At 62.1% G+C, this 113731-nt stretch carries 106 protein-coding genes, 2 tRNA genes and 1 pseudogene (1 of these 109 only partly in view); 60 read left to right on the forward strand and 49 right to left on the reverse strand.

Annotation, left to right across the window (positions count from 1 at the left end; translation table 11 throughout):
• A protein-coding gene (locus P3T16_RS01305; protein WP_429340889.1) for a DHA2 family efflux MFS transporter permease subunit crosses the window boundary here: on the forward strand, positions 1-1399 show its 3' portion. It extends 173 nt beyond the left edge of the window; 1399 of the gene's 1572 nt are visible here — the last part of the coding sequence; its start codon lies off the left edge, out of view; its stop codon occupies positions 1397-1399.
• Positions 1400-1529: 130 nt separating this feature from the next.
• Here the strand turns inward: P3T16_RS01305 and P3T16_RS01310 are convergent, their stop codons facing one another.
• From P3T16_RS01310 to ada, 4 genes are all read right to left on the reverse strand, one after another.
• The gene (locus P3T16_RS01310; protein ID WP_429259284.1) at positions 1530-2024 is read right to left on the reverse strand and encodes a hypothetical protein; all 495 of its coding nucleotides are present in this window, start codon (positions 2022-2024) and stop codon (positions 1530-1532) included.
• A gap of 292 nt (positions 2025-2316) precedes the next feature.
• Positions 2317-3930, reverse strand: a complete 1614-nt coding sequence (gene gshA / locus P3T16_RS01315) for a glutamate--cysteine ligase (RefSeq protein ID WP_429340890.1) — start codon at positions 3928-3930, stop codon at positions 2317-2319.
• Positions 3931-4145: 215 nt separating this feature from the next.
• Entirely contained in the window at positions 4146-5072 is a 927-nt protein-coding gene (locus P3T16_RS01320; protein ID WP_429340891.1) for a DNA-3-methyladenine glycosylase family protein, read from the reverse strand.
• Positions 5069-6202, reverse strand: coding sequence for a bifunctional DNA-binding transcriptional regulator/O6-methylguanine-DNA methyltransferase Ada (gene ada, locus P3T16_RS01325; RefSeq protein ID WP_429340892.1), 1134 nt, complete (start codon positions 6200-6202; stop codon positions 5069-5071). The genes P3T16_RS01320 and ada overlap by 4 nt, the downstream gene beginning before the upstream one ends.
• Positions 6203-6629: 427 nt before the next feature.
• Here ada and P3T16_RS01330 point away from each other — a divergent pair, with 427 nt between their 5' ends.
• On the forward strand, positions 6630-7055 hold the full coding sequence (locus P3T16_RS01330; protein ID WP_429259288.1) for a VOC family protein: 426 nt from the start codon (positions 6630-6632) through the stop codon (positions 7053-7055).
• 55 nt (positions 7056-7110) lie between these two features.
• Here P3T16_RS01330 and P3T16_RS01335 read toward each other — a convergent pair whose 3' ends face one another.
• Positions 7111-7665: a YaeQ family protein gene (locus P3T16_RS01335; protein WP_429259289.1), complete on the reverse strand. Its 555-nt coding sequence runs from the start codon at positions 7663-7665 to the stop codon at positions 7111-7113.
• 60 nt (positions 7666-7725) lie between these two features.
• Entirely contained in the window at positions 7726-8703 is a 978-nt protein-coding gene (locus tag P3T16_RS01340; RefSeq protein WP_429340893.1) for a LysR family transcriptional regulator, read from the reverse strand.
• Between the two features lie 172 nt (positions 8704-8875).
• Here P3T16_RS01340 and P3T16_RS01345 point away from each other — a divergent pair, with 172 nt between their 5' ends.
• From P3T16_RS01345 to P3T16_RS01370, 6 genes are all read left to right on the forward strand, one after another.
• Positions 8876-10339 (forward strand): aldehyde dehydrogenase family protein, encoded by a 1464-nt coding sequence (locus tag P3T16_RS01345; RefSeq protein ID WP_429340894.1) that lies wholly within the window; start codon positions 8876-8878, stop codon positions 10337-10339.
• 130 nt (positions 10340-10469) lie between these two features.
• Positions 10470-11474, forward strand: coding sequence for an arabinose ABC transporter substrate-binding protein (locus P3T16_RS01350; protein WP_429340895.1), 1005 nt, complete (start codon positions 10470-10472; stop codon positions 11472-11474).
• A gap of 68 nt (positions 11475-11542) precedes the next feature.
• A complete protein-coding gene (araG, locus tag P3T16_RS01355; RefSeq protein ID WP_429340896.1) occupies positions 11543-13075 on the forward strand; it encodes an L-arabinose ABC transporter ATP-binding protein AraG in 1533 nt (510 codons plus the stop codon).
• 36 nt (positions 13076-13111) lie between these two features.
• Positions 13112-14122: an L-arabinose ABC transporter permease AraH gene (gene araH / locus P3T16_RS01360; protein WP_429259294.1), complete on the forward strand. Its 1011-nt coding sequence runs from the start codon at positions 13112-13114 to the stop codon at positions 14120-14122.
• Between the two features lie 48 nt (positions 14123-14170).
• Positions 14171-15904 (forward strand): IlvD/Edd family dehydratase, encoded by a 1734-nt coding sequence (locus P3T16_RS01365; protein ID WP_429340897.1) that lies wholly within the window; start codon positions 14171-14173, stop codon positions 15902-15904.
• A gap of 36 nt (positions 15905-15940) precedes the next feature.
• The gene (locus P3T16_RS01370) at positions 15941-16102 is read left to right on the forward strand and encodes a hypothetical protein (protein ID WP_429340898.1); all 162 of its coding nucleotides are present in this window, start codon (positions 15941-15943) and stop codon (positions 16100-16102) included.
• Positions 16103-16114: 12 nt separating this feature from the next.
• Here P3T16_RS01370 and sap1 read toward each other — a convergent pair whose 3' ends face one another.
• Positions 16115-16456, reverse strand: coding sequence for a surface attachment protein Sap1 (sap1, locus tag P3T16_RS01375; RefSeq protein WP_429259296.1), 342 nt, complete (start codon positions 16454-16456; stop codon positions 16115-16117).
• 613 nt (positions 16457-17069) lie between these two features.
• Between sap1 and P3T16_RS01380 the strand changes: the two genes are divergently transcribed.
• The gene (locus P3T16_RS01380) at positions 17070-17306 is read left to right on the forward strand and encodes a hypothetical protein (protein ID WP_429259308.1); all 237 of its coding nucleotides are present in this window, start codon (positions 17070-17072) and stop codon (positions 17304-17306) included.
• Between the two features lie 33 nt (positions 17307-17339).
• Here P3T16_RS01380 and P3T16_RS01385 read toward each other — a convergent pair whose 3' ends face one another.
• The 3 genes from P3T16_RS01385 to mnmE all read right to left on the reverse strand — a co-directional run bounded on the left by P3T16_RS01385 (position 17340) and on the right by mnmE (position 19875).
• Positions 17340-17987 carry a hypothetical protein gene (locus P3T16_RS01385; protein WP_429340899.1) on the reverse strand — a complete coding sequence of 216 codons (648 nt, stop codon included), beginning with the start codon at positions 17985-17987 and terminating at the stop codon, positions 17340-17342.
• Positions 17984-18208, reverse strand: coding sequence for a hypothetical protein (locus tag P3T16_RS01390; RefSeq protein ID WP_429340900.1), 225 nt, complete (start codon positions 18206-18208; stop codon positions 17984-17986). The genes P3T16_RS01385 and P3T16_RS01390 overlap by 4 nt, the downstream gene beginning before the upstream one ends.
• 266 nt (positions 18209-18474) lie before the next feature.
• On the reverse strand, positions 18475-19875 hold the full coding sequence (gene mnmE, locus P3T16_RS01395) for a tRNA uridine-5-carboxymethylaminomethyl(34) synthesis GTPase MnmE (RefSeq protein ID WP_429340901.1): 1401 nt from the start codon (positions 19873-19875) through the stop codon (positions 18475-18477).
• Positions 19876-20235: 360 nt separating this feature from the next.
• On the opposite strand from mnmE, the gene P3T16_RS01400 reads away from it, so the two are divergent.
• Positions 20236-20658 carry a transcriptional regulator gene (locus P3T16_RS01400; RefSeq protein WP_429340902.1) on the forward strand — a complete coding sequence of 141 codons (423 nt, stop codon included), beginning with the start codon at positions 20236-20238 and terminating at the stop codon, positions 20656-20658.
• Positions 20659-20810: 152 nt separating this feature from the next.
• Here the strand turns inward: P3T16_RS01400 and yidC are convergent, their stop codons facing one another.
• From yidC to rpmH, 4 genes are all read right to left on the reverse strand, one after another.
• Entirely contained in the window at positions 20811-22481 is a 1671-nt protein-coding gene (yidC, locus tag P3T16_RS01405) for a membrane protein insertase YidC (protein WP_429340903.1), read from the reverse strand.
• A gap of 30 nt (positions 22482-22511) precedes the next feature.
• Positions 22512-22742 carry a membrane protein insertion efficiency factor YidD gene (gene yidD, locus P3T16_RS01410; RefSeq protein WP_133661444.1) on the reverse strand — a complete coding sequence of 77 codons (231 nt, stop codon included), beginning with the start codon at positions 22740-22742 and terminating at the stop codon, positions 22512-22514.
• Between the two features lie 73 nt (positions 22743-22815).
• Positions 22816-23322, reverse strand: coding sequence for a ribonuclease P protein component (gene rnpA, locus P3T16_RS01415; RefSeq protein ID WP_429341056.1), 507 nt, complete (start codon positions 23320-23322; stop codon positions 22816-22818).
• Between the two features lie 24 nt (positions 23323-23346).
• Positions 23347-23481 carry a 50S ribosomal protein L34 gene (rpmH, locus tag P3T16_RS01420; protein ID WP_004198824.1) on the reverse strand — a complete coding sequence of 45 codons (135 nt, stop codon included), beginning with the start codon at positions 23479-23481 and terminating at the stop codon, positions 23347-23349.
• Positions 23482-23864: 383 nt separating this feature from the next.
• Here rpmH and dnaA point away from each other — a divergent pair, with 383 nt between their 5' ends.
• From dnaA to gyrB, 3 genes are all read left to right on the forward strand, one after another.
• Positions 23865-25418, forward strand: coding sequence for a chromosomal replication initiator protein DnaA (gene dnaA, locus P3T16_RS01425; protein ID WP_429340904.1), 1554 nt, complete (start codon positions 23865-23867; stop codon positions 25416-25418).
• Positions 25419-25640: 222 nt separating this feature from the next.
• Positions 25641-26744 carry a DNA polymerase III subunit beta gene (dnaN, locus tag P3T16_RS01430; protein ID WP_429259303.1) on the forward strand — a complete coding sequence of 368 codons (1104 nt, stop codon included), beginning with the start codon at positions 25641-25643 and terminating at the stop codon, positions 26742-26744.
• A 124-nt stretch (positions 26745-26868) separates the two neighbouring features.
• Positions 26869-29340, forward strand: a complete 2472-nt coding sequence (gene gyrB / locus P3T16_RS01435) for a DNA topoisomerase (ATP-hydrolyzing) subunit B (RefSeq protein WP_429259304.1) — start codon at positions 26869-26871, stop codon at positions 29338-29340.
• Between the two features lie 524 nt (positions 29341-29864).
• Here the strand turns inward: gyrB and P3T16_RS01440 are convergent.
• From P3T16_RS01440 to P3T16_RS01455, 4 genes and pseudogenes are all read right to left on the reverse strand, one after another.
• Positions 29865-30296, reverse strand: coding sequence for a hypothetical protein (locus tag P3T16_RS01440; protein WP_429340905.1), 432 nt, complete (start codon positions 30294-30296; stop codon positions 29865-29867).
• Positions 30297-30626: 330 nt separating this feature from the next.
• Positions 30627-32399, reverse strand: coding sequence for an SWIM zinc finger family protein (locus P3T16_RS01445; RefSeq protein ID WP_429340906.1), 1773 nt, complete (start codon positions 32397-32399; stop codon positions 30627-30629).
• A gap of 539 nt (positions 32400-32938) precedes the next feature.
• Positions 32939-33370 (reverse strand): annotated as a pseudogene (locus P3T16_RS01450) (plasmid partitioning protein RepB C-terminal domain-containing protein); the annotation flags it as partial.
• 81 nt (positions 33371-33451) lie between these two features.
• Positions 33452-33838: a helix-turn-helix domain-containing protein gene (locus P3T16_RS01455; protein ID WP_429340907.1), complete on the reverse strand. Its 387-nt coding sequence runs from the start codon at positions 33836-33838 to the stop codon at positions 33452-33454.
• Positions 33839-33959: 121 nt separating this feature from the next.
• On the opposite strand from P3T16_RS01455, the gene P3T16_RS01460 reads away from it, so the two are divergent.
• Both P3T16_RS01460 and P3T16_RS01465 read left to right on the forward strand, forming a co-directional pair.
• A complete protein-coding gene (locus P3T16_RS01460; RefSeq protein ID WP_429340908.1) occupies positions 33960-34379 on the forward strand; it encodes a hypothetical protein in 420 nt (139 codons plus the stop codon).
• A 37-nt stretch (positions 34380-34416) separates the two neighbouring features.
• Positions 34417-34863, forward strand: coding sequence for a hypothetical protein (locus P3T16_RS01465; RefSeq protein WP_429340909.1), 447 nt, complete (start codon positions 34417-34419; stop codon positions 34861-34863).
• A gap of 8 nt (positions 34864-34871) precedes the next feature.
• Here the strand turns inward: P3T16_RS01465 and P3T16_RS01470 are convergent, their stop codons facing one another.
• Positions 34872-35498, reverse strand: a complete 627-nt coding sequence (locus tag P3T16_RS01470) for an LPD7 domain-containing protein (protein ID WP_429340910.1) — start codon at positions 35496-35498, stop codon at positions 34872-34874.
• Positions 35499-36158: 660 nt separating this feature from the next.
• Between P3T16_RS01470 and P3T16_RS01475 the strand changes: the two genes are divergently transcribed.
• Positions 36159-37274, forward strand: a complete 1116-nt coding sequence (locus P3T16_RS01475; RefSeq protein WP_429340911.1) for a Fic family protein — start codon at positions 36159-36161, stop codon at positions 37272-37274.
• Between the two features lie 55 nt (positions 37275-37329).
• On the opposite strand, the gene P3T16_RS01480 is transcribed toward P3T16_RS01475, so the two are convergent.
• Together P3T16_RS01480 and P3T16_RS01485 are read right to left on the reverse strand one after the other, a co-directional pair.
• Positions 37330-37572 carry a SymE family type I addiction module toxin gene (locus P3T16_RS01480; RefSeq protein WP_429340912.1) on the reverse strand — a complete coding sequence of 81 codons (243 nt, stop codon included), beginning with the start codon at positions 37570-37572 and terminating at the stop codon, positions 37330-37332.
• A 258-nt stretch (positions 37573-37830) separates the two neighbouring features.
• Entirely contained in the window at positions 37831-39240 is a 1410-nt protein-coding gene (locus P3T16_RS01485; RefSeq protein WP_429340913.1) for a dihydrolipoyl dehydrogenase, read from the reverse strand.
• A 191-nt stretch (positions 39241-39431) separates the two neighbouring features.
• Here P3T16_RS01485 and P3T16_RS01490 point away from each other — a divergent pair, with 191 nt between their 5' ends.
• The 4 genes from P3T16_RS01490 to grxC all read left to right on the forward strand — a co-directional run bounded on the left by P3T16_RS01490 (position 39432) and on the right by grxC (position 41842).
• Positions 39432-40403 (forward strand): AraC family transcriptional regulator, encoded by a 972-nt coding sequence (locus P3T16_RS01490; RefSeq protein WP_429255142.1) that lies wholly within the window; start codon positions 39432-39434, stop codon positions 40401-40403.
• Positions 40404-40642: 239 nt separating this feature from the next.
• A complete protein-coding gene (locus P3T16_RS01495) occupies positions 40643-40954 on the forward strand; it encodes a DUF4148 domain-containing protein (protein ID WP_429340914.1) in 312 nt (103 codons plus the stop codon).
• Between the two features lie 50 nt (positions 40955-41004).
• Positions 41005-41523, forward strand: a complete 519-nt coding sequence (locus P3T16_RS01500; protein WP_429340915.1) for a carboxymuconolactone decarboxylase family protein — start codon at positions 41005-41007, stop codon at positions 41521-41523.
• A gap of 49 nt (positions 41524-41572) precedes the next feature.
• Positions 41573-41842 (forward strand): glutaredoxin 3, encoded by a 270-nt coding sequence (gene grxC / locus P3T16_RS01505; protein WP_429340916.1) that lies wholly within the window; start codon positions 41573-41575, stop codon positions 41840-41842.
• A gap of 83 nt (positions 41843-41925) precedes the next feature.
• On the opposite strand, the gene cynR is transcribed toward grxC, so the two are convergent.
• Positions 41926-42801, reverse strand: coding sequence for a transcriptional regulator CynR (cynR, locus tag P3T16_RS01510; protein WP_429340917.1), 876 nt, complete (start codon positions 42799-42801; stop codon positions 41926-41928).
• 110 nt (positions 42802-42911) lie between these two features.
• Here cynR and P3T16_RS01515 point away from each other — a divergent pair, with 110 nt between their 5' ends.
• Positions 42912-43571, forward strand: a complete 660-nt coding sequence (locus P3T16_RS01515) for a carbonic anhydrase (RefSeq protein WP_429340918.1) — start codon at positions 42912-42914, stop codon at positions 43569-43571.
• 46 nt (positions 43572-43617) lie between these two features.
• On the forward strand, positions 43618-44088 hold the full coding sequence (gene cynS / locus P3T16_RS01520) for a cyanase (protein WP_429340919.1): 471 nt from the start codon (positions 43618-43620) through the stop codon (positions 44086-44088).
• A gap of 56 nt (positions 44089-44144) precedes the next feature.
• Here cynS and P3T16_RS01525 read toward each other — a convergent pair whose 3' ends face one another.
• Positions 44145-45005, reverse strand: coding sequence for an AraC family transcriptional regulator (locus P3T16_RS01525; protein ID WP_429340920.1), 861 nt, complete (start codon positions 45003-45005; stop codon positions 44145-44147).
• A 249-nt stretch (positions 45006-45254) separates the two neighbouring features.
• On the opposite strand from P3T16_RS01525, the gene eat reads away from it, so the two are divergent.
• The 3 genes from eat to eutC are packed head-to-tail and all read left to right on the forward strand — an operon-like array spanning position 45255 to position 48892.
• The gene (gene eat, locus P3T16_RS01530) at positions 45255-46658 is read left to right on the forward strand and encodes an ethanolamine permease (RefSeq protein ID WP_429255138.1); all 1404 of its coding nucleotides are present in this window, start codon (positions 45255-45257) and stop codon (positions 46656-46658) included.
• Positions 46659-46706: 48 nt separating this feature from the next.
• Complete coding sequence (locus P3T16_RS01535) at positions 46707-48107, forward strand: ethanolamine ammonia-lyase subunit EutB (RefSeq protein WP_429340921.1); 1401 nt, start codon at positions 46707-46709, stop codon at positions 48105-48107.
• The gene (gene eutC / locus P3T16_RS01540) at positions 48104-48892 is read left to right on the forward strand and encodes an ethanolamine ammonia-lyase subunit EutC (protein WP_429340922.1); all 789 of its coding nucleotides are present in this window, start codon (positions 48104-48106) and stop codon (positions 48890-48892) included. Before P3T16_RS01535 ends, eutC begins: the two co-directional genes overlap by 4 nt.
• Positions 48893-48903: 11 nt before the next feature.
• Here the strand turns inward: eutC and P3T16_RS01545 are convergent, their stop codons facing one another.
• Entirely contained in the window at positions 48904-49296 is a 393-nt protein-coding gene (locus P3T16_RS01545; protein ID WP_429255135.1) for a DUF779 domain-containing protein, read from the reverse strand.
• Positions 49297-49361: 65 nt separating this feature from the next.
• Entirely contained in the window at positions 49362-50882 is a 1521-nt protein-coding gene (gene adh / locus P3T16_RS01550) for an aldehyde dehydrogenase (protein ID WP_429255134.1), read from the reverse strand.
• Between the two features lie 312 nt (positions 50883-51194).
• Here adh and P3T16_RS01555 point away from each other — a divergent pair, with 312 nt between their 5' ends.
• Positions 51195-52265, forward strand: coding sequence for a helix-turn-helix domain-containing protein (locus P3T16_RS01555; RefSeq protein ID WP_429340923.1), 1071 nt, complete (start codon positions 51195-51197; stop codon positions 52263-52265).
• Between the two features lie 73 nt (positions 52266-52338).
• Here the strand turns inward: P3T16_RS01555 and P3T16_RS01560 are convergent, their stop codons facing one another.
• Positions 52339-53136 (reverse strand): ArsR/SmtB family transcription factor, encoded by a 798-nt coding sequence (locus tag P3T16_RS01560; protein WP_429340924.1) that lies wholly within the window; start codon positions 53134-53136, stop codon positions 52339-52341.
• A gap of 262 nt (positions 53137-53398) precedes the next feature.
• Here P3T16_RS01560 and P3T16_RS01565 point away from each other — a divergent pair, with 262 nt between their 5' ends.
• The 5 genes from P3T16_RS01565 (at position 53399) to P3T16_RS01585 (ending at position 58011) form a co-directional block, all read left to right on the forward strand.
• Positions 53399-53584, forward strand: a complete 186-nt coding sequence (locus tag P3T16_RS01565; protein WP_429255131.1) for a hypothetical protein — start codon at positions 53399-53401, stop codon at positions 53582-53584.
• A 38-nt stretch (positions 53585-53622) separates the two neighbouring features.
• Positions 53623-55020: an ATP-dependent RNA helicase DbpA gene (gene dbpA / locus P3T16_RS01570; protein WP_429340925.1), complete on the forward strand. Its 1398-nt coding sequence runs from the start codon at positions 53623-53625 to the stop codon at positions 55018-55020.
• Positions 55021-55182: 162 nt separating this feature from the next.
• On the forward strand, positions 55183-56337 hold the full coding sequence (locus P3T16_RS01575) for a pyridoxal phosphate-dependent aminotransferase (RefSeq protein WP_429340926.1): 1155 nt from the start codon (positions 55183-55185) through the stop codon (positions 56335-56337).
• A gap of 10 nt (positions 56338-56347) precedes the next feature.
• Positions 56348-57202 carry a carbon-nitrogen hydrolase family protein gene (locus P3T16_RS01580; protein WP_429340927.1) on the forward strand — a complete coding sequence of 285 codons (855 nt, stop codon included), beginning with the start codon at positions 56348-56350 and terminating at the stop codon, positions 57200-57202.
• Positions 57203-57228: 26 nt separating this feature from the next.
• Positions 57229-58011, forward strand: a complete 783-nt coding sequence (locus P3T16_RS01585; protein WP_429255127.1) for an ABC transporter substrate-binding protein — start codon at positions 57229-57231, stop codon at positions 58009-58011.
• A 13-nt stretch (positions 58012-58024) separates the two neighbouring features.
• Here P3T16_RS01585 and P3T16_RS01590 read toward each other — a convergent pair whose 3' ends face one another.
• Together P3T16_RS01590 and serC are read right to left on the reverse strand one after the other, a co-directional pair.
• The gene (locus tag P3T16_RS01590) at positions 58025-59476 is read right to left on the reverse strand and encodes a hypothetical protein (protein ID WP_429340928.1); all 1452 of its coding nucleotides are present in this window, start codon (positions 59474-59476) and stop codon (positions 58025-58027) included.
• A 7-nt stretch (positions 59477-59483) separates the two neighbouring features.
• On the reverse strand, positions 59484-60578 hold the full coding sequence (gene serC / locus P3T16_RS01595) for a 3-phosphoserine/phosphohydroxythreonine transaminase (RefSeq protein WP_429340929.1): 1095 nt from the start codon (positions 60576-60578) through the stop codon (positions 59484-59486).
• Positions 60579-61004: 426 nt separating this feature from the next.
• On the opposite strand from serC, the gene P3T16_RS01600 reads away from it, so the two are divergent.
• A complete protein-coding gene (locus P3T16_RS01600) occupies positions 61005-61223 on the forward strand; it encodes a hypothetical protein (RefSeq protein WP_429340930.1) in 219 nt (72 codons plus the stop codon).
• A gap of 235 nt (positions 61224-61458) precedes the next feature.
• On the opposite strand, the gene P3T16_RS01605 is transcribed toward P3T16_RS01600, so the two are convergent.
• Positions 61459-63549 (reverse strand): Na/Pi cotransporter family protein, encoded by a 2091-nt coding sequence (locus P3T16_RS01605; protein ID WP_429340931.1) that lies wholly within the window; start codon positions 63547-63549, stop codon positions 61459-61461.
• A 328-nt stretch (positions 63550-63877) separates the two neighbouring features.
• Between P3T16_RS01605 and P3T16_RS01610 the strand changes: the two genes are divergently transcribed.
• Both P3T16_RS01610 and P3T16_RS01615 read left to right on the forward strand, forming a co-directional pair.
• A complete protein-coding gene (locus tag P3T16_RS01610) occupies positions 63878-64378 on the forward strand; it encodes an NUDIX domain-containing protein (RefSeq protein WP_429340932.1) in 501 nt (166 codons plus the stop codon).
• Positions 64375-64638, forward strand: coding sequence for a hypothetical protein (locus P3T16_RS01615; RefSeq protein ID WP_429340933.1), 264 nt, complete (start codon positions 64375-64377; stop codon positions 64636-64638). The genes P3T16_RS01610 and P3T16_RS01615 overlap by 4 nt, the downstream gene beginning before the upstream one ends.
• A gap of 273 nt (positions 64639-64911) precedes the next feature.
• On the opposite strand, the gene P3T16_RS01620 is transcribed toward P3T16_RS01615, so the two are convergent.
• Positions 64912-64987 (reverse strand) — tRNA-Lys (locus P3T16_RS01620).
• A gap of 221 nt (positions 64988-65208) precedes the next feature.
• Between P3T16_RS01620 and P3T16_RS01625 the strand changes: the two genes are divergently transcribed.
• Positions 65209-65613, forward strand: a complete 405-nt coding sequence (locus P3T16_RS01625) for a PaaI family thioesterase (protein WP_429340934.1) — start codon at positions 65209-65211, stop codon at positions 65611-65613.
• A 65-nt stretch (positions 65614-65678) separates the two neighbouring features.
• Positions 65679-66545 (forward strand): patatin-like phospholipase family protein, encoded by an 867-nt coding sequence (locus tag P3T16_RS01630; RefSeq protein ID WP_429340935.1) that lies wholly within the window; start codon positions 65679-65681, stop codon positions 66543-66545.
• Positions 66546-66635: 90 nt separating this feature from the next.
• On the opposite strand, the gene P3T16_RS01635 is transcribed toward P3T16_RS01630, so the two are convergent.
• Entirely contained in the window at positions 66636-67649 is a 1014-nt protein-coding gene (locus P3T16_RS01635; RefSeq protein ID WP_429255108.1) for a D-2-hydroxyacid dehydrogenase family protein, read from the reverse strand.
• Between the two features lie 349 nt (positions 67650-67998).
• On the opposite strand from P3T16_RS01635, the gene P3T16_RS01640 reads away from it, so the two are divergent.
• Both P3T16_RS01640 and P3T16_RS01645 read left to right on the forward strand, forming a co-directional pair.
• Positions 67999-69855 (forward strand): phosphoenolpyruvate carboxykinase (GTP), encoded by a 1857-nt coding sequence (locus tag P3T16_RS01640; RefSeq protein WP_429340936.1) that lies wholly within the window; start codon positions 67999-68001, stop codon positions 69853-69855.
• A 343-nt stretch (positions 69856-70198) separates the two neighbouring features.
• Complete coding sequence (locus P3T16_RS01645) at positions 70199-71293, forward strand: LysR family transcriptional regulator (protein WP_429340937.1); 1095 nt, start codon at positions 70199-70201, stop codon at positions 71291-71293.
• A gap of 86 nt (positions 71294-71379) precedes the next feature.
• Here P3T16_RS01645 and P3T16_RS01650 read toward each other — a convergent pair whose 3' ends face one another.
• The 3 genes from P3T16_RS01650 to dprA form a co-directional block, all read right to left on the reverse strand.
• Positions 71380-74043, reverse strand: a complete 2664-nt coding sequence (locus P3T16_RS01650; protein ID WP_429340938.1) for a DNA topoisomerase III — start codon at positions 74041-74043, stop codon at positions 71380-71382.
• A gap of 255 nt (positions 74044-74298) precedes the next feature.
• Positions 74299-74676, reverse strand: a complete 378-nt coding sequence (locus tag P3T16_RS01655) for a thioredoxin family protein (protein WP_429255104.1) — start codon at positions 74674-74676, stop codon at positions 74299-74301.
• Between the two features lie 58 nt (positions 74677-74734).
• Positions 74735-75862, reverse strand: coding sequence for a DNA-processing protein DprA (gene dprA, locus P3T16_RS01660; protein ID WP_429340939.1), 1128 nt, complete (start codon positions 75860-75862; stop codon positions 74735-74737).
• Positions 75863-76123: 261 nt separating this feature from the next.
• Between dprA and def the strand changes: the two genes are divergently transcribed.
• From def to P3T16_RS01730, 14 genes are all read left to right on the forward strand, one after another.
• Complete coding sequence (gene def, locus P3T16_RS01665) at positions 76124-76627, forward strand: peptide deformylase (protein ID WP_429255102.1); 504 nt, start codon at positions 76124-76126, stop codon at positions 76625-76627.
• Between the two features lie 29 nt (positions 76628-76656).
• Positions 76657-77643 (forward strand): methionyl-tRNA formyltransferase, encoded by a 987-nt coding sequence (gene fmt, locus P3T16_RS01670; RefSeq protein ID WP_429255101.1) that lies wholly within the window; start codon positions 76657-76659, stop codon positions 77641-77643.
• Between the two features lie 162 nt (positions 77644-77805).
• A complete protein-coding gene (locus P3T16_RS01675; RefSeq protein WP_429255100.1) occupies positions 77806-78456 on the forward strand; it encodes a LysE family translocator in 651 nt (216 codons plus the stop codon).
• Positions 78457-78559: 103 nt separating this feature from the next.
• Positions 78560-79417 (forward strand): zinc metalloprotease HtpX, encoded by an 858-nt coding sequence (gene htpX, locus P3T16_RS01680; RefSeq protein WP_429255099.1) that lies wholly within the window; start codon positions 78560-78562, stop codon positions 79415-79417.
• A 266-nt stretch (positions 79418-79683) separates the two neighbouring features.
• The gene (gene rsmB / locus P3T16_RS01685; protein ID WP_429340940.1) at positions 79684-81105 is read left to right on the forward strand and encodes a 16S rRNA (cytosine(967)-C(5))-methyltransferase RsmB; all 1422 of its coding nucleotides are present in this window, start codon (positions 79684-79686) and stop codon (positions 81103-81105) included.
• Positions 81102-81692, forward strand: a complete 591-nt coding sequence (locus tag P3T16_RS01690; protein WP_429340941.1) for a DUF4390 domain-containing protein — start codon at positions 81102-81104, stop codon at positions 81690-81692. The genes rsmB and P3T16_RS01690 overlap by 4 nt, the downstream gene beginning before the upstream one ends.
• Positions 81682-84105 (forward strand): ATP-binding protein, encoded by a 2424-nt coding sequence (locus P3T16_RS01695; protein WP_429340942.1) that lies wholly within the window; start codon positions 81682-81684, stop codon positions 84103-84105. Before P3T16_RS01690 ends, P3T16_RS01695 begins: the two co-directional genes overlap by 11 nt.
• Positions 84106-84795: a response regulator transcription factor EsaR gene (gene esaR, locus P3T16_RS01700; protein ID WP_429255095.1), complete on the forward strand. Its 690-nt coding sequence runs from the start codon at positions 84106-84108 to the stop codon at positions 84793-84795.
• An 83-nt stretch (positions 84796-84878) separates the two neighbouring features.
• A tRNA-Phe gene (locus P3T16_RS01705) sits at positions 84879-84954 on the forward strand.
• A 505-nt stretch (positions 84955-85459) separates the two neighbouring features.
• On the forward strand, positions 85460-86191 hold the full coding sequence (gene queC / locus P3T16_RS01710; protein ID WP_429255094.1) for a 7-cyano-7-deazaguanine synthase QueC: 732 nt from the start codon (positions 85460-85462) through the stop codon (positions 86189-86191).
• Between the two features lie 67 nt (positions 86192-86258).
• On the forward strand, positions 86259-86891 hold the full coding sequence (gene queE, locus P3T16_RS01715; RefSeq protein ID WP_429255093.1) for a 7-carboxy-7-deazaguanine synthase: 633 nt from the start codon (positions 86259-86261) through the stop codon (positions 86889-86891).
• A 9-nt stretch (positions 86892-86900) separates the two neighbouring features.
• Positions 86901-87344, forward strand: coding sequence for a 6-carboxytetrahydropterin synthase QueD (queD, locus tag P3T16_RS01720; RefSeq protein ID WP_429255176.1), 444 nt, complete (start codon positions 86901-86903; stop codon positions 87342-87344).
• A gap of 170 nt (positions 87345-87514) precedes the next feature.
• Positions 87515-88297 carry an HpcH/HpaI aldolase family protein gene (locus tag P3T16_RS01725; protein ID WP_429255092.1) on the forward strand — a complete coding sequence of 261 codons (783 nt, stop codon included), beginning with the start codon at positions 87515-87517 and terminating at the stop codon, positions 88295-88297.
• Positions 88294-89022 carry a tetratricopeptide repeat protein gene (locus P3T16_RS01730; protein WP_429340943.1) on the forward strand — a complete coding sequence of 243 codons (729 nt, stop codon included), beginning with the start codon at positions 88294-88296 and terminating at the stop codon, positions 89020-89022. The genes P3T16_RS01725 and P3T16_RS01730 overlap by 4 nt, the downstream gene beginning before the upstream one ends.
• A 72-nt stretch (positions 89023-89094) precedes the next feature.
• Here the strand turns inward: P3T16_RS01730 and rodA are convergent, their stop codons facing one another.
• The 5 genes from rodA to P3T16_RS01755 all read right to left on the reverse strand — a co-directional run bounded on the left by rodA (position 89095) and on the right by P3T16_RS01755 (position 95540).
• Positions 89095-90243, reverse strand: coding sequence for a rod shape-determining protein RodA (rodA, locus tag P3T16_RS01735; protein ID WP_429255090.1), 1149 nt, complete (start codon positions 90241-90243; stop codon positions 89095-89097).
• Positions 90244-90254: 11 nt separating this feature from the next.
• Positions 90255-92639, reverse strand: a complete 2385-nt coding sequence (gene mrdA, locus P3T16_RS01740) for a penicillin-binding protein 2 (RefSeq protein WP_429340944.1) — start codon at positions 92637-92639, stop codon at positions 90255-90257.
• Positions 92640-92777: 138 nt separating this feature from the next.
• On the reverse strand, positions 92778-93290 hold the full coding sequence (gene mreD / locus P3T16_RS01745; RefSeq protein WP_429255088.1) for a rod shape-determining protein MreD: 513 nt from the start codon (positions 93288-93290) through the stop codon (positions 92778-92780).
• On the reverse strand, positions 93287-94369 hold the full coding sequence (gene mreC, locus P3T16_RS01750) for a rod shape-determining protein MreC (protein ID WP_429340945.1): 1083 nt from the start codon (positions 94367-94369) through the stop codon (positions 93287-93289). Before mreC ends, mreD begins: the two co-directional genes overlap by 4 nt.
• Positions 94370-94496: 127 nt before the next feature.
• Positions 94497-95540: a rod shape-determining protein gene (locus tag P3T16_RS01755; RefSeq protein WP_004189550.1), complete on the reverse strand. Its 1044-nt coding sequence runs from the start codon at positions 95538-95540 to the stop codon at positions 94497-94499.
• A gap of 367 nt (positions 95541-95907) precedes the next feature.
• On the opposite strand from P3T16_RS01755, the gene gatC reads away from it, so the two are divergent.
• From gatC to P3T16_RS01780, 5 genes are all read left to right on the forward strand, one after another.
• Complete coding sequence (gatC, locus tag P3T16_RS01760) at positions 95908-96207, forward strand: Asp-tRNA(Asn)/Glu-tRNA(Gln) amidotransferase subunit GatC (RefSeq protein ID WP_429340946.1); 300 nt, start codon at positions 95908-95910, stop codon at positions 96205-96207.
• Between the two features lie 125 nt (positions 96208-96332).
• Positions 96333-97823, forward strand: coding sequence for an Asp-tRNA(Asn)/Glu-tRNA(Gln) amidotransferase subunit GatA (gene gatA / locus P3T16_RS01765; RefSeq protein ID WP_429340947.1), 1491 nt, complete (start codon positions 96333-96335; stop codon positions 97821-97823).
• A 4-nt stretch (positions 97824-97827) separates the two neighbouring features.
• A complete protein-coding gene (gene gatB / locus P3T16_RS01770; RefSeq protein WP_429340948.1) occupies positions 97828-99303 on the forward strand; it encodes an Asp-tRNA(Asn)/Glu-tRNA(Gln) amidotransferase subunit GatB in 1476 nt (491 codons plus the stop codon).
• Positions 99304-99472: 169 nt separating this feature from the next.
• On the forward strand, positions 99473-100312 hold the full coding sequence (locus tag P3T16_RS01775; protein WP_429340949.1) for a PPK2 family polyphosphate kinase: 840 nt from the start codon (positions 99473-99475) through the stop codon (positions 100310-100312).
• Between the two features lie 49 nt (positions 100313-100361).
• Positions 100362-101135 carry an exodeoxyribonuclease III gene (locus P3T16_RS01780; RefSeq protein WP_429340950.1) on the forward strand — a complete coding sequence of 258 codons (774 nt, stop codon included), beginning with the start codon at positions 100362-100364 and terminating at the stop codon, positions 101133-101135.
• Between the two features lie 33 nt (positions 101136-101168).
• Here P3T16_RS01780 and P3T16_RS01785 read toward each other — a convergent pair whose 3' ends face one another.
• The 8 genes from P3T16_RS01785 to argB all read right to left on the reverse strand — a co-directional run bounded on the left by P3T16_RS01785 (position 101169) and on the right by argB (position 108984).
• On the reverse strand, positions 101169-102320 hold the full coding sequence (locus tag P3T16_RS01785; RefSeq protein ID WP_429340951.1) for a M48 family metallopeptidase: 1152 nt from the start codon (positions 102318-102320) through the stop codon (positions 101169-101171).
• Positions 102317-103711 (reverse strand): AmpG family muropeptide MFS transporter, encoded by a 1395-nt coding sequence (locus P3T16_RS01790; RefSeq protein WP_429340952.1) that lies wholly within the window; start codon positions 103709-103711, stop codon positions 102317-102319. Before P3T16_RS01790 ends, P3T16_RS01785 begins: the two co-directional genes overlap by 4 nt.
• 14 nt (positions 103712-103725) lie before the next feature.
• A complete protein-coding gene (gene metW / locus P3T16_RS01795; protein ID WP_429255079.1) occupies positions 103726-104334 on the reverse strand; it encodes a methionine biosynthesis protein MetW in 609 nt (202 codons plus the stop codon).
• Entirely contained in the window at positions 104331-105476 is a 1146-nt protein-coding gene (gene metX / locus P3T16_RS01800; RefSeq protein ID WP_429340953.1) for a homoserine O-succinyltransferase MetX, read from the reverse strand. The genes metW and metX overlap by 4 nt, the downstream gene beginning before the upstream one ends.
• Positions 105477-105791: 315 nt before the next feature.
• Positions 105792-106373 (reverse strand): HdeD family acid-resistance protein, encoded by a 582-nt coding sequence (locus tag P3T16_RS01805; protein ID WP_429340954.1) that lies wholly within the window; start codon positions 106371-106373, stop codon positions 105792-105794.
• Positions 106374-106475: 102 nt separating this feature from the next.
• Positions 106476-107147 carry a nucleoid occlusion factor SlmA gene (slmA, locus tag P3T16_RS01810; protein ID WP_429255076.1) on the reverse strand — a complete coding sequence of 224 codons (672 nt, stop codon included), beginning with the start codon at positions 107145-107147 and terminating at the stop codon, positions 106476-106478.
• A complete protein-coding gene (locus P3T16_RS01815) occupies positions 107114-107905 on the reverse strand; it encodes a pyrimidine 5'-nucleotidase (RefSeq protein ID WP_429341057.1) in 792 nt (263 codons plus the stop codon). Before P3T16_RS01815 ends, slmA begins: the two co-directional genes overlap by 34 nt.
• 179 nt (positions 107906-108084) lie before the next feature.
• On the reverse strand, positions 108085-108984 hold the full coding sequence (gene argB / locus P3T16_RS01820; RefSeq protein ID WP_133661492.1) for an acetylglutamate kinase: 900 nt from the start codon (positions 108982-108984) through the stop codon (positions 108085-108087).
• Positions 108985-109279: 295 nt separating this feature from the next.
• Between argB and P3T16_RS01825 the strand changes: the two genes are divergently transcribed.
• From P3T16_RS01825 to P3T16_RS01835, 3 genes are read left to right on the forward strand one after another with little or no spacing between them, the layout of a single operon-like run.
• Complete coding sequence (locus P3T16_RS01825; protein ID WP_429255075.1) at positions 109280-109525, forward strand: cysteine-rich CWC family protein; 246 nt, start codon at positions 109280-109282, stop codon at positions 109523-109525.
• A gap of 20 nt (positions 109526-109545) precedes the next feature.
• Positions 109546-110889 carry an ATP-binding protein gene (locus tag P3T16_RS01830; RefSeq protein ID WP_429340955.1) on the forward strand — a complete coding sequence of 448 codons (1344 nt, stop codon included), beginning with the start codon at positions 109546-109548 and terminating at the stop codon, positions 110887-110889.
• Complete coding sequence (locus tag P3T16_RS01835) at positions 110886-111428, forward strand: response regulator transcription factor (protein ID WP_429340956.1); 543 nt, start codon at positions 110886-110888, stop codon at positions 111426-111428. The genes P3T16_RS01830 and P3T16_RS01835 overlap by 4 nt, the downstream gene beginning before the upstream one ends.
• Before the next feature lie 116 nt (positions 111429-111544).
• Here P3T16_RS01835 and hslU read toward each other — a convergent pair whose 3' ends face one another.
• Together hslU and hslV are read right to left on the reverse strand one after the other, a co-directional pair.
• Positions 111545-112891: an ATP-dependent protease ATPase subunit HslU gene (hslU, locus tag P3T16_RS01840; protein ID WP_429340957.1), complete on the reverse strand. Its 1347-nt coding sequence runs from the start codon at positions 112889-112891 to the stop codon at positions 111545-111547.
• 9 nt (positions 112892-112900) lie between these two features.
• Positions 112901-113437, reverse strand: coding sequence for an ATP-dependent protease subunit HslV (hslV, locus tag P3T16_RS01845; protein WP_429255071.1), 537 nt, complete (start codon positions 113435-113437; stop codon positions 112901-112903).
• Positions 113438-113731 lie beyond the last annotated feature (294 nt).

The following is a 113731-nucleotide window of genomic DNA, read 5'->3' on the forward strand; positions in this document are numbered from 1 at the left end:
CGGTGTGGCGACCAGCGAGGGCACATGGGTGATCTCGTCGTATTCGGTGGCGTCGGCGATTGCGGTGCCGCTGACAGGCTGGCTCGCGCGGCGGGTTGGCGAGGTGCGTCTCTTCACGCTGTCGGTGTTGCTGTTCACGCTCGCTTCCGCGATGTGCGGCTTTGCACAGAATTTCGAATCGCTGATCGCGTTCCGGTTGATCCAGGGGCTCGTCTCCGGCCCGATGGTGCCGCTTTCGCAGACCATCCTGATGCGTTCCTATCCCGCCGAGAAACGCGGGCTTGCGCTCGGCTTATGGGCGATGACGGTGATCGTCGCGCCGATCTTCGGCCCCGTGATGGGCGGCTGGATCACCGACAACTACACGTGGCCGTGGATCTTCTACATCAACGTGCCGATCGGTCTTTTCTCGGCCGTGTGCGCATTTTTCCTGCTGCGCGGCCGCGAAACGAAGACGACGAAGCAGCGCATCGATGCCGTCGGGCTGACGCTGCTCGTGATCGGTGTGTCGTGTCTGCAGATGGTGCTCGACCTCGGCAAGGATCGCGACTGGTTCAACTCGAACTTCATCGTCGCGCTGGGGATCATCGCGGTGATATCGATCGCGTTCATGCTCGCGTGGGAGACGACGGAGAAGGAGCCGGTCATCGATCTCTCGCTCTTCAAGGACCGCAATTTCGCGCTCGGCGTGCTGATCATCTCGTTCGGCTTCATGGCGTTTTTCGGCTCGGTCGTGATCTTCCCGCTGTGGTTGCAGACCGTAATGGGCTACACCGCGGGCCTTGCCGGCCTCGCGACGGCGCCCGTCGGGCTGCTTGCCCTCGTGCTGTCGCCGCTGATCGGTCGCAACATGCACCGGCTCGATCTGCGGATGGTCGCGAGCTTTGCGTTCTTCGTCTTCGCGTTCGTGTCGTTCTGGAACTCGACCTTCACGCTCGACGTCCCGTTCAATCACGTGATCTGGCCGCGGCTTGTGCAGGGCATCGGCGTCGCGTGCTTCTTCGTGCCGATGACGACAATCACGCTTTCAAGCGTGCCAGACGAGCGTCTGGCGAGCGCGTCCGGGCTATCGAACTTCTTCCGGACGTTGTCGGGCGCGATCGGTACCGCGATCAGCACGACGTACTGGGAAAACGATGCGATCTATCACCACGCGGTGCTGTCGGAATCGGTGAGCGCGTATTCGGCGAACACCACCGCGTACAGCGATGCGCTGTCGAACCTCGGCATCGCCGGCCAGGGCATCACGGCGCAGCTCAATCAGATCGTCACGCAGCAGGGCTACATGATGGCGACCAACGATTTCTTCAGGATCTCGTGCGTGGGCTTTCTGGTGCTTGCGGGGCTGGTGTGGATGACGAAGCCGAGGAAGGGTGCGTCGGCATCAATGGGACATTGATGCCGACGCGGGGCGCGAGTGCCTGCTTTGCGGTTGCGGATTCAAAGCAGGCGTTGTGGAACCCGGTTGATATCGCCGCGCCGCGGGCAATGCAAAACGCGCATTCGGCCGCCTTACTGCGTCATGGGTCTCACTGCGTCACGGGTTCGCCCGTCGGCGTGTGAGTCGATTGTGCGGGCGCCGACTCCAGCTGCATCGTCGTTGCGGGCGCCGAAGCAGGATGTTGCGAAGACACACCCGCGGCGCTGCCTCTCACGAACCGCTTGAAATCGGCGCCTGCTTCCCAGGGGTTCGGCGTACAGCCCAGTGAACTGTCGCAATGCGCGGCGAAGCCAATCGTCGCGGTGCCGTCCTTGTTTTCCGTTTTCGTGATCTGGTAGGCGAGCGCCCGTTTGCCGCCGTCGGGCCCGGCGGTCTGGATCAGCGTGTCGCTCTCCGATTGCAGTCCGTAGGTCGACACCTGTGTGACCCATGCCTGCGCGCGCTTCCACCACAGATCGCATTCGGCCTTGTTCACGCAGGTGAGCGGCGCGGTCGCGATCTGCATCGTGTCGGGATCGACCTGGCCGCTGGTCGCGCAACCTGCGGCGAGCACGCAAAGGAGAGCCAGCAGAGCTTTCTTCATCGCGTTCAATCCTCCATCGGTTGGGTCGCGCGACCTCGCGATCGCGAAGGATCGCGCGTCCCCTCATGAAACTTTGACCCTGCGCGGACGATGTCGTTTCATGCGCGATTCCAAGGTGGCTCGCCAGATCGAGAAATTGTCGGTCGTGGGATCTCGACATGGAGCCAGGCGGGTATTCATTACCTGCGCCGATCGGATTGATTTGCGCTCGCCGAAACGACGAAGGGCAGCATGTCGCTGCCCTTCTCCGGTCGTACATCGACTACGCGCGCCGACTACCTGCGCGCGGGAATCACACGCTAAACCGGTTCAACGTATAGGCGCGATACGCTGCGACAAAGGCATCGAACGAACCCACTTCTTCACGTTCGAGCTTCGCCTGTTCTTCCAGCGACTTTGCGGCGAGCGCAGCAAACGCCTGCGCGTCTGCAACGGGCAATGGACGCGCGCGAAAAGCCGCAGCGTGCGCTTCGCTTTGCGCGAGGCCGAATTGCAGGAAGCTCTGTTTCTGGTCGCGCATCGTCTGCAGGACACGTGCTGACGGCGTGAGCGACACGTCGGTGAGCTTCGCGCGTTGCGTCGCGACGGCGCGCGCGTGGGTATCGTCACCGCGTATCGAATCCAGCGCCGCGGCGGTCGCATCGATTCTCTCGAACAGTTCATGCGCCCAGTCGAGCATCGAAATGGTTTTGCCATCGCGCGTCAGTTCGAGCCCGGGCTTGCGCCCTTCCATCGTCACGCTGCCGAAATTCCGGTTCGCTTCCGCATACGCATCGGGCGGCAGCATGGCGCTGTCGTCGAGCGCGCAGACCAGCAGATAGGCATCGAGAAAACGCGCCGTTTCCAGCGAAATGCCGACCGGCTCGAACGGATCGATATCCATGCAGCGCACTTCGACGTATTGCACGCCGCGTGCGGCCAGCGCATGCAAGGGACGCTCGCCCGGATACGTGACGCGCTTCGGACGGATCGTCGAGTAAAACTCGTTTTCGATCTGCAGCACGTTGGTGTTGATCTGCACCCACTCGCCGTCGCGCTGCGTGCCGATCGCCTCGTACGGCGGATACGGCTGGCTGACCGCCTTCGCGAGCGCGTCGAGATAGCCGGGCAGCGTGTCGTAATCGGCGTGCAGCGCAGCCTGCGCCGTCGTGTTCGAGTAACCGAGATCGCTCATCCGCAGGCTCGTGGCGTATGGGCGATACAGCGTGTCGGCGTCGAACGTGTCGAGGGTGTGCGCGCGGTCGCGCAGGAAGCGCCGATCCAGCGCCGGCGACGCGCCGAACAGATACATCAGCAGCCAGTTCGTACGGCGGAAATTGCGGATCAGCGCGAGATAACGTTCCGACTGGAAATCGACCGCGTTCGCCGTCGACTGCTGGTCGGCATGCAGCAGACGCCACACTTCTTCGTTCAGCGAATAATTGTAGTGAATGCCCGCGATGCACTGCATCGTGCGGCCATACCGCAACGCGAGGCCCACGCGATACACGTACTTCAGCCTGCCGATGTTCGACGTGCCGTACCGCGCGATCGGGATTTCATCGTCGGCGGGCAGGAGGGCCGGCATCGAGTTGTTCCACAGGATCTCGTCGCCAAGTTCGGCATAGACGAAACGATGCAGTTCATCGAGCTTTTCGAGCGTGATCGTGGCGTCTTTCTCGGCGGGCGTAATCAGTTCGATCAGCGCTTCTGAATAATCGGTCGTCAGCGAAGGATGCGTGAGCGCCGAGCCGAGCGCGCGCGGGTGCGGCGTCATCGCGAGATGGTCGTCGTGCGTCACTCGCAGGCTTTCTTTTTCGATGCCGCGCAGACCGGTCGTCAGCGCATCGCGCTGTGGGCCGGAGGTCAGCACGGACAGGCGGTGCGAAAGAGCGTCGGTCGTGCGGATGGGGGTCGTGTTGGGCATTGATGCAGGTCGTGCGCTGTCGGCGCGTTGTGCGGCCGACAACGATCGGCAGAATTTTCAGTAGCGGGCACTTTAACATCTCGCCACGACGCCTGCTTGAGGCCGCTCTGGCGGCCGTCTGAGCCCCCTCTGCGACCCTCCGGGACTCCCCTGGCGACGCGTTTTTCGCCATCCCGCAGTATTACCAGAGCCCTGTCGCCATGCCGCCGCCCTGTTCAACCGCCGCGCGCGCCCTGTGCACGGTCTGCGACTTCGTTCCATAGATGCATCGCCGCGTAAGCCCGCCACGGACGCCACGCGTCGCTGCGGGCGCGCTGCTGCGCCGGGCGCACGAGTGCCGGGTCGCGCGCTGCGATCGACTGCATCAATACGAGGTCGAGCGCCGGCCACGCGTCGGCGTCGCGCCACGCACGCATGGCGACGTATTCCACGGTCCACGGTCCGATGCCCGGCATGGCTAGCAGCGCGGCGCGCAATGCGTTGAGGTCGTCGATCCCGGCGCCATCGACCGGTACGGCCCCGGAGGCCACGGCCTGCGCGAAGCCCTGCAATGCGGCGATACGCTTGCCCGGCATGCCGATCTGCGCGAGATCGACGGCAGCGAGCGCCGCGGGTGTCGGAAAACGCCAGGCGGTGCGCTCATGCGCGTGACCTTCAATGCGCTGGCCGGCGCGCTGCACGAGTCGCCCGATGAGGGTGGTCGCGGCCTTCACGCTGACCTGCTGGCCGACGATCGCGCGCACGACCAGCTCAAAGCCGGACCACGCGCCCGGCACACGCAGGCCGGGGGCGGCGTCGATCAGCGGTGCGAGCCACGGATCGTCGGCGAAATGCGCGCGTATTGCAGCCGGATCGGCGTGCAGGTCGAACATGCGGGCGATGGGGGCGGCAAGCGTGTCCGCGTGCCGGCCGATCTCGCCTTCGAGAGTCGCGACGATGCAGCGTTTCTTCGGATGAAGACGCACGGTGAGCGTGCCGCTGTCGCCCGCCCATTCGATCGCGCGCCGATACGCGCCGTCTTCGACCGCCTCGACGCCTGGCGTCGCGCGTCCCGCGAAAAAGCGCAGGATGCGCGGCCAGTCGAAGGGCGGCTTGAACGGCAGTTCGAGCGTGACAGCGGCAAGCGAGGCAGGTGTGCTCAAGCGACGTGATCCAGATCGTTGGTTTCGAAGGACGCGGGCGCGCCATCCTCCGTATTTCCGCCCGCATGACGCGCTTCGGCGTCGAGGAGCGCGGCCTTGCGCGGCAAGCCCCAGCGATAGCCGGCGAGCGCCCCGCCCTTTTGCACCACCCGATGGCAGGGAATCGCGAGCGCCACCGGATTGGTCGCGCACGCGCTGGCCACGGCGCGCACTGCGCGTGGCGAGCCGACCGCTTCGGCGATGTCCGAATAACTGCGCGTCTCGCCATAGGGGATGCGGCGCAACGCGTCCCAGACACGCAGTTTGAAGGCCGTCGCCGCGATATCGAGCGGCAGATCGACCTGCTGACGCGTGCCACGCAGATACGCGTCGATCTGCGCGACGAACGGACGGAGCGGCTCCGCGTCCTCCTTCACCTCGGCGTTGGCAAATTCGGCGCGCAGTTCGTCGACGAGCGGGCTGACGTCGTCGCCGAACGCGATCTTGCAGATACCTTTTTCGGTGGCGGCCACCAGCACGAAACCGAGCGACGTCGGCGCGCTGGCGTAGCGCACGACCAGCCCTGCTCCCTTGCGACGGTACGCCGACGGCGCCATGCCCAGGTCGGCGGGCGCGTTGTCGTACATGCGCGACGGTGAGCCGAAGCCGGCGTCGACGGTCGCCCGGGTCACGTCCTCGCCCCGCTGCAGCGCGTCGCGCAGCGCGGCGCCGCGTCGTGCAGCCTGATATTCGCGCGGCGACACGCCCACTACGCGCTTGAAAAGCCGCTGCAGATGGAACGGGCTGACATGCACCGCGTCGCTCAGCTGGGCGAGCGTGAGGCGCTGCTGCGGATCGGCGTCGAGTGCGGCGCAGGCTCGATTGACGATCTCGAGGTCGCGCGGCAGCCGGGCAGGCTGGCAGCGCTTGCAATCGCGATAGCCGGCGGCGCGCGCGTCGTCCGGTGTGTTGAAGAATTCGACGTTCTCACGCCGCGGCGGGCGCGACGCGCACGACGGACGGCAGAAGACACCCGTCGTGCGGACGGCGAAGAAGAAGGCGCCATCGGCTTCGGCGTTGCGTTCGGTGACGGCGGCCCAGCGTTGGGCGTCGGTGGACCAGGCGGTGTGGGTGGTGTTCGAGGTGTTCATGACGTTCCCGACAGGACAGTTTCGATGTTCACCAATGTAGTCGGCATCCCCTTACCCTACGCTCCGGTTCTTGCTCTGTCATTTCGCCCGTGCGGCCTGTAGACGGGCGTTTTTTGGGGCGAGACCCAGGTAATATGCGGCAAATTGTCATTTCCTCGGGTTTTCCCTTAAAAAGTTATTGCGTCGCACCAACCCGTTGTGTATAGTTGTCTCTGTCTCCTCCATGTCTCCTCCTGATATGGATTCAGCCCGCTCCCTGTGAGCGGGCTTTTTTTCGCCTGTCGTCTGGCCGGTTTTTGCCCCGCTATTGCCCGCCAGGCGCGTGCAGGCGGCGATCCAGCCATCCTGGCGCTCTTCACTTCCTGCTTCACTCTCCTACACTCGTAGCTTCCAGTGGCATCCGGCACAGTCCGGAGGAGAGATTCCCATGAAGTTTCATATTCGCGAGATCGACCACATCGTCATCCGGGTTCTCGATCCCAAGGCGATGACGCGTTTCTACTGCGATGTGCTCGGCTGCAACGTCGAGAAAGAACAGCCGGATATCGGCCTGACGCAGCTTCGCGCCGGGCGCTCGCTGATTGATCTGCTGAAAGTGGGCGGCCCGATCGACCGTCCGGACAGCGGTGCGCCCGGCGCCGGGCGGAACATGGATCACGTCTGTCTGCGCATCGATCCGTTCGATGCCGACGCGCTCAGGGCGCATCTCGTCACGCATGGTGCGCGGCTCGGCGAGCAGGCGCTGCGATACGGCGCCGACGGGTACGGCCAGTCGCAGTATCTGTTCGATCCAGAGGGCAATATGGTCGAGCTGAAAGGGCCTCCGGAAGCGGCGCGCTCGAACTCGCTATAGGCGCCCGACGCGCCGCCGCAGGCCTTGTGGACAGGCGGTGCGTTGCCAGCCCCCGTCAGGCGCCGGCGGGCGCCTTCAACACTGCCCACTCGACCGGAACCGGATCGGCGGCCGTGCTGCCGAGCCATGCCGCCCCGTCCTGCACCGTGCATTGCAGGCGCATCGTCCGTTCGGCCAGGCTTCCGAGCGACGCCGCCACACCTTCTCCGAGCGACCACACCGTCACGTTCCGCAGCCGGTCCACTTTGTTACGCACACCCTGCCACCAGATGTCAGACGTGCGCCCGCCGTACGCGATCACGATCACGTCATTCGCGCGGCCGCTCGCCTTCGCGATGCGCCGTTCGTCCGGCTGGCCGACGTCGATCCATGTTTCGATGGCGCCGGTCAGGTCTTTTTGCCAGAGATCGGGCTCGTCGATATCCGACAGGCCCTTGCAGAATTCGAGGCGCTCCTGCGCGAACAGCGCAAAAGCGGCGACGCGGACCATCATCCGCTCGTCGGTTTCGGACGGATGGCGTGCGATCGTCAACTGATGGTCGGCGTAATAGTGCCGGTCCATGTTGGCGATCTGGAGTTCTGCCTTGTAAATCGTCGATTTGATAGCCATGCAGCGTTTGTAGCCCGTTTGCACGGACGTTTCAGAATCAGGGTTAAACCGCGGTGTTTTTCAGCGAGCCGCCGCCATATCGAACGGTGTGCCGTAGACCTCGACGGCAGCCGCGCGCAGCGCGTCCAGCACGATCGAAGCCGCCGGCGAAAGCAGATGCGACTGGCGCGTGATGATACCGAAAGCGTCCATCCGGTACGGCAGTTCGATCGGCAGACGCTTCAGCACGCCATACTGCTGATACTGCCGCGTCACCTCGTCGGGCAGCACGGCGAGCATGTCGCTCTGCAAAAGCAGGCTCGAAATCGCCAGAAAATTGTTCGTGTTGACCACGTTCTGCGGCGGATTCAGGCCGATCTGCGAAAACATCATGTCGAAGCGGTGACGCAGCACGCTGCCGGGCGGATGCAGTACCCAACCCGCATTGACGATGCCGCGCAACGTCAGCCCCGTTTCGCCTTCGAGCGGATGGCCGGGCCGCGCGACCACGCACAGCGGCTCGTCGGCGAGCGGCTCATAGTGCACTTCCGTTTTCAGCTGGTCCTGCCGTTCCAGCACGCGGCCGATCATGATATCGAGTTCGCCTTCGGCCACGCGCGGCAGCATCACATCCGAGGTTTCAACCTGCACCCAGATCTGCAGTTGCGGATAGTGGGCCTTCACATTCGCGATCGCGCGGGGCACCATCGTCGCGGCCGCCGCGGCGATCACGCCGATGCGCACCTGACCCGCGAGCCCTTCGCGCAATGCCGATATTTCATCATGCGCGTGACTGAGGTTTGACAGCACCATCCGCGCGTGGCGAATCATCACTTCGCCATAGAGCGTGGCGTGCATGCCGTGCGGCGTCCGGTCGAAGAGGCTCACGCCGAGCATGTCCTCCAGTTCCTTCAACAGACGCGATGCGGCGGGCTGCGTCATGCCGAGCACGTCGGCGGCGCGGCGGACGTTGCCTTCCTCTTCCATCGCGGCGAGCAGCAGCAACTGCCGTGTTTTCAGCCGCGCGCGCACAAACCAGTTCGAATAGCTGCGGGTCATCGCGTGTCTCGCTCCGTTGTCTCGTCTTGCCGGAAAACACCTCGGCATGGCGAGGCGTGTTCGAACGACGTCATACCAGAAACGATATCACGAAGGCCCAAAAAGGGATTGGAAAGTTATTGCGTCGACTCATACCATTCGTGGACTTTCAGCGAACCGGCAACGTGCATCAATGAATCGCGACTTCCTCGTTCCCCTCGTTTCGGGTCCATTCCGGCACTACATCAACGGTGCGTGGGAATCGGGCGCGACGACCGGGCTTTCGCTGAATCCGTCGGACCTCGACGAGCCGGTCGGCGAATACGCCCGGGCCGACGCGCGTCAGACCGACGCGGCGATCGAGGCTGCAAGCGCCGCATTTCGCGAGTGGTCACTCGCTTCGGTGCAGCGCCGCGCGGATGCGCTCGATGCAATCGGCAGCGAAATCCTGGCGCGCAAGGACGAACTCGGCCGGCTGCTGGCGCGCGAAGAAGGCAAGACGCTCCCGGAAGCGATCGCCGAAGCGGCGCGCGCCGGGCAGATCTTCAAGTTCTTCGCCGGCGAAGCGCTGCGCATTCCAGGCGAGCATCTCGCCTCGGTGCGGGCCGGCGTCGATATCGACGTGACGCGCGAACCGGTCGGTGTGATCGGCATCATCGCGCCGTGGAATTTTCCGCTGGCGATTCCGGCGTGGAAGATCGCGCCTGCCCTCGCCTACGGCAACTGCGTCGTCTTCAAGCCGGCCGAAACGGTGCCGGCGTGCGCGGCGGCGCTGGCAGGCATCATCAATCGCGCGGGACTGCCGGCGGGCGTGTTCAACCTCGTAATGGGCAGCGGACGCCAGGTGGGCGAACGGATCGTCTCGCATCCGCTCGTTCACGCGATCAGCTTCACGGGCTCGGTCGGGACGGGCACACGTGTACTGCAGTCGGCTGCGGCGCGCCAGGCGCGCGTGCAGCTGGAGATGGGCGGCAAGAACCCGCTCGTCGTACTGAACGACGCCAGTCTCGACACCGCCGTCGATGCCGCGCTGAACGGCGCGTTCTTCTCGACTGGACAACGCTGCACGGCGTCGTCGCGGCTGATCGTCGAACGCGGCGTGTTCGAGCCGTTCGTCGACGCGCTGAAGGCAAAGCTCGCCGCGCTCACCGTCGATCACGCGCTCAAACGTGGCACCGATATTGGCCCGGTCGCGAACGAACAGCAGCTTGCCGTGACGCTCGACTATCTGCGCGCCGGCCGTGAAGAAGGCGCGGAACTGATCGCCGGCGGCCGCCAGCTGGAACGCGCGACGCGTGGCTACTTTCTGGAACCGGCGCTCTTCACCGGCGAACCGGGACACCGCATCGCGCGTGAAGAGATTTTCGGGCCGGTCGCCGTCGTGCTGCCCGCCGACGATTACGACCACGCACTCTATCTCGCGAACGACACGCCGTTCGGTCTCTGCGCCGGTATCTGCACGCAGTCGCTGAAATATGCGCGGCATTTCAGGCGGCACAGCCAGAGCGGCATGGTGATGGTGAATCTGCCGACAGCCGGCGTCGACTACCACGTGCCGTTCGGCGGACGAAAGGGATCGAGCTACGGACCGCGTGAACAGGGCACGTATGCCGTGGATTTCTACACGACTGTGAAGACCGCTTACGTCGCAGGCTGAAGGCACGCTCGAAGCCGGATGCGACGTAGCACCCCGGCGCACGCGGGCACCCGGATCCGCATGCGTTTGTATTGACCTGCTGCAATCCGCCAGAAAGGCATGCAGCTTTAATAATCGAAGGAGACAACTGATGAATCGCAAGCTTCGCCGTTTGACGCTATCCGCGATGGCCGCCGCCGCCCTCGCCGCTCCGTTTGCCTTCCACATGTCGGCGCAGGCCGACGAACCGCTGAAGGTCGGCTTCCTCGTGAAGATGCCGGAACAGGCCTGGTTCATCAACGAACAGAAAGCCGCGAGCGCGCTCGGTCAGAAGGAAAACTTCTCGGTCGTGAATATCGGCACGCCGGATGGCGAAAAGGTGCTGGCCGCGATCGACAACCTCGGCGCACAGGGCGCGAAAGGCTTCGTGATCTGCGCGCCCGACGTGCGTCTCGGACCGGCCATTCAGGCACGTGCGAAGCGCTACAACATGAAGTTCGTGACCGTCGACGACCAGCTCGTCGACTCGGCGGGCAAGCCGCTGTCGAACGTGCCGCACCTCGGCATGTCGGCGTTCAAGATCGGCAATCAGGTTGGCCAGGCGATTTCGGATGAAATGAAGCGTCGCGGCTGGAAGCCGGAAGAAGTCGGCGCGCTGCGCATCACGAACTACGAACTGCCGACGGCAAAGCTGCGTACCGATGGCGCAACGCAATCGCTGCTCGCAGGCGGCTTCAAGAAGGAAAACATCTTCGATGCGCCGCAAAAGACAACCGATGACGAAGGCGGCTTCAATGCTTCTTCGCCGGTGCTCGCGCAGCATCCGAACATCAAGAAGTGGGTGATCTTCGCGCTCAACGAGGAAAGCGTGCTCGGCGGCGTGCGTGCGACCGAGCAGCTGCATATCCCGTCGGCGGATGTGATCGGTGTCGGCATCAACGGCGCGGGTGAAGCATTCGCCGAGTTCCAGAAGAAGGAACCGACGGGCTTCTACGGCACGATCGCCGTCAGCTCGACGAATCACGGCAAGGAGAGCACGGAGAACCTCGTCGAATGGATCGAGAAGGGCAAGCAGCCGCCGGCTGATACACAGACGACCGGCAAGCTGATGGTGCGCAGCAACTGGCAGCAGGTGCGTCAGGAACTCGGCATCTAAGGATGCTTGTGCGAGGTGAACGTCGCGTGTAGCGCCGTTCGCCTCGCTCCATCAGCAAGAGGCATTCGATGACCGGTTTATCTCAAGACGAAACGACGGCGCTCGATACGCGCGCCGTCGATCGGTATCTGCAGCTCGAAGGCATCACAGTGCGCTTTCCGGGCGTGCTCGCGCTCGATCAGGTGTCGCTCGGCGTGCGTCGTGGCGAAGTGCATGGCCTGATGGGCGAAAACGGCGCCGGCAAATCGACGCTGCTGAAAGTGCTGTCGGGCGTGAATCAGCCTGAGGCGGGCACGTTGTCGCTGAACGGCGTCGCGCAGCAATTCACGACGACGAAGGCCGCGATCGAAGCCGGCATCGCGATCATCTATCAGGAACTACATCTCGTCCCGGAACTGACGGTCGCGGAAAACCTGATGCTCGGCGCGCTGCCAAACCGCTTTGGCGTGCTCGACGAGAAGGCGCTGATCAAACGCGCCATTCACGAACTCGACCGGCTCGGCGAGAAGATCGATCCGTCGATGCAGGTGAAGCATCTGTCGATCGGTCAACGGCAGATGATCGAGATCGGCAAGGCGCTGATGCGCGACGCCCGCGTGATCGCGTTCGATGAACCGACGAGTTCGCTTTCCTCACGCGAAACGGAGCAGCTTTTCCGCATCATCCGTGCGCTAAAGGCCGAGGGGCGCGCGATCATTTACGTCACGCATCGCATGGATGAAGTCTACGAACTGTGCGATCGCGTGACTGTGTTTCGCGACGGCCGCCGCATCGAAACATTCGACGATGTCGACGGCCTTGATCGCGACCGCTTGATCAGCTGCATGGTCGGGCGCTCGATCAGCGACGTCTACGGCTATCGTTCGCGCGACATTGGCGCGGTGCAGCTCGACGTCAAAGGTCTCATGGGACCGGGCCTGTCGGAACCGGCTTCGTTTGCGGCACGCGCGGGTGAAATCGTCGGCTTCTTTGGGCTTGTCGGCGCCGGTCGCTCCGAGTTGATGAAGCTGATTTACGGCGCGGTTAAACCCACGGCGGGCGAAGTCACGCTGAAAGGCAAGCGCGTGCATTTCGCCACGCCGCGCGATGCAGTGCGCGCTGGCGTCGCGCTGTGTCCGGAAGATCGCAAGCAGGAAGGCATCGTCACGATCGCCTCGGTCTCGGACAACCTGAATATCAGTTGCCGCCGTCACTTCAGCCGCTTCAACGTGCTGAACGGACGCAAGGAAGCAGAGACGTCGAAGGCGTTCATCGCGAAGCTCGGGATCAAGACGCGCAGCGGCGATACGCCGATCGGCACGTTGTCGGGCGGCAATCAGCAGAAGGTGATCCTGTCGCGCTGGCTCGCCGAAGAAATCGACGTGTTCCTGATGGACGAGCCGACGCGCGGTATCGACGTCGGCGCACGCAGCGAAATCTACGGCCTGCTGTATGGGCTCGCTGAAGCGGGCCGCACGGTGATCGTCGTGTCGAGCGATCTCGCGGAAGTGATCGGCGTCGCCGATCGCATTCTCGTGATGAAGGAAGGCCGCATCACCGGCTATCTGCCGAAGGTGCAGGCGACGCCCGACGCGCTCATCAAGCTCGCGCTGCCGCGCTGACGCGCGCATCAAGCAACGGAAACGGAAACAGACAACATGCAAACGCAATCGACCAATTCTTCTGTACCGCCACCGCCGCATGCGTCGGCGGGCGTCAGTGCGCGTGCCGCGCGCACGTGGGACCTCATCAACAGGTCCGGCATCGTGATGGTGTTTCTCATCCTGTTCACGGTGCTGTCGTTCACGGTGCCGGGCTTCGTCAGCTCGCGCAATATCCAGGGCCTGCTGTTATCGGTGACGTTGATCGGCTCGATCTCCGTGACGATGATGTTCGTGCTCGCGCTCGGCGAAGTGGATCTTTCCGTCGCGTCGATCGTCGCGTTTTCGGGCGTCGTCGCTTCGACGCTGATTACCGCGACGCATAGCGTCACGCTTGGCATCGCCGCGGGCGTGCTGGCGGGCGGCGCGGTCGGGCTCGTGAATGGCGTGCTGGTCGCGCGCTACAAGATCAACTCGCTGATCGTCACGCTCGCAATGATGGAAGTCGTGCGCGGCCTCGCGTTCATCACGTCGAATGGCGACGCGGTGATGATCTCCGAAGAAAGTTTCTTCGATCTCGGCGGTGGTTCGTTCCTCGGCATTTCGTATCCGATCTGGAGCAACATCGTCGGCTTCGTGCTGTTCGGCTTCCTGCTGAAGAAGACGGTGTTCGGCAAGAACGTGCTGGCCGTCGGCGGCAACAGCGAGGCGGCTTTGCTCGCCGGTCTGCCGGTGACGCGCATCAAGATCACCGTGTTCGTGCTGCAAGGGCTCGTGACCGGCTTCGCAGGCGTGATGCTTGCGTCGCGGATGAGCTTGGGCGATCCGAAGACATCGGTGGGTCTCGAACTCGGCGTGATTTCCGCTTGCGTGCTCGGCGGCGTGTCGCTGACGGGCGGCGTGGCGACGATTTCCGGCGTACTCGTCGGCGTGTTGATCATGGGCTCGGTGCAGGATGCAATGAGCCTGATGAACGTGCCGACTTTCTATCAATACCTGATTCGCGGCGGGATTCTGCTACTCGCGGTGCTGTTCGACCAGTACCGCCGCAGCAAACGCGTGCATTGACGCGCGCCCTTTCACGCCCGTCGCAACGGTATAAATACAGGAGTTTTCATGGCTGATTCTAAAAAGAACGCGAAGCCGCTGCGCAGCCAGGCCTGGTTCGGCCTGAAGGATCGCGACGGCTTTCTGCATCGCTCGTGGATGAAAAACCAGGGCATTCCGCACGACGAGTTCGACGGACGTCCGGTGATCGGCATCTGCAATACGTGGTCGGAACTCACACCGTGTAACGCGCACTTTCGCGAGCTGGCGGAGTACGTGAAAAAAGGCGTGTACGAGGCCGGCGGATTTCCGCTGGAGTTTCCGGTGATGTCGCTCGGCGAGACAAATCTGCGCCCTACCGCGATGCTGTTTCGCAATCTCGCTTCGATGGATGTCGAAGAATCGATTCGCGGCAATCCGATGGATGGCGTGATTCTGCTCGTGGGCTGCGACAAGACCACGCCTGCGTTGCTGATGGGCGCGGCGTCGTGCAATCTGCCGGCGCTGGCGGTTTCCGGCGGCCCGATGCTGAATGGCCGGTTTCGCGGCAAGCATATCGGCTCGGGCACGGGCGTCTGGCAGATGTCCGAGGAAGTGCGCGCCGGCACGATGACGCAGGAAGAATTCACCGAAGCCGAATCGTGCATGAACCGCTCGCGGGGTCACTGCATGACGATGGGCACGGCGTCGACGATGGCCTCGATGGTTGAATCGCTCGGTATGGGCCTGCCGCATAACGCGGCGATTCCTGCTGTGGATGCGCGGCGTCAGGTGCTCGCGCATCTGGCCGGACGCCGCATCGTCGATATGGTCCGCGAAGACCTGACGATGGACAGGATCCTTACGCGTCAGGCGTTTGAGAACGCAATCCGCACGAATGCGGCGATTGGTGGGTCGACCAACGCGGTGGTTCACCTGATCGCGCTCGCGAAGCGGATCGGCGTGGAGCTTTCGCTGGAAGACTGGGAACTGGGTTCGAACGTGCCGTGCCTGGTGAACCTGCAACCGTCGGGCGAATACCTGATGGAGGACTTTTACTACGCGGGTGGGTTGCCCGCCGTGTTGAAGCAACTCGGCGAGCAAGGCCTGCTGCATCGCGACGCGCTGACGGTCAACGGCAAGACGATCTGGGACAACGTGTCCAGCGCGCCCAACTATGACGAGAAGGTCATCACGACATTTGCCGAGCCGTTCAAGCCGAAGGCGGGCATTGCCGTGCTCAAGGGCAATCTCGCGCCGAATGGCGCGGTGATCAAGCCATCGGCCGCGACGGCGAAGCTGCTGAAACATCGCGGCCGCGCCGTCGTGTTCGAGAACATTGAAGAACTGCACGCGAAGGTCGACGACGATTCGCTCGATATCGACGAGCACTGCATCATGGTCCTGAAAGGCGCAGGGCCGAAGGGTTACCCGGGTTTCGCTGAAGTCGGCAACATGCCGCTGCCGAAGAAGGTGCTGGAAAAGGGCATCACCGACATGGTCCGCATTTCGGACGGCCGCATGAGCGGCACCGCGTACGGTGCGGTCGTGCTGCACGTGTCGCCGGAAGCGGCTGCGGGCGGTCCACTCGCACTCGTGAAAACCGGCGACATGATCGAACTCGATGTCGAAGCGCGCCGTCTGCATCTCGAAGTTTCCGACGAAGAACTCGCACGCCGTCGCGCGGAATGGCAGGCGCCGGACCTGCCGAAGCGCGGTTACTACAAGCTCTATGTAGAGCACGTCTTGCAGGCAGACCAGGGCGCGGATCTGGACTTTCTGGTCGGATCTAGCGGTGCGCCGGTGCCGCGCGACTCACACTAAATCAACCGGGTAATCCTGCGCTCGCGAGAAGGCGCCATGCCGATGCGGTTTCACCGCATCGGCTTTTTTATGACGTTGCGCGAAGTCGCCAAAAGCAAAATGGCCGGGCACGAATGCCAGGCCATTTTGCGAATGCGCAGCCGGATCGCCCGATTATCAAAACCGGGCACTTCGGACTACAGTCAGGTTTCTACTTGACGCGGAAACCGGCTATTGCTTGATAAAACGATCGTTGGTCCAGAGTCCCTGCGTGTCGCCGTTGCCGGCGTTCACGAACTCGACGTCATGGCCCACGACGCGTACTACGCGGAAATCGGAGTTTTCCGGCGTCGAAAGACATTGGTATCCGGAGAAGAATTCCTGCATCTTCTGTTGCTCGCCGGCTTGCGCGTGTTGATCGGCGGCGTCGAACTTTTCCTTCGACAGACACCCATATGAATTAGGCCGGAACTGGATCGTCTGCTGCGGCTTGATGACGACGTCCTGCGCCTGCGCGCCAGAAACAGCGGCAAGGCCCGCGATCGCGAAAAGAACGGCAACGTGCTTTTTCATGTTCTGCCTCCGTGCGGGGAATTGCTCAGGTTAGCTATCTATTTAACTTCAGGGGACACCCGCATCTTGCACTCTAGGAGAACTGCAAACGGACACAAGCACATCTTGTGTGCGCTCGCAACAGTGGCGAATTGTCGCAGCTCGCGACAGGTCCGGACGCCGGTGAAAAAGCGCGCGTAAACCCATGGGTGCGGCGCAGATCTTCAAAATAACGATTTCTGGCTGTCTGCTATATCCAGCAAGCGTTTTACGTGAGTTAAACGAATTGAATTCCTGCATTAATTAAACGGGCTACTAAGATTTTTTCAGTTTTTGTGCAATGCACACACACTCATTAAACCGACGAATCAAAACATGCGGAGTATCGGGTTAGTTGCAGAATAAGAAAGATGCCTGACTGCCGGGGGCAGCTTTTGGCGTGGTGGAAACCCGGATCAAAAAAGGAGCCGGCTGGCTTCGTGAAACCGCTGGAGATGCGGTTGGGCACGGGTGATGCTTTGCAAAGCTTATGGAGTGGGTAAGGCGCCGCGCTGTCGAAAGCTAGAAGCAACGCGGGACAAGCCTTTTCCGGACGATTCTGCGATGGATTGACGGCTGGACCACACTGTCGGAAATGCAATCCGGAATGCGACGCCTACAATGGAATGATGGACCGGCCGCTCCGCTGATCCTGGAGGTTATCGTGCTTGAAAATATCATCCTGGGCGCGTTTCTGGTCGTGCCGTTACTGATCGTCGCTTTTCTGTTTTCCGATGAACTCTGGCAGGAGCGGCATTTGCAGACCCGCGTCGCGCGGTCAAAGCGGATGAACTGGCGGCATCCGCTGCGGAGTATGCGGCATCGGCATTGAAGGTCGAAGCAGGCCGTAGCGAGGCGATGCGACCTATCTGCGTCTGCCAACCTGGCGACCCGGGCGCGGTGCGCTGGTGATCGTACGCCGGTCCTCGGCTCCCACCGTCAGTTCAATTGCCTGAATTGTTTTGTCCAGAAGGCGCAGGACGAGCGGCACGCTGTACCCGAGCAGAAAGGGCACCAGCGCGGTCACGCCTGCGGTCTTGTTTGGCGTTCCCGTAGCGGCGTTCAACGACTCCAGAAACTGACCGATATCGGGGAAAAGCGTCAGCGACAGCACCGTGCTGAACAGACAACCCAGCATCGTTCGGCCAACAACTTCGAAAAAATCGGACGTGTTTAGCGTCTGTTGCGGGACCAGTTTCAACAGGTGCAGAAAAGCATTGGCGACCGCGCCGAGCCCACCCAGAGAAAACGCCCAGAGGACAACCAGAAGCACGCCAATCCTGTGCACAGGCACCGTGATAAAGATGGGGATTGCGAGTTCCGCGACCATAAGAATCAGGAACACCACGCTGCCCCAGCATACGAACGCCTTCACGCGCGCGTTGGTGCGTGCAGCTTCAGCGATCGCCTCACGACGAAAATCGTTGATGCTCAACCCGTCTCCCAACCGGGTAAGAATCTTGATGTACTCGTCAAGCTGCGCCCGCGCCTGCGGTGATGGGCGGCCGGTCATGAGTCGCTCTCCGGGGGCATGGGTGGCAGCGGATATGATTCCGGGGGCATCGGCACGTCTTTGACGATTAACTGGTCGGTCAGGCGGGCAAGTCCGTCGAGTACTTCAAAAGGCACTTCGGCACCGCTACCCAGCAGGAAGGTTTTGAATCGATTGGCAGCCTCCAGGTCGTCGAAGTACTGAGTCATCATCTCCTTCTCAGTCTGCTCAGCGATCAACATATCCCGAGAATCCGACGCGGGGTCTAAACGCGCGGGCGCTGCTGCTCGCGCTGGCTCAGCTTCCGCATACTGCCTCGCCCGACTTCCCCGAATGGTGCGCCTGTCGGGATCGCCACTCTGGGCCGGCTGAGGTGAGCGTTCCGGTTCGTCTTCGACATTCATATGCCCACCCTGCGCCGCGGATAATAGGGACACTATAGGCGACGATTTCCTGACTCCAAAGCCAGGCGAGTATGGGGTGAATGAACCGAGACGAAGTGGCCCGGTTACTTTCCGATACAGAACCGGCTGAAAATCACCCCAAGTAGATCATCCGACGTGAACTCGCCGGTAATCGAATTCAGCTGCTCCTGCGCGAGTCGCAATTCCTCGGCGAACAGGTCCAGCGCCTGGGCATTCTGATCCGCGTGCTGCGCCGCCGTGGCGAGATGTTCCTGCGCCGCGCGCAGCGCAATCAGATGCCGCTCGCGCGCCAGGTACACACTCTCCGCGCCGGCCTGCCAGCCGGCGATCCGCAACAGTTCCGTGCGCAGCAGCGCGATCCCGTCGCCCTTCTTCGCCGACAGCCGCACCTCGCGCAGATCAATGCCGCCGGTATCGTCGAGCGTGGTCACGGAAGGCGCGACGTCCGTCAGATCCGACTTGTTCATCACACGCACGACCGGCACGCCCGAAGGAAAACGCGCCGCGATCGGGCCGTCTTCCGGCGTCATGCCTTCGCGCGCGTCGAGCAGATGCAGCACCACGTCCGCGCGTTCAATCTCGCTCCACGTGCGCGCGATGCCGATCTTCTCTACCTCGTCTTCAGTTTCGCGCAGACCCGCGGTGTCGATCATATGCAGCGGGATGCCTTCGATCTGGATCGTCTGCGTGACCTTGTCGCGGGTCGTGCCGGCAATCGGCGTGACGATCGCCAGTTCCGCGCCGGCCAGCGCGTTCAGCAGCGACGACTTGCCGACGTTCGGCTGCCCTGCCAGCACCACCGACAAACCCTCGCGCAGCAGCGCGCCCTGACGCGCTTCGTTCAGCACAAGCGCTAGCCGCTCGCGGATACGTGTGAGCTTGCCGCGGGCGTCTGCGGCTTCGAGAAAGTCGATCTCTTCTTCCGGGAAATCGAGCGTCGCTTCAACCAGCATCCGCAACGTGATGACTTCGTCGACGAGCGCGTGAATGTCGCGCGAAAACGCGCCTTCGAGCGAGCGGCCGGCCGAACGCGCGGCCGCCTCGGTACTCGCTTCGATCAGGTCGGCGACGGCTTCCGCCTGGGCCAGATCGAGCTTGTCGTTGAGAAAGGCGCGCCGCGTGAATTCGCCCGGCTCGGCGAGCCGCAGGCCGAACGCGCGACCCGCATCGATGCAACGTTGCAGCACGAGTTGCAGCACGATCGGGCCGCCGTGACCCTGCAGTTCGAGCACGTGCTCGCCGGTGTAGGAATGCGGCGCCGGAAAATACAGCGCGATGCCGCGATCGAGCGCGTTGCCGCCGCCATCGAGGAACGGCACGTAGCTCGCATGCCGCGGCGTCAGTGCCTGGCCGGTGAGCGCCAGCATCAACGGTTGCGCGGCGGTTTCACCGGCACGGCCGAACGAGATCCGCACGACGCCGATCCCGCCGCGACCGGGCGCGGTAGCGATGGCGACAATCGGATCGGAATCGGTAGAGAGCATGGCGGCGGAAGAAGAGAAAACAGTACAAAACACGTGGCGTGGCGAGGATCGCACGACGCCAGGCATTGTAACGTGGGCATCTCGCGCGCCCTCGCCCGGTGCGCGAAATCGACCCTCGGCCGGAAAGCCTCAGACGATTCGAGATTTATCTTAATCGGGATAGAGCAACGGGCTTAAGCCCGCTATTTCAACGCCGACACAAGGACAGTGAAATCCTACGTGCCACCGGAAACGGGCTGGGAAGAGACACGAGCGCGCCGTGGTCGCACGACCTCACGCAGGTCGCGCTCGATGCCGTCGGGCTAAATTTATCGCGCGAGGTTGTCGGCCGGAAGCGGTCGAAACGGCACAATCTCGCCCATGCCCACGATCGAAGAGAAAACGGCTTTTGCCGAGCGCCTGAAGTTCGCGATGAACCGTGCCCCGGAGAAACTGCGGGGCGGCACCGATCTCGCGCTGCATTTCAACCTGCGCCACCGCGGCGCGCAACCGGTGTCGCCGCAGACGGTCCACAAGTGGCTGAGCGCCCGCACGATCCCGACCAATGACAAGCTGCAGACGCTCGCCGAGTGGTTCAAGGTCGATCTGCACTGGCTGCATTACGGGCCGTCGCCGGAGGACGTGCCGCGCGCGGTGCCGAAGCCATTGCCGCTCGACGAGACCCACGCGCTTTCGGCCGAATCCCTTGAACTGTCCGCGAAAATCGAAGCGCTGAAGCCGCATCACAGGTATCTGATCCACGAACTCGTCGCGCAGTTTTACGGCGACGCGTGTAATCGGTGAGCGACGGCGACGGCCACCACCACCGCGCCGGCGCGGAGCCGCGCCCACGAACCCGCAAGGTACAAAAAAAGCCGCCCGGCGCAAACCGGGCGGCTTTTCAGCATCAACTGCGTCGTGGACGGCCAGCGGGCCAACCGTTCACGCTAAAGGCATCAGGCCGCTTTCTTCGTACCCTGACCCATCATCCGCGTGATGTAGTACTGCTGCGCGATCGACAGCACGTTGTTGACCACGTAGTACAGCACCAGACCGGCCGGGAAGAAGAAGAACATGACCGAGAACGCGATCGGCATGAACATCATCATCTTGGCTTGAACCGGGTCCGGCGGCGTCGGGTTCAGACGCGTTTGCAGGAACATCGAGACGGCCATCAGCACCGGCAGGATGAAGAACGGATCTTGCTGCGACAGATCGTGAATCCAGAGAACCCACGGCGCGCCGCGCATTTCCACCGACGAAAGCAGCACCCAGTACAGCGAGATAAACACCGGAATCTGGATCACGACCGGCAGGCAGCCGCCGAACGGATTCACCTTCTCGGTCTTGTAGAGCTCCATCAGCGCCGAGTTCATCTTCTGCGGATCGCCCTTGAAGCGTTCGCGCAACGCCTGCATACGCGGCGTGATCGCCTTCATGCGCGCCATCGACTTGTAGCTCGCCGCCGACAGCGGGAAGAACACAGCCTTGATCAGCAGCGTCAGAAGAACAATCGACCAGCCCCAGTTGCCGACATAGCTGTGGATCTTTTCGAGCAGCCAGAACAGCGGCTTTGCGATGATCGTGACCCAGCCATAGTCCTTCACCAGTTCCAGACCCGGCGCGATGCCTTCGAGCATGCGCTCTTCTTCCGGACCGGCGAAGAGACGCGACTGCACGTCCACCGACTGTCCCGGCGCGATCGTCGCGACCGGTTGCTTCACGCCGACGCGATACAGCGTCGGATCGACCTTCTCGACGTAGATGTCGCGCTTCGCGCCCTGCGTCGGAATCCACGCGGATGCGAAGTAATGCTGCACCATCGCGATCCAGCCGTTGTCGGCGGAAGGCGCGAAGGTCGCCTTGTTCTTGTCGATGTCGCTGAAGTCGATCTTCTGGAAGTGATGCTGTTCCGTATAGACCGCCGGCCCGATGAACGTGTGCGAGAAGCGCGGCGTTTCGACCGGCTGGCTGTCACGAACGAGTTCCATGTACAGCGTCGGCGAAACCGGCGTCGTGCCGACGTTGACGATCTTCGTGTCGACGTCGATCACATAGCTGCCGCGCGTGAACGTGTACGTCTTCACGACCTTCACGCCACCCTTCACCGGCGATTCGAAGCTGACCTGCAACGATTTCGCGTCGCCCGTCAGTTCATGCGGCTGGCCAGCAACCGGCGTGAACACATCGTTATGGTTCGGGAAATCGCCACCGAGCAGACCCGTGCGCGCCAGATACGTATGCGTCGCGGTGTGGTCGAAGAGCGTGATGTACAGGTCGGGCTGCTTGCCGTCGCCTTCCTTCATCAGCGAAAGCTTCGACAGCGTGCCACCACGCGTATCGATTTCGCCGTCATAGACGTCAGTGCGGAAATGGACCAGCTGGGCGGCTGCCTGCGCAGCGGGCGGCGTCGCGCCGCCAGGTGCTGTGCCGGCTGCGGCTTGCGGCAGCTCGGCGCCTTGAGTACCAGACGTCGTCGTGGCCGGTGCTGCGCCCGGAGCGGTCTTCGTGGCCGACGTGTTCGGGAAGAACATCGACGGACGTCCGTGGTCGCGTTGCCAGTTGTCGAACAGCATGACCGCTGACATGAAGAAGATGACCCATAGGACGGTGCGTTTAATATCCATGCGTTGTCTCAGTGTCGATGGAACGGCGCGTCAGCGCTTTTCAGAAGTGGGAGGCGGGACGAGATCGATGCCGCCCGCAGAAAACGGATGGCAGCGGCACAGGCGCCTTGCGGCGAGGTAAGTACCACGCGCGGCGCCATGATACTGGATTGCTTCGCGCGCGTAATCCGAACAGGAAGGGTAAAAACGGCACCGGCTGCCGAGCAGAGGGCTCACGGCAACCTTGTAGAAACGCAGTAAAGCGAAAAGTACCGTTTGCATGGCAAGTGCGGCCAGATTGCGCCGCGCTGTGGGGTGAAGCAACCGGCGCCAGCGCGGGTGTGCGGCGCTGGCGTCATTCCGTCGCGGGCGCGTCGGGCTTTGCGGGCGCTTCGGCCGGCAGCGCCTGACGGCGGGCGATTTCGCGAGCTGCCTTGTCGAGCAACTCCTCGATTTCGCTGCGGCACAACGTTTTCAACGGCGGCGACGACGCAGCGGGCATCGCCTTCCTGTCGAACTTCGTATGAAGCCGCAGCAGCACATCCCAACCACCGAACTCCGCGCGACGCAGCCGGAAAGCTTCGCGCGCGATGCGGCGCACCAGATTGCGGGTGACCGCGCGCGGCGCGTACTTCTTGCCGATCACGAGACCGAGGCGCGCTTCGTTGCCTGTCGGCCGGCCGTAGACGACGAAATGGGCCGACCGGCGCCACGGGCGCAAACGAAAAACGGATGAAAATTCATCCGTTTTCAGTAGCCTTGCGGCTTTGGGAAAGGCGGCTTGCGCTCGCAACGGAACTGAACCCTGATGCGGCGCCCCTGCCGTTCCCGCAGCGATGCGGGCATCGGACACAGCGCGCAATGATCGCAAACCAGCGCTTCAGCCTTAGATGGCGAGGCGCTTGCGGCCCTTCGCGCGACGTGCGTTGATCACCTTGCGGCCACCGGCGGTCTTCATGCGGACGCGAAAGCCGTGGGTACGCTTGCGACGGGTAACGGAAGGTTGGTAAGTACGTTTCATGTTGCTCTCACTTGACAGAGAAATAACCGCGCGAGCATCGCGGAAAGTGCAATGGCCGGTGGTTCAAAAATTGGTTTTCGCGGAACCCGCTATTTAAACTGGTTTTCTCTTGGTCGTCAATAGTTTAGAGCGGTGATCCACAGGCTGGGAGCGGGCTCACCGCTTGATCGGTCCCTGTGGATAACTCCCTTTTCGGGAGTTTTTGGCGGTAGAATCTCGCCTTACTTCCCAAAAATCATGCACGCCGCTCCGGCCCGCTTGCCCTGCCCAAACCCTTGTGGCACAAGCACCTGGAGCCTGTCCGCTCGGCTGTACCGGGCCTTGTCGCGAAATTCGCGGCGAGGGCAGCCGCGGGCCGCTGTGCTTAAAATTACAGCAACTCGATGAATGATTTCTGGCAACACTGTTCGGCACTGCTAGAGCGTGAACTGACGCCCCAGCAGTACGTGACGTGGATCAAACCGTTGGCCCCGGTCGCCTTCGACGCCGCTGCAAATACCTTGCGCATCGCTGCGCCCAACCGTTTCAAGCTCGACTGGGTGAAGAGCCAGTTCTCGGGCCGGATCTCCGATCTGGCGCGCGATTTCTGGCAGGCACCGGTCGATGTCCAGTTCGTTCTCGATCCGAAGGCCGGCGTCCGCGCGCCCGCGCCGCAGGCGCCCTCGCGCCCGATGTCGCCGCAGATGAATTCCGGCGTCGCCGCCGTCGATGCTGCCGTGAGCGCCGTTCAGGCTGCACACGCCGCGCGTGCCGGCAGCGGCAACACCGCGCAGACGGCGGCCATGCAAATAGCCGACGATCACGCCGATCTCGACCTCCCCAGCCTCGACGCCAACGAAGCCGCCGCTGCGCGCCGCACGTGGCGTCCGGGTTCGGGCGCCGGCAGCGGCAATGGCGAAAACGACTCGATGTACGAGCGCTCGAAGCTGAACCCCGTCCTGACCTTCGACAACTTCGTCACCGGTAAAGCGAACCAGCTGGCGCGCGCCGCGGCGATCCAGGTCGCGGACAACCCCGGCATCTCGTATAACCCGCTGTTCCTGTACGGCGGCGTCGGCCTCGGCAAGACTCACCTGATCCACGCGATCGGCAACCAGTTGCTGATGGACAAGGCCGGTGCGCGCATCCGCTACATCCACGCTGAGCAATATGTGTCCGACGTAGTGAAGGCGTACCAGCGCAAGGCGTTCGACGACTTCAAGCGCTATTACCACTCGCTCGACCTGCTGCTGATCGACGATATTCAATTCTTCTCCGGCAAATCGCGCACGCAGGAAGAGTTCTTCTACGCGTTCGAAGCGCTGGTCGCGAACAAGGCGCAGGTGATCATCACGAGCGATACGTATCCGAAGGAAATTTCGGGTATCGACGATCGTCTGATCTCGCGTTTCGACTCCGGCCTCACCGTCGCGATCGAGCCGCCCGAGCTGGAAATGCGCGTCGCGATCCTGATGCGCAAGGCGCAATCCGAAGGCGTGAGCCTGAATGAAGACGTCGCGTTCTTCGTCGCGAAGCATCTGCGTTCGAACGTGCGTGAACTCGAAGGCGCGCTGCGCAAGATCCTCGCGTATTCGAAGTTCCACGGTCGCGAAATCTCGATCGAAGTCACGAAAGAAGCGCTAAAGGACCTGCTGACGGTGCAGAACCGCCAGATCTCGGTAGAAAACATCCAGAAGACCGCCGCCGACTTTTACAACATCAAGGTCGCGGACATGTATTCGAAGAAGCGTCCGGCGAACATCGCGCGGCCGCGTCAGATTGCGATGTATCTGGCGAAGGAACTGACGCAGAAGAGTCTGCCGGAAATCGGCGAGCTGTTCGGAGGGCGCGATCACACCACCGTGCTGCACGCGGTGCGCAAGATCGCCGATGAGCGGAGCAAGGATGCCCAGCTCAACCACGAATTGCACGTTCTGGAGCAGACACTCAAAGGTTGAGTGTCCGATCGGAGAAATCCGATCTGTTTATTTCTGAACTCGCCCCCATTTTAGTGGAGCGGTTCCGTTTTAAGGCACAATACAGGTTTAACCGCCCGGCGGCCGCGGGCGGATTTCACGCCGTGACTGGCGCAGCGTGGCGCCAGCCAGCGGGGGGCGGGGCCCACGCGCATCAAAGCTGCCGGACGAGGCGCGCAGGCCGTCACATAACGAAGGAACTCTATGCAACTGGTCAAGACCGAACGCGATAACCTCCTCAGGCCGCTGCAAACTGTGAGCGGCATCGTAGAACGCCGCCATACGTTGCCGATCCTCGCCAATTTGCTGATTACCAAGAACGGCCCGGACGTGTCGTTCCTGTCGACGGACCTCGAGCTTCAGATCACCACGCATGCCGATTTCGGCGTCGGCGGCGAATCGGTGGCGACTACCGTCGCCGCGCGCAAGCTGCTCGACATCCTGCGCGCGATGCCCGAAGGTCAGGTCACGCTTACCTTGAACGACAAGCGTCTGACAGTGCAATCCGGCAAGAGCCGCTTCGCGCTGCAAACGCTGGCCGCGGACGAATTCCCGACCGTCGCTCAAGCTAAAGACTTCGGCGCGAACCTGGTGGTTCCGCAAAAGACGTTCCGCCAGCTGCTCGGCATGGTCCATTTCTCGATGGCGCAGCAGGACATCCGTTACTACCTGAACGGCATGCTGCTGGTAGTGGATGGCGACCAGCTGATGGCAGTCGCGACCGACGGTCACCGCCTGGCGTTTTCGTCGATGAAGATTGAAGGGTCGTTTGCGCGTCAGGAAGTGATCATTCCGCGCAAGACGATTCTCGAGCTGCAACGTCTGCTCGAAGACATCGACGACACGCTGAAGATCGACATTGCGCCGACGCAGGTGAAGTTCACGTTCGGCCAGGTCGAACTGGTGTCGAAGCTGGTGGAAGGCAAGTTCCCCGACTTCCAGCGCGTGATTCCGAAGACACACAAGAACAAGTTTGTGATCGGCCGTGAAGAACTGCAGCGCTCGCTCCAGCGCGCGGCGATTCTGACGTCGGACAAATTCAAGGGCGTGCGCTGCATCATCGAGCCGGGCCAGCTGAAGATCATGTCCACCAACGCCGATCAGGAAGAGGCGCAGGAAGAACTGGAAATCGCTTACACCGGCGACAGCGTCGATATCGGGTTCAACGTCACGTATCTGCTCGACGTGCTCGCGAACCTGAAGGTCGACATGCTGGAAGTGAGCCTTGGCGACGCCAGTTCCAGCGCGCTGATCACGATTCCCGAGAACGAGGAATTCAAGTACGTCGTGATGCCGATGCGTATCTAGCGCGTTCGACAACAAGAAGACACCAAGGGGCGCAGTGCCCCTTTGGCGTTTTTATGGTGTTTTGAAAAGTCCCGAGCAGTAACGAAGCAGCAATGCAGCAGTAACGCAGAACCGGAAAAAATCCATGACTGAACTGAACAATTCGCAACCCGATAACAGCTACGGCGCCTCGTCGATTCAGATCCTTGAAGGTCTGGAGGCGGTGCGCAAGCGTCCCGGGATGTACATCGGGGATACATCGGACGGCACCGGTCTGCATCACCTCGTATTCGAAGTGCTGGACAACTCGATCGACGAAGCCCTTGCCGGCCACTGTAACGACATCCAGGTGATCATCCACGCGGATAACTCGATCTCGATCACGGACAACGGCCGCGGCGTGCCGACCGGTCTCAAGATGGACGACAAGCACGATCCGAAGCGCAGCGCCGCTGAAATCGTGATGACCGAGCTGCACGCCGGCGGCAAGTTCGACCAGAACAGCTACAAGGTGTCGGGCGGGCTGCACGGCGTGGGCGTTTCGTGCGTGAACGCGCTCTCGGCGTGGCTGCGCCTTGTGGTGCGTCGTGACGGCAAGAAGCACTTCATGGAGTTCCACCGTGGCGTGCCGCAGAACCGTGTGATCGAAGAGATCGACGGCGTGGCTGTGTCGCCGATCCAGGTGGTGGGCGATACGGAAAACCGTGGCACCGAAGTGCACTTCATGGCCGACGAGACGATCTTCGGCAACGTCGAATATCACTACGACATTCTCGCGAAGCGTATCCGCGAACTGTCGTTCCTGAATAACGGCGTGCGTATCCGTTTGACGGACCAGCGCTCGGGCAAGGAAGAAGATTTCGCGTTTGTGGGCGGCGTGAAGGGTTTCGTCGAGTACATCAACAAGACGAAGGCCGTGCTGCACCCGACGATTTTCCACGTGAGCGGCGAGAAGGACGGCGTGGGCGTCGAAGTGGCGATGCAGTGGAACGACAGCTACAACGAGAACGTGCTGTGCTTCACGAACAACATTCCGCAGCGTGACGGCGGCACTCACCTGACCGGGTTGCGTGCGGCGATGACGCGCGTGTTGAACAAGTACATCAACGATCACGAAGTGGCGAAGAAGGCGAAGGTCGAGACGTCCGGCGATGACATGCGGGAAGGGCTTTCGTGCGTGCTTTCGGTGAAGGTGCCGGAGCCGAAGTTCAGCGCGCAGACGAAGGACAAGCTGGTTTCATCGGAAGTGCGTGCGCCGGTTGAGGATGTGGTGGCGAAGGCGCTCGAAGAATTCCTGCTGGAAACGCCGAACGACGCGAAGATCATTTGCGGGAAGATTGTGGATGCGGCGCGCGCGCGGGATGCCGCGCGTAAGGCGCGTGAGATGACGCGACGCAAGGGCGTGCTGGATGGCGTCGGTCTGCCGGGCAAGCTCGCGGATTGTCAGGAGAAGGATCCGGCGAAGTCGGAGATCTATATCGTCGAGGGTGACTCGGCAGGTGGCTCGGCGAAGCAGGGGCGTGACCGGAAGTTCCAGGCGATTTTGCCGCTGCGCGGCAAGGTGCTGAACGTCGAGAAGGCGCGCTATGACAAGCTGCTTTCTTCAGAGCAGCTCGTGACGCTGATTACCGCTTTGGGATGTGGCATCGGCAAGGAAGACTACAACCTCGACAAGCTGCGCTATCACCGCATCATCATCATGACCGATGCTGACGTGGACGGCGCGCACATCCGGACTCTGCTGCTCACGTTCTTCTATCGTCAGATGCCAGAGATGATCGAGCGCGGGTATATCTATATCGCGCAGCCGCCTTTGTATAAGGTTAAGGCGGGCAAGGATGAGCGGTATTTGAAGGATGCGGCTGATCTGAATGCGCATATGTTGAAGCTTGCGCTGAACGGCTCGGAGCTTTTGCCTGCGGAAGGGGCTACGCCGATTGCTGGGGATGCTTTGGGTGAGCTGGCTCGTTCTTATCTGCTGGCGCAGGCGGTGGTGGATCGGTTGAGCCGGTTGTATGACGCTGGGGCGCTTGAGGCGGTTATGGATGGGGTTTTGATTGACCTCTCTAGTGAGGCTTCTACAGAAGCTTCGGCTAAGGCGCTTGAGGCTAAGTTGCGAGATGATCCTTTGAAGCCTGAAGTGACTGTGTCGGCGATGTATGACCCGGTGCGTGAGTTGCGCTCGCTGAAGGTATCGCGGACGCATCACGGGAATCAGAAGGTTTCAGTTCTGGATGAAGAGTTTCAGCTGACGGCGGATTACCAGCAGCTTGTGAATACCGCTAATACGTTCAAGGGGTTGATCGGTACTGGCGCGGTGATCAAGCGCGGCGAGCGGAGCATGGCTGTTACCGACTTCAAGAGCGCTATGAAGTGGTTGATTGCTGATGCTGAACGCAATGTTTCCAAGCAGCGTTATAAGGGCTTGGGTGAGATGAATCCTGGGCAACTCTGGGAAACGACGATGGATCCCGCTGTGCGTCGTTTGCTTCGTGTGCAGATTGAAGACGCTATCGCCGCCGATGGGATCTTCACCACGCTCATGGGCGATGATGTTGAGCCGCGGAGAGCGTTCATTGAGTCGAATGCGTTGAGGGCGGGGAATATTGACGTTTGAATTTGTTGTCGGATGCCACAGAAAGTGAAAACTTTGCCAAGTAAGTGAAAAACTTCTGACATGGATAGTGAAAAAAATCTGCTGGATTTTCGTGAGCCATGGTACCCGCTGCTCGAGTCTTTGATCGAGCTAAGTGGCCGCACGCGTGGACGTCAGTTATGCGACTGGCTGGGGCGAACGGTCAAGGAAGAGCGACGCTCTCTTACTCCGTAGCGCCAATATCCCAGTCATCCGCACCCCACCAAAAAGTTGAAAAGGTTACAAGCGATTCGCTTGTAACCTTTTTTGTTTCGCGGATTCGTCTTAACCGCATTGCACGCGGAATTGTTGAAGGTTGGGCCAGAGCTGCCTCCTTTAGTAAAACTAAGGACAGCATGCGAAATTTCGGCGCCCTCGGGCTGCACTCGTCCGGCGGGGCAACTGCGATTTTCACGATGGGCAAGAATCTCGCTCCATTTTTCTGCTCGGAGTATTACGCTTCGCGCGCCACCGAGAAGGCCGGAACAATGGCATTGCCCACGCCGTCACTCACCAAATTCGTGGTTCTTGAACTTCAATTGATTACAGTTCTCGCGGACAGACCGCTGCACTCCGTCATCGAAACCGCCGGGTGCTTCAGCCTCGATCTCCAACGACACACGAACTTTCACCCCAAGCCGCTGCGTGAACAACATCAGGACCTCCTCGGCCACGTCAGAGAACTGCAACTTGGCCTTGATCGGGTCGATATCCACGGTGCCGAAGAAAGTCGTCTTCTTGGCAGTCGCAGGGGGCTTGGAGGCGGGGGCAGTGTCACCACCGGAACTAGGCTCCACGCCGGAACCCGTTGAGCTGCTACCGCCGCCTGAATTACCTGATGCGCCAGTGCCCGAGGCCTCTCCCGTGGTCGGACGTTTGACAGCGGCCTCGCGCTCCGCGGCCTCTCGCGCAAGCGTGGCCTTGAACTCGGCGGCCACCTTGGGCTCGATCAGCAGGAGGGAGTCATCCAGGATGACGGTCGTTAGGCCTCAGTGTGAATCGACGGGGCGCATCTACGATGACCGCCAATGGACGGATACCTGGTCAGCACGCCCGCTCCCGCCGAAACTTTGGGAGCCAGCGCCGTGTGTACGATAGCCCGGCTCATCGAGGTGCCGCTCGTCGATGACAGGCACCATCCGTTCTTGCTGTCCAGCGACTCCTTCTCGACGTGCAACAATATGGGCGAATCAGCTCTGGTCGTTCGCCGCCGCGTTACCGCGCACGAATCCGTAGCCGGCAGATGCATCCATTTTCTGCGGGCGACTTCACGACAGTTTGGCGAGCAGCTTGATGAAGTTGCGCTTCGCGCGATACGCAGCCCGAATCTCCTCCAGTTCACTCGCGAACTCTGTACGTTCATCCACCCGCGCCCGCAGCATGCCGATAGCCCGCACGATTTCGAACGCCTCGTCATATCGGGCGTTGCGCGTACCGCCCTCGGCCGCTATTGGCAGCAGCCGGTGATACAGGGCGATGGCCTCGTGCGGATGAGTCTTGCCACGGACAGACGCCATTTCAGGCCATAGCTGCGTAGCGACCGGGCCGCCGGTGAATGTTTCCCATGCGACGTCGTTCTCCTTGCCAGCAAGAAAAATCCTGACCAGCTCGGTTCGCGTGCCGCGTTGCCAGACGCTGCGTTTCGATTTTGCGATTGCTTCCTCTTGGCTGACCAGCGCCCAGAGATGTTTGAGTGCACGCTCCCGGGTTTCTGCATATCTGCCGGTGAAAGTAGCGACCTCCATCAGAGCGGGGAATGCTTCAGCCGTCGGACGCATCTCGAAACGTCGCCACGCGTACGCATCGGCCTTGTCGAATTCGCTGCGCCGTAGATATGCGGCGATGCAGAAGTCGAGCAGGCGCTGGTCAAAGTTTTGACCCGACTCATCTATGCCGCGCTCTGCCCATGCCAGTCCGTCGTCCAGGCGACCGTGCTTCACACAAAGCTCCGCAACCAGCAGGAACCGGTACGGGCCCGACAGGTCCTTCGAGCGGATGCGGATGAGCGCGTCGACATCTCCGTCGAGTTCGGCCAGCGCGCCCATCGCATGTTCGAGCTGCATCCGCGGCGAGTCGTATGAGCGTCGATATTCCTTGCTCGGGACGAGTGTGGGTATCGCTTCCCATGCCTCGCTGACGAGTTCGCGATAGCGGCGCAACCCGCTCTCGCCGAGTGGCTCCGCGTACGCCGGCAGGACGTTGTAGAAGGTGTCCCACCTGCCTTCTGTCTGGAAGCGGAAGAGCCGCTCCGCAAGCTTCACCGGGTCGGGGCCAGTTACCTTGCAGGCATCGAGATGCACAGAGGCCAGTTCGAGAATCGACGGCATCACGTCGCCATTGGAGTCGTCAATCTGTTCAAGGCTCTTTTCCGCACCGGCAATCGCCAGCTCGCATAGCTCGACTACCTGTGCGGCGTGAGGTCCGGAAAGCCTTTGACGCAGCATGTCGGCCAGCGACATGAGCCCGTCGCCGTATGCGCCAGACTCCCGCCAGTCCAGCGGGCGTGAAATGCGCGTCGCCTGTTTGACGGCGGCCTTCATGCCGGACAGGTCGGAGGCCCCTGCCGCACGCGCAGCGAACAGCAGCTTGTCGCGCAGCGCAAGGTCCTGTTCGACGGCGTCCATCAACAACCCCTGAAGCGCGTCCCTACCTAACGTCGCCACATATTCCCGAATGACTTCCTCGTAGGTCTTCCGCTTCTTGCGCGGCTTCCCCGGCGCCAGCTCTTCGGCGTGAAACACCTCCTCACCGGAATTCTCGAGCCAGGAGAGCGCAACGGCAACAGCGTGCTTGCAGAAAACGCCATCGTCGCCTACGGGGCAGTTACAGTCGTATGCGAGTTCGCCATTGTCGAGGGCGAGTTCGACCCGGTAACGGTGTGTGCCGCGTACGGTCGCGCGAACCGCTTCGTCGCGCGCGTCCAGGCGGGAGACGACGCCATCGTGGAAATAAGCCTTGCCGCGCGCAAACGTCTTCGTGTCGGCCAGCGACTGGACTTCGGCAAGCGTGAGAACCTCGGAAAGCTTTGCAGACTTGGGCATCGGATGGCTGGTGAAAGACGGGAATTGCCGCGACGGGCGGCGCATAGGCACGATGATACGGCGATGGGCAAGCGGGCGCCCGATTTGGAACGTGTGCGTAATGGCCTGAACAACAACATCGTGCCCAGTTTGGCGTGGCTTTGCTTCAGCTTCTAGGTGGAACTCTGACGGCCTGACCAGCTAACGATGTGGCATCAAAGTTTCTTATCCAACCATAAATTCTTTTGCCCTGACTTCGGGGCTGGGTGGACCTAACCTATACGCTCATTTGACGGGACCGGACACCCAACGACCATGATTGAACTCACCGAAGAACAAATAGCCGACGGGGAACTCCGCAAGGCTGCTTATCATGAGGCAGCCCACAAAATGGTCTACGAACGATTCGGTGGTGCTGGTGACGCGGTCGTATGGAGAAACGAAAGCGGGAACCCGGAGAAGGAGGCGTGGCGCGGGCAGTTTCGTCCTCGCACCTGTCCCGAGGAGATGCGAGCCATTGCTCTCGCGTCGGGGTTTTCCGTTCCTGACCTACCTGCGAACTGGAAGGCGCTTATCGTCTCCACAATTGCCTCGAACTCGACCATAAGGTCGGGTTGTCGCTGCCGCAAATATTGCTGAGCGGATGCACTTCCAAGCATCTTGGCTAAATAACCCTTTGCGAGAACGAGATTGAGCACGCCTTGCCCGTACGTCTGCTCGACAAGTTTGTACTGCGCCTGCAGGCTGCTCATCTCCCGTTCCATCTTCGCCATCTGTTCCGGACTGACGCCGGTCAGCTTCGGCGGCTTCTTGCCATCGACGAGGCGAGCTGCGGGCGTCGCAACGAGTAGCGCTTCGGCATAGGACACGGTCACGTTGTTGGCCGCGATCATGAGCTCGGCGCATTCGACCTGCCGTGTTGGTTTCATTTTACGAATGGCCCGGACCAGCTCGGGCGAAAACTGCCGATCCTTCAAAAGCTCAGCAGCCTCGATACCCCAAAAATCAAGAGCGTGTTCCAGAAGGACTATCGGCTCTCGTGAGGCATCTGGTACCCCCGGAGCGCATCGCATTTACTCAGATGCCGCAGTATCCTCGACTTCCGCTCCACTCTCGGGCGGCGTACCGATGATTGTGCCCACCAGCGCCAACACCCCCCTCTTTTCCCGGGGCTTCAATTCACGATATCCCGCAAGGAGTCGTTCCTCATCGCTACCAAGAGCAAGGGTAGCAGGATCAGACGTGCGCCCGGTCAACAGATACAGGACATCGACGCCAACCTCTGCAATCCCTGCGAGGTAGCTGGCGTCCGGATACCTCAAGCCCTTCTCGTAAGTGAACTGCGCCTGCTTCTGGACCCCGCCGGCATTGGCAAATTCCGTCTGGTTCATGCGTAGACGCCGCCTCTCCTGCTTCAGGCGAATCGAGAAGTTATCCATTTGCATAATTTTTATTGACATAGACGTTTTCGATTACTAATCTATTGGATATACGCGACTGAGTACCAATGGTATCGCGCCGTGGGCGATACACGTCTGCTCACAACCCTGCTTTCATCGTCCCGCTGAGGAAAGAACATCCATGTCCGCCAACTACGAAATCCGTGGCGCACTGCCTGTCCGGGCCAGTTTCAGACACGCCCACGCACGGCGGCTCGCTGAAAGCCTCGCCAATCTGGCCGACGTCTACTTTGCAACTGACGCAGTTACCCATTCGCTCGTGTTACGCGTGCGCGGTGTCCTCTCGGAAGACGAACAGCAATCGATCGAAGATGCACTAGGACAGTTTTCACGCAAATGGGCCGTTGCCGGCGCAATCTTCAGCCGGCAGCGGTACGGCGAGCCGTCGTTCGTCCCCCTCGGGCTTACATCCCACGTCGAGTTGCTCGACGAACTCGCCGATCTGCACGTGCAACTGGACGCGCTACTAGCACGTCAGTCCTTCATTCTCGCCCGGTTCGGCAGAACGGACCTGCGGGCAGCAACAGAACCTGCTTGCTGATGACGAACATGACTTCAAGCGTACAAGGAGGCCTGCAATGGAGAAAGGGAACTATGTACTGTCAGGCTCGCTGCCCGTGCATGACGACCTGGAAACGGAACAGATCGAGCGGGTAAGGCGACACCTGAACGGCTTCGCCAAGGTGTATCTCGCACACGACGAAATCGCGCATACCGTGTCCCTGCATATCTCAGGCACGATGCTTCGGGACGACGCTCGTCTCATCGAGCAACGGATCGAAAAGTTTGCCGAGGAAAACGGCACCGCCGGCACCATCCTGCTAAGCGAATGGAACGGTCTGACGGGATGGCTTGTGGTGGGGATGAACTGGCACGTGCAGTGCCTTGTCAAGCTCGGCGCTGTGCAGGAACGATTCGCCAGGCTCGTGGAGCGCGATTTCGATTTTCTCGTGCGACTTGAACCCCCGAATGGGAGCGCCGTCAACCAGAGCCAGCCTCTGATGTGCGTTTCTGTCGCGACCTGAGCCGGCCACTACAGCTCCGGCCCGTCAGGCGATGGCATCGGTTTCGGCTCGGGCCTGGACTCTGGTGATCTGCTGGCCGTTCGCTGCGACGGCGTGGCCGAAGGGGTTTTCTGTGCCGTACGCGCCTGCTGTTGCTTTACCTTGACCAACTGCAATCGCCTTGCTTCCAACGTATCGTCATCGAACGTGATGTCCAGGCGCTGCGCAACAACCAGCACGGCGGTGCGCTCCCGGAAATCCTCACTGCCGCTCACGTCGATACACGGCCCGAACTTCTGGCGCGCGAACAGCAGGCCCGCCAGCATGATGTCCCACTGCGCAGCGTCCGAAGCGAACACGATACCCCAGCCCTCGTCGGTAAGCTGCCGCTCGCCCTGGCGCAGATAGTCCACATTGCAGGTCGCCATATTGACGCGCCAGGTCCAGTTCTCCATGACCTGTGCCCGCTTTGGCGGCAGGGGATCCATGTCATCCCCGAACATGCTGGTGATCCGGTTGCGGCGCTCCGGTTCCTGGGGCTGCTTGCGCCTGTGCCGCTCTGCATAGGCCCAGCCCCTAAGCTGCGCAATCGCAGCCTCGTCTCCCTGCCGCGCCATCATCTCGACCCATTCACGGTATGTTTGCGGTCGCGTCACAGCCTCGCGACGACGTCGCCAGAAAGACCGCCGCGTCGACACGTCGAGGCGTTCGTAACGCCGTGTACCTCGCGATGGGAACGATCGTAGCTACGCGACCGCGGTGTTGGATTGATGTTCTACTGGGACATGCACCAAGGCGCAGCCAACACAGATACACCGCAAGCATGCAGCACAACGGCACAACGCAACGATCTATTCATCACTCGCCCTGAGTGCCCGTTTGAAAAATCGGGGATGGGCGATTCTGCGTAACAACCGGCTACCCATTGCGATATGAATCATGGTGCGTAAGCCCGGTCCCGGCGCGTAAGCGTCGGGTGGGATCCTTGATGTAAATTCGAAGACCATAGGACCATCAGCAGCCAACGGCGCGGGCGCACCCGCTGGCGTTGCTGGGCGATCCGATGAAACTGCAAAAGTCGTCGGCCGCCACAGTGTGCGATCACGGCGGCGCGGCCACCGAAGCGCGCGACTCGATCGAGCTCAGATGATGGTTCTAGTGCAGCACGGCGACCGTAGACGGTGACGATCCAAGGCCGGCTAGGGCCAAGCGGCGAAGCATCAATCTAAAAGTCTTACGGGGATAGTCCGCCTATTCACCGCAAAATATGCGGAGAATAACTTGCGGATGCGGAGATTGACCCACATAATCTCCGCATGAAAAGCGGAGATTGGAGCTATATCTGGCAGGACCCTGATTGGCCGGAATGGCGATACGACCTGTCACGTCTCGCCCCTGCGCTGACGGACGCGTCACAGGCGCAGGGCCTGCTGCTAGGCCGTCTGGCCGATGTCGGCGTGGCCCTGCGCGACCAGGCCAGCCTCGCTGCGCTCACGGAAGACGTATTGAAAACGAGCGAGATCGAGGGCGAACGGCTCAATGCGCAATCGGTACGGTCTTCAATCGCGCGTCGCCTAGGCGTGGACATAGGAGCACTTGCTCCTGTCGACCGCCACGTGGAAGGCGTGGTCGAAATGGTGTTGGATGCCACGATCAGCAGCGCCGGTCCGATGACTGCCGACCGACTGTTCGCGTGGCACGCGGCGTTGTTTCCGACCGGTTTCAGCGGCATGTCCCGGATCGAGGTCGGCGCATGGCGCGACGACGCTAATGGCCCCATGCAGGTCGTGTCAGGGCCAATCGGCCGGCAACGCGTCCATTTCGAGGCGCCGCCCGCCGGTTGTCTGAGCGAGGAGATCACCCGCTTCCTCGAGTGGATCAATGACGATCCAGATCAGCCTGCGCTCATCAAGGCAGGACTCGCTCACCTGTGGTTTGTGACATTACATCCCTTCGACGATGGCAATGGCCGTATCGCACGAGCGATCGGAGACTTAATGCTCGCCCGCGCTGACGGCAGCCCGCAACGTTTCTACAGTCTCTCAGCGCAAATCCAGCGAGAGCGCAGCGCCTACTACGATGTTCTCGAACGCACTCAGAAAGGCTCGCTCGATATCACTGAGTGGCTGCTGTGGTTTTTGGAAACCCTGAACCGGGCGGTGGGAAACGCGCAGCAAACTGTCGATGCGGTGCTCGCCAAGACGCGCTTCTGGCAGCGCTGGGCGGGGACGCCATTGAATGAACGACAGGTGAAACTGCTTAATCGACTGTTGGACGGCTTCGAGGGGAAATTGACCAGCAGTAAGTGGGCAGCGATTGCGAAGTGCTCGCCGGACACCGCATTGCGCGATATCGGCGAACTTGTCGCGCTTGGCGCATTGCGTAAATCCGCTGCGAGTGGTCGGAGTACCGCATACGAGCTCATCAATTGATGCCTGCCTCGCGGCGCGAACCCCGGGTCGCCGGGTTCATTGTTCGCACCGATGTTCAGCCCGCAAGCGTGATAACAAGCTTCCCGCGCTGAACTTCGACCCGAATGCGGCTATTGATTTCAAACCCCGCCTTTTCTAGCCATCGCCCGGCGAGACGAATCCATGGCGCCGGCGGTAGATCATTGCGTGGCCGGTAGAAGTCCTGAACACTCCGGATCGGTCTCGGCCGTCTTTGTGACGAAATCGTCACGAAGCGTTCGGAAACAGGTGCAACTGTCTTATGATTGGCTTCAGCCATCGTCAACTCCTCAGATGAGTTGGTTGTGGTCAGCGGGTCGTGTGGGTTGCCGCCCATACGGCCCGCGCTTCTTCCCTTCCGGATGTACTCCGCCGCTGTACATTTCGGCTCGATCGATGACACTTACTAAGTCATCCGATGTATTTTCACGAAGTGAAAATCCGCAAACAATATGCCGAATGGCCATCGGATAGCGAAATCAGCCCAACTTCTTACTCTGGATCAAACGATCCTTAATGGAGAGAGTCGAAGCAGCACTCACTCACCCGCCCGCAATCCCGCCACCGCCCCCCGCAGCGCCGTCCTCAACCCCTCCTCAATCACCGGATGATAAAAAGGCATCTCCAGCATCGCATCGACGGTGAGCCTCATCTGCAGCGCCCACGCCAGCAGATGCGCGATATGTTCAGCATCCGGCCCGATCCACTCCGCGCCGACAAACTGCCTAGTGACCTTATCGACATAGACATGCATCAACCCACGATTGCGCAACATGATCCGGCTACGTCCCTGATCTTCAAAACTAACCTCACCGACCACAAACGAACCTGGCACCAGGTCAACAAACCGAGCACCAACCATCGCCACACCCGGATCCGAAAACACCACCGAAATCGGAGCACGCCGCACCAGCGGCACAACATCCGGAAACTTCGCAGCATTCATCCCAGCAGACCGCCCTTCATCAGCAGCCTCATGCAGCAACGGCAGCACGCCATTCACATCCCCAGCAATAAACACAGGATGCTTCCCGACCTGCAAAGTCAGCGGATCATAAACAGGCACGCCGTCCTTATCGAGAACCAGCGTCGTATTCTCCAGCGCCAACCCAGCAACATTAGCCCGCCGACCAGCCGTAAGCAGCACATAGTCAAACGTATCCTCGACCACCTGCTCAGAACCGGAACCAGCCCCAGTCCGATACCGCATCGTCACGCTGTCACCTTCACGCGAAACAGCCTCAACCTCGGCCCGAGCCTCAAACCGAAACTCACCCGCAAACACCTTCCCGGCATAGTCCTTAACAGCCGGATCACTCAACGGCCCAACCCGCCCACGCGCCCCAACAACCGTCACATCCACCCCCAACCGCGAAAGCGCCTGCCCCAATTCCAGCCCAATCACCCCAGCCCCCACAACAGCCACCTTCCGCGGCAAATCCTCCCACGCAAAAACATCGTCATTCACAATCGCCCGATCACCCAGCGCGCGATACATCTCTGGCACAAACGGCGACGACCCGGTCGCGATCACCACACTGCGCGCACGCACCCGCGTGTGATCGCCGACCTGCAACAACCCGTCATCGATAAATCGCGCATAACCGATAAGCCGATCCGCTTCAGGAATCGCCTCCGTGCTCTCGACCACAAAACCCACGAACCGGTCGCGCTCACCCTTCACACGCGCCATCACCTCGCGACCATCGATACGGATCGTCCCGTCGACATGCACGCCAAACGGCGCCGTCCGCGAAGCCGAATGCGCCGCTTCCGCCGCCGCGATGAGCAGCTTCGACGGCATACATCCCACGCGGGCGCAGGTCGTGCCGTACGGGCCGCCTTCGATGAGAATCGCGGACGCGCCCGCCGCCTTCGCCGCGCGGTACGCCGGCAGGCCGGCACTGCCGGCGCCAATAATCGCAACATCGGTTTGAACTGTTTTCATGACATCCTCAATTGGGTAGCGCATCGGGCCGGAATCCGGCCACAGGTCCGATCCACCTGGCCTCGCCGCCCATCACGACGGCCCACGCTCGCCTCAAGTAGAATCGGTTGGCATTGCATGGGGTCACTGTATGGCGGCGCGCTCCCGGCGCTAATCCTCAAACGACGCATAAACATGCTCAAGCGGCTCATATGGATCTGTTAAGTCGACTCCTTTCCCTGATGCCCGTCACCGGACGCCTCGACGTGCGCTGCCACTTCGGCGCGCCGTGGGCGATCGTCAAGGAGAAGTCGGGCGTCCGCGAGATCCCGTATCACGTGCTGCTGTCGGGCAACGCCATCGTCGAAGACGGCGTCGGTCCGCCCGAGCGGCTCGTGCCCGGCGACATCATCGTGTTTCCGGCCGGCGACGCCCACCGCATCCACGATGGCAGCGGCGAGACGCCGAGCCCCATGGCGCCGCGCCAGGGGCTCTCGTCGATGGTCCTCGAGAACGGCGGCGCCGGTGCCTCCGCCGACGTACTCTGCGGCCGCTTTCTGCTCGGCGCCGTCCCCGACAGACTGCTGCGCGACCATTTGCCCGGACGCCTGATCGTCCGCAGTGCGGGCCCGGGCAACGGTAAGGGCAGCGGCGATAACAGCGAAGGTGGGTCGTCCACGGCGGCCTCGCGTCTCACGCGCCTGATCGAGCTGATGCGAGAAGAAGCCACCGACGACGGGCCCGGCAGCGAGACGCTCGTGAGCCATCTCTCGGCGGCGTTGTTCGCGCTGACCTTGCGTTTCGCGAGCGAGCTTTCCGCACCACCGCACGGTCTGCTCGCGCTCGCTGGCCGGCCGCGTCTGCAGGCGGCGGTCTCGGCGATGTTCGAGACGCCCGGCGAGCCGTGGACGCTCGATCAACTCGCGTCGCTCTGCAACATGTCGCGCGCCACGTTCGTCCGGCAGTTCCAGGAAGCCATCGGCCGCTCCGCCACGGACGTGCTCACCGAAGTGCGCATGACGATCGCCGGCCGCACGCTGCTACAAACCACAACGCCCGTCGCCGAGATCGGCGAGATAGTGGGTTATCAATCGGAAGCCGCTTTCCAGCGCGTTTTCAAACGCCACATCGGCGTGACGCCGGCGCGCTGGCGCGCCTCCGGCGGCAACATCCGCGCGGAATAAACGACGGCCCTATGCGGGCCGTTGTTCTTCATCCCCTTCCTTCACGCAATGCGACGCACGCAATGCGTTAGCACACCTGCCGCATCCCGCTGTGTTGTTCCAACCGCCTGATCGCTCAAAACGGCTTTGAGCCGATTGAGCATTTTGATGAGCCGTCACGCTATTAACGATCGAGAGGCTGACTTCTATAGTTCATTCACGCCGTCACCGACGGAAACTCTTTCAAAGGTAGCCACATCATGAAACGCGTTCATCAAGCTCTTGTTCTCGCTGCTGCGCTTGCATTGCCGCTCGCGAGCCACGCCGAATCGACAATCACCCGCGCACAGGTCCGCGCCGATCTGATCGCAGCCGAACAGGCCGGCACGTATCCGATTAGCGACGCGCACTATCCGGACCCCGCATTGGGCCGCCCGGTCGCACGTCAGTCACAAAACGATGCATACGGTGCCTCGACACACGGCAGCTCTGCCTCAGGATTCAGCGTGGTGCGCACGCATCTCGCAGGCAAGCATGACGCGTCGTTCGATGACGTCTATCGCGGTCAATGAACTCATCAACCCCGAGGCGCAGCGCGCGTCGGGATATCAGGAAAATGAACATGTCACGTATCAAAGCACTGTCGATTGAACATTCGCCCGCCTCGACACAGGCGCCGTTGAAAGGCATCGAGAAAACGATGGGCTTTCTGCCGAACGTCTTCAGGACGCTCGCGAATTCACCGGTTTCGCTAAGCGGCTATTTGCAGCTTTCGCAGAATCTGTCGAAGGGCGAGCTGAGCCCGGTCGAACGCGAAATCATCGCGCTTGCTGTCGGCCAGGTGAACGAGTGTGAGTACTGCGTCTCCGCGCATGTGCTGTATGCGGCACGGCGCGATCTTTCGGACGAAGAGATTCAGGCGGCGCGCCGCGGCGAAGGCACCATCTTCGCTTCACTCGCGCACAAGGTCGCGACGCAACGCGGTCGCATCAGCGACGCCGATCTGGCCGCCGCGCGCGAAGCCGGTCTGTCCGATTCGCAGATCGTCGAGCTCGTGGTGAACGTCGCGCATCTGACCTTCACGAACTACGTCAACAACGTCGCGCAAACGGACGTCGATTTTCCGCTCGTCGAAGTTTGAAACCCGGACATTGCCCGATCATTCCGCTTAAAACCAGGAGGTAACCATCATGTCTTCAGTCACGATCTACTCCACGCCGACCTGCCCGTACTGTCTCGCAGCGAAGGCCCTGCTGCGTAGCAAAGGCGTGGAATATAACGACATCAGCATCGAAGGCGACCGTGACGCGGCCGTCGCGCTGGCAAAGAAAACCGGACGACGCACCGTTCCGCAGATCTACATCGGGGCAACACATGTCGGTGGATTCGATGATTTGTCGGAGCTGAACGAGAACGGCCGTCTGGACGCATTGCTTCGTCGCGAAGCAGCGCTTTCGTGATGTGCGCAAGTGGCGGTCAGGAAATCGAGCCTGACCGTATTTTTTGAAGCCCACGCGAAACGCGACGGACTATTTATCATTTCTCAGGCCGAGTTCACAGCCAGTTCAATAAAAGCTCTGCTCGCCGCCGTCCGGTAAGCGCCCTTGCGTTGTAGCAGCGCCGCTGTGCGTTGTGGCATCGCTGGCCGTAGCGCTATCGGATGCAGCCCTGTCTGCTCGCGTGCAATCGCGTCGGGCAAGAGGGTTGCAAGCTCACTGCGTCGGACGATTTCAATGATCGCGCTAATCGAGTTCGCCTCGATGGCGACCTGCGGCGTGATGTCGTGCTGCTGACAATACGCTTCGATGTGTCGACGCGTCGCGAAGTCGCGGCTCAACAACACCAGCGCTTCTTTCCCCAGATCTTTCACGCTTAACGGCGTATCCGAACCCGCAAGGCGATGCGATTCGCCGACCACCAGCGCCAGCGTTTCCGCAAACAACGCCTGACTCTCCACCTCCACTGAATGCGCGCCCGCAAACGCGATGCCGATATCGAGCGCGTCCTCTCCGAGAAGCGCCTCGATGCGGTCCTGCGTCATTTCTTCTACGCTGAGTGTGATGCCGGGATAGCGCGCGTTGAACTGCTGGATCAGCGGCCCGATGAGGTACGCGGTGAACGTCGGCGTCATCGCGAGGCGTAGCGAGCCGCGGCTGAGTGCCTGCACATCGTGAATCGCGCGTTTGCCTGCGTCCAGATCCTGCAGCGCGCGGCGCGCGTAGCTCACCCAGGCGTCGCCGGCGTCGGTGAGGCGGATGCTCCGGCCGGAGCGGTCCAGCAACTGCACGTTCAGCGTGTCTTCGAGTTGCCGGATCTGCTGCGACAGCGTCGGCTGCGAGACGTGCAACGCCTCGGCGGCGCGCGTGAAATTCTGGTGTTCAGCGACCGCCAGCAGGTAGCGGATGTGTCTCAGCAGCATGACGGCTCCAGCTATTGGTATTGCCTATAGCCAGAATAATAAACCGGTCTTGGACGCTATGGCTGAACGGGATCAAAGTAGCTCCATCGATCCACCAACGGACACTCATCATGCAAGACATCATCGACGGCTTTCTGAAGTTTCAACGCGACGCCTTCCCAATGCGCTCCGATCTTTTCAGGCGGCTCGCGACGGCGCAAAACCCCAAGGCTCTGTTCGTAGCGTGCTCGGACAGCCGTGTTGTTCCGGAACTGCTGACGCAGCGCGAACCGGGCGATCTGTTTGTGATCCGCAACGCCGGCAACATCGTGCCTTCGTATGGACCGGAACCGGGCGGCGTCTCGGCCACCGTCGAATATGCGGTCGCGGCGCTCGGCGTTACCGATATCGTCATCTGCGGCCATTCGGACTGTGGCGCGATGACGGCGATCTCCACCTGCAAGTGCCTCGATCACATGCCGGCCGTTGCTAACTGGCTGCGTCACGCGGATTCGGCCAAGGTCGTCAACGCGGCACGCACGCATGCATCGGATCACGACCGGTTGAACTCAATGGTCCGTGAGAACGTGATTGCCCAACTCGCCAACATCCAGACGCATCCGTCGGTTGCGCTCGCCCTTGAACAGGGACGACTGAATCTGCACGGCTGGGTCTACGACATCGAAAGCGGCTCGATCGACGCACTCGATGGCACCACACGCCGCTTCGTGCCGCTCGCGGCCAACCCGCAGACGCGTGCTACGCCGAACCGGCTCAGCCTCGCTGCCTGACTTCTTTTCGCTGCACCACACTTCAACCTGAACCAAAGGAACCATCATGACGCAATCCCAAACCTCCCAGGCCCGTCGCGAAGCGCTCACCGAAGCCATCATCGATGCCAAGTCGCGCCGCAATCTCACGTTCGCGCAACTGACCGAAGGCACCGGCCTGAGCATTGCCTTCGTCACCGCAGCACTGCTCGGCCAGCATGCACTGCCGGCCGATGCTGCGAAGCTGATCACCGAACGCCTCGATCTGAGCGCCGACGATACGCGTCTGCTGCAAAGCATTCCGTTGCGCGGCAGCATTCCTGGCGGCGTACCGACTGATCCGACGATCTATCGCTTCTATGAAATAGTCCAGATCTACGGTTCGACGTTGAAGGCGCTGGTGCACGAGCAGTTCGGCGACGGCATCATCAGCGCGATCAACTTCAAGCTCGACATCAAGAAGGTGGACGATCCGGAGGGCGGCTCGCGTGCGGTCATCACGCTCGACGGCAAGTATCTGCCGACCAAACCGTTTTGAACGCAATGTGCCTTCGCTAAAGGCGCTTTGACGCCAGAGCGAAGGCACCGCATCAATCAACGCAAGGGCAGACAGATATCCGTGAGCAGTTCAGAAGGCGGCGTGTCCTTCGGATTGTTGAGATACTCCTCGAAGCACGGCGCGTCGGCGGCTTCGCGGCCTGACTGCACGAGCCACACGCCATAAAGCCATTGATAAGCGGCCTGCATGTCACCGTACGGCCCTTTGTGGCGCAGCACCGCGTATTCACCGGCTGGTATCGACGTCATACTCACTGGCGCTGAAATCTCAACCCGACGCGGCAACACCACGCCCGCCCGCGATCGCAATTCCGCTTCTGGCACAACACCGGGATCGTCATAGAAGATGCCGACCATCCGCATCTCCGGCGAGAAAAGCCCGCGCGCAGCGATCCATCCGATCAACGTATCGAACGCCTTGCCGATCTGCATGTACGAGCCGGTATGTTCGACGGAAACCACCTCCATCACCGGCACCTCGCGAATCACTACGTCTCGCATCACCATTTGATCGCCTCCTGATTCAGCCGGCCTGAACCGGCGATGAGTGCCCGCCTTGCGAAACTGCGCGGGCGGCATGCCAAACACCGCGCTGAACGTCCGTGTGAACGACTGCAAGCTGCTATATCCCGACCGCTCCGCGATCTCGGCAATCGGCATCGACCCATTCGCCAGGTAACCAGCGGCACGATGCAGCCGCAGCCGCCGCACGGTCGTCGCTACGGTTTCGCCGTACATCGCCTGATAGATGCGATGCCAGTGATACGGCGACAGACACGCAATCTCCGCCAGCCTGTCGATATCGAGCGGTTCGTCGAGGTGATCGTAAATATGATCGAGCACACGATTAAGCCGTGTTTCGTAGCGCTGGCGGCTGCCGGGATCGTTCAGGGTCATATGAATAGAGACGAAAAGGCCACGCATCGAAAATTAGCACGGACCGGTTTACCAAATCCTGCGGACCTCGCAAACGCACGCGCGCAGTGCAAATCGCTTTATGCGGTAGGCACTTAATGCCAATAAACCTGCCGATCTTTGCCGATTTTCGATAACACCTCGATTATTGGCTTCCTACTATCGGTCGATGCCTGTCTGCTCGTGGTCCGCATGGGCGGTCCACGCGAGCGGTCAAACCAGGAGATCCCGATGAAAACAGAATCGAAGGGCCAGCATGTGGGCAAGGTCACGCATCACGAGTTGAATCAGACGCTCGGTACGTGGCAACTGTGGGGCATTGCGGTCGGCCTCGTGATTTCCGGCGAATATTTCGGCTGGAGCTACGGCTGGGCCAGCGCGGGCACGCTTGGCTTCGTCATCACGGCACTTTTCATCGCTGCGATGTACACGACGTTCATCTTCAGCTTCACTGAACTCACGACGTCGATTCCGCACGCAGGCGGCCCGTTTGCCTACGCGCGCCACGCTTTCGGCCCGACAGGCGGTTATATCGCGGGTGCGGCCACGTTGGTCGAATTCGTGTTTGCACCGCCCGCCATTGCCCTCGCGATCGGCGCGTATCTGCACGTGCAGTTTCCCGGTCTCGAACCGAAACACGCGGCCATGGGTGCGTATCTCGTCTTCATGGCACTGAATATCGTCGGTGTGCAGATCGCAGCGGCGTTCGAACTGTGCGTGACGCTGCTCGCGATTTTCGAGCTGCTGGTGTTCATGGGCGTCGTGTCACCGGGTTTCGAGTGGGCCAACTTCGCGAAGGGCGGCTGGTCCGGCGCGGATCACTTCAGCCTCGGCTCGTTCACCGGCATGTTCGCGGCGATTCCGTTCGCGATCTGGTTCTTCCTCGCGATTGAAGGCGTCGCAATGGCTGCCGAGGAAGCGAAAGACCCGAAGCGCTCGATCCCGATCGCGTACATCGCGGGCATCCTGACGCTCGTTGCGCTCGCAGTCGGCGTGATGGTGTTCGCGGGCGCCGCAGGCGACTGGACCAAACTCGCCAACATCAACGACCCGCTGCCGCAGGCGATGAAATTCATCGTCGGGGCGAACAGCGGCTGGATGCATATGCTCGTGTGGCTCGGCCTGTTTGGGCTTGTCGCGTCGTTCCACGGCATCATTCTTGGCTATTCGCGGCAGATCTTCGCGCTGGCGCGTGCGGGTTATCTGCCTGAGTGGCTTTCGAAGGTGCATCCGCGCTTCAAGACACCGCATCGCGCGATTCTGGCGGGCGGCGTGGTCGGCATCGCAGCGATCTACAGCGACGAGCTGATCCAGTTCGGCGGCCAGACGCTGACGGCGAACATCGTGACGATGTCCGTATTTGGCGCTATTGTGATGTACATCATCAGCATGCTGTCGCTGTTCAAACTGCGACGCACGGCGCCGGACATGGAGCGGCCGTTCCGCGCGCCGATGTTCCCGTTCTTCCCGGCGTTCGCGCTGGTGGCCGCAGTGATTTCGCTGGGGACGATGGTGTATTTCAACTTTCTCGTGGCAGTCGTGTTCGCGATCTTCCTCGTGCTCGGCTACCTGTACTTTCTGTCGACCCGTCGTCAGCGCGAAATCGCACCGGCGGATGTTCTGCTCGAAGACTGACGCGACAGGCAAAGCCGCTGCTTACGCAGCGGCGCAGGAGCAACGCAGATGAGCTATACGGAGACTATCGGCAGCCGCACTTACCGGTTCGCCGATCTGAAAACCCTGATGGCGAAGGCGAGCCCGCTGCGTTCCGGCGACCAGCTCGCCGGCATCGCGGCGGCGAGCGAAGAGGAACGCGTCGCCGCAAAAATCGCGCTCGCCGCGGTGCCGTTGCGCACGTTTCTGAACGAAGCGGTGATTCCGTACGAGAGCGATGAAGTCACGCGTTTAATTATCGACGATCACTCGCCCGAAGCCTTCGCCGAAATCGCGCATCTGACCGTGGGCGATTTCCGCAACTGGTTGCTGTCAAGCACGACGGATACCGCAGCGCTTACACGGATCACTGCGGGACTTACGCCGGAGATGGTTGCGGCGGTTTCGAAGCTGATGCGCAATCAGGACCTGATCGCGGCGGCGCGCAAGCGTCCGGTGATTACGCGCTTTCGCAACACGGTTGGTTTGCCGGGGCACATGTCGGTGCGCCTGCAACCCAATCATGCGACCGACAACGTCAAGGGCATTGCAGCCTCGATGCTCGACGGCCTGATGTATGGCTGCGGCGACGCGATGATTGGCATCAATCCCGCCACCGACAGCCTCGCTGCGATCACGATGCTGCTGCGCATGGTCGACGATTTTCGTCAGCGCTATCAGGTGCCGACGCAGTCATGCGTACTCACACACGTCACCAACACGATTGCCGCGATAGAGAAGGGCGCGCCGGTCGATCTCGTGTTCCAGTCGATTGCGGGTACGGAGAAAGCGAACTCGGGTTTTGGCATTACGCTCGCCTTGCTGCAGGAAGGGTACGAAGCGGGTTTGTCGCTTAAGCGCGGAACCGTTGGCAATAACCTGATGTATTTCGAAACCGGGCAGGGTAGCGCGCTGTCGGCGAATGCAAATCACGACGTCGATCAGCAGACGTGCGAAGTGCGCGCGTATGCGGTGGCGCGCAAGTTCAATCCGTTTCTCGTCAATACCGTGGTTGGGTTTATCGGGCCCGAGTATCTGTACGACGGCAAGCAGATTACGCGCGCGGGTCTCGAAGATCATTTCTGCGGCAAGATGCTGGGTGTGCCGATGGGCTGCGATATCTGTTACACGAACCACGCCGAAGCCGATCAGGACGACATGGATAACCTGCTGACGCTGCTAGGCGTTGCGGGCATCAACTTCATCATGGGCGTGCCGGGCGCGGACGATGTGATGCTCAACTATCAGAGCACGTCGTTCCATGACGCCTTATACGTACGCGATGTCCTGGGCCTGCGACGCGCACCGGAATTCGAAGAATGGCTTGAGTCGATGCAGATCGCCGACACGCGAGGCGCGTTGCTGAGCGCATCCTTACGTCAGCCGCTGCTGCAAGGCGCGAAGGACTGGATGGGAGCCGACATCACATGAGCGACTTCCTCGAAAAAAATCCGTGGAATGCGTTGCGCGAATTCACCAACGCACGCATTGCGCTGGGTCGCGCCGGAAACAGCCTGCCGACGGCGCCGCTGCTTGCATTCAACCTTTCGCACGCACAGGCGCGCGACGCCGTGCATCATCCGCTCGACGTCGACGTGTTGCATGAACAGTTGCGCGCGCATGGCTTTACGTCGCTCGATGTACATAGCGCCGCGCCGGATCGCGAGCATTATCTGCGGCGGCCCGATCTTGGGCGACGTTTGGCCGATGACAGTCGTGAGGCTTTAGCGAAGGTGACGATCGAGCCACCTGAAGTGGTGTTCGTGATTGCAGACGGTCTGTCGGCATTCGCTGCGTCGCGGCAGTCGTTACCTTTGTTGCAGGCGGTATGTTCGCGACTCACGGACTGGAAAATCGGCCCCGTAGTGGTCGCACGACAGGGAAGAGTCGCACTCGGCGACGAAATCGGTGAGCTCTTGAAAGCAAAGCTGGTGGTGATGCTGATCGGCGAGCGACCCGGGCTCAGTTCGCCCGACAGTCTCGGCATCTATCTAACCTACGCGCCGAAAGTGGGTTGCAGCGATGCGCAACGCAACTGCATCTCAAACGTGCGTCCCGAAGGGCTGCCGTACGACGCCGCCGCGCACAAGCTGCACTATCTGCTGACGCATGCGCGTCGCTTGGGTCTAACGGGCGTCGGTCTCAAAGACGACAGCGACGCATTGCTCGAACAAGCCGCGGCGACGGCGGCCGTTCCAGCGCCGCCATCCACCTGAGTTAAACAGAATCAGGCATCCGCGCGATCAACCGGATGCCTTTCGAGCCACGCATTCTCCGCATCTTCAAACAGACGTGACCGCGTCAGAAAACGCATCCCCGTCGGCCGTTCGAGCGAGAACATACCGCCATTTCCCGGCACGACGTCGATGATCAACTGCGTGTGCTGCCAGTACTCGAACTGCGATTCGCTCATATAGAACGGCACGCCGGCAATCAAACCGAGCCGCACATCCGATCCGCCGACCACAAACTCTGAAGCAGGAAAGCACATAGGCGCACTGCCGTCGCAACAACCGCCTGATTGATGAAAGAGGATCGGGCCATGTTCTGCACCGAGCTGTTGAATCAACGCTTCTGCAGCGGGTGTTGCGATCACGCGTGCTACACCATCCTCAACCATGACGTTTCTCCAGTGAAAAAAAGGGCGAACCGCAACCATGCGGCTCGCCCGCAGGAGCGTCGAGCTCAGAAGAAGCCGAGCGGCTTCTCGCTGTAGCTGACGAGGAGATTCTTGGTTTGCTGATAGTGGTCCAGCATCATCTTGTGATTCTCGCGACCGATGCCCGACTGCTTGTAGCCGCCGAATGCTGCGTGCGCCGGATACGCGTGATAGCAGTTAGTCCACACACGTCCGGCCTGAATCTGCCGGCCGAAGCGATACGCGCGCGTGCCATCGCGTGTCCAGACACCTGCGCCGAGCCCGTAAAGCGTGTCGTTGGCGATTTCCAGGGCTTCGTCTTCGTTCTTGAACGTGGTGACTGAAACCACAGGTCCGAAGATTTCTTCCTGGAAGATGCGCATCTTGTTGTGCCCTTTGAACACCGTCGGCTTCACGTAATAGCCTTTGCTCAATTCACCGCTGAGCGAGTTACGTTCGCCACCGATCAAACACTGGGCGCCCTCCTGCTTGCCGAGATCGACATACGACAGGATCTTTTCCAGCTGTTCCTGTGAAGCCTGCGCGCCGATCATCGTCTTGGTATCGAGCGGATGGCCTTGCGTGATCGCAGCGACACGCTTGAGCGCACGTTCCATGAAGCGGTCATAGATCTTTTCATCGACCAGCACGCGCGACGGACACGTACACACTTCGCCCTGATTCAGCGCGAACATCGCGAAGCCTTCGAGCGCCTTGTCGAAATAGCTGTCGTCGTGATCCATCACATCGGCGAAGAAGATGTTCGGGCTCTTGCCACCGAGTTCAAGCGTCACCGGGATGATGTTCTGGCTCGCGTACTGCATGATGAGGCGACCAGTTGTGGTTTCACCCGTGAACGCAATCTTCGCGATGCGCTTGTTCGAAGCCAGCGGCTTGCCTGCTTCGAGACCAAAGCCGTTCACAACATTCAACACGCCGGGCGGCAGCAGATCCTGAATCAGTTCGACCAGTACGAGAATCGAAGCGGGTGTCTGCTCGGCCGGCTTGAGCACCACGCAGTTGCCCGCCGCGAGTGCGGGCGCAAGCTTCCATACCGCCATCAGGATCGGGAAATTCCACGGAATGATCTGACCGACGACGCCTAGCGGCTCATGAAAGTGATACGCAACGGTATCTTCATCGATCTGCGAAATCGAGCCTTCCTGCGCACGCGCGCAGCCCGCGAAATAGCGGAAGTGATCAATGGCGAGCGGAATGTCGGCGGCCATCGTTTCGCGTAGCGGCTTGCCGTTGTCGATCGTCTCGGCGACGGCGATGCGTTGCAGGTTCGCCTCCATGCGATCGGCGATGCGGTTGAGGATGTTCGCGCGTTCGGTCGTCGACGTTTTGCCCCACGCGGTTTTCGCGCGATGCGCGGCGTCGAGCGCGAGTTCGATATCGGCTTCGCGTGAGCGGGGAATCGATGTGAACGGCTCGCCCGTGATCGGCGAGATGTTGTCGAAGTACTCGCCGCCAACGGGCTTCACCCACTCGCCGCCGATGAAGTTTGCATACTGCTTCTTGTACGGGAATTCGGTGGTCAGGAACTGCATCTCTGCATGGTTCATCTGTGTGCTCCTCACATGTGTGTGATGGTTTATCGTCGGTGCGCTGGATTGCTGGCCGCGAGTCGAATACGCCAGAAGCGTGCCAGTGAGACGATCGACGTGATTCATGCGTATGCAAGGGGCACTGCGACGGCGCATGCGACCTGCCACGCACATTGCAAGCAAAATCGCCGCGCCAGTTCTGAACAGACGCCGGGACACCTGTTCAGGACTTGAACAACGCATGTGTTCGTCTCGTGGCACATGTCTGGCAGCACAAACGGCACGGGATTTGCGTTCTAATTGCGATTCCCCATTCGCGGCAGATCCGATATGACGCGTCATCTCTCACCCGCCGGTCTGGAAGACGACTCAGGCGCAGCCCTCACACTCGATGAAACCCTTCGCGTGCATACCTGCATCGCGCACGATGCCGACGAGCAGGCGCGCAATCTCCATGGCTGGACGCAGACCTACGATCAGCTTACAGCGGGTAGCTTCATCGGCACGCTGACGGAGCTGTCGCTCGATCACATGCATGTGTTCTGTGAGACGACGAGTCACACGTTGCGGCAAACGTGCGAAGTGCCGTCGGACGCGTACTGGTTTGGGATTCCCGTGCTGCGCGATGTGACGGGACGCATCGACGCCAACGTTATCGCTGACGATGCAATGGCGTTTCGTCCGGGGGGAATCGAATTCGAGTTGATCACGCCTGCGGGCTATGCGATTTTCGGCGTGGTGGTGAAGCGTGAGGTACTGCGGCGCTATGCGGCCGAAGTCGAGCACCTTGGGCTTATCGATCATCTGCCGGAGACGGAAGTCGTAGCAATCGGCGAGGCGCGTAAAGCGCGGCTGTGCGCGTTACTGCGCCACATTCTCGCGGATGGCGCGAATTGCGCTACGCCGCTCACGGGTTTCGCGCGCAATGCGCTGGAATCGTCGGTGCTGGCTTCGTTGTTCGATCTCTGCGCGCAACCGCATGTCGAACCGGGCGCCATTCCAACGAAGCCGCGCCGGCAGTGGATCGTCTCCGAAGCGCGTGAGTATGTGCTGGCGAATCGCGAACGTCCGGTCGGCGTGCCGGAATTGTGCGACCAGCTGCACGTGAGCCGCAGGACGCTGCAGTACTGCTTTCAGGACGTGCTCGGCATGGCGCCGGCCACGTATCTGCGGACGATCCGCCTCAACGGCGCACGGCGTGAGCTATGCGAAGCGGCCCGTGCATCGCGTTCGGTGCAGGATGTGGCCGCCGCGTGGGGCTTCTGGCATCTGAGCCAGTTCGCGACGGACTACCGGAAGCTCTTCGGCAAGCGTCCGTCGGATACGTTGAAGGAGGCGGCTTTGGGCCGTAGCGAAGCCGATGCGTTGAATGCCAGCCGGGAGGCAACAGCAACGCATTGAACCGAAGCGAACGAACGGAAACGCGCCACAGCGCGCCCGTTCATCACCAGTGAATTGCGGGCGAAGCCCGCCGTCACGCGCCCGAAGCAGGATCCGGCGCGTACTGCAACGACCCAGGCGTCGTCAGCGTCTCGCCCGTCTCAAGCAGCGTCTTGAGCCCGGAGAGAATCATCGGCCATCCGCCGTACAACTCGGGGTTGGCCTCATCACGCAGCTGATCGTGCGTAACCGTCAGCCGGCACGAATCAGCGATCTGCTGGATCTCCCACGTCACACGCGACGTGCCTTCGCTTTTCACGTCGTCGCTCCACAGCGCGCGGAAGCTCTGCACAAGACGCTTGGGCGGATCGACCTCCAGGTTCTCGCCTTCAAGAATTGCACTGTGAGCCGGGAACCCCACTGTCGGCTGGCTGCCGCTCACGCCTTCGTAGCGCGAACCGGGCGTCCAGTCCGAACTGACGAGCAGGCCAAACGTGTACTTCGCCCGCATCTCCTTATTAGTGATCGCTTCCCACAGGCGTTCCGGTGTCGTCTTGATGTAAATCTCGAACACTTTTTCCATCGTCCTGTCCTCCAGTTGGTGTTTCAGCTCGCTCAGGGTCGAGGCCCAAGGCGCGGCGTACTTGCTCACCCAGCGGTCGTAAATGAGCTGGATCGGGACGACGTTCAGAAAGTGCCGCTTCTCGCGCCCCTGACGACGGGCGACGACAAGCCCTGCCTCTTCCAGCAGCTTCAGATGTTTCATGACGCCAAAACGCGTCATCGGCAGCCGCGCTTCGAGTGCGCTCAACGTCTGCCCGTCTTCCTTGAACAGTTCGTCGAGCAGGCTGCGACGCGTCGGGTCGGCCAGTGCTCTAAATACGTCATCCATGTTTTGTACAATAGGTGACCATATGGTCACATGTCAAGGTGTTCTGTATGGGCCGAAACGCGATTCTTCCGGCGAAATGTGGCCTATTTGTGGTCTATTACGGAGAACGCGGCGTCGCGGTGGGCGAAACCGGTCGGACGGAAAGCGTTTCGTGCGACACTGCCGGGCTTTCGATATAACGCACCACGAAATCCGCGCTGCTTCAGGCTTCGCACACGTGGCAAGCCTCAACAGACAGCCGGATCAGGCGGGAGAATCAACGATGTTTACGTGCAGAAACCAGTCATGCGGCGCCCAGTGGGAACTGTCCGATGTTCTGATCAAGAATGAAGGGCAAGGGCTCTTGTTCCGCTGCCCGATGTGCGGCGCGCGCAATTACGTCGAGCGCTTCGACGCGGACGACGGGACGATCGTCTACGAGCAGATCGAAGGCCGTCCGCTCTCGTAAGCCAGCGCACGCTCATCGCCCCCTCACTGACCAGACACATGAACAAGCCCACTCCCGCCCCTTTCAGCCAGCTACCGCTGCCGCCCGCGATGCTGGCCAACCTCACGCAGCTCGGCTATCTGGAGATGACGCCGATCCAGGCCGCCAGCCTGCCGATCGCGCTCGCCGGCCAGGATCTGATCGCGCAGGCGAAGACCGGCAGCGGCAAGACAGCCGCCTTCTCGCTCGCGCTGCTCGCGCGCCTCGACGTGCGCAACTTCGCCGTGCAGTCGATGGTGCTTTGCCCGACGCGCGAACTCGCCGACCAGGTCACGCAGGAAATCCGCCGTCTCGCGCGCGCCGAAGAAAACATCAAGGTGCTGACGCTGTGCGGCGGCACGCCGATGCGTCCTCAAACGGCGAGCCTCGAACACGGCGCGCATATCGTCGTCGGCACGCCGGGACGGATCATGGATCACCTGGAGCGCGGCAGCCTCGATCTGAAGGCGCTGAACACGCTCGTGCTCGATGAAGCGGACCGCATGCTCGACATGGGTTTCTTCGACGACATCGCGACGGTTGCCCGTCAGTGCCCGAAAGAGCGTCAGACGCTGCTGTTTTCCGCGACCTATCCGGAAGGGATCGGCAAGCTGAGCCAGCAATTCCTGCGTAACCCGAAGGACGTGAAGCTCGAAGAGCGTCATGACGACAGCAAGATTCGCCAGCGCTTCTACGAAGTGACCGAGAACGACCGGCTGCATACCGTCGGCCTGCTGCTGAACCACTACCGGCCGGTCAGCACGATCGCGTTCTGCAACACGAAGCAGCAATGCCGCGATCTGCTCGACGTGCTGCGCGCGCAGGGTTTTCACGCGCTCGCGCTGCACGGCGAACTCGACCAGCGCGAACGCGATCAGGTGCTGATCCAGTTCGCGAACCGCAGCTGTTCGGTGCTCGTCGCAACCGATGTGGCGGCGCGCGGCCTCGATATCGCGCAGCTCGAAGCGGTGATCAACGTCGATGTCACGCCGGATCCGGAAGTGCACGTGCACCGCATCGGCCGCACGGGCCGCGTCGATCAGGAAGGCTGGGCGCTCAGTCTCGCGAGCATGAACGAGATGGGACGCGTCGGCAGCATCGAGCAGGCGAAGGGCCGCGAGGTAGAGTGGCATCAGGTGTCGGAACTGAAACCTGCGAGCAACGCGCCGCTTCTGCCGCCGATGGAAACGCTGCAGATTCTGGGCGGCCGCAAGGAAAAGATCCGTCCGGGCGACGTGCTCGGCGCGCTGACCGGCGACGCGGGTTTCGCCGGATCGCAGATCGGCAAGATCAACGTAACGGAATTTTCTACCTATGTGGCGATCGAGCGCGGCGTCGCGAAGGATGCGCTCCGCAAGCTCAACGCCGGCAAGGTGAAGGGCAAGAAGGTCAAAGTGCGGATGATGGACGAAGAGTAAGCCCATCATGGCGCTCGGCCCCGCCATGAGGTAAACGCATGGCGTGCATGACAAACTTTCGATTGTGGCGGTGTATTGGTTGATGCTTAATCGGCAACAACAAGATGGGATCGCCGTGCGAAGCGCGACCCGTCGATATGCTGTCCGATGGAGAAAACCCTCATGCAGAGCGCCTTTCAAGCCCGCTCGAAATTGCCCGACGTGGGCACGACGATCTTTACCGTCATCGGCCAGCTGGCCGCCGAACACAACGCGCTGAACCTGTCGCAGGGCGCACCGAATTTCGCCCCTGACCCGAAGCTCGTCGAAGGCGTCGCAGAAGCCATGCGCGCCGGTCATAACCAGTACGCGCCAATGGCGGGCATCGGCGCGCTGCGCGAAGCGCTGTCGAACAAGGTCGAGCAGCTGTATGGCGTGCACTACGACCCGTCGAGCGAAGTCACCGTCCTTGCAAGTGCCAGCGAAGGCCTCTATTCGGCGATCAGCGCGCTCGTGCATCCCGGCGACGAGGTGATCTACTTCGAGCCGTCGTTCGACAGCTACGCGCCGATCGTGCGCCTGCAAGGCGCAACGCCGGTACCGATCAAGCTGTCGCTCGAACACTTCCGCGTGGACTGGGACGAAGTCGCCGCCGCGATCACGCCGAAGACGCGCATGATCATCACCAACACGCCGCACAATCCGACCGCGACCGTTTTCAGCGCAGCCGACATCGAGCGCCTGCGAGCCGTTACGCGCAACACGGATATCGTGATCCTCTCCGATGAAGTGTACGAACACGTCGTGTTCGATGGCGCGAAGCATCACAGCATGGCGTGCTATCAGGATCTCGCTGAACGTAGCGTGATTGTGTCGTCGTTCGGCAAGTCATATCACGTGACGGGCTGGCGCGTCGGCTACTGCCTCGCGCCCGCTGCGCTGATGGACGAGATCCGCAAGGTGCACCAGTTCATGGTGTTCTCCGCCGATACGCCGATGCAATACGCGTTCGCCGAAGCGCTGGCGCACAAGGAAAGCTATCTTGGGCTGTCGGCGTTCTATCAGCAGAAGCGTGATCTTCTGAAGAAAGCGTTGAGCGAATCGCGCTTCGAATTGCTGCCGAGCGAAGGGAGCTTCTTCATGCTCGCACGCTTCCGCGGTTTCTCTGACGAAAGCGATAACGACTTCGTACTGCGCCTGATTCGCGATGCGCAGGTCGCGACGATTCCGCTGTCCGCGTTCTACACCGACGGCACCGATTCCGGCCTGATCCGCCTGAGCTTCGCGAAGGATGACGGGACGCTGCGCGAAGGCGCACGCCGTCTCTGTTCGATCTGAGGAGCGCGCGATGAGCGAGATGGAAAAGACGTTGACCGCCGCCGTCGTGCAGATGAGCAGCACCGACGATGTCGCGTACAACCTGGAGCAGGCGCATCACTGGGTGACAGAGGCGGCGCGCGCAGGCGCGACGCTCGTGTGTCTACCGGAATACTTCTGCTGGATTGGCAACGACGAAGCGCAACGTGTCGCGCTCGCCGAGCCCTTCGGCGATGGCCCGATCCAGCACGCGCTCGCGCAACTCGCGCGCGAAACGGGTGTGTGGCTGATCGGCGGCACGGTGCCGATCCGTCCTGAGAGCGGTCCGAAGGCGGGTACGCATGCGTACAACACGTCGCTGCTGTTTGATCCGACGGGCGAGTGCCGTTCGCGTTACGACAAGATCCATCTGTTCAGCTTCAGTCAGGGCGCCGAACAGCACGCCGAAGGCGACACGATGGTCGGTGGCGACAGCGTCGGCACGGCGCAAGGGCCATTCGGCAATCTGCGGCTTTCCGTCTGCTACGACCTGCGCTTTCCCGAGTTGTATCGTGCAGGACCCGCTGCGGACGTCATCGCTGTGCCTGCCGCGTTCACGCATACGACGGGACTCGCGCATTGGGAACTGCTGCTGCGCACACGTGCCGTCGAGAATCAGGCCTACGTGCTCGCTTCCGGCCAGTGCGGCACGCATCCGAATGGATGGAGGACTTTTGGTCACAGTATGATCATCGGACCATGGGGCGAGGTGCTCGCAAGACACGATGACGAGCCTGGCTTCGCGATTGCGACGCTTGGATCGTCGGTGCTCGATGCCGTGCGCGAACGTCTGCCGGTTCTTACACACAAGCGCATCGCGACGCCGTCTGACGTCTCACCACATTAACCCAATAAAAGGAAAGGAGATCAACCATGAAGTTGCTCAGGAACCTGCTGGCGATCGCGTGTGCGTTCGCATCGGTGTCGGCTATCGCGGCCGATGCGACGACGTTGCGCTACGGTCTGGAAGCACAATATCCGCCGTTCGAATCGAAGGGTGCGAATGGTGAACTACAGGGCTTCGATATCGACGTCGGCAACGCAGTCTGCGCGACTGCGCATCTGAAGTGCTCGTGGGTCGAGACATCGTTCGATGGTTTGATCCCCGCGCTGCAGGGCCGCAAGTTCGACGCGATCAACTCAGCGATGAACGCGACGGAGAAGCGTCGTCAGGCGATCGATTTCACGAACATCATCTACCGTGTGCCGACGCAACTGATCGCGCACAACGGCAGCGGCCTGCTGCCGACGCCGGAATCGCTGAAGGGCAAACGTGTCGGCGTGTTGCAGGCTTCGATTCAGGAGACGTACGCAAAGGCGCATTGGGAAGCGGCGGGCGTGAACGTCGTGCCGTATCAGGACCAGAATCAGGTCTATGCGGATCTGCAGTCGGGTCGTCTGGATGCGACGCTGGTGCTCGCGCCGGCGGGTCAGACGGGCTTCCTGTCGCGTCCGGATGGCAAGGACTTCTCATTCGTCGGCCAACCCGTGCGCGATGACAAGATTCTTGGCAGCGGGATTGCGTTCGGCATCCGCAAGGGTGACGAGGCGCTGAAGAAGCAGCTCGATGCGGCGATTGCGAAGGTGCAGGCCGATGGTACGGTGAAGACGCTGGCGCAGAAGTATTTCGGCAATATCGACGTATCGCCGAAGTGAGGGCTTGATCGGGTCAGCGGCGGCTGTTGACAGGTGCAACGGTTCGCCGCGCCTGTAACTGTTCAAACGCGTCGACGATGCGCTCGACGAACCTGTTCTTGTGGGCCAGCGGACCGTCGTCTGCCTCACGATGAACCAGCATGGTCGCGTTGGCTTCGAATACGAACACGCGGCCGTCGGGCAGCAGCGTAAAGTCAATGCCGCCGTAGTCGAGGTCGAGACGCCGACCGATTGCGGCAATCGCGTTCATCGCCCGTTCTCCCAGCGCTCTGCCGCTGTCTTCCAGGAAGCGGCGTTCCTCGTCGATCTTCCAGCCCGCCGTGATCATGTCCGCAGAAAAATAATGCACGATCCAGTGCGATGAAATCGCGAGATGGTAGGGGAACGGCGCCCTGTCGACAAACACGGTTCGGTACTTGCGAAAGTGGCCGTCCGCGCTGCGGAAGTCGTGGAACGTCGTCACGTACTGGGGCGCGTCGAGCTCTTCGAGCGCGGACCACAGCGCGTCGATCGACGTATGCAGCGTCAACCCCTCACCGCCATGTTTCGCAAGCGGACGCGTCAGAACGGGAAAGTCGATGCCTTCGCTGACGAGCCGGGTTGCCAGTATGTCGATCGACCCCGGCATCTGATCGAGCAGGATGCATCGCGCGACTACCACGTCGTCCAGGTTCGCGAGAAGTTCGGGCAGGCGGTTCCGCCGTGTGCGTGCTATCGCTTGTGGCGGGTTGAGTAGCGGGCGCCCGCATCGCTGCGCGAAACGTTCGAGACGGGGCGCGAGCGGCTCCGCGATGTCCGGTTCGCCGATTGCGTTGAAGACCAGATCGAACGGCGGCAACTGGTCGTCTTCCGCGTCGGCGGCGTAGTCGATCGCATACTTGATGCGGTAACTCGTGGTGAACGGAAGCAGGGTGTCGAACGGGACATTGCCCGCGGCGTTGCCGGTGCACAGGATCAACACCCTGCGCGGCGCATTGTCGGCGGGCTCGATATAGATCCGCTGCAGCCGATAGGCGATCGCCCGATGCGTCTGCGCTTTCGCGGCTTCGCCCGTCGAGTCATAAACGGCAGCGAGATTTTGATGCGCCATCGCGAGATCCGGATCGACGCGCAATGCGATCTCGTACCACCGCTTTGCAGGACCATGGTCGCCATGCATGTAGTAGACGGTCGCGATGTTAAAAAGCGGTATGGCCGCAGCCTGCGCCCATGTCTTCGTCATCTCGAACGTCTCAACCCCGATGCCGTGCGCGAGAAAGCCAGTTTCGTTGCCGGCGTCGCGCATCGCGTCAGACATCGCACGATGCAGCCCGACGTTTAGCGGGTCGGCATCCAGCAGGCGCGCCAGGTCGTCAACAGTCTGGGAAACAGGCGCAGTGTTGCTGGATACAGCCGGTTGCATGGCGCCGGATGCGTCGTCATGAGGTTCCGTTTTATCGTCACTGGTCTCGGTGGGAGTCGCCATGGCAGGTTCAAATGCAATGGACAGAGAACGCCGTCAATGCGTCGGCAAGCGTCCCGACGGCCTGAGGGGTGACGGCGTTGTACAGCGAGGCCCGCAGGCCGCCAATCGACCGGTGCCCTTCCAGTCCCACCATGCCTTGTTCCCGCGCGGAGACGAGAAACGCATCGTCGAGCCGCGCATCGCCGAATGTGAAGGCGACGTTCATCTGCGAACGCCAGCGACGATCCGCGTGAACGGTGACGCAATCGCCCAGCGCATCGAGCGCGCCATAGAGGCGCCGCGCCTTTCTTTCGTTGATGTCCTGCATGGCGGTCAGACTCCCGATATCGAAGCGCAGCCAGCGGGTAATCAACGTCAGGACATAGATAGCGAATACCGGTGGCGTGTTGTAGTTCGAGCCGTGCGAAATATGGGTGCGAAAGTCGAGGATGGATGGCAGGCCGTTCGGGATCCGCTCGAGAAGGGACCGGTCGATGATCGCGACAGTGACGCCGGCCGGACCGAGGTTTTTCTGCGCATGCGCGTAGATCATCGAAAACACCCCCGGCCGGATGGGCTTCGACAGAAAGTCCGATGACATGTCCGCGACAAGCGGTACGGCGAACGCTTCTTCGCAGGCCGGGAACTGCAGGCCTTCCACTGTTTCATTCGAGACGTAATGCAGGTACGCGGACGGGCGGGCCACGTCCAGCGTGTAGAGGTCCGGCAATTTCCGGTAACCGCCGGGACGACCGTCCCATGCGATCCTTGTTGTGCGCACTCTGGCTGCTTCCGCCGCCGCCCTCGCGCTCCAGTAACCGGAGCTCACGTATTCGGGCGGCGCACCGGCCCCTGCTGCAAAGTTCATCGGAATCATCGCGAACTGCAGACTGCTGCCGCCCTGAAGAAAGGTGATGGCGTAGTCGTCGGAAATGCCGAGCAGATGACGCAGATTCGATTCGGCTTCGTGCAGGATCGAGTAAAACCAGTCGGACCGGTGACTCATTCCAAGCACCGACAGGCCGGTCTCAGGAAGGGCGGCGATCGCCTCGCGAGTCTGCGCGAGGACAGCTTGCGGCAACGCGCCAGGGCCGCCAGAAAAATTCAGTGAGTTCGGTGTCATGTTTCTTTGCAAGACGGTGTTCGGGTCACGCTCCGCATGGCGTTGCGAGCAGGCGTTCGACGTGCTGGCTACGGTGGTGGGACCAAAAGGCGTACTGACGGCAATGCGTCCGTGAACGGGAGATCGCCTTTTTTGGGCCTGCACCTGTCCCCTTAAACGAGCAGCATAATGACCGCTCCTTTCCGGACGTTTACCGGGGCGTTACCGCAAATTACTTGCAGTTGGCAGTGGAGGACTGACGTCGGTCAGTCGGTGCGAGATGACAGGACCCCAGGCCACGGGCGCGCGTGGGTCGCTGTTGTTTCGGCTTACGCGCTGCTGTGGCGGAAGTGCTCGTTCGCGTTGATACAATCCAATGCTGGTTTCCGTCTTCGACAATTTCTTTTCTACGTCGTGATCGCGTAGGGAACCCGGAGGAGGTCAATCATGAAAGACAGCTTGATCGGCGGCCTGATCGTTTTTGGGCTGCTGCCACTTGCGGCGCTCGCCGCCCCGAACTGCGACGATATCAAGAAGGATTGCCTCGAGACCTACAACGCCGGCATGGCGAAGTGCGGAAGCTACGAGGACAGGCGCGGTCAGCTTTGCAGGGCGGATGCGCAGAACCAGTATCTGTCGTGCGTCCAGGCGGGTGGGTGCAAGTGAAGTGACGTTGCGGCAGTCGGCAATGCCCTTCGCTGGTAAATAAACCATGACCCAAGCCACAGCGAACAGGGCAAGCGGCAAACAGATCTCGAGTGTCGAACGCGTTCTCACGCCCGGTTCTCCCAGTCGGAATCGAGCCGACTTTCAGCTTACTCCCGATAGGGACGTTCGCCATATATGCACTACAACGCGGGCAGTTCGGCGCAACCAGACGCAATGGGAGCCACCGGTCCGATCATCGATTTTTGAATGCGAAAACGACAACGAGGACCGCGACAAGCACTGCAAGCCATTTCAAACTGGCAACAAGCTTGCTGAGCTTATCCACCAGCGCGTTAATCGAATTCGCCTCGCTAATGTTTGTTTGCTGTTGTCCCTCGTGTGCACGCTCGCTGTGATCGAGCGGGCGTAAGCTGACTTTCCCGAAATCGAGTGCGAGATGGACAACGTATCCGCTCGCTATTTCCGGCGATTCCGCAGCGCTGTCTTCCTTGCCAGGTCGGAGGAACAGATACGCATCCCCAGGGAGGTCAGCAAACGCCCGCCCCGACGTATAAACGTTCCTCAGACACAGGCCGACCTTGACCGCAGCGAGCCGGCCGGCCTCAACGCCCTCGATGAGCGCCTTCATGCTGCTTTCCGGCACGTGGCAAGACGCCCACCACTGATCGGGTTCCTGCATCTCCGGGTCCGGGCGGTTATAGCCGAGCCTTGCAGTACCCAGTGGGACGTCCGAGAAAGTTGTACCGAGCGCGTCTTGCCATTCGCGAAGGTCATGCCGGTCTGCCGAACGGATTTCCCTGGCCGCAAAGGAGATCTGGACCACGCACGTGCTGTTCCCGGGTTCGCCAATAATTGACAGACGAACGTCATCGAAGGAAGCGCTCCCACGGACACAGGTAGTCAGGGTGGATTGCGTTTCTCCCTCTGCGGGTTCCAGTTGCTGAACGACCTGGAGATCCTGCAAGGTGAGCCAGAGTGAGCTTATAGGGTAATACGTCGTTGCGTTGCCGTCAGGCCCGACGTGTTCGAGCGAGTGGCCACTGCCCTCTCTCACACCAATTCCACAGTTCCCCTCGCGATAGGCCACGCGGACTTTTTCGTCGAGGCGCGGATGAGCACTCGCCGCGAGTTGCTCAGGATCAGGAGGTGTCAGGTAAGTCCTTGCCGCGCTGTTCGGGCTATCCAGAATATCGCCACGCTGGCGGATCTCCACAATGAGCTGCCGCTCGCGATCTGTCGGTGCCGCACGGGTGCCTGACAGCATCTCGCCAAAACGATCTGCGAGTCGAGGTGCGTTGGGTGCCGCGGTTTCGGGCCCCCCTTTCGGAATCTGCCTCGCGGTAGGATCGGCGCCAGGCGGCTGCTGCGGATCAGCGACCGCCACGAGTGAAGGCAGTAACCGGGTTAAGAGGTTCGCACAGAGAGGGAGTATTGGCAGGAATACACCAGCGAGAACCAGATTGAACAGCGTGTGGAAATCCGCAACCACACGTGCGTTGTCCGGTTCCATGGTAACCATGAAACGGCCGATTGGTCCGAGCGCCGCGAGGGCCGCCACAACGCCGATTAATCGCGTGAGCAGGTTTCCGACCGGAAGCCGCTTCGATACGGGATCGTAGGGTCCTGTGCCCGCCAGCACAGGGTTGATGGCGGTGCCGAGGTTCGCACCCATCACCAGTGCAAAGGCCGTATCGGGAGGAACCACGTTCCGCGCGCAAAGCGAGGTGATGAGCAGAACAGCCGCGACGTTCGAATCCGCGGCCCACGTCAAGCCCGCAGCCAGCAGAACATCGACGACCGGTACGGTGGAAGCAGCGCCCAGCAGCATGCGCAGGCTGGGGGCATCCTCGTAATCGGTCATCAGCTCGAGCAGATGGTGCAGCGCGAGCAGCATCAGGCCCAGACCAATGAACATGCGTCCCAGGTCGTGTGCACGTGTGTTCGATACCTTGCGGAACATCAGCGCGCCGACAAGGATCAGGGCTGGAGAGACGGCGGCCGCGAGGTCGAACGACAGTACCTGCACGATCAATGTCACGCCGACGTTTGCGCCAAGCATGACCGCAAGCGCCGGCACAAGCCCAACGCCCCCCTCAGCGGCGAAGCCCTCAATCATGAGTCCGGTCGTCGCGCTGCTTTGCAATACCGCGGTCGCGCCCGTCCCGGCCAGGAAAGCCCGGAAGTTCCCGCGCAGCGACCTGCCGAGGAGTGACCGAAGACCGGCGCCGAATGCCCGGTGCATGCCGGTTTGAACCATCTGGGTGCCCAACAGCAGCAGAGCAACGGAGCCAGCGAGATCGATCAGCGTGAACGTCGTTATCATGATTCGGACTCCTGGCGTCCAACCGTTGCCCATGCGACTTCGCGACTGCCCCGCCCCTTGTGTGGATGGGCGTCGCAGCGAATGGACGCCGGTTGCCTGAACCCCTTAAGCCATGACTGGCACTCCACTACCCCGGCGTGTGGTCAGCACGCCCAGGTTGCATAAGCAAAAAAGTGCCCGATCGCGTAGTGAGCCAGTCTAACGCGATATCTTCCCGACTGTTGGAGGGGAAAACAACAGTTCTTCACGGATTCCCGCATTCGGCATCGGGGGGCTGTCGGTATGGCGCCTGTGAGACTGCTACGCGGTATTTTGGACAGGACTTACAATGCCCGATAAAGGTCTGCCGGCGTTACGTCACCGCCGGTTTCGACTGATTCTCAAGAAATCAAGCACGCAGGGAGAGGATGAAAGACAGCGCGACCGTTCTATGTGTGCGGGAAAACCGGATTCTGCTGGTTGCCAGAGAACGATCAAGATGGGCGCTACCGGCGGGAGAATCCGTCGGGACGAAACGCCCCTGGAAGCTGCGCTACGTGAACTGGTGGAAGAAACAACGCTTGTGGCTGATGAGTTGACATACCTCTTTCAATTTATCGGTTTCAACACCTTGCACCATGTCTTTTTCGCTGACGTCGCGCGCCATGCTAGCGTTCAGCCCAGCAACGAAATCGCGAAGTGCAGGTGGTTCGCCCCGGTCAAGATAGCGACGCTTTCCGCCAGCATCCCTACTCGTGGAATCGTAGCGCTTTTCTTCCGGTATATCCGCGCTCTGGAATCGGACGACGTCCAGCGGATTTCGCAGCAGGCGGAACGGGTGAGCCCATGAACCGCACTTATCACTATCACGGCTTCGATGTTGAGGTGGCCGTCGAGGCTGACTTCAGCTGGCTGGGCGGACGCAGTGCGTTATCCAGCTTGGGATATTTCGCGGTCGTGAGGGTCTGCAAGGAAGGTGCCGCTCTTGCCGTTTTCTCGCCGTTGCGTTTTGGCGATTCGCCAGGCAAGCCATTTTTCAGCGAAGCCGACGCGCTCATGGCCGGCTATAGCGCGGGACGACGTATCGTCGATGATTTGTTCAGTTCATGACACGCGTCCACGTCGTCCTGGAAACATAGCCTCTCATCCCATCGATTCCCCGACGCTAAATGACTGCAGTGGCGCCGTGACCGGCCGTCCGGCAGCGCCGGACAATTGTTTCTTCATGGCCGAACCCGGACTAAGTGTCGCTTCCGTGGCCTGAAAGGCGGCAGTCCAGAGCGGATGGTATTTGCATTAACCAAATTTGCCTACACCGTGCCTACACGGAACCCAGAAAGCAAAAAGCCCGGTCGTGACGACCGGGCTAAGTGCTTGAATTTTTGGTGGGGCGTGAGTGACTCGAACACTCGACCTACGGATTAAGAGTCCGCTGCTCTACCAACTGAGCTAACGCCCCCAACAGACTGCGAATTATGCACGAGTTCGTTATGCTTGCCTAGCCCCTTTCGCAGATTTCCTAAAAAAATCTATCGGATAGATCCTGCAAGCGTTCAGTGATCGGCAACGCGAATCCCACGCAGACCAGACCCGCCGAAAGGCGCTTGAGAGCCGCGCCCGGTATGATGTCGCGACAACACGCCGCACAACCCATCGCGCGGCTCCAACCGGGGACACACGATGGACGACAACGCAATCCGCGAACTGCTAGACCGCGTACTCGCGCCGTGGGTGCGCTCGCTTGCACTCACACCGGTCAAGGTCGACGAAGAAGGCGCCACGCTACGCCTCCCGTTCTCCGGCGAGCTGCGTCATTCGGGCGGCGTGATCTGCGGCCAGGTCTTCATGGCAGCCGCCGATACGGCGATGGTCGTCGCCATCTCGGCCGCGCTCGATGGCTTTAAACCGATGACCACCGTCTCGCTTAACATCAGCTTCATGCGGGCCGTCCGCAAGGGCGACGTGCTGATCACCGCGCGCGTACTGCGCCTCGGCCGCAATCTTGTGTTTGGCGAAGTCGAATTGTTCGACGAAGACGGCCGTATGGCCGTCCACGCCACCACCACCTACGCACTGCTCGACTAAACCCGGGCGCGCAATATCATCATCGCGCCGCACACACCGCGCCGCACTCAAGGAAAGCAGCAACGATGTTCGATCAGGTCGTATTCGCAGGCGGCGGCAATCGCTGCTGGTGGCAGGCGGGGTTCTGGGATGTCGTCCAGCCAGAACTGAATATCAAGCCGCGCGTCATCTGCGGTATTTCGGCGGGCGCGGCGACTGCGTGCATGCTGTACACGAATGAATCCAGCTGGGTGATGCGCTATTACGAGCACGCGCTACGCGAAAACACGAAAAACGCGTACTGGGGCAACCTGCTGCGCGGAGAGTCGGTGTTTCCGCACTACCGGATCTATCGCCAGGCGCTGCTCGACATCTATGGCGAGCGCTTCGCGTCGCTCGCGAAGGCGCCGGAAATCCGCATCGGCGTGTCGCATCTGCCGCGCTGGCTCGGCGCACGCAGTGCCGTCGCGGCTGGGCTGATCGCGTACAACATCGAAAAGTACGTGCGCAAGACGTTGCATCCGACGCTTGGTCAGACGCTCGGTTTTCATCCGGAGTTTGTGCGCGCGCAGGATTGCGCGACGGTTGAAGATCTCGCCGATCTGATCCTGCAATCGTCGAGTACACCGCCGTTTACGCCGGTTCTGCGGCGCAACGGCCGGCCGGTTCTGGATGGCGGGATGGTCGACAACGTGCCGGTCGGCGCGCTCGATGAAACGCCCGGCACGGTCCTCGTGATGGTGACGCGGTTGTATCCGCGTCCGCAGATGTTTGTTGTGCCGCACGGCACGCAGCAGCGTCTGTATGTTCAGCCGTCGCGCAAGGTGCCGATTTCGAGCTGGGATTACACCAGCCCGTCGCAGATGCAACACGCGTACAACCTTGGGCGCGTCGACGGCGAGCAGTTCCTGCGACGCATGCCGGAACTCATGAAAGCGGCTGCGCACGATTGAGCTGAGCGCCTTGCTGTCGCCGGGCAGGCGCGGCGGCGCTTGCGCTCGCCTGCAACGGAACGCTAACGCCGCCAGCCTGCCGGAAGCGAATTACCGCCGCCGTCCGCCCTGCAACGCTTCCGGATTCGCCACGCTCGATGTATCGCCCGCGTCGAACGCGAGGATGTTCCTGAACGCCGCGCTGAAGTAAAGCTCATAGCTATCCCGTTCGACATAGCCGATGTGCGGCGTGCAGATCACGTTTTCCATTCGCAGCAGGCTGTAGCCTTGCAGAATCGGCTCGCTTTCGTACACGTCGATCGCCACCATGCCCGGCCGGTTGTGCGACAGCGCGCCCATCAGCGCGTTTTCTTCCAGCAGTTCGGCACGGCTCGTGTTCACGAAAAGCGCAGTCGGCTTCATGCGCATCAGGTCTTCCTGCCTGACGATGCCGCGCGTGTCGTCATGCAGACGCAGATGTAGCGACAGCACGTCGCTCTGTTCGAACAGCGCCTCACGGCTTTCAGCGACATCGTAGCCATCTCTCTGCGCGGCCTCGCGCGAGTGCTCGCGGCCCCAGATCAGCACCTTCATGCCAAACGCCTTGCCGTACCCGGCGAGCAGCTGGCCGATCTTGCCGTAGCCCCAGATACCGAGCGTCTGACCGCGCAAAACCGTGCCCAGTCCGAAGTTCGGCGGCAGCGCCGACGTCTTCAACCCCGACTGTTGCCAGGCCCCCTGCTTAAGGTTTGCTACGTATTGCGGAATCCGTCGCTGGGCGGCCATGATGAGTGCCCACGTCAGTTCGGCGGGCGCGATCGGTGAGCCAGTGCCTTCCAGCACGGCGATGCCACGCTCGGTACAAGCCGCCATATCGATGTGGACCGAAGCCTTGCCCGTCTGACTGATCATGCGCAAATGCGGCAACTTATCAAGGAGTTGCGAGGAGATGCGGGTGCGTTCGCGAATCAGCACCAGTGCGTCGGTTTCGGCGAGACGGCTTGCGAGCTGGCCCAGTCCGCGGACGGTGTTGTTAAAAACTTTGACTTCATGGTCGGCGAGCAACTGGAAGCAGTTGAGCTTGCGAACGGCGTCCTGGTAATCGTCGAGGATGGCAATCTTCATGGCGTTGTGTTTTGCTGCGCACCGAGAGGGCGCGGAACGGAGTGATAAGCTGAATGTCCCAACATGTGATTCGCGTCACGTTGGTACTGCGGATTAAAGCCCTGTCGAACGGGGGCCGGAACGCGGCGCCGGTTCTGCAGGCAAGGTTTACACCGTTTTTAACAGTTTGTTGCCAATCGATGCAAGCCGCTTTACAGACGGTTTCGAACAACAGGCTGGTTTGGCCCACGACGACATGCGCAATCATGCGCGCCGGAACATGGGCGCAGCAAGGATTGGACGCCTCTCGCAGGCAGCGTCGCTGGGCTGGTTACCGTTTTTCTCTCAATAACAGAACGGAGACAGCTCGATGAATCATCCCGCATTCAATGGTCAGGCCGCCGTCGAGGCGCCGGCCTGGATCAAACACCGAAAGCTGATCGACTGGGTTCAGCGCGTCGCCGCGTTGACGAAGCCGGAACGCGTCGTCTGGTGCGACGGCTCGCAGGAGGAATACGACCGCCTCTGCAAGCAGATGGTCGCAGCCGGCACGCTCAGGCAGTTGAATCCGGCGAAGCGGCCGAATTCGTACCTCGCGTGCTCCGACCCGTCCGATGTGGCGCGCGTCGAAGATCGCACGTTCATCTGCTCCCAACGCGAAGAGGACGCTGGCCCGACCAACAACTGGATCGCGCCGGCCGAGATGCGCTCGACGCTCGATGGTCTCTTCGATGGCGCGATGCGCGGCCGCACGATGTACGTCGTGCCGTTTTCGATGGGGCCGCTAGGTTCGCCGATCGCGCACATCGGCGTGGAGTTGAGCGACAGCCCTTACGTCGTGACGAACATGCGCATCATGACGCGCATGGGACGCAAGGTGTACGACGTGCTCGGTGAGAACGGCGCGTTCGTGCCATGCGTGCATTCGGTCGGCGCGCCGCTGGCTGCGGGTGCGAAAGACGTGCCGTGGCCGTGCAGCGACACCAAATACATCGTCCATTTCCCCGAAACGCGCGAGATCTGGAGCTACGGCTCGGGCTATGGCGGCAACGCGCTGCTCGGCAAGAAGTGCTTCGCGCTGCGGATTGCGTCGACGATGGGCCGCGACGAAGGCTGGCTCGCCGAACACATGCTGATTCTTGGCGTGACTTCGCCGGAAGGGCGCAAGTATCACGTCGCGGCGGCATTTCCGTCGGCGTGCGGCAAGACCAACTTCGCGATGCTGATTCCGCCGGAAGGCATGAACGGCTGGCAGATTTCGACCATCGGCGACGATATCGCGTGGATCAAGCCGGGCAACGACGGGCGTCTCTACGCGATCAATCCGGAAGCGGGCTACTTCGGCGTTGCGCCGGGCACGAGCGAAAAGACCAACTTCAACGCGATGGCGACGCTAAAGGAAAACGTCATCTTCACGAACGTCGCGCTGACGGACGACGGCGACGTCTGGTGGGAAGGCATGACCGTCGAACCGCCCGCGCATCTCATCGACTGGCAGGGCAAGGACTGGACGCCCGCGATCGCGAAGGAAAGCGGCCGCAAGGCGGCGCACCCGAACGCGCGCTTTACGGCGCCGGCGTCGCAATGTCCTTCGATCGACGCCGACTGGGAGAACCCGGCCGGTGTACCGATCGACGCGTTCATCTTCGGCGGTCGCCGTTCGACCACGGTGCCGCTCGTGACCGAAGCCCGCAACTGGGTTGAAGGCGTCTACATGGCCGCGACGATGGGTTCCGAGACGACAGCGGCCGCGGCGGGCCAGCAGGGGGTCGTGCGCCGCGATCCGTTCGCGATGCTGCCGTTCTGCGGCTACAACATGAGCGACTACTTCGGTCACTGGCTGAAAACCGGCGAGCGCCTCGCGCGTCTGAACGTGCAGATGCCGAAAATCTTCTGCGTGAACTGGTTCCGCAAAGGCGCCGACGGCAAGTTCGTGTGGCCAGGTTTCGGCGAAAACATGCGCGTGCTGCGCTGGATGGTGGACCGCGTCGAAGGCAAGGCGCAGGGCGCGGAACACGCGTTCGGCGTCTCGCCGGGATACGACGACATCGACTGGAGCGGTCTGGACTTCACTCGCGCGCAGTACGACGAAGTAATCTCAGTCGACGATGCCGCCTGGCGTGCGGAGCTCGATCTGCACGCGGAACTGTTCAACACGCTCGAACGCGGCCTTCCGCCTGCGCTTCAGGAAACACGAACGGCATTGGAGAATCGCCTCGCTGTGTAGCAATGTGAGTACACGCTTCGATTTGCCAGACCGCCTTCGGGCGGTCTTTTTTCACGGGCTCACAGAGAGAACATTCTTGCCGCTTTCGTGCCACTTTCGACAGTTACGCAATGCCTTTCGACCTGTTGCGAAACGAATAATCCACGCCGACGCTTCGTGCATTGTTTCTAACATAGGAACAATCGACGATCCGACATCGCGTTAAAGGGCACAATCGCACAAATTTTTATGTAATAGCCGAGTTTCCAGGCAACTTCTGCAGGATTTCCAGAGTCGGAGGAGAATTCGCAGTTCGCTTCGCCTTCCTGGGAAGAAAGAAGCTGTAACACGCAGGAGTTGTCTTATGGATCATTTGCAGTCGATGCGGGTTTTCGTCAGGGTGGCGGATCTCGGTAGCTTTGCCCGCGCAGCCAGCGCGATGGATATCTCTAACGCAGTTGTTACCCGACATGTCGCCGACCTCGAAGGGCGGCTTGGCACGCGGCTCCTCAACCGGACAACCCGCAGCCTTTCGCTGACCGAATCAGGTCAGGTTTATCTCGAACGTGCGCGCCAGATTCTCGACGAGCTGGAAGACGTCGAACAGATGGTGGTGGCGCGCAATCATGAGCCCGTCGGCACGCTGCGCATTGTCGCGCCGGTGGTGTTCGGTTTGCATAACCTCGCGCCGGTGCTACAGACCTACGCCGAGCGCTATCCGAAAGTCATTCCCGACGTCACGCTGGTTGACCGGCAGGTCGATCTCGTCGAGGAAGGATTCGATGTGGGCGTGGTGATCGCGCGGCATATGCGCAGCGCCAGCATCGTCACGCGGCGTTTGACCACGGGTTGCATGACGGTGTGCGCGACGCCGGCGTATCTGGAGAAGCACGGTACGCCGACGCGTCCCGAGCAGCTGGCCGAGCATCCGTGTCTGAGCCTGCCGTCCGAATACTGGGGCGACGAGCGTGTCTTTACGGGCCCGGATGGCGAAGTGCGCGTGCGTCCCACGAACGTGATCGTCGCGAACAACACGGAGATGCTGCGTCAGTTCGCGGCGCTCGGGATGGGCATCGCGATCCTGCCAAGCTACCTGATCGGTCGCGATACGACGCGCGGCAAGCTGGTTCGCCTGCTGAGCGACTACCGTCTGCCGCAGGTCGAGATCAATATCGCTTACCCGAGCCGTCGACATCTGCCGGCGAAGGTGCGCACGTTCATCGATCATCTGGTCGAGCATTTCAACCAGACGCCGAACAGTCTGCTCGGTGAGCAATGGATCAAGGACGGCCTTGTACGCCCGTCCACGCCTGCGATGGCGCCCTCGTCGGACCGGATGCCACCGGAGGCGTTCGACGGCGCAGAGCCGCTGTCGAGCCTGCTCGACAGCGAACTGCCGGCGGCCAAACCGATGAAGACCACCACGCGGACACGGCCGACTGCGCTGTCGCCGCTTTAAGTGATTGAAAAGTAAAAAAGCGCAGCCCGCGGGCTGCGCTTTTTTTATCGCTACGGGCCGTGCGAAACCGGCCCTCGCGCAAGAGCTTACGAACCCGTCTTGCGTGCGACGGCCTTCTTCGCCGGCGCCTTCTTGGCGGCCGTGGTTTTAGTTGCAGCCGCTTTGGTCGCAGTCGTTTTCGCCGCGGTTTTCCTCGCCGGCGCGGCCTTTGCGGTTGCGCCAACCGCTTCCGTTTCGGCTTCCGTGTTTGCGGCCTTCTTCGCTGCCGTCTTTGCAGCTGTCTTCGCTGACGGTTCCTTCTTCTCAAACTCGAAGCCGATCTTGCCGTCGCTCTGCTTGACGAGGAATGCCTTGAAGTTGCGCCCGGTACGCGACGACTTGAAGTTAGTCAGCAGATCGGTGCGCCCTTCTTCGAGCAGTTTCGACATCTGCTCCCGACTGATTTCCTGCTGCAGAATCACCTTGCCCGAGCGGAAGTCACAGGTCTTCGGATTCGCGACCGAGTTCTCGCAGACGAAGCTCATGCCGTGCTCGAACACACGTCCCTTGCACTTTGGACACGCGCCGACTGACTGCTGCTCCGAGAAATCCGGCGCTTCGCCATCTTCGCCGCCCGAATCCTGACCGAAGTCGAACTCGAGCTTGTAGTTCTTCGTTTCGTCGTCGAGCGAGAGCTTGAGGATCGCCGAGAACGGACGACCCATCTTGCTGCGGAAACCCGACAGCGGACCGATCGTCTTGTTTTGCAGCAATTCTTCGACTTCCGGGATCTCGAACTGACGACTGCCCGGAATCTTCGAAATCGAGAACTCGCACTTCGTACACGCGAAGCGGCGGTAGTTCTCTTTGACCTGGCCGCCGCAATTCGGGCACGGCGTTTCGAGCGTCGCGTAATCGCCGGGAATCGTGTCGGAGTCGTATTCCTTCGCGCGCTTGACGATGGTCTGCGTCATGCGGGCGATTTCCTGCATGAACTCGTCGCGCTTGAGTTTGCCGCGCTCCATCTGCGCGAGTTTGTGCTCCCACTCGCCGGTGAGTTCCGGCGCGGTCAGTTCCTCGACGCCAAGACCGCGCAACAGGGTGGTCAGCTGGAACGCCTTCGCGGTCGGAATCAGATCGCGGCCTTCGCGGATCAGATACTTCTCGCCGAGCAGACCTTCGATGATGGCAGCGCGCGTCGCCGGCGTGCCGAGACCCTTGGCCGCCATCGCTTCGCGCAGTTCGTCGTCTTCGACGAGCTTGCCCGCGCCTTCCATCGCCGACAGCAGCGTGGCTTCGTTGTAGCGTGCGGGCGGTTTCGTCACGAGCTGGTGGGCCGCGATCCTGTCTGTCTTGACCTTCTCGTCCTTCTGCACCGGCACGAGGTTCGCATCTTCGCCGCCGATTTCGCGACCGTAGATCTGCAGCCAGCCCGGCTCGACCAGCACCTTGCCTTCAGTCTTGAAGTGATGGCCGACGACTTCCGTGATGCGCGTCGTCACCTTGAACTCGGCCGCCGGGAAGAACACCGCGAGGAAGCGCTTCACGACGAGGTCGTACAGCTTCTGCTCCGGCTCGGAGAGTATCTTCGGCGCCTGCAAGGTGGGGATGATTGCGAAGTGGTCGCTGATCTTCGAGTTGTCGAAGATGCGCTTGTTAGGCTTCACCCAGCCCTTGTCGAGCACCTGCTTCGCGAACGGCAGATAGTTGTTGCTCTCCTTCAGCATATCGAGCGTGCTCTTCACCGTCTCGATATAGTCTTCCGGCAGCGCGCGCGCGTCGGTACGCGGATACGTCAGCACCTTGTGCTTTTCGTACAGCGCCTGTGCGAGACCGAGCGTGTTCTTGGCCGAAAAGCCAAAGCGGCCGTTGGCTTCGCGCTGCAGGCTCGTCAGGTCGAAAAGTGCGGGCGAAAGCTGCGTCGACGGCTTTGATTCTTCGGTAACCGTGCCGATCTGGCCGCGACATGCAGCGACGATCGTCTCAGCGGCAGGCAGCGCCCACAAACGCGAATCGCGCTTCTCCGGATCGAACTCGTCGCGCTTGAACTTCGGGTCGTACCATCGGCCTTCGTAGAAGCCTGCCGAACAGACGAACTCCGCTTTCACTTCCCAATAGTCACGCGGCACGAAACGACGAATCTTTTCTTCGCGCTCGACGACGATCGACAGTGTCGGCGTCTGCACGCGCCCGACGGTCGTCAGGAAGAAGCCGCCGCCCTTGCTGTTGAACGCGGTCATCGCCCGCGTACCGTTGATGCCGACCAGCCAGTCTGCTTCCGAGCGGCAACGCGCGGCATCCGCGAGCGGCTGCATTTCCTCGTCGCTACGCAGACGGGCGAAGCCGTCGCGGATCGCGGCCGGCGTCATCGACTGCAGCCACAGACGTTGCACCGGCTGCTTCGCCTTCGCGTGCTGCGCGATCAGACGGAAAATCAGCTCGCCTTCGCGCCCCGCGTCGCATGCGTTCACGAGCCGGTCGATGTCCTTGCGCTTTAGCAGCTTCGTCAGCAGCTTCAGACGCGACTCGCTTTTTGCGATCGGGTTGAGGTCGAAATGCGGCGGGATGACCGGCAGATGGGCGAAACTCCATTTTCCGCGCTTGACTTCATATTCCTCGGGCGCCGCGATCTCGAGCAGATGCCCGACCGCCGACGAAAGGACATAGTCATCGCTCTCGAAGTATTCGTCATGCTTGGTAAAGCCGCCCAGAGCCCGCGCGATGTCGTTCGCGACGGAAGGCTTTTCGGCGATGATCAGTGCTTTGGACATGACTGGGATGTGAGTATGTGGATCGGGTTTTATGGCCCTTTGACGACCGCTTTATAGCACACGCCACTGAAACGGCGATTCCCGTGCCTAAAAAAAGCGGCTCATCATAATTGGGCGCTCGCTTATCCGGCAAGCGTGGTTCCTTCAGCCGTCGAGGCCCATGCAGCCTTGCTGGCAGCGCTCCACGGTGCTTTTTTCGTGCTTCCCGGCGACGCTTGCCGGGGGTTGATCACCCCCCCCCGTTCGACGATGCTTTCAGGCAACAGCCAGCGCCGGTCGCAGTTTCGGCGCACCGGTCACACCCGGCAGCGCGGCGGATTCTGCAAGCATGCGCTCGACGATGCCGGCTTGCGGCAGCACGGTGCCGAAGAATCGCGTGGTGTGAGCGTCTTCGATCAGGATCGTCGGAAAATTTTCCACATCGAGATCGTCGAAGCGGTCCGCGTGGGTCTCGATGTCGATCCAGGCAAAGCAGATGTCGGGATACCGGTCCGCCAGGCGGTCGAAGGCTTCGCGATACTCGCGGCACGTTCCACACCATTCCGCGCACAGACAGGCGACGAACAGCGTGTCACGGTCGTTGATGCGCCCAGCGATCCGGTCCTGATCGGTGTCGAGATTCAGCGCGGGCATGTCGATTCCTTGCGTATTTATGTCAGGTGCTTTGGCGCGAATGTAGCATGGCGCGCCGTCAGCTGTGGCTGGCCCGAACGAAGCGGCCGCCAGGCAATACGCTGAGATGGCCGCCCAGTTCCAGCTGCAGAAGCGTGGCCTGCAGCGTCGCCTCTCCCATTTCGGTGCGCGCAGCGAGGATTTCAAGCGTGGCGGGCGAATGGCCGAGCGCGTCCAGCAACTGCCGGGCCTCCGGGGCGAGGGAATGGCGTGCACTCGCGGTTTCCCGAAGTGCTGGCGCGACGACTGGAATCTCAAACCCGAGCTCTTCAAGCACGTCCTCCGGTGTCTCGACCAGTTTCGCGCCCTGCTTGATCATCCGGTGACAACCTCGCGCGAGCGGCGCGTGGATCGAGCCGGGAATCGCGAACACATCCCGCCCCATTTCATTCGCGAGCCGCGCGGTGATCAGCGATCCGGAACGCATCGCGGCCTCGACGATGAGCACGCCGCTCGATAGCCCTGCGATCAGCCGGTTGCGCTGGGGAAAGTGCGCGGAGCGGGCGGGCGTGCCGAGCGGCCATTCCGACACGATGGCGCCCGCCGCCGCGATCTGATGCGCAAGCTGATGGTTCGCCGACGGATACACGACATCCGCGCCCGTTCCGATGACCGCAATGGTGCTGCCGGGCCCGTGGAGCGCGCTGCGATGCGCGGCCGCGTCAATGCCGAGCGCGAGCCCGGAGACGACGGCGAGGCCGGCATCCGACAACGCCCGCGCAAACCGGCCCGCATCTTCGACGCCTTGCGGCGTCGCGCTGCGACTGCCGACCACCGCCACGCTTCGTGCGTGGAGCAGGTCGAGCCGTCCCTTTACATATAGCAGCGGCGGCGGGTCGGGCATCGTCAGCAGGGATGGCGGGTAGGCCGGATCGCCCAATGTCAGCACCTGGTTGCCCGGCTCGTCGCGCCACGCGAGGACAGCAGCGAGTTGCCCGTCGAAACCCGCGCCGGGCGGCGTGAGAACAGCACGCGCCGTTGCTTCGTCGCTTGCGGCCGCCAGTGTGGCGAAGGGCTCGCCGAGCAGCGCTTCAGGCAGCCCGAATACATCGAGAAGCGTGCGAAGCGCGGCGGGTTTGAGTCCGCGCGCCGTCGCAAGCCGCAGCCACGCGGCGAGTTCGGTATCGGTCATCGGCAGGGTGCGCATTGCGGGTCAGTCCTTTGCAGTCAGCGGCCGGGCGGTCACCATGCTAAAATTTTCATCATCCGAAATAAAAGCAGTGCCGCGCCCGCCCGCGCGTGCTCTTCAGTCGTGCGTCCGGCGATACGTTGAATCGAACCGGTTCGACCGCATATCCTCCGTATAACCCGATGGGCTCACAAGCTGGCCAGATGGCCATGCGGCCCGGACCGGTATCAGACTGGAAGCGGCAGCGACGCGCGGCGCTCACTCATTCACTTCAAAATCATGGCTTTACTGAACATCCTCAACTATCCCGACAAGCGGTTGCACAAGGTCGCGAAACCCGTCGAAGAGGTCAACGATCGCATTCGCCGGCTCGTCGCCGATATGGCCGAAACGATGTACGCGGCGCCGGGCGTCGGCCTCGCGGCAACGCAGGTGGACGTGCACGAACGCGTGGTCGTGATCGACGTGTCGGAAACGCACGATGAACTGCAGGCGTTCATCAATCCGGAAATCATTTGGTCGAGCAACGAGAGGAAGCTTTCCGAGGAAGGCTGCCTGTCCGTGCCGGGCATCTACGACAACGTCGAGCGCGCCGAAAAAGTGCGCGTGCGGGCGCTCAACGAGAAGGGCGAAACCTTCGAGCTGGACTGCGAGGGCCTGCTCGCCGTGTGTGTCCAGCACGAGATGGATCACCTGATGGGCCACGTGTTCGTCGAATACCTGTCACCGCTCAAGCAGACGCGCATCAAGGGCAAGATGAAGAAGCTCGCGCACGCGATGTAACGCGTTTCCATCCTGCACATTCCCCATTCATGAGCCATTCGCTGCGCGTCATTTTTGCTGGTACGCCGGAGTTCGCCGCCGAGGCGCTGGCTGCGATTCACGCAGCCGGATTTCCGGTGCCACTCGTCCTCACACAGCCCGACCGCCCTGCCGGCCGCGGCATGAAACTGCAGGCGAGCCCGGTCAAACGCTTCGCGCAGGAACACGACCTCACTGTCGCGCAACCGCCGTCGCTGCGTAGAAACGGCAAATATCCGGCTGAAGCGATCGCCGCGATCGACCAGTTGCGTGCGACACCACACGACGTCATGGTCGTTGCCGCCTACGGGCTGTTGCTGCCGCAGGAAGTGCTCGATATTCCGCCGCACGGCTGCATCAACATTCACGCATCGCTGCTGCCGCGCTGGCGCGGCGCCGCGCCGATTCATCGCGCGCTCGAGGCCGGTGACGTCGAGACGGGCATCACGCTGATGCAGATGGACGTCGGCCTCGATACCGGCGCGATGATTTCCGAAGCCAGGACGCCGATCTATCCCGACGACACCACCGCCACGCTGCACGACCGTCTGGCGAAAGCTGGCGCCACGCTGATCGTCGACGCACTCGTCGAACTGGAGCGTTCCGGCAAGCTGTCCTCCACACCGCAACCCACCGACGGTGCGACGTATGCCGAAAAGATCGCTAAGCACGAGGCGGCGCTCGACTGGCGGCGGCCCGCCGCCGAGCTGGCCCGTCAGGTTCGCGCGTTCGACCCGTTCCCCGGCGGCGTCGCGACACTTGAAGACGGCACCGCACTGAAAATCTGGGCTGCCGAAGCAGTTGATCCAGCACGTGAAGCCGCGCCTGGTATGATCGTCGAGGTCTCGCCGGAAGGCGTGGTCGTAGCGAGCGGCGGCGGCGCGTTGCGTCTCACGCAACTGCAGAAGCCCGGCGGCAAGCGCCTGCCTGCGCGCGAATTCCTGGCCGGCGCGACACTCGCCGCCGGGCAGCATTTCAAACTGCCTGAATCGCAGTAAACGCTGCGCCATCCGGGCCGCGGCGCCGGCACGTCCTCGTCGCTAAAGCAAAATCGTGGAGCCGCGAGCGCCGCGGCGCCATATGCCGTTCGGTCAGGTCGCGCCGCGTCCTCGCCGCGCGTTAGAATCGTTTTTGCACTGCCCACGCGCCCGAGGCTTCTCATGTTTGGCATCACCCATTTTGCTTTTTTTATCGTCGCGGTTTTCCTTCTGAACGTGACGCCCGGACCCGACACGGCCTACATCGTCGGGCGGAGCGTCGCGCAGGGCCGCGGCGCGGGGTTAGTGTCGGTGCTTGGCATTTCCGCTGGCTGTTGCGTGCATTCACTTGCCTGCGCGTTCGGCCTGACCGCGCTGCTTGCCGCGTCGGCCACGGCGTTTTCCGTCATCAAGTTCGTCGGCGCGATCTATCTGATCTATCTCGGCGCACGCCTGATCTTCGCAAAGCAGTCGGCAGAGACGCCCGCTGCGGCACAAGCCTCGCCGCGCGCGGCCGGCGCGCCGAAATCGCTGCGCCAGCTTTTCCTGCAAGGTTTCTGGACCAATGTGCTGAACCCGAAGGTCGTGCTGTTCTTCGTGTCGTTTTTCCCGCAGTTCGTCACCGCCGATAGCGAGCATAAAACGCTCGCCTTCCTCGCGCTCGGCGTGGTGTTCGTCGTCATGAGCCTGGTGTGGAACAGCTTCGTTGCGTGGATCGCGGGTAGTGTTACCCAGCGCTTCTCTGGCAAGCCGGGCGTGAAGAAATGGCTCGACCGGGGTGTGGGCAGCGCTTTCGTCGGTCTCGGCATCAAACTCGCCACCGCATCACGCTGATTGAATTTTCCTTGCGCGCCCTTATCTAACAAATCGCTTACAATCGGTCGCCGCAAGCAGGCGGCTTCAAAGTGAACCCGCATTCGGGCAAGGAGTACAGGACATGTTTAACTGGGTGAAAACCGCGATGCTGATGGCCGCGATTACGGCCCTTTTCATCGTGATCGGCGGCATGATCGGCGGTTCGCGGGGCATGATGCTCGCGTTTCTGATCGCCGTCGGGATGAATTTCTTTTCGTACTGGTTCTCGGACAAGATGGTCTTGCGCATGTACAACGCGCAGGAAGTCGACGAGACGAGCGCGCCGCAGTTCTACCGGATGGTTCGCGAACTCTCGACGCGGGCGGGCCTGCCTATGCCCAAGGTCTATCTGATCAACGAAGACGCGCCGAACGCCTTCGCCACCGGCCGTAACCCGGAGCACGCGGCTGTCGCGGCTACCACGGGCATCCTCAGGGTGCTGTCCGAGCGGGAAATGCGCGGCGTGATGGCGCACGAACTGGCCCACGTGAAGCACCGTGACATCCTGATTTCGACGGTGTCGGCGACGATGGCCGGCGCAATTTCCGCGCTGGCCAATTTTGCGATGTTCTTCGGTGGCCGCGATGAGAATGGCCGGGCGTCGAATCCGATCGCGAGTATCGCGGTGGCGATTCTGGCGCCGATCGCGGGCGCGCTGATCCAGATGGCGATTTCCCGTGCCCGCGAGTTCGAGGCGGATCGCGGCGGCGCGCAGATTTCGGGCGACCCGCAGGCGCTTGCGTCGGCGCTCGACAAGATTCATCGCTACGCGAGCGGCATTCCGTTCGCGACCGCCGAGGCGCACCCGGCAACGGCTCAGATGATGATCATGAATCCGCTCGCAGGCGGCGGCATCGCGAACCTGTTTTCCACGCACCCGGCCACCGAGGAGCGCATTGCCCGTCTGATGGAGATGGCGCGCACAGGGCGCTTCGAATGAGGTGACGCGAACGGGCCGTTTCGAATGCGGTGAATTCGGCGGCGAGGACGCTCACGGGCGTCCGGGTTCCATAAACCCGAAGGGCGAGCCGGCAGGCCCGCCCTTTTTGTTTCAGCGCGCTCAACCGCTGCAAACGCGGCCAACCGCGGCCAACCGCGGGCTCAGGCCACACCGATGCCGCGCGCCTCAGCCCGGCCCGGCGGCGCGCCAAGCTACAATGTCTCTTTTGCGCCACGCCGCCTGCGTGGCTCGCCTTTGCGTGATCCATGACTTCCAAGCCTTCCGAGCGTCCCGTTTCGAAATCCCCGCGTGCGCGCGAATCGCGTCTGTCGACGCTGCATCTCGCGCCCGAGTCGCTGGGCTTTGCGCTCGATTGCGCGGCGCAGGCCGTCGGCGCCGTGCGCCTCGGTGCGGCGTTGCCTGCCGCGCTGCAGAGCGTGTTCGTCTCCGCACCTGAAGGCGCAGCGGCCGCAGCGCGCGGCGCCGTACAGGACATCGCGTACCGGACGATGCGTCGTCTCGCCACCGCCGAGGCGCTCATCACGCAGCTCGTGCGCAAGGCGCCGCCGCCACACGTCGGCCATGTGCTGGCGTGCGCGCTTGCATTGCTCATCGACCAGGAGGAGTCGGCCGCGTACACGCCGTTCACGGTTGTCGATCAGGCGGTGAATGCGATCGGCGCGCGCCGCGAATTCGCGTTTGCCAAGGGACTGGTCAACGCCGTATTGCGCCGCTTCCTGCGCGAGCGCGAAGGCCTGCTTGCCACCGTGCAGACGGACGACGTTGCGCACTGGAACTACCCGCAGTGGTGGATCGATGCCGTCAGGAACGCATGGCCGGACAACTGGCAGGCCATCCTCGCGTCTGGCAAGGAGCAAGGGCCGCTGACGCTGCGCGTGAACGCACGTCGCTCGACCGTTGCTGATTATCTGAAGGTGCTGGGCGAGCATCACATCGCAGCGAGCCAGGCCGGCGAGCACGCCGTGCGCCTCGACACACCGATGCCGGTCGATCGCATTCCCGGCTTCGACGAAGGCGTCGTCTCGGTGCAGGACGCCGGTGCGCAACTCGCCGCGCAAAACATCGACTTACAACCGGGCCTGCGCGTGCTCGACGCGTGCGCCGCGCCCGGCGGCAAGACGGGCCATCTGCTCGAACTCGCCGACATCGAACTGATCGCGCTTGAAAGCGATGCGTCGCGCGCGCGGCGCATCGGTGAGAACCTGCAGCGCCTCAATCTCGAAGCCGAAGTGCGCATTGGCGATGCGGGTGACCCCACAAAGTGGCATGACGGCCAGCCCTTCGACCGCATCCTCGCTGACGTCCCGTGTTCCGCGTCGGGCATCGTGCGGCGCCATCCGGACATTCGCTGGCTGCGTCGCGCGAGTGATATTCCTGCGCTGGTTGCCGAGCAGCGGCGCATTCTCGAGGCGCTCTGGCCGCTCGTGAAACCGGGCGGCGAACTGCTTTACGTGACGTGCTCGATCTTTCCTGAAGAGGGCGAGTTGCAGGCCCAGTGGTTTGGAGGCATCCATCAAGATGCGGTACGATTGGACGCGCCGGGGCAGCTGTTGCCCAAGGTCGCCCGCGCGCCGGCCGATGGATCGGGCGTGCCGCGTGCCGGGCAGGACACCGACTCGAATTCAGACCACGACGGATTTTTCTACGCGCGCTTTCAGAAACGGTGACCATAAAACGCTTCTTCCCGCTTCGGCTCGCGGCCGTGCTCTGGATTGCGCTGGCCGTTTGGCTGGGTACAGCCGAACCCGCGCGCGCCGATTCGATCGCCGTGCAGCGTGCGTCATTGCAGGCTGACGGCAATGGCTGGAATCTCGACGCGCGTTTCGACTTCGATCTGAACAGCAATCTCGAAGACGCCGTCAACAAGGGCATCCCGCTTTACTTCACGACCGACTTCGAACTTAACCGCCCACGGTGGTACTGGTTCGACGAGCAACCAGTGAGCGTCTCGCAAAGCATCCGTCTTTCATTCCAGCCGCTTACGCGCGAATATCGCGTGTCGAGCGGTGGTCTTCAGCTCGGCTTCAGTACGCTGAAAGATGCGCTCTCGGTGATCAAGCACGTCACGTCGTGGCATGTGATCGAACGCAATCAGGTCCATGTGGGTGAGACGTATAACGCGTCGGTCCGCATGCAGCTCGACGTCGCGCTGATGCCGAAGCCGTTCCAGATCGACGCGGTCAACAACCGCGACTGGAACCTCTCTTCGGACTGGAAGCGCTTTACCTTCACGGTGACCGAACGTGCTAAATAAAGTGCGCCGCGCCACCCCCGCCAGTGTCACGGGCCTCATCGTCCGCGTGATGGTGTCGACGGTCGCCGTCACGGCCGTCCTGCTGCTCGTGCTGCTCGCGGCCGCGAGCGCGAACACCGAGTTCTTCGATCGCTACTATCAGTGGCTCTACGCAGCCAACGTCGCCGTCGCGCTGATCTTCATGCTGATCGTGGCGGTGCTCGTCGTCGTCATCATCTCGCGATTGCGAAAGGGCAAATTCGGCACGCGGCTGCTCGCGAAGCTCGCATTTTTCTTCGCGCTCGTGGGCGTCGTGCCGGGCGGGATCATCTACGTCGTGTCGTATCAGTTCGTGTCGCGCAGCATCGAATCGTGGTTCGACGTCAACGTCGAAACCGCGCTTACGTCCGGACTGAATCTCGGCCGCGGCATGCTCGATGCGTCGCTCTCCGATCTGCAGACGAAGGGCCGTCTGATGTCCGAGCAGCTCGCGAGCGCGGAACCCGGTAGCACGACGCTTTCGCTGTTGCGTCTGCGTGACCAGTTCGGCGTGCAGGAAGCGACCATCGTCGAGCCGGTGCGTAGCATGTCGGGCGCGACGCCGGACATGCATGTCGTCGCGCAGGCATCGGGCAACTACGCGTCGCTTGTGCCGAACGATCTGCCCACGCCGCTCATGATCGACCAGGCGCGCGGCCGTGGCTATGCCGCGATCGAGGGCGAAGTGGACGGCGACCCGCATCTGCGCGGCGCGAAGGGCGCGCTGCGTCTGCGCATCGTGCAGCGCATTCCGGATTCGAACGCCTCGTTGCTGCAGCCCGCCGAACGCTTCCTGCAACTCACGGTTCCAGTTTCGCCGTCGCTCGCGCGTAACGCCGACGCCGTGCAGCGCGCCTACCGCGAGTATCAGGAAAAGGCGCTTGGGCGTACCGGTCTGCGCAAGATGTACATTGGCACGCTGACGCTCGCGCTGTTTCTCGCCACTTTCATCGCGATGATGCTCGCGCTCGCGCTCGGCAACCAGCTCGCGCGGCCGCTGTTCCTGCTCGCACAGGGCACGAAGGAAGTGACCGAGGGCGACTACACGCCGAAGCGCGAAATCAAGTCGCGCGATGAACTCGGCTTCCTGACGCAGTCGTTCAACGCGATGACGCGCCAGCTTTCCGAAGCACGCGCGGCGGTCGAGAACAACCGTATCGCACTCGAGCATTCGAAGGCGTATCTGGAAAGCATTCTTGCGAACCTGACTGCGGGCGTCTTCGTGTTCGACCGGCGCTTCCGGCTGACCACGGCGAATCGCGGCGCGGAACGCATCTTCCGCCAGCCGTTCCAGCAGATGCTCGGCGCGTCGCTCGATCGCATCGGCGTGCTCGACGAATTCGGCGCGATGGTGCGCAAGGCGTTCGCCGATCGCGAAGCGGCGAGCGGCGACGGTCACGACGATCGTGGCCACTGGCAACAGCAGGTTTCGCTGCAGATGCCGGGTGAGGGCGAGCCGTTGACACTGCTCGTGCGCGGCGCGCGACTCGTCGCGGCCACCGAAGGCGATGCGGAAGATGCACAGACATCCGGCTACGTCGTCGTGTTCGACGATATTTCGGACGTGATCTCGGCGCAGCGCTCGATCGCGTGGGGCGAAGTCGCGCGACGGCTTGCGCACGAAATCAAGAATCCGCTGACGCCGATCCAGCTGTCGGCGGAGCGTCTGCAGATGAAGCTCGCCGACAAGCTCACGCCATCCGACGCTGAAGTGCTCAAGCGCGGCGCGACCACGATCGTGAACCAGGTCGCGGCGATGAAGCAGATGGTCGACAGTTTCCGCGACTATGCACGCACGCCGCCGGCGGTGCTCGCGAACCTGCAGCTCAACGAACTGGTGAGCGAAGTGCTCACGCTTTACGGCATCGAAGAAGGCAAGAGTGCGATCGCGGTGGAACTCGCCGCGCACCTGCCGGTGATTCGCGGTGACGCGACGCAGTTGCGCCAGGTGATTCACAACCTGCTGCAGAACGCGCAGGATGCAGTCGCGGACGTCGAACATCCTCGTGTGGTGCTCGAGACGCGGACAGTAGAATATGGCGATCCCGACGCTGAAGGCAAAACGCGCATCGCGGTGCGTCTGACCGTATCGGATAACGGAGCGGGTTTCCCCGCCCGCATCCTGACGCGCGCCTTCGAACCTTACGTGACGACCAAGGCCAAAGGGACAGGTCTTGGTCTTGCTATGGTGAAGAAGATCGTCGACGAACACGGCGCGCGCATCGACATTCGCAACCGTATGAGAGCGGGCGATGTGATCGAAGGCGCGCAGATCTCGATTCTCTTCCTTCAAATGGCAGACGACGCGGCGGCGCCCGGAGCGGGGCCGCAAGGCACGCACGGCGACGCTTTGCAGGGAACGACAAAAGCAACAGTGCAGACAAGGGCAGCGTAAATGGCAACCATCCTGGTGGTAGATGATGAAATGGGCATCCGGGAATTGCTCTCGGAGATCCTGAGCGACGAAGGGCACGTTGTGGAGGCCGCGGAAAACGCGCAGGAAGCGCGCGATTTTCGCTTGCGTCAGGCGCCGGATCTCGTGCTGCTCGACATCTGGATGCCGGATACCGATGGCGTCACGTTGTTGAAAGAGTGGGCCGCGCAAGGGCAACTGACGATGCCGGTGATCATGATGTCCGGTCACGCGACGATCGACACGGCCGTCGAGGCAACGCGGATAGGCGCGCTCAATTTTCTTGAGAAGCCGATCGCATTGCAGAAACTGCTGAAGGCGGTCGAGCAGGGTCTCGCGCGTGGCAACGCGGTACCGCCCGTTGGCGGCGTGGCTGCGAAGCCTGCGTTGCCGGTGGGCGTGTCGGCGGTTGCGTCAGCGGCCGCGCTGCCTATGCTTTCGGCCGACAGCATGATCGGCGGCGCGTTGCCCGCTCAAACAGCGTCGATTTCCTTCGACATTCCGCTGCGCGACGCGCGCGACGCGTTCGAGCGCGCTTACTTCGAGTATCACCTCGCACGTGAGAACGGCAGCATGACGCGGGTCGCGGAGAAGACCGGGCTCGAACGGACCCACCTGTATCGCAAGCTGAAGCAGCTCGGCGTCGACCTCGGCAAGAACAAGAGTGAATAAGGCTGGTTGCGGGCCATCCCGATAAATTTCACCAAGGGGCTTGAGGCAGTCGGCCCACTTTGATATACTCTCGCTTCTTCGTTGGCCCGGTAGCTCAGTTGGTAGAGCAGCGGATTGAAAATCCGCGTGTCGTTGGTTCGATTCCGACCCAGGCCACCAGAATTTAGCCCCAGGAAAATCGCAAGATTCCTGGGGCTTTCTGCTTTTGTGGTGCCTCAATCGGGACACTTGTGCGGCCACTCGTGGAGCAGCTCATGTTGCAGTGCGTGGCGCCGTTCGCTATGCGGATCCGTCGCGAGTGGGGCCGTCAGCGGCATGTTGCGCCGCGTGATAAAATCGCGCCAGTTCAAGGACTTGCCGCGTTCGGCACACGTCCTTTTCGTTTCAGGCTGACGGTGTCCGTGAATGCGCGAGAGTGCATTGTGGCAGTGGGCGAGACAGCGCTTCGGATGTCCGGCTCGCGCGTCACGCAATAGCCACCTGCAAGCGATGAGCGGTATAAGCGCCAGCGACGCTGCGTGCGAAAGGCGCGGCCTATACTGCCTGAGACCGGCCCGACTGCGCCGGTTCAACGTGGGCCGAACATCGGCTCAAGAGGCGCCGCGCTGCTGCAGGACACACCGCGCAACGCGACGCGGGCACTCATCAATCACGGAGTTTCACGGTGACCCGGACAGACGCTAAACGTAGCGCCCTTGTGCTCTTCTCCGGTGGTCAGGACTCGGCCACCTGCCTCGCGTGGGCGCTCGAACGATACGAAACGGTCGAGACACTCGGCTTCGACTACGGTCAACGGCATCGCGTCGAGCTGGAATGCCGCGAGGGCTTTCGCAGCGCGATTGCGCGTGAATTCCCCGCGTGGGGCGAACGCCTCGGCGACGATCACATGATCGACCTCGGTGTGCTCGGCGCGATCAGCGATACCGCGATGACGCGCGAGATCCAGATCGAAGCCGCCGCGAGCGGATTGCCGAACACCTTCGTGCCCGGCCGCAATCTGATGTTCATGACGATCGCCGCGGCGATCGCCTACCGGCGCGGACTGCAGGTGCTGGTCGGCGGAATGTGCGAGACGGATTTCTCCGGCTACCCCGATTGCCGCGACGACACGATGAAAGCGCTGCAAGTCACGCTGAATCTCGGCATGGACAGCCGCTTCCTGCTCGAAACGCCGCTGATGTGGCTCGACAAGGCCGACACGTGGCGACTCGCGCAGGAGCTGGGCGGCGAAGCGCTGGTCGAGCTGATTCGCGTCGAAACGCATACGTGCTATCTCGGCGAACGCGCAGAGCTGCACAAGTGGGGTTTCGGCTGCGGCGAATGTCCGGCATGCAAGCTCCGCAAGCGCGGCTACGAAGCGTATCTCGCCGGCGAGAAAGTGACGGAGCCCGTATAGCGGCAACTCGGCGCGGCAGCACGGCGCCGGTAATCAACACGTTCAGGAAACTCAGGCAGAAGGCAGCATGACGTACGCGGTCAAGGAAATCTTCTACACATTGCAGGGCGAAGGCGCGAATGCCGGGCGCCCGGCCGTGTTTTGCCGCTTCGCCGGCTGCAATCTGTGGTCGGGCCGTGAGGAAGATCGCGCGGACGCTGTGTGCCGCTTCTGCGACACCGATTTTGTCGGCACCGATGGCGAGAACGGCGGCAAATTCCGCACCGCAGAAGAACTCGTCGCGAAGATCGCGTCGCTGTGGCCGGAAGGCGAAGGCGCGCGCTTTGTCGTGTGCACCGGCGGCGAACCGATGTTGCAGATCGACCCGCCGTTCGTCGATGCCCTGCACGCCGCTGGCTTTGAGATCGCGATCGAAACCAACGGCTCGCTGCCGGTGCTGGAAACCATCGACTGGATCTGCGTGAGCCCGAAGGCCGACGCGCCGCTCGTCGTGACGAAAGGCAACGAGCTGAAGGTTGTCGTGCCGCAGGACAACCAGCGCCTCGCCGACTACGCGAAGCTCGACTTTGAATATTTCCTCGTGCAGCCGATGGACGGCCCGTCGCGCGATATCAACACGAAGCTCGCGATCGACTGGTGCAAACGCCATCCGCAATGGCGCCTGTCGATGCAGACCCACAAGTATCTGAACATTCCCTGATCCACCGTGCTGACGATTACCCGAAAACTTGAGTTCGACGCGGGCCACCGCATCCCCGATCACCGCAGCCAGTGCCGTAACCTGCACGGCCATCGCTATGTGCTCGAAATCACGCTGCAAGGCGATCTCGTCGAAACGGAAGGCGCGCCGGATCGCGGCATGGTGATGGATTTCGCCGACGTAAAGTCGCTTGCGAACGAGCATCTCGTGAACCTGTGGGACCATGCGTTTCTCGTCTACGAAGGCGATACGCAGGTGCGCGGTTTCCTCGAAACGATGGCCGGCCACAAGACGGTCGTGCTCGACCGCATTCCGACCGTCGAAAATCTCGCGGCTGTCGCGTTCGATATCCTCGCGAACGTCTACGATGCGCATTACGGCGTGAATCTGCGTTTGCACAAGGTTCGTCTGTACGAAACGCCGAACTGCTGGGCTGACGTCGTTCGCGACTGAACGGGCGCGTTATTGTCACGGTATGATCGCTTCGTAACCCAGCCGGAGCGAGACATGCCGTTCACTACACCGCGAAGCGGGCGCAACGCCCGCCGCGAAGACGTCACCAGCGTCACCAACGTCCTTTCATGTGCTTCAGGCCGCGCGTCGCGCCGCCAGGGAGCACAGCGATGAGCACGTTCACCAATCCCCTCAAGCAACGTCTGAAAGATCCTGATCCGCTGTTCGGATTGTGGCTCTCACTCGGCAGCGACACGGCCGCCGAGGCGCTCGCGCACGCCGGTTTCGACTGGCTGCTGATCGACATGGAGCACTCGCCGAACGACAGCATCGACGTCACCGGCCAGTTGCGCGCGATTGCTGCGGCGCATCTGCCGACCGAGCCGGTCGTGCGGCTGCCGGCGAGCGAGCCGTGGATCGTCAAGCGCGTGCTCGATGCGGGCGCGCGCACGTTGATGTTCCCGAATATCGAATCGGCTGAAGAAGCGGCGCAAGCCGTGCGTCTGACGCAATATCCCGGCATCGGCGGTAACGACGGCCTGCGCGGCGTCGCGGGCGCCGTGCGCGCCGCGGCGTACGGCATGCGGCGTGACTACGTGCAGAACGCGAATGCGCAGATCGCGACGATCGTGCAGATCGAATCGGCGCGCGCCGTCGACAACGTCGAGCAGATCGCCGCGACCCAGGGCATCGACTGCCTGTTCATCGGGCCGGCCGATCTGGCCGCGAGCCTCGGCCATCTCGGCGACTCGAAGCATCCGGAGGTCCTGGCAGCCATTGCGCATGTCGCGGACGTCGCGCGTCGTGCAAAAGTGGCGACCGGCATCTTCGCAATGGACGTCTTGAGCGCGCGGCAATATCGCACCGAAGGCTTCCGCTTTATCGCACTCGCGGCGGACGTCATGTGGATGCTGCGCGCGACGCGTCAGGCGCTGCAGGAGGTGCGCTCATGATTCGTGCCCCATTGTCGTGGTGGCTGGCGCGTGCGGCGGGCTGCGGGGCACTTGTCGCGCTCGTCGCGGGCATTGCGACGCCGATGCAGGCCAGCGCGCAGACGGTCGTGTCGCCCAAGGCGGCGGATGCCGAAACGCAGACGGCCGTCGCGGATTACAACGCGGGCAACTTTGGCCCGGCGCTCGCCGAATTCCGCAAGGCGGCGCAGCACGGCAGCCGGCTCGCCGAGTTCAACTACGCGATGATGCTGCTGAACGGCGAAGGCACCGCGCCCGATGTCGAAGAAGGCAAGAAATGGTTGCGCAAGGCCGCCGACGCAAACATGTCGCACGCGCAGTACGTGTACGGCAAGATGTACGACGACGGCGAGTTCGTCGGCCGTGATCCGGCCGAGGCGCACACGTGGTTTCTGAAAGCGGCGAAGCAGGGCCACGTGCAGGCTGAACTGGCGCTCGCCAACCAGTTTCTGGATGGCCGCGGCACGGCGCGCGACAACCAGCAGGCGTTCTTCTGGTACAAGAAAGCGGCCGAAGGCGGCGACATGACGGCGCAGTATGTGACAGGCTCGTTCTATGAGCGGGGCGGCGATGGCGTCGACCGCAATCTGAACGTCGCGCGGGCCTACTACGCGGCGGCGGCGGCGCAGGGTGATCCGGCGGCGCGCCTGAAGTACCAGCAACTCACTTCGCAGCTTCAGCAGGAACGCGAGACGAAGCCGCAGTAAGCATGATCGCGGCGGCCGACGTTCGCGCGGCCGCCGCGAGTGGGTCATCTGACGGACATCTGAAACAGCAGATCAACTCTGCATCAACCGCTTCTGTCGCGAGACGCTCATGATCAGGCCGGTCGCCACGCCGAGCGTAATCAGCGCAGTCCCGCCGTAGCTCATGAACGGCAACGGCACGCCGACCACCGGCAGAATGCCGCTCACCATCCCGATGTTCACGAACGCGTAGGTGAAAAACGCCATCGTCAGCGAGCCCGCGAGCAGCCGGCCGAACAGCGTCGCGCCGTTCGCCGCGATGTAGAGCCCACGCGCGATCAGCAGCATGTAAAGCGTCAGCAGCACGATACCGCCTGCGAGCCCGAACTCCTCCGAGAACACCGCGAAAATGAAGTCGGTGTGCTTTTCAGGGATGAACTCGAGGTGGGCCTGCGTGCCCTTCATCCAGCCCTTGCCGATCGGCCCGCCTGAGCCGATCGCGATCACGGCCTGGATCGTGTGAAAACCCTTGCCGAGCGGATCGGACGTCGGATCAAGCAGCGTGCAGATACGGTGCTTCTGGTAATCGTGCATCAGCGGCCACGTGACTTCCGGCTGGCAGATCTTGTCCTGGAACGCCGCGATCGAACCCACTGCGATCACGCATGCAATCAATACAGGCACGATCAGCTTGAAACTCAAACCCGCGAAGTAGATGACGAACAGACCCGCCGCGAACACCAGCACGGCAGTGCCAAGGTCAGGCTGTTTCGCGATCAGCCCAACCGGCACCGCGAGAATCAGCAGGCCGACCACGTAGTCGAACCAGCGCATCACGCCTTCGCGCTTCTGGTAGTACCACGCGAGCATCAGCGGCGTCGCGATCTTCATGATCTCGGACGGCTGGATCACCACGCCGACGTTGATCCAGCGCTTCGCGCCCTTGCGCGTCAGCCCGAACATCGCCACAGCGACCAGCAGCGCGACGCCGAATGTATAGAGCGGCAATGCGAAGCGCATCAGTGTGGTCTGCGGGACGGTGGCGAGCGCCCACATCAGCGCGAACGTCAGCATGATGTTGCGCAACTGGTCCTCGACCTTACCGGGCATGTCGAGCGTCGCGCTGTACAGCGTCACGATGCCGACGCACAGCAGCAGAAAGACGATCAGTGCCAGCGGCTTGTCGAAGCCCAGAAACATGCGCTTGATGCGGTCGAGCCAGGCGCGCTTGTCGAATTGCATGCCTTTCTCCTTTATTCGTCCATGCCGCCGGTGGCTGGCTGATTCGGCGACGCCGGCGCCATGCCGGTATCGCGCGAGGGCGCGGCCGCCGTCGTGGGTGTGTCGCTGGCCGGCCGTGATGGGCGCGGGGACTTGCGGGGCGCTTTGACTGCGTCGGAAGCGGATACGGCTTCGGCTGCCGAAGCGCTCTTTGCAGCGGCGCGTGCCGCTTTTGACGTCGATGCGGCTAGCGGTTTCGCTGCGCCAACGCCCGATGCGGGTGAAGTCGCCGACGCGCCCGTTGCTGCCGACGCGCCCAGCGCGCCATCCGCTCCTGACGCCGCCGCGTCAGGCTTCGGCTTCACCGGCGCGCCCGGAGGCGGCGGCAGCGGCGTGTAACCCGCCGCGACCTTCGTCGGCGTCGCCACCTGCGGCTGCGCCGGCGCGTCTCCGATGACCGGCGCCGAGGCATCTTCGGTCGCCGACGCCGCGGCTTCGATCGCCGCCGCTTCCGCGCCCGGCTTCGTCCGGTCGACGAGGTAATAGTCGAGCACGCGACGCGCAATCGGCCCGGCTGCCTGCGCGCCCCAGCCGCCGTTTTCGACGATCAGCGCGACCGCGATTTTCGGATGATCCGCCGGCGCAAATGCGATGAAGAGCGCGTGGTCACGCAGATGCTCGGCGAGCGCGTGGCCATGGTACTTCGCGCCCTGCAGCGAGAAGACCTGCGCCGTCCCGGTCTTGCCCGCCGACGCATACGCCGCATTGCGGAACACCTGGTATGCCGTGCCTGACGGATTCGTCGTCACGTTTTCCATGCCGCGCTTGATGACGTCGATATCCGCCTGCGCCACGTTGATGCGGCCATCGTCCTTCGGCACGGTCAGGTGTGTATCGCGCGTGATCGGGTTTTCGACCTCTTTCACGAGGTGAGGCTTCATCAGCACGCCGTTGTTGGCGAGCGTCGCGGTGGCGTGCGCGAGTTGCAGGATCGTGTACGAGTTGTAGCCCTGGCCGATGCCGAGACTGATCGTTTCGCCCTCGTACCAGCGCTGCTGTTCCGGCTTGCGGTACGCCTTGCGCTTCCATTCCGTCGAAGGCAGGATGCCGCGCGCTTCGCCGGAAATATCGATGCCGGTGATCTGGCCGAAGCCCCACGGCTTCATGAAACCGGCGATCGCGTTGACGCCGAGATCGTGCGCGAGCATGTAGAAATACGTGTCGTTCGACACCATGATCGCGCGGTTCATGTCGATCCAGCCCTGACCCTGCGGCACGTCGTTGCGGAACGTGTGGCCGGCGAACGTGTACGAGCCCGGATCCTGGAAGCCCCAGCTCGGCGTGCGCTTGTGCAGCGTGAGCGCGGCGAGCGCCATGAACGGCTTGTACGTCGAGCCCGGCGGATACGTGCCGTGCAGCGGGCGGTTCAGCAGCGGGTGATCCGGCGAGTTGTTCAGATCGTCCCAGGTCTGCTGGTCGATGCCGTCGACGAACGAATTCGGATCGAAGCTCGGCGCCGACACGAACGCGAGCACGTCGCCCGTTGCCGGTTCGATCGCGACGAGTGCGCCGCGCCGGCCGGCGAATGCCTGCTCCGCGACCTGCTGCAGCCCGATATCCAGCGAAAGCACAAGGTTGTTGCCTGGCGTCGCCTGCGTGCGCGACATCGTGCGCACCGGACGGCCGCCAGCCGTCACTTCGACTTCCTCGAAGCCCGTCAGGCCGTGCAGTTCGGTTTCGTAGCTCTGCTCGACGCCGATCTTGCCGATGTAATCCGTGCCCTTGTAGTTGTTCGCGTCGAGGCGCGGATCGTAGTGATCCGAATCGCTGTCGTTCTGGTCGCTGGCGTCGTCGATGCGTTCCTGGTCGCGCTGCGAAATCCGCCCGATATAGCCGATCACGTGCGCCGCCGTTGGCCCAAGCGGATACTGGCGGAACAGACGCGCGCGCACTTCGACGCCCGGAAAGCGGAAGCGCTGTGCGGTGAAACGCGCGACTTCGTCGTCGGTGAGACGCGTGCGGATCGGCAGGCTCTCGAAGTTCTTCGAGTCTTCCTGCAGCTTCTTGAAACGACGGCGGTCGCGGGCGTCGACATTGACGACAGTCGCGAGACTGTCGATCACGTTTTCCAGCGAGTCGTTCAGCTTCGACGGTGTGATTTCCAGCGTGTAGGCCGAATAATTCTTCGCGAGCACGACGCCGTTGCGGTCGGTGATGATCCCGCGGTTCGGCACGATCGGCGCGACGGAAATGCGGTTTTCGTCGGCCTGCAGCGAGTATTTGCTGTAGTGCCACACCTGCAGGAACAGGAAGCGGAAACCGATCAGCCCGAAGCAGACGAACACGAACAGGCCCGCCGCGGCGACCCGCAGGCGGAACTTCGAAAGCTGCTGTTGTGTGTCCTTGAATTCGGTCATGCGTGTATGCAATGGGCCGGCGGGCGGCCTTCAGGTAAGACGTGCCCGCGTGCGATGGCGGGCGGAAAACCTAAACGTGGCGCGTCGGGCCGGCGGGATAGATACGTGTTCAATCGAGCTCCCGACGCGTGGTGCGGCCTAGATGGGCCGGGTATCGTCGGGATCGGCGGGGCGGCGCTGCGGCATCAACAACAATACGCTTGCGATGGGCCAAAGTGCAGCTTCGACGAAACCGTCGATCAGATAGCCCCAGCCTGGAAACGATGCGCCCGTCAAAAGACGGATCACGAACGGCACGATCTGCGCGCCGACCAGCAGCGGCATGACCGCAAACGTCTGAATGCCGATCGACATCCACAGCACGCGCCTGTGAATCGTGATCGCGCCGTATGACAGCAGCGTATAGGCAAGCGCGTGTTCGCCGAGCAGGCTCGCGTTGTGCACGTCCATCAGCAGGCCGAGGAAAAACGCGATGCCCATGCCGACCTTGCGCGGCTGGTGAACGTTCCAGAACAGCAGCACCAGCGCGACGAAGTCGGGCACGGCGATCAACCGGCCCCACGGCATCAGGTTGAGCAGGAAGGCGGCGGCGAGGCTGAACGCGATGAAGTACGGGTTGACCGGCTGCAGGATGTATTGCGGGCGGTTCATGGCTTCGTCCCCTGCGTGCTCTTCTCGCTTTTCTTTGTACCGGCCGTTGCCGAGGCAGGCTGGGCGGGTTTCGCGTTCTTTTCCGTGGCGTGGGTGGCGGACTTGTCCGCCGGCTTTTCACCAGCCTTGTCCGCGGTTTTTTCCGGTGCTTTCGCGGCGCCCTTGTCGACCGGCCTGGCGTTTCGCTTCGCCTTGGCATCCTTCGCAGCGGCGACGGGATCGGGCTCGGCCGGCCGCGGCGGCACGTCGTTCAGATAGTGCAGCACGAGCAACTGGCGCGCGCCGCGCACCTGCGCGATCGGCACGCAGATCACGCGGGCGAAAGCGGTGTCGGCCTGCTTGTCGACCCGCGCCACCTTCGCGACCGGCAGACCCGGCGGATACACACCGTCGAGACCGCTCGTGACGAGTTCGTCGCCGGCCAGCACATCGGCGCTGATCGGCACGAAGCGCAGATCGAGCGAGTCGCCCTTCGGCGTGCCGTAGATCACGCTGCGCAAACCCGTACGGACGATCTGCACCGGCACGGCCTGATCCTTGTCGGTGAGCAGCGTGACTTCCGACTGCAACGGGAACACACGCGTGACCTGGCCGATCACGCCATCTTCGTTGACGACCGGCGAGCCGTCCTTCACGCCCTGCTGCGAGCCGCGCCCGATCACGACTTTCTGCGTGAACGGATCGCGTGTGTCGTACTGGATCTCGGCGGGCGTGGATTGCGTGGTGCTGCGCTGCGACAGTTCGAGCAACGCGCGCAGATGACCGTTCTCGGCGCCGAGTTCGGCGACCTGATTAGCCTGCTGCGACAACTGGAGGTTTTTCGCGCGCAGCTTGTCGTTCTCGCTACGCAGCGTCGTGCTGCTCACGGCGAGATCGGCCGCGCCCATGAACAGGTCGCGTGGCACGAGCGCCGCGCGTTGCAACGGATAGAGGCCCGCGCCGAGGACGCCGCGAACGATCTCGAGGGTTCGGAACCGTGCGTCGGAGATCAGCAGGGCCAGCGCCAGCACGACGAAGAAGATCAGTCGTGCGAGTGCCGACGGGCCTTGCCTGAACAGGGGCGGCGGACTGTATTCCATGGTCGGCGCCGGGGGCGTGAGCGTGGTGGGTGAGACTGCGGCGCGTCAGATAAGCGCCTGGCGGGCGGCGACGGCGGCTGGCATGGCCAGCCGGTAGGTCCGTGCCGCCTTCATCTATTAGACTCGCTTACTCGTACGAGAAGATGCTGCCGAGCTTGTCCATGCGCTCGAGCGCCATACCCGAGCCGCGCACGACGCACGTCAGCGGGTCTTCGGCGACGAGCACCGGCAGGCCGGTTTCTTCCGCGAGCAGACGGTCGAGGTCGCGCAGCAGCGCGCCGCCACCCGTCAGCATCATGCCGCGTTCGGCGATGTCGGCGCCGAGTTCCGGCGGCGTCTGTTCGAGCGCGATCTTCACCGACGACACGATCTGGTTCAGCGGATCGGTGAGCGCTTCCAGGATCTCGTTGCTGGAAATCGTGAAGCTGCGCGGGATGCCTTCCGACAGGTTGCGGCCCTTCACTTCCATTTCCTTGACTTCGGAACCCGGGAAGGCGGAGCCGATTTCCTTCTTGATGGCTTCGGCGGTTTGCTCGCCGATCAGCATGCCGTAGTTGCGGCGGATGTAGTTGACGATGGCTTCGTCGAACTTGTCACCGCCGACGCGCACCGAACCCTTGTACACGATGCCGCCGAGCGAGATCACGCCGACTTCCGTCGTGCCGCCGCCGATATCGACGACCATCGAGCCCGTGGCTTCCGACACCGGCAGGCCCGCGCCGATTGCAGCGGCCATCGGTTCTTCGATCAGGTAGACCTGCGAGGCGCCCGCGCCGTGCGCGGCTTCCTTGATCGCACGGCGTTCGACCTGGGTCGAACCGCACGGCACGCAGATGATGATGCGCGGCGACGGCGAGAACATGCGCGATTCGTGAGCGGTCTTGATGAACTGCTTGATCATCTGCTCGGTGACGGTGAAGTCGGCGATCACGCCGTCTTTCATCGGGCGGATCGCCTCGATGTTGCCCGGCACCTTGCCGAGCATCTGCTTGGCTTCCTTGCCGACGGCCTGAATTGTCTTCTTGCCGTTGGGACCGCCTTCCTGGCGGATAGACACTACGGAGGGTTCATCGAGAACGATGCCTTTGCCGCGCATGTAGATGAGCGTATTGGCAGTGCCGAGGTCAATGGCCAGATCGTTGGAGAAGTAGCTGCGCAAAAAACCGAACATTCAAAAATCCTGTCTCGCTTGGGGCCGGGCCTCGCATCGTACGCGCAGGACGGCAGCGGAAAAAATAACAGCTTCAGGTCGGGCAGGAACATGCCACAGGAGCCTGAAACTGCGAGGGAATCTACCGGAGACTGGAGCAAGGCCGCTCGGTTCACTCTGGAAAATGTCCAGAAAGGCCTTGGTAAGTCGGACCGGGTTTGGGTCGAACGCGTAATGATACCTTATAATTTTGGATGTTTTGGAGGAAACGGACGGTACTTTTTCCCGTCGCAGGCCCCTTTTGGAGGTCGCGCTCCAATCTCGTAACTCTCTGTCGCAGCACTCTTTTTCCGCGCTGCGCCAGTCCACGTCTTCTTCCGGTGACTGCATGGCTCTGACCCTGACCGATGTGAAACGCATCGCACACCTCGCGCGGCTCGAATTGCCCGACGCCGACGCGGAGCACACGCTTGCCCAGCTCAACGATTTTTTCGGCCTCGTCGAGCAGATGCAGGCAGTCGATACCACCGGGATTGCGCCGCTTGCGCACCCGATCGAGCAGATCGAAGACGTCGCGCTGCGCCTGCGTGACGACGCCGCCACCGAAGTCGTGCGCCGTGAGGAATTCCAGCGCCCGGCGCCGGCGGTGCAGGAAGGCCTGTATCTGGTGCCGAAGGTCATCGAATAGGCGTTTGCCGCGCGCCCGTCGCGCGTCTCCATTCGACGGGCATCCATGGCACGGCACGCCGGCGGGCAGCCGGACGCCTCCACGACAGCGCATCGCGTGCTGTCGCGCTTTCCAGGAAAAACGCAATGCATGAAAAAAGTTTGATCGAACTGCGCGCCGCGCTCGATGCGAAGGAGTGCTCCGCCGTCGAACTCGCAGAGATGTATCTGCAGCGCATCGAAGCGGCGAAAAGCCTGAATGCGTTCATCCAGGTCGATCCCGAACTCACGCTCACGCAGGCGAAAGCCGCCGACGTCCGTCTCGCCGAAGGCAACGCGGGCCCGCTGACGGGCCTGCCGGTCGCGCACAAGGACGTGTTCGTCACGCGCGGCTGGCGCTCGACCGCCGGCTCGAAGATGCTCCAGAACTACGAAAGCCCGTTCGACGCGACCGTCGTCGACCGGCTGGGGCGCGCGGGAATGGTGTGCGTCGGCAAGACGAACATGGACGAATTCGCGATGGGTTCGTCGAACGAGAATTCGTACTTCGGCCCGGTGCAGAACCCGTGGGACCGCAAGGCGGTGCCGGGTGGTTCGTCGGGTGGTTCGGCTGCGGCCGTGGCGGCGCGTCTTGTGCCCGCTGCGACCGGCACGGACACCGGCGGCTCGATCCGTCAGCCGGCGTCGTTCACGGGCATTACCGGCATCAAGCCGACGTACGGCCGCGTGTCGCGTTACGGGATGATTGCGTTTGCTTCGTCGCTCGATCAGGGCGGCCCGTTCGCGAAGACCGCCGCCGATTGCGCGACGCTGCTCAATGCGATGGGCGGTTTCGACGAGCGCGATTCCACCAGCCTCACGCGCGACGACGAAGACTACACGCGCTATCTCGGCAAGACGTGGTCCGCCGACGCAAGCGCAGGCAAGCCGCTCGCCGGTCTGCGCATCGGTTTGCCGAAGGAATACTTCGGCGCCGGTCTCGCCGATGATGTGCGCGCTTCGATCGATGCTGCGCTCAAGCAATACGAAGCGCTCGGCGCGACGCTCGTCGAAGTCTCGCTGCCGAAAACCGAACTGTCGATTCCCGTCTACTACGTGATCGCGCCGGCGGAAGCGTCGTCGAACCTGTCGCGTTTCGATGGCGTGCGTTACGGCCATCGCGCAGCGGAATATCGCGATCTGCTCGACATGTACAAGAAGTCGCGTGCGGAAGGGTTTGGCCCGGAAGTGAAGCGACGCATTCTGGTCGGTACGTACGTGCTGTCGCATGGCTATTACGACGCGTACTACCTGCAGGCGCAGAAGATCCGCCGCATCATCGCGCAGGACTTCCAGGAAGCGTTCAGACAGTGTGACGTCATCATGGGACCGGTGTCGCCGTCGGTCGCGTGGGACCTCGGCGCGAAGGGCGATGATCCTGTGCAGATGTACCTCGCGGACATCTACACGCTGTCGGTGAGCCTCGCTGGTTTGCCGGGCATGAGCGTGCCGTGCGGCTTCGGCGCGGGCGCGAATGCGCAGCGTCCGGTGGGGCTGCAGATCATCGGCAACTATTTCAACGAAGCCCGTATGTTGCAGGTCGCCGACGCGTTCCAGCGCGCGACCGACTGGCATCGCAAATCACCGGCAGGAGTGTGAATCCATGACCACGCAATGGGAAGTCGTTATCGGTCTTGAGACGCACGCGCAGCTGTCGACCGTCTCCAAGATTTTTTCCGCCGCGTCGACGCAGTTCGGCGCCGCGCCCAACACGCAAGCCGCGCCTGTGGATCTCGCGCTGCCGGGCACACTGCCCGTGATGAACCGCGGCGCCGTCGAACGTGCGATCCGCTTCGGTCTCGCGATCGGCGCGACGGTTGCGCCGCGCAGCATCTTCGCGCGCAAGAATTATTTCTATCCGGATCTGCCGAAGGGCTATCAGATCAGCCAGTACGAGATTCCGGTCGTGCAGGGCGGACAGGTCACGATTCAGGTGCCTGCCAACGAGAAAACCGGCAAGGAAGCGTACGAGAAGACCGTCAACCTGACGCGCGCCCACCTCGAAGAAGATGCGGGCAAGTCGCTGCACGAAGACTTCGCGGGCATGACTGGCATCGACCTGAATCGCGCCGGCACGCCGTTGCTCGAAATCGTCACCGAGCCGGAGATGCGCAGCGCCGCCGAAGCCGTCGCGTACGCAAAGACGTTGCATACGCTCGTCGTATGGCTCGGCATCTGCGATGGCAACATGCAGGAAGGCTCGTTCCGTTGCGATGCGAACGTGTCGGTGCGTCCTGTTGGTCAGGAGAAATTCGGCACGCGTGCCGAGATCAAGAACCTGAACTCGTTCCGCTTCCTCGAAGAAGCGATCCAGTACGAAGTGCGCCGTCAGATCGAACTGATCGAAGATGGCGGCACGGTAGTGCAGGAAACACGTCTCTACGATCCGGATAAACGCGAAACGCGTTCGATGCGCAGCAAGGAAGACGCGCACGATTACCGGTATTTCCCCGATCCCGACCTGATGCCGCTGATGATCGATGCAGCGTGGATCGAGCGCGTGAAGGGCGAGATGCCGGAACTGCCGGAAGCGATCCAGACGCGCTTCGTCGAACAGTACGGTCTCACGCCGTACGACGCGGGCGTACTGACGTCGAGCAAGGCGACGGCCGCTTACTACGAAGCGCTGGTCCAGAAACTTGGCGCCGCACAGGCCAAGGTCGCGGCAAACTGGCTGAACGGCGAGGTGTCGTCGCAACTGAATCGCGAAGGCCTCGATATCGCGGAAAGCCCGGTTTCGTCCGCACAGCTTGCGCTGCTGCTGCAACGTATTGTCGACGGCACGATTTCCAACAAGATCGCAAAGGAAATTTTCCTCACAATCTGGGAAGAAAAAGCCACCGATGAAGCCGCTGCCGATCGCATCATCGAAGCGAAGGGCCTGAAGCAGATTTCGGATACCGGCGCGCTCGAAGCGATCATCGACGAAGTGCTCGCCGCGAACGCGAAGTCGGTCGAAGAATTCCGCGCGGGCAAGGAGAAGGCGTTCAACGCGCTGATCGGCCAGGCCATGAAGGCGACGAAGGGCAAGGCGAATCCGCAGCAGGTCAACGAACTGCTGAAGAAGAAGCTTGGCTGACGAGGGCCGGGCAAGCTGGGCTGAGTTGAAGTGAAGGGGTAGCCGGAGCGTTTTGAGCGTGTGTAGCAGCGTCTCCGGTCATGACGGGCTGTTGCCGGACGAAGGTTAAGGCAGCGGCCCGTTTCCTTTTGTCGACCACCGATTGACGTCGTCTACAAAGAGAATCTGCATGGCAAAGAATCCCGAACTCGACGATTTCCGTGTCCCTTATATCGATGAAGGCAAGAAGGCCGCGAAATTCGCACTCAGCGATTTCGACCCCGGCGTGAAGCCTTTTTCAACTGGCTCGAAAGACGGCGACCGCGACCGTCTTGCTGCAATCGGCGCGCAGCTGAACAACCTGCAGGAACGGTTGCACGCGCAACGTGTGCGACGCGTGCTGCTGGTGCTGCAGGGCATGGACACGAGCGGCAAGGACGGCACGATCCGCGCGGTGTTCCGTGACGTCGATCCGCTCGGTTTGCACATCGTGCCGTTCAAGGCGCCTTCGATGATCGAGGCTGCGCACGATTTTCTGTGGCGCGTCCACGCGCAGGCGCCGGCTGCCGGCGAACTGACGATTTTCAACCGCAGCCATTACGAAGACGTGCTCGTGCCGCGCGTGCTCCGCGAAATCGACGCCGACGAATGCGCGCGACGCTATCGTCAGATCCGCGAGTTCGAAGCGCTGCTCGTGGACAGCGGCACGACAATCATCAAATGCATGCTGCACATTTCGAAGGACGAGCAGCGCCGGCGCCTGCAGGCACGCATCGACGATCCAACGAAGCACTGGAAGTTCGACGTCGCCGATCTCGACGCGCGCAAGTTGTGGGATAGATATCAGGGCGCCTATCAGGACGCGCTCGCGGCGACATCGACCGATTACGCGCCGTGGTACGTGATTCCGGCCGATTCGAAGACGCATCGCAACGTGATGGTCGGCGAACTGCTGCTGCGCGCGTTTGAAGGGTTGAAGCTGGAATATCCGCCCGCAAAAGATTCGCTGAAGGGCCTGAAAATCGAATGACGCCGCTTCCGACGGCCTGCTGCAAACCATCAAACAACAAGGAAACGACATGCTGCGTGTGATTACCGCCAACCTCAACGGCATCCGTTCGGCCGCCAAAAAAGGCTTCTTCGACTGGTTCCGCGATCAAAGCGCGGACGTACTGTGCGTGCAGGAAATCAAGTGCTCGCAGGACGACATGACGCCCGAATTCCTCGCACCGCACGGTTACACAGGCTACTTCCAGCACGCCGTGAAGAAGGGCTACAGCGGCGCGGGCGTCTACACGCGCGTCGAACCGGACGAAGTAGTGATCGGCTTCGGTAGCGACGAATTCGATGCTGAAGGGCGTTACGTGGAAGTGCGCTTTGGCAATCTGTCGGTGGTGTCGGTGTATGTGCCGTCGGGGTCGAGCGGCGAGGAGCGGCAGCAGGCGAAATACCGCTTCATGGACGTGTTCATGCCGCACCTCGACGCGCTTCGCAAGGAACGCGAAGTGATCGTGTGTGGCGACGTGAACATCGTCCACAAGGAAATCGACATCAAGAACTGGAAGGGCAACCAGAAGAACTCAGGCTGCCTGCCGGAAGAGCGCGCGTGGCTGACAAAGCTGTTCGATGATGTTGGCTACGTCGACGTGTTCCGCACGCTGGATCAACGTCCCGAGCAGTACACGTGGTGGAGCAACCGCGGTCAGGCGTATGCGAAGAACGTCGGGTGGCGGATCGATTACCAGATCGCGACGCCGGGCATCGCCGGCAAGGCAAAGCGCACTGACGTATTTCGCGAGATCAAGTTCAGCGACCATGCGCCGCTAACGGTCGACTACGATCATCCGGCCTGAAGCCCACGCCGGTTTGCCGCGAAGCGCGGTTTTTCAGTCGGCCGCGAATTTGCGCTTCGGGCGGCCGATGCCAGCGTAGTCCGGCAACGCATCGACGGTTTTGCCGATCGCCTTCGCATAGAGCGGCAGCATGTCGGGCAGGCGTTTCATGATGTCCGCGCGGCGCGCCGGCGTGTACGGGTGCACGTAGATGAAACCCTGCCCACGGTTGGCGCGCGTCGACACCGCCAGCTTGTCCCACAGCGTGATCGCTGCGCGCGGGTCGAAACCCGCGCGTGACGCGATATCGCTGCCGATCACGTCGGCTTCGGTTTCGTCGGTGCTCTCGTATTTCATTTCGAGCAGCTGCGTGCCGATACCAAGTGGCGCCGCGCCGAGATCGGCGAGGCCGAAAAGCTGCGGAATCGGCCCCGAACCGAGTTGCGCGGCCTGCTGTTCGCCGAGGCGCTCGCGCGCATGCTCGCGCAACGCGTGCGCGATTTCATGGCCGAGCAGCATGCCGAGTTCGTTGTCGTTCAGGCGCACGCGGTCGAGCAGGCCCCCATACACGACGACCTTCCCGCCCGGCAGGCAGTACATCCGGATATCCGGCGACTTCACGACGGCAACGTCCCACTTCCAGGTCTTCGCGCGCTCGTTCCACTTCAGCGAGAAGGGAACCAGCTGGTCGATGATTGTCCGGATGCGTTTGGCGTGCGCGTCGGTGGCGGGATAGAGGCGGCCCGCATGACCCGCGCCGCGTGCGATTTCGTCGAATTCGCCAGTCGCCTGCGATTCGAGCATCGGCGACGGAATCAGGTTGCGGAATACAGCCGGATTGCCGTAGCGGATCGACTGGCTCGGGCCGTACGCGGTCTGTGTAGCCGGTGGCGTCGTGGCGCCTGGCGTTGAGGTTGAGGTAGCCGAAGCGCCGGAAGCGCCTGAGGCCGCGGAAACCGGCGGTGCGGCGCTTGCCGTGCGCGCGGCCGGCGCGCTCGCCGTTTCGGGTGCGCTGACGGTGGCATTGGCAGGCGCATCGGCTGCAAACACAGCGTGCGACAGCATCTGCGAACCACCCAGGCACGCGCCGACAAACGCGAACGTGCGCGCCGCGTCAGCAGTGCCTCGAAGCACCGCGTGCAGCAGGGATGGATTCGCGCGCGGTTCGCTCGAACCCACCGCGCGCAGCGGGGCGGACGCGGTCACGACTGCGTTCTCCAGGGTGCGATCCGGAACAAAAGTAACATGCCGGGCACCGCGAGCGCCGTACACACCAGAAAGTACGTGAACCAGCCGATCTCCGCGACGACATAGCCGCTCGCCGCCGAAGCCAGCGTGCGCGGCACCGAAGCGAGGCTCGTGAAGAGCGCGAACTGGGTGGCCGTGTAGCGCGGATCGGTGGTGCTGGCGATATAGGCGGTGAAGGCCGCCATCGTAAGACCGGTCGCAAAAGTCTCGAACCCGTACACGAGCGCCAGCGCGACCGACCGCGGATCGAGCTGCACCGTCCAGTCGATGCCGACCCAGGACAGCAGTTTCGTCGTCCCCTGGCTCGCCACCACGGCGAAATCGTAGATCGCCGCGAGAGCAGGCGAATCCGGCCCGAGATGCGCGAGCCACGCGAAGCCGAGCGTCGACACCATCTGCAGGAGGCCGAAAATCCACAACCCGCGACCGATGCCAATCTTCATCAGCCAGACTCCGCCGATGATCCCACCTGCGAGACTCGCGCCGAACGCGGTGGTCTTCGCGATCACGCCGATCTGCGTGCGCGAGAAGCCGATATCGAGGAAGAACGACGTGGACAGCGTAGTCGCCATCACGTCGCCGAGCTTGTAAAGGAAGATGAAGCCGAGCACGAAGAGCGCGCCCTTCCAGCCGTCGCGCAGGAGGAATTCGCGGAACGGCAGCACGATGGCGTCGCGAAGGTTCTTCGGCGGCGCGCCGTGCACTTCGGGTTCGCTGACCAGCAAGGTCATGATCATCCCCGGCAGCATGAACACGGCCGTGACGACAAAGACGGTGGTCCACGGCAGGTGATCAGACAGGATCAGCGCGAGCGAGCCCGGCACGAGCGCGGCGATCTTGTACGCATTCACGTGCACGGCGTTGCCGAGACCCTGCTGCGTATCGGTGAGCAGTTCGCGCCGGTAAGCGTCGATCACGATGTCCTGACTCGCGCCGAAGAACGCGACTAGCGCCGTCAGCGCGGCGACCGTCCAGATCGCATCACGCGGCGAGACAAAACCGAGCGCCGCGATCGCGCCTGCGACGAGAATCTGCGTGACGAGCATCCAGCCACGTCGCCGCCCCGGACGCCAGGCCGGCAGACGCGGCAGATAGCGGTCCATCAGCGGCGCCCAGATGAATTTCCATGTGTACGGGAACTGGATCAGCGCAAAAAGGCCGATTTCCTTCAGATTGACGCCTTCGGAGCGCAACCAGGCCTGGACCAGATAGACGAGCGTGAAAAGCGGCAACCCCGACGTGAAGCCGAGGAAGACGCAAATCAGCATGTGTTTGTTAAAAAACGCACGCCAGCCAGGGTGATCTTCGTGAGCGGAAAGTGCGGGCGCCTCGTGTGGCGGGTTCGACATGTGGATAGTTTGCGTTAGCTTTTCTTGACCCGATAGACCGCAAGACTACCACGCCAGTTCTCGCCCCAACGGACGGCCTGGCCGCCGTGCAGCACCACGCGATCGAGGATTTCGATGCCGACTTCCGGCGCCAGCGCCTCGAAATCCTTGATCGTCAGCACCCGCACGTTCGGTGTGTTGTGCCACTGGAACGGCAGCGATTTCGATACCGGCATCCGACCCTGCAACACCGAAAGACGGTGCGACCAGTAACCAAAATTCGGAAACGACACGATGCACTCGCGGCCGACGCGCACCGTCTCGCGCAGGATCGCGGCGGTCTGGTGGATCGTCTGCAAGGTCTGCGACAGGATCGCGAAGTCGAAACTGCCGTCTTCGAACAGGCGCAGGCCGTCTTCCAGATTCTGCTGGATCACGTTGACGCCGTTTTTCGTCGACGCCAGCACGCCGGCGTCGTTGATCTCGATGCCGTAACCGGAGACTTCGAGTTCTTCTGTCAGCAGCGACAGCAGCGAGCCGTCGCCGCAGCCGAGATCGAGCACCGTCGAGCGCGGCTCAACCCAGCGGGCGATCGCGCGGAAGTCAGGCCGCGTCGCAAGATAATCGAGAGCGCGCTGGTTCATGCGTTCACCTCGTTGGCAATGCGTTCGTAATAGGCGCGCATCAGGTTGTGATAGCGGGCGTCGTCGAGCAGGAAGGCGTCGTGGCCGTGCGGCGCATCGATTTCGGCGTACGTCACCGTACGTTTGTGGTCGAGCAACGCCTTCACCAGTTCGCGCGATCTCGCGGGCGCGAAACGCCAGTCAGTGGAAAAACTCGCGATCAGGTATTTCGCCGTCGTGTGCGCGAGCGAGGCGGTCAGGTCGCCGTCGAACGCTTTCGCCGGATCGAAGTAGTCGAGCGCGCGGGTGATCAGCAGGTACGTGTTGGCGTCGAAGTAGTCGGCGAACTTGTCGCCCTGATAGCGCAGATACGATTCCACTTCGAATTCGACGTCGAAGTTGAAGTTGTACGCGTCGAGCGCGCCTTCCGCGCGGCGTAACGCGCGGCCGAATTTGGCGGCCATGTCGTCGTCGGACAGATAGGTGATGTGGCCGATCATCCGCGCGACGCGCAAACCGCGTTTCGGCTTCACGCCGTGCGCGTAGTAATTGCCGCCGTGGAAGTCGGGGTCCGACAGGATCGCCGAGCGCGCCACTTCGTTGAAGGCGATGTTCTGCGCGGAGAGCTTCGGCGTCGACGCGACGACGATGCAGTGCGCGACGCGCTCCGGATACATCATGCTCCACGCCAGCGCCTGCATGCCGCCGAGGCTGCCGCCCATCACCGCTGCGAAACGCTCGATGCCGAATTCATCGGCGACACGTGCCTGCGCATTCACCCAATCTTCGACCGTCACGACCGGAAAGCTCGCGCCGTACGGCTGCTGCGTCGACGGATTGATGCTCATCGGGCCCGTCGAGCCGAAGCACGAGCCGAGATTGTTCACGCCGATCACGAAGAAGCGGTTCGTATCGAGCGGCTTGCCGGGGCCGACCATGTTGTCCCACCAGCCGATGTCCTTCGGATCGTCCACATAGACGCCCGCGACGTGATGCGACGCGTTGAGCGCGTGACAGACAAGCACCGCGTTGCTGCGCGCGGCATTGAGCGTGCCGTAGGTTTCGACCATCAGGTCGTAACCGGCGAGCGAGCTGCCGTTCTGCATGAGCAGCGGCTCGGAGAAATGCATTTTTTGGGGAGCGACGATGCCGATCGATTCCATTCATTCCGCCTTTTAACGACTCTGGGCGGCTAGATGGTGTCGGCGATGCGCGAAAAGACGAAGATATGCGCGGCTGACGACCTCTTTAGCCGCATTTGTAGTGAACCGCGGGAACATTCCCGGCAGGTTCGCGCGCCCGCAATCGAGTCAGCAAATCGGCGCGTCATTCATCCAGCGAGTGACTGCGGCTACAACGTCGAATACCGCAATCAGGCACAAATTATAGCGGAAAGTTTTCGGGACAGCGGTGCGCGCTGTCCCGTGGCGTTGCGATCCGGGCGCCCGGATCGCACCTGGTTCGATGAGTTTCGGCGCTCAGGCCGTCAGCCGCCGCTGGAAACGTCGCAACTGGATGGCCGCGAACGCCATCAGGATGCCGTACACGATCGCATAGCTGCCGATCAGCCACACCACCGACAGCACGCCCACCGGATAGACGCACATCACGATGAGCAGGCCGACAACGACCGACAGGCATCCCGACAGGCCGATCAGCCAGGGGTGCGCCTGCGCGCGACGATACTGGATGGCGTAAATGATCTCGAAGGCGCCGACGATAAACGCCCAGTAGCCGATGATCATCACCAGAACGATGACCGCGGCGCCAGGCCAGAAGAGCGCGGCGAGGCCTGCCAGAATGCCAGTCAGTCCGACCAGCACGTACATCCATCGACGGCTACCGGTGCCACCTGCGCCGTACACCAGCGCAAATGCGCCATCGACGACGGCGTAGGCGCCCCACACGATCACGAGCGAAGCTAACGTCAGGTCGGGCCAGAGGAAAGCGAGCACGCCGAAAATGACCGCGACGATGCCACGAAGCAGGAGCCATCCCCAGTGAGCCGAAAGCGCGGAAAGGCCGGGCGGCAACGCAGACAGGACAGGACGATTCATCATTATGTGTTCTCCCAGGTTTTTTGAACGCGGCGCGAGAGGCCGCCACGCATCGTTGCACAGGGCACGAAGCGTCGATCTCAAAAACCGGGAGGGTTTGGCGCGTTACTGAAGGATCAACAGCAGCTGTGCTTCGGCGTGTTCGCCGGGCGCGCGCGAGAAGCCGCTGCGGGCGAAGCGGTGCCAGCGCCCGATGATGTAGCTGACCAGCAGACTGGCGCGAACAGCGGGGTCGTAGTCCGCGGGCAGCGGAACAGAGGCGCTGTCGGCCTGCGTGTTCGCATCCATCAGCCCGAGTCGCAGGCATTGTTTCAGCGAGGCTTCGACGCGCTCCAGCATCTGGCTCACGCGTTCCGCGAGCCGCTCATGTTCGCCGACGAGCGCTTCGCCCGTCAGCACACGTGTCATGCCGGGATTCTTTGCGGCGAAGTTGAGCAGCATGAGCGCGATCGAGCGCGCCTGGAGCACGCCGTTCGGCTCCTTCGACACGATCTGGTTGATGAGCCCGAAGATCGATTGTTCGATGAATTCGATCAGGCCTTCGAACATCTGCGCCTTGCTGGCGAAATGCCGGTAAAGCGCGGCTTCCGACACACCGAGGCGCGCAGCCAGCGCGGCGGTGGTGATCTTTTCGCCCTTGGGCGTCTCCAGCATCGCCGCGAGCGTCTGGAGGATATGGACGCGCCGCTCGCCCGGCTTCAGTCGCGGCGCGCGGGTGCTGCCGGTGCTGTGATGCGCGTCGTCTACTGGCGGGTCATCTCTGTCAGTCGGCTGCATGTCTGTCGCCTTTTCAGTCGCCCCGAGCGGGTGCCCGATCGCAGTGATTTTAACGAACGAATCGACCAGTCGACATAATGCGGTCGGCCCGTGCCCGGCCGGCGCGTCGGGACGCCTTCCGGACGGCTTTGCGTCGGCAGGTGGCCGGTGATCCACACCGTGCGGATGCCGAGTTGCCGGTAATTTTTCAGATGGCTGCGCGTGTCTTCCACGAGTATTGCGTCGGCGAGCTTGACGTGCGCGTCGCGCATGGCCCGGCGCAGCATCGCCGAATCGGGCTTCGCGCGCCAGCCGCGACGGTCGCGCATATGCTCGATCGCGATCACGCGCTCGAACAGCCGCCCGATGCGCAGTTCTTCGAGCACCGCGCGCGCATAGGTTTCCGGCGCGTTGGTCAGCACGATCTTGCGTCCCGGCAGCGCCTTGATGAGACGCGCGAGACCGCGCTCGGCGCGCAGCATCGCCGGCAGATCGGGGAAGGTGTGCACCACCTTGAGGAAATCGTGCGGATCCACCGGATGATGGCGTGTCAGGCCCAGCAGCGCGGCGCCGTAGCGCTGCGTGTAGCCGGTGCGCAGACGGTTTGCTTCGTCACGCTCGACCTGCAGGGCATCGATGATGTACTGCGTCATCGCCAGATTGATCGCCGGGAAGATCGCGTGCGATGCGTGATGCAGCGTGTTGTCGAGGTCGAAGAGCCACACCGGCGTGCCGCCGGCGATAGGCGGCCGACGGCGTTTGGGACGGGAAGGACGCATCATGCTGGCAGATGAAGCCGTGGAGGGCTCGCGGAAGGCCGTGCTTGGGGGGCCGTTTTAAAGGCGGCTGTGAAGACCAGATCGCGGGCCGGTGGATAAGCGCGCCGCCGTCGCCCGCTGGCGACACGCTGCGCGGCACGGTACGCGCACGGCTGCGCGCACCGTGTTTCATGATGCGCTCAATGCGAGCGGATCATCGTGCCGAACGGCTGTTCGGTCAGGATTTCGAGCAGCACCGAGTGCTCGATGCGGCCGTCGATGATATGCACCGAGCGCACGCCGCTCTTCGCCGCGTCGAGCGCCGACGAGATCTTCGGCAGCATGCCGCCCGAGATCGTGCCATCCGCGAACAGCGAATCGATTTCGCGCGCCGACAGATCGGTCAGCAGGTTGCCTGCCTTGTCCATCACACCGGGGATGTTGGTCATCATCACGAGCTTTTCTGCGTTCAGCACGACAGCCAGCTTGCCCGCGACCAGATCCGCGTTGATGTTGTACGAGAGGCCGTCTTCGCCGAAGCCGATCGGCGAGATGACCGGAATGAACGCGTCGTCCTGAAGCGCCTTGACCACCGCCGGATTGATCGCCTCGACTTCGCCGACCTGACCGATGTCGACATACTGGCCGGGATTGTCGCGATCCGGCATCAGCATCTTGCGTGCGTGGATGAGGCCGCCGTCCTTGCCCGTCAGACCGACCGCATGGCCGCCGAAATGATTGATCAGCGTGACTATGTCCTGCTGCACTTCGCCGCCGAGTACCCATTCGACGACTTCCATCGTCTCTTCGTCGGTCACGCGCATGCCCTGGATGAACGTGCCCTGCTTGCCGATCTTCTTGAGCGCCTGGTCGATCTGCGGGCCGCCGCCGTGGACGATCACCGGGTTGATGCCGACCAGCTTCAGCAGAATGACATCGCGCGCGAAGCCCTGCTTCAGGCGCTCTTCGGTCATGGCGTTACCGCCGTATTTGATGACCACGGTCTTGCCGTGATACTGGCGGATGTAAGGGAGCGCCTCGGCCAGAATTTCGGCCTTCAGGGTGGGCGCAATCTGCGAAAGGTCTGGGAGCTCGGACATGGCGGCAGAATCAGGCAGGGCAGTTGAAACAAGGCCGAATTGTACAGGACTGGCGCGCTGCAACAGGGTTTTCGACGAGCGCCGTGGCGGCGCGCCGGACGAGTGTCGTGCAGTGCGCAACGGGCGGTCGGCCCTGCGCACTGGCGTGCCTGCCCGACGCGGCGTGGCATGCATTTTTCCGCGACGTTCCTGGAGGGCCGGCCGATGCCTGGAAACTGGCCGAACGGCCGATCACTGGCCGCCCGCGAGACGTGGCATTATTCCTGTGACTCCCTGACAGCTTCATCCTTTTGCCATGAACCCGTCTGGTTCTGCGTCCGGTACTTCTTCGAAAGACGTGGTCAGCGTCCGCTGTCCACGCTGCGGCGTGTCGTTCGACTGCGGCGCGCAGGCGAAAACCGTCGCGTGCTGGTGCCGTGCGATGCCAGCCTTGCCCAGAGAGCGGCTCGAACCTGGCAGCGGGTGTCTGTGCCCGGAATGTCTCGCCGACGAAATCGCGAGCGTTCAGCGTGGCGGCACGCCAGGTGCCGCCAGCGGCTGACTGACGGGTAAACTGGCGGCATGCACCGCATAACCAACACCGGCCGGGTCAACCTCGGACACCTTTTCTGGCTGCGAAGCTTCGCCATCATCGGCCAGCTTGGCACGATCGCGGTCGTCCAGTTTCTTTTCGGCGTCCATCTGCCGTTACCCGCGATGCTGCTTGTGATCGCGCTCGAAGTGCTGTTCAACGGGCTGACGTGGATCCGCGTGGCGCGCGAGAAGCCTGAATCCAATCTCGAACTCTTCGGCCAGATCTGGGTGGATCTCGGCGCTTTGTCGGCGCTGCTGTTTCTGTCGGGCGGCACGACCAATCCGTTCGTGTCGCTTTATCTGCCTTCGCTCGCGATCGCGGCCGCCGTGCTGCCGTGGTATCTGATGGCGTGGCTCGCGGCATTCGCGGCGGCGTGCTATGCCGTGCTCGGCTTTGATTCCGTGCCGCTCAATCTCGACAATCCGGCGAACCTGTTCGAGTACTACCGCGCGGGCATGTGGGTCAACTTCATGGTGAGCGTCGGGCTGATCGCGTGGTTCGTCGCGCGGATGTCGCGCGCCTTGCGGCTGCGCGATACCGCGCTGGGCGACGCCCAGCAGCGGCTGCTGCGGGATGAACGCGCCGTGGCGCTGGGTGTGCAGGCCGCCACCGTCGCGCACGAGATCGGCACGCCGCTGTCGACGATCGCGATGCTCGCCGAAGAACTGCGCGACGCGGCGCGCACCGACAAGGGTCTCGCGCCGTATTCGGCGGATATCGCGCTGCTCGAACAGCAGATGGCGCTGTGCACGTCGGCGCTTGCGCGGCTGCGCAGCCGTGCATCGTCGACGGGTAGCCGTCTGACGGTCGGTGAGTGGCTGACGTCGTTCGCCGAGCAGTGGCGGCTGCGGCATCCGCATGTCAAATTCGAGCGTCCGGGTTCGCCGCCCGACCACGTCAGTCTTGACGATACGGTCGCGGTCGGCCAGATTCTCACGATCCTGCTCGATAATGCAGCGCGCGCGAGCCGCGATCACGTGACGCTGACTGCCAGACTGACGGCGCGCGGCGACATGATCGAATTCGAAGTGTGCGATGCGGGCCCCGGCATTCCGCCGACGCTGCGCCATTCGCTGGGCTCGATGCCCGTCGACAGCACGCAGGGCGGCCATGGCGTCGGACTTTATCTGGCGTTTTCGGCCGCGACGCGGTTGCGCGGGTCGATCGAATTAAGCGATATCAACGACACAAGGCCGCGCGGGACGCGCGCTGTGCTGCGGCTGCCGGTGGGCGGCACCGCGGGGCTTCCCGGCGCGGCGCAGACGGCGGCTGGCCAGGCCGGCGCGAACCGCAACGGTTCCGCACCTACCAATACGGAGAAACAGGCATGAGCGACATGAATTTTCTGGTCATCGACGATGACGAAGTGTTCTCCGGCATCCTCGCGCGCGGTCTGACGCGGCGCGGCTTCACGGTCGCCGAGGCGCACAACGCCGACGAAGCGATCAAACTCGCGAACCAGCAGAAGTTCGGGCAGATCACGGTGGACCTGCATCTGGGCGACGATTCCGGCCTGAGCCTGGTCGCGCCACTTCGCGAACTGCAGCCAGACGCACGCATGCTCGTGCTGACGGGTTACGCGAGCATCGCCACGGCCGTGCAGGCCGTCAAGGACGGCGCCGACAACTATCTGGCGAAGCCGGCCAACGTCGAGTCGATTCTTTCGGCGCTTCAAAGCGAAGCGAGTGCGTTGCAGGCCGAAGAGGCGCTGGAGCACCCGGCGCCGCTATCCGTCGCACGGCTCGAATGGGAACACATCCAGCGCGTGCTGGCGGAAAACGGCAACAATATCTCGGCGACGGCGCGCGCGCTGAACATGCACCGCCGCACGCTGCAGCGCAAGCTGGCGAAGCGGCCTGTGCGGCAGTGATGTCTGACTCTTGAAGCGTGGCGCTGATGGCAAAACGGGCGGCCTGGCATGGCCGCCCGTTTTGTTCCGGCGTGATGCGGATCGATCAACACATCACCGGGCCTCGCCTCGCCACATCACAGAACGTAGCGCGACAGGTCCTCGTCGTCGGCGACTTCGTTCAGCGCGCGATCGACATACGCCGCATCAATCATGACGTTCGTGCCCGCATGATTGCCGGCGGAAAACGACACTTCTTCAAGCAGCTTTTCGATCACCGTGTACAGACGCCGTGCGCCGATGTTCTCCGTCTTCTCATTCACCGAGAACGCGATTTCCGCCAGTCGACGGATGCCGTCGTCCGCGAAATCGAGATGCACGTCTTCAGTCGCGAGGAGCGCCTGATACTGTTTGACGAGACTGGCGTCAGTCGCGACAAGTATCGACTCGAAGTCTTCCACCGACAGCGAATCCAGTTCGACGCGAATCGGGAAACGACCCTGCAACTCAGGAATCAGATCACTCGGCTTCGCCAGATGGAACGCGCCGCTCGCGATGAACAGCACGTGATCGGACTTCACCATCCCGTACTTCGTGCTGATGGTAGTGCCTTCGACGAGCGGCAACAGATCGCGTTGCACGCCCTGACGCGACACTTCCCCTCCGCCCGCTTCGTTACGTGACGCGATCTTGTCGATTTCGTCGAGGAACACGATGCCGTTCTGCTCGACGTTGCGCACGGCCATCGCCTTCACTTCTTCGTCGTTGAGCATCTTGCCGGCTTCTTCGTCAGTGAGAAGTTTCAGCGCTTCCTTGACCTTCAGCTTGCGACGCGTTTTCTTGCCGCCGCCGATGTTCGCAAACATCGAACGGATCTGCTCGGTCATGTCTTCCATGCCCGGCGGCCCCATGATGTCCATGCCGACTTGCGGCTGCTCGACGTCGAGTTCGATTTCCTTGTCGTCGAGAAGACCTTCACGCAGACGTTTGCGGAAGGTCTGACGCGTGGTGCTGCTTTCGTCCATCGTGTCCGCGGCGCTCGAGCTCGCGCCAAAACCGACCGGACGTGCCGTGGGCAACAGGATGTCGAGAATGCGGTCTTCGGCCTGATCTTCAGCCTTCGTGCGGACCTTGCGCATTTCGGTTTCACGCGTCTGCTTGATGGAGATTTCCATCAGGTCGCGCATGATGCTGTCCACGTCGCGGCCGACGTAACCGACCTCGGTGAACTTCGTTGCTTCGATCTTGATGAACGGCGCATCCGCCAGCTTGGCGAGACGACGCGCGATTTCGGTTTTGCCGACGCCCGTTGGTCCGATCATCAGGATGTTCTTCGGCGTGATTTCCTGGCGCAGCGGTTCTTCGACCTGCTGACGACGCCAGCGGTTGCGCAGCGCGACGGCGACCGCTTTCTTCGCGCGGTCCTGACCAATGATGTGTTTATCAAGTTCCGAGACGATCTCGGCAGGAGTCATGGTGCTCATCGTGGGTCCTTACTCGATCGTCTCGATGACGCGGTTATGGTTCGTGTAGATACACATGTCGCCAGCAATCTCCAGCGACTTCTCGACGATCTCGCGCGGTGACAGCTCCGTGTTGCCGGCAAGTGCCGTGGCCGCCGCCTGCGCGTACGCACCGCCGGAGCCGATTGCGCAGATGCCGCCTTCGGGATCGAGCACATCGCCGTTACCGGTAATGACGAGCGTGGTGTGTGCGTCGGCGGTAATCAGCATTGCTTCGAGACGGCGCAGCATGCGGTCGGTGCGCCAGTCTTTGGCGAGTTCGACGGCGGCACGCGTGAGGTTGCCCTGGTGTTTTTCGAGCTTGGCTTCGAAGCGGTCGAGCAGCGAAAAGGCGTCGGCTGTGCCGCCGGCGAAACCGACCAGCACCTTGCCGCCGTAGATGCGCCGAACCTTTTTCGCGCCGCCTTTCATGACGATATTGCCCAGCGTCACCTGGCCGTCGCCGCCGAGCGCGACCTGGTCGCCGCGCCGCACGGAAACGATCGTCGTGCCGTGAAATTGCTCCATATGCGTTCCTTTTGCAAAACGGGAAGGACGCAGCAGCGCTCTGCGCCACTACTTGAATCCAGGTAAGCGGACGGCGCGCAACGCAGACAACCAGCCGAAAGCGCGCGCGCTCGTGCAACGCATGTCCGATTTATTTTAGGGCGTGCGGCAGCATATCAAGAGTCGGCCGAATGGCTAACGGTGGAAAAAGACGGAAAAGCGCGGGAGAAGATGGGGCCGAAACAACCATGCGCGCAGGCGCGAGAGCACGCATTGCAAAAGAAAAAAGGCGCACGGAACACCGTGCGCCTCTCG

Origin of the sequence: Paraburkholderia sp. GAS42, assembly GCF_050436565.1 — a bacterium.
Taxonomy (GTDB): Bacteria; Pseudomonadota; Gammaproteobacteria; order Burkholderiales; family Burkholderiaceae; genus Paraburkholderia.

Excerpts from the sequence above, each read along its gene's own strand:
- P3T16_RS01310 (WP_429259284.1), bottom strand. The coding sequence starts at position 2,024 with ATGAAGAAAGCTCTGCTGGCTCTCCTTTGCGTGCTCGCCGCAGGTTGC.
- gshA (WP_429340890.1), bottom strand. The coding sequence starts at position 3,930 with ATGCCCAACACGACCCCCATCCGCACGACCGACGCTCTTTCGCACCGC.
- ada (WP_429340892.1), bottom strand. The coding sequence starts at position 6,202 with ATGAACACCTCGAACACCACCCACACCGCCTGGTCCACCGACGCCCAA.
- P3T16_RS01330 (WP_429259288.1), top strand. The coding sequence starts at position 6,630 with ATGAAGTTTCATATTCGCGAGATCGACCACATCGTCATCCGGGTTCTC.
- P3T16_RS01335 (WP_429259289.1), bottom strand. The coding sequence starts at position 7,665 with ATGGCTATCAAATCGACGATTTACAAGGCAGAACTCCAGATCGCCAAC.
- P3T16_RS01340 (WP_429340893.1), bottom strand. The coding sequence starts at position 8,703 with ATGACCCGCAGCTATTCGAACTGGTTTGTGCGCGCGCGGCTGAAAACA.
- P3T16_RS01345 (WP_429340894.1), top strand. The coding sequence starts at position 8,876 with ATGAATCGCGACTTCCTCGTTCCCCTCGTTTCGGGTCCATTCCGGCAC.
- P3T16_RS01350 (WP_429340895.1), top strand. The coding sequence starts at position 10,470 with ATGAATCGCAAGCTTCGCCGTTTGACGCTATCCGCGATGGCCGCCGCC.
- araG (WP_429340896.1), top strand. The coding sequence starts at position 11,543 with ATGACCGGTTTATCTCAAGACGAAACGACGGCGCTCGATACGCGCGCC.
- araH (WP_429259294.1), top strand. The coding sequence starts at position 13,112 with ATGCAAACGCAATCGACCAATTCTTCTGTACCGCCACCGCCGCATGCG.
- P3T16_RS01365 (WP_429340897.1), top strand. The coding sequence starts at position 14,171 with ATGGCTGATTCTAAAAAGAACGCGAAGCCGCTGCGCAGCCAGGCCTGG.
- P3T16_RS01370 (WP_429340898.1), top strand. The coding sequence starts at position 15,941 with ATGCCGATGCGGTTTCACCGCATCGGCTTTTTTATGACGTTGCGCGAA.
- sap1 (WP_429259296.1), bottom strand. The coding sequence starts at position 16,456 with ATGAAAAAGCACGTTGCCGTTCTTTTCGCGATCGCGGGCCTTGCCGCT.
- P3T16_RS01380 (WP_429259308.1), top strand. The coding sequence starts at position 17,070 with ATGCAATCCGGAATGCGACGCCTACAATGGAATGATGGACCGGCCGCT.
- P3T16_RS01385 (WP_429340899.1), bottom strand. The coding sequence starts at position 17,987 with ATGACCGGCCGCCCATCACCGCAGGCGCGGGCGCAGCTTGACGAGTAC.
- P3T16_RS01390 (WP_429340900.1), bottom strand. The coding sequence starts at position 18,208 with ATGTTGATCGCTGAGCAGACTGAGAAGGAGATGATGACTCAGTACTTC.
- mnmE (WP_429340901.1), bottom strand. The coding sequence starts at position 19,875 with ATGCTCTCTACCGATTCCGATCCGATTGTCGCCATCGCTACCGCGCCC.
- P3T16_RS01400 (WP_429340902.1), top strand. The coding sequence starts at position 20,236 with ATGCCCACGATCGAAGAGAAAACGGCTTTTGCCGAGCGCCTGAAGTTC.
- yidC (WP_429340903.1), bottom strand. The coding sequence starts at position 22,481 with ATGGATATTAAACGCACCGTCCTATGGGTCATCTTCTTCATGTCAGCG.
- yidD (WP_133661444.1), bottom strand. The coding sequence starts at position 22,742 with ATGCAAACGGTACTTTTCGCTTTACTGCGTTTCTACAAGGTTGCCGTG.
- rpmH (WP_004198824.1), bottom strand. The coding sequence starts at position 23,481 with ATGAAACGTACTTACCAACCTTCCGTTACCCGTCGCAAGCGTACCCAC.
- dnaA (WP_429340904.1), top strand. The coding sequence starts at position 23,865 with ATGAATGATTTCTGGCAACACTGTTCGGCACTGCTAGAGCGTGAACTG.
- dnaN (WP_429259303.1), top strand. The coding sequence starts at position 25,641 with ATGCAACTGGTCAAGACCGAACGCGATAACCTCCTCAGGCCGCTGCAA.
- gyrB (WP_429259304.1), top strand. The coding sequence starts at position 26,869 with ATGACTGAACTGAACAATTCGCAACCCGATAACAGCTACGGCGCCTCG.
- P3T16_RS01445 (WP_429340906.1), bottom strand. The coding sequence starts at position 32,399 with ATGCCCAAGTCTGCAAAGCTTTCCGAGGTTCTCACGCTTGCCGAAGTC.
- P3T16_RS01455 (WP_429340907.1), bottom strand. The coding sequence starts at position 33,838 with ATGTCAATAAAAATTATGCAAATGGATAACTTCTCGATTCGCCTGAAG.
- P3T16_RS01460 (WP_429340908.1), top strand. The coding sequence starts at position 33,960 with ATGTCCGCCAACTACGAAATCCGTGGCGCACTGCCTGTCCGGGCCAGT.
- P3T16_RS01465 (WP_429340909.1), top strand. The coding sequence starts at position 34,417 with ATGGAGAAAGGGAACTATGTACTGTCAGGCTCGCTGCCCGTGCATGAC.
- P3T16_RS01475 (WP_429340911.1), top strand. The coding sequence starts at position 36,159 with ATGAAAAGCGGAGATTGGAGCTATATCTGGCAGGACCCTGATTGGCCG.
- P3T16_RS01480 (WP_429340912.1), bottom strand. The coding sequence starts at position 37,572 with ATGGCTGAAGCCAATCATAAGACAGTTGCACCTGTTTCCGAACGCTTC.
- P3T16_RS01485 (WP_429340913.1), bottom strand. The coding sequence starts at position 39,240 with ATGAAAACAGTTCAAACCGATGTTGCGATTATTGGCGCCGGCAGTGCC.
- P3T16_RS01490 (WP_429255142.1), top strand. The coding sequence starts at position 39,432 with ATGGATCTGTTAAGTCGACTCCTTTCCCTGATGCCCGTCACCGGACGC.
- P3T16_RS01495 (WP_429340914.1), top strand. The coding sequence starts at position 40,643 with ATGAAACGCGTTCATCAAGCTCTTGTTCTCGCTGCTGCGCTTGCATTG.
- P3T16_RS01500 (WP_429340915.1), top strand. The coding sequence starts at position 41,005 with ATGTCACGTATCAAAGCACTGTCGATTGAACATTCGCCCGCCTCGACA.
- grxC (WP_429340916.1), top strand. The coding sequence starts at position 41,573 with ATGTCTTCAGTCACGATCTACTCCACGCCGACCTGCCCGTACTGTCTC.
- cynR (WP_429340917.1), bottom strand. The coding sequence starts at position 42,801 with ATGCTGCTGAGACACATCCGCTACCTGCTGGCGGTCGCTGAACACCAG.
- P3T16_RS01515 (WP_429340918.1), top strand. The coding sequence starts at position 42,912 with ATGCAAGACATCATCGACGGCTTTCTGAAGTTTCAACGCGACGCCTTC.
- cynS (WP_429340919.1), top strand. The coding sequence starts at position 43,618 with ATGACGCAATCCCAAACCTCCCAGGCCCGTCGCGAAGCGCTCACCGAA.
- P3T16_RS01525 (WP_429340920.1), bottom strand. The coding sequence starts at position 45,005 with ATGACCCTGAACGATCCCGGCAGCCGCCAGCGCTACGAAACACGGCTT.
- eat (WP_429255138.1), top strand. The coding sequence starts at position 45,255 with ATGAAAACAGAATCGAAGGGCCAGCATGTGGGCAAGGTCACGCATCAC.
- P3T16_RS01535 (WP_429340921.1), top strand. The coding sequence starts at position 46,707 with ATGAGCTATACGGAGACTATCGGCAGCCGCACTTACCGGTTCGCCGAT.
- eutC (WP_429340922.1), top strand. The coding sequence starts at position 48,104 with ATGAGCGACTTCCTCGAAAAAAATCCGTGGAATGCGTTGCGCGAATTC.
- P3T16_RS01545 (WP_429255135.1), bottom strand. The coding sequence starts at position 49,296 with ATGGTTGAGGATGGTGTAGCACGCGTGATCGCAACACCCGCTGCAGAA.
- adh (WP_429255134.1), bottom strand. The coding sequence starts at position 50,882 with ATGAACCATGCAGAGATGCAGTTCCTGACCACCGAATTCCCGTACAAG.
- P3T16_RS01555 (WP_429340923.1), top strand. The coding sequence starts at position 51,195 with ATGACGCGTCATCTCTCACCCGCCGGTCTGGAAGACGACTCAGGCGCA.
- P3T16_RS01560 (WP_429340924.1), bottom strand. The coding sequence starts at position 53,136 with ATGGATGACGTATTTAGAGCACTGGCCGACCCGACGCGTCGCAGCCTG.
- P3T16_RS01565 (WP_429255131.1), top strand. The coding sequence starts at position 53,399 with ATGTTTACGTGCAGAAACCAGTCATGCGGCGCCCAGTGGGAACTGTCC.
- dbpA (WP_429340925.1), top strand. The coding sequence starts at position 53,623 with ATGAACAAGCCCACTCCCGCCCCTTTCAGCCAGCTACCGCTGCCGCCC.
- P3T16_RS01575 (WP_429340926.1), top strand. The coding sequence starts at position 55,183 with ATGCAGAGCGCCTTTCAAGCCCGCTCGAAATTGCCCGACGTGGGCACG.
- P3T16_RS01580 (WP_429340927.1), top strand. The coding sequence starts at position 56,348 with ATGAGCGAGATGGAAAAGACGTTGACCGCCGCCGTCGTGCAGATGAGC.
- P3T16_RS01585 (WP_429255127.1), top strand. The coding sequence starts at position 57,229 with ATGAAGTTGCTCAGGAACCTGCTGGCGATCGCGTGTGCGTTCGCATCG.
- P3T16_RS01590 (WP_429340928.1), bottom strand. The coding sequence starts at position 59,476 with ATGGCGACTCCCACCGAGACCAGTGACGATAAAACGGAACCTCATGAC.
- serC (WP_429340929.1), bottom strand. The coding sequence starts at position 60,578 with ATGACACCGAACTCACTGAATTTTTCTGGCGGCCCTGGCGCGTTGCCG.
- P3T16_RS01600 (WP_429340930.1), top strand. The coding sequence starts at position 61,005 with ATGAAAGACAGCTTGATCGGCGGCCTGATCGTTTTTGGGCTGCTGCCA.
- P3T16_RS01605 (WP_429340931.1), bottom strand. The coding sequence starts at position 63,549 with ATGATAACGACGTTCACGCTGATCGATCTCGCTGGCTCCGTTGCTCTG.
- P3T16_RS01610 (WP_429340932.1), top strand. The coding sequence starts at position 63,878 with ATGCCCGATAAAGGTCTGCCGGCGTTACGTCACCGCCGGTTTCGACTG.
- P3T16_RS01615 (WP_429340933.1), top strand. The coding sequence starts at position 64,375 with ATGAACCGCACTTATCACTATCACGGCTTCGATGTTGAGGTGGCCGTC.
- P3T16_RS01625 (WP_429340934.1), top strand. The coding sequence starts at position 65,209 with ATGGACGACAACGCAATCCGCGAACTGCTAGACCGCGTACTCGCGCCG.
- P3T16_RS01630 (WP_429340935.1), top strand. The coding sequence starts at position 65,679 with ATGTTCGATCAGGTCGTATTCGCAGGCGGCGGCAATCGCTGCTGGTGG.
- P3T16_RS01635 (WP_429255108.1), bottom strand. The coding sequence starts at position 67,649 with ATGAAGATTGCCATCCTCGACGATTACCAGGACGCCGTTCGCAAGCTC.
- P3T16_RS01640 (WP_429340936.1), top strand. The coding sequence starts at position 67,999 with ATGAATCATCCCGCATTCAATGGTCAGGCCGCCGTCGAGGCGCCGGCC.
- P3T16_RS01645 (WP_429340937.1), top strand. The coding sequence starts at position 70,199 with ATGGATCATTTGCAGTCGATGCGGGTTTTCGTCAGGGTGGCGGATCTC.
- P3T16_RS01650 (WP_429340938.1), bottom strand. The coding sequence starts at position 74,043 with ATGTCCAAAGCACTGATCATCGCCGAAAAGCCTTCCGTCGCGAACGAC.
- P3T16_RS01655 (WP_429255104.1), bottom strand. The coding sequence starts at position 74,676 with ATGCCCGCGCTGAATCTCGACACCGATCAGGACCGGATCGCTGGGCGC.
- dprA (WP_429340939.1), bottom strand. The coding sequence starts at position 75,862 with ATGCGCACCCTGCCGATGACCGATACCGAACTCGCCGCGTGGCTGCGG.
- def (WP_429255102.1), top strand. The coding sequence starts at position 76,124 with ATGGCTTTACTGAACATCCTCAACTATCCCGACAAGCGGTTGCACAAG.
- fmt (WP_429255101.1), top strand. The coding sequence starts at position 76,657 with ATGAGCCATTCGCTGCGCGTCATTTTTGCTGGTACGCCGGAGTTCGCC.
- P3T16_RS01675 (WP_429255100.1), top strand. The coding sequence starts at position 77,806 with ATGTTTGGCATCACCCATTTTGCTTTTTTTATCGTCGCGGTTTTCCTT.
- htpX (WP_429255099.1), top strand. The coding sequence starts at position 78,560 with ATGTTTAACTGGGTGAAAACCGCGATGCTGATGGCCGCGATTACGGCC.
- rsmB (WP_429340940.1), top strand. The coding sequence starts at position 79,684 with ATGACTTCCAAGCCTTCCGAGCGTCCCGTTTCGAAATCCCCGCGTGCG.
- esaR (WP_429255095.1), top strand. The coding sequence starts at position 84,106 with ATGGCAACCATCCTGGTGGTAGATGATGAAATGGGCATCCGGGAATTG.
- queE (WP_429255093.1), top strand. The coding sequence starts at position 86,259 with ATGACGTACGCGGTCAAGGAAATCTTCTACACATTGCAGGGCGAAGGC.
- P3T16_RS01725 (WP_429255092.1), top strand. The coding sequence starts at position 87,515 with ATGAGCACGTTCACCAATCCCCTCAAGCAACGTCTGAAAGATCCTGAT.
- P3T16_RS01730 (WP_429340943.1), top strand. The coding sequence starts at position 88,294 with ATGATTCGTGCCCCATTGTCGTGGTGGCTGGCGCGTGCGGCGGGCTGC.
- rodA (WP_429255090.1), bottom strand. The coding sequence starts at position 90,243 with ATGCAATTCGACAAGCGCGCCTGGCTCGACCGCATCAAGCGCATGTTT.
- mrdA (WP_429340944.1), bottom strand. The coding sequence starts at position 92,639 with ATGACCGAATTCAAGGACACACAACAGCAGCTTTCGAAGTTCCGCCTG.
- mreD (WP_429255088.1), bottom strand. The coding sequence starts at position 93,290 with ATGAACCGCCCGCAATACATCCTGCAGCCGGTCAACCCGTACTTCATC.
- mreC (WP_429340945.1), bottom strand. The coding sequence starts at position 94,369 with ATGGAATACAGTCCGCCGCCCCTGTTCAGGCAAGGCCCGTCGGCACTC.
- P3T16_RS01755 (WP_004189550.1), bottom strand. The coding sequence starts at position 95,540 with ATGTTCGGTTTTTTGCGCAGCTACTTCTCCAACGATCTGGCCATTGAC.
- gatC (WP_429340946.1), top strand. The coding sequence starts at position 95,908 with ATGGCTCTGACCCTGACCGATGTGAAACGCATCGCACACCTCGCGCGG.
- gatA (WP_429340947.1), top strand. The coding sequence starts at position 96,333 with ATGCATGAAAAAAGTTTGATCGAACTGCGCGCCGCGCTCGATGCGAAG.
- gatB (WP_429340948.1), top strand. The coding sequence starts at position 97,828 with ATGACCACGCAATGGGAAGTCGTTATCGGTCTTGAGACGCACGCGCAG.
- P3T16_RS01775 (WP_429340949.1), top strand. The coding sequence starts at position 99,473 with ATGGCAAAGAATCCCGAACTCGACGATTTCCGTGTCCCTTATATCGAT.
- P3T16_RS01780 (WP_429340950.1), top strand. The coding sequence starts at position 100,362 with ATGCTGCGTGTGATTACCGCCAACCTCAACGGCATCCGTTCGGCCGCC.
- P3T16_RS01790 (WP_429340952.1), bottom strand. The coding sequence starts at position 103,711 with ATGTCGAACCCGCCACACGAGGCGCCCGCACTTTCCGCTCACGAAGAT.
- metW (WP_429255079.1), bottom strand. The coding sequence starts at position 104,334 with ATGAACCAGCGCGCTCTCGATTATCTTGCGACGCGGCCTGACTTCCGC.
- metX (WP_429340953.1), bottom strand. The coding sequence starts at position 105,476 with ATGGAATCGATCGGCATCGTCGCTCCCCAAAAAATGCATTTCTCCGAG.
- P3T16_RS01805 (WP_429340954.1), bottom strand. The coding sequence starts at position 106,373 with ATGATGAATCGTCCTGTCCTGTCTGCGTTGCCGCCCGGCCTTTCCGCG.
- slmA (WP_429255076.1), bottom strand. The coding sequence starts at position 107,147 with ATGCAGCCGACTGACAGAGATGACCCGCCAGTAGACGACGCGCATCAC.
- P3T16_RS01815 (WP_429341057.1), bottom strand. The coding sequence starts at position 107,905 with ATGCGTCCTTCCCGTCCCAAACGCCGTCGGCCGCCTATCGCCGGCGGC.
- argB (WP_133661492.1), bottom strand. The coding sequence starts at position 108,984 with ATGTCCGAGCTCCCAGACCTTTCGCAGATTGCGCCCACCCTGAAGGCC.
- P3T16_RS01825 (WP_429255075.1), top strand. The coding sequence starts at position 109,280 with ATGAACCCGTCTGGTTCTGCGTCCGGTACTTCTTCGAAAGACGTGGTC.
- P3T16_RS01830 (WP_429340955.1), top strand. The coding sequence starts at position 109,546 with ATGCACCGCATAACCAACACCGGCCGGGTCAACCTCGGACACCTTTTC.
- P3T16_RS01835 (WP_429340956.1), top strand. The coding sequence starts at position 110,886 with ATGAGCGACATGAATTTTCTGGTCATCGACGATGACGAAGTGTTCTCC.
- hslU (WP_429340957.1), bottom strand. The coding sequence starts at position 112,891 with ATGAGCACCATGACTCCTGCCGAGATCGTCTCGGAACTTGATAAACAC.
- hslV (WP_429255071.1), bottom strand. The coding sequence starts at position 113,437 with ATGGAGCAATTTCACGGCACGACGATCGTTTCCGTGCGGCGCGGCGAC.